Consider the following 115,343-nt stretch of genomic DNA (forward strand, 5'->3'; position numbering starts at 1 on the left):
AATCAGGCTGGGCCGCGCCATGGGGCGCAGGACCTCACGAGCGACTTGTGCTTCGCTCAGCCTGTGCGCCAGCTGTGCGACGGTGGGAGCCTCGAAGAGGGTGCGGATGGCGATCTCCACGCCCAGTGCGGAGCGGATGCGGCTGATGAGCTTGGTGGCCAGCAGGGAGTGGCCGCCGAGGTCGAAGAAGTTGTCATCGATGCCCACCTGCGCGAGGCCCAGGACGTCGGCAAAGAGGGAGGCGAGGATCTCTTCCTGCGGGGTGCGAGGAGCGCGGATGCTCAGGGGCGTGAAGTCCGGGGCGGGCAGGGCCCGGCGATCGAGCTTGCCGTTGGGCGTGAGCGGCAGGGCGTCCAGCCAGACGTAGTGCGCGGGCACCATGTGGGCGGGGAGCACGGTGCCAAGATGGGCTCGCAGTTCGGCTGCTTCGGGAGGCGCCGGGATGCGGCTACCTTCCATGACGGCCTTCAGATGCACGAGGTTTTCCAGGGTCGTGTCAACGTCGACACCGAAGTCGACAAGGCAAGCGAACTCATTGACGCCGATCTTTTCCAGATCGCGCACGAATCGAAGGCAAGTTTGCGGTCCGCCGATCAGCGACGACGTTCCGAAGTACCTTCGTACCGCCATGGCGATCAATTTCTCGGTGTCGATTTCCCCGACTGTCTTGTTGACGCCCGCTTCACCGAGGTCTCGCAGAACACCTTTGCGAAGTTCAGTATGGGCACGGAAATACTGCGCCATGGGCTCATAGGCGATGCGACGTGCCGTCTCATCGTCCGCACCCACGAATGTATGCAGCATCAGGCTGACTTTCCGTGTCTCCGGATCGTGGCCATTGGCACGCAACGCCTCCCGGTAGATCCGGATGTTGTCGGTCAACTCCGGCACGGTCATATTGAGCAACGCCGTCAGAACATTGGCTCCCATTCGCCCCGCCGCCTCGAAGGTTGCCGGACTTCTGCCTGCAGTGATCCAGATAGGCAATTCGGCTTGAACGGGTTTGGGAAGCAGGCGAACCTGCGTCTCTTGACCCGTGCCGTTGCGCGCAGTCATCGCCTCTCCGCGCCACAGTGCCCGTACCTTCTCGATGCCATCGAGCATGATCTGGAAGCGATCGGCGTAGGCGTCTGGCGCAAAGACAAAATCTTGCGGTACCCACCCCGACGCGAAGGCGATCGCGGCACGTCCATGAGAGAGGTTGTCGACGACCGACCACTCCTCCGCCACACGCAACGGATGATGCAGCGGCAAGACGACACTGCCTGCGCGCAGCTGAATGCGCTCGGTAACCATTGCAAGCGCAGCACTCAGGACGGAAGGGTTGGGGAAAGCCGCTGCGACCTTGGTGAAATGGCGCTCCGGCGTCCAGACGGCACTGAAGCCATTGGCATCCGCAAACTTTGCACCCTCGATATAGAGCCGATAAAGTTCGCCTTCCTGATCCCGGCTTGCGTCCGCAAAATAGAACAGGCCGAACTCCGGATGCTGAATCCTCCGATCAGGCGCCGTTGCCCGGTCGGCAACAAGATAGGCAACAAGGCGCGGGTCCTGCGCCGCCTCCTCGCGTGCGATGACGGCGGCCTGTGCGACGCCGGGCAGCTGAGCCAGTGCGGCCTCGATCTCGCCGGGCTCGATGCGAAAGCCGCGGATCTTGACCTGCTGGTCGGCGCGTCCGAGGAAGTCGAGCACGCCGTCGGCGCGCCAGCGCGCGAGGTCACCGGTGCGGTACATACGGCTGCCCGGGGCGCCGAAGGGGCTGGCGACGAAGCGCTCGGCGCTCAGGCCGGGGCGGCGCAGGTAGCCGCGCGCCAGGCCGGCGCCTGCGATGTACAGCTCGCCGGCCACGCCCGCGGGCACCGGGCGCAGCTGGGCGTCCAGCACATACGCCTGCATGCCTGCGATCGGAGAGCCGATCGGGACGTTGGTCTCGCTCCTTGGCTCGACGGCCCAGGCCGTTGCATCCCAGAACTCCGAGGTGCCATAGATGTTGAGCAGCAGTGCGTCCGAGAAGACCTCCTTGAACCGGTTGGCCAGACTTGGGGTCAGTGCTTCTCCGCTGCAGACCCAGTACCTCAGATGGACAAGCCGTTGACTCACGTCACTGCCATGTTCAAGCATGGCTTGCAACAACGAGGGAACCAGAACAATCCGTTGGACCTTGTGAGCGGCCAGAAGGTCGACCAGTTGCGCCACATCCCTGCCGGCCTGTGGCGGCACGATGATGACGCGCTGCCCGGCCAGCAGCGGCATGAATGTTTCCCAGAGGAAGTCGATGAAGTTGTGTGTGGTCTTCTGGGCGTAGGCCGTGTCGGCCTCCGAGCCCTGGATGTCCCAGTGCAGTCGATTGGCAATCGCCTGATAGGTGCCACCCACCCCCTTGGGTTTGCCGGTCGAACCCGACGTGTAGAGGACATAGGCAAGGCCCAGTGGTCTGAGCGGCCGGGTGCGGTGTTCGTCGGTGGGGTTGGTGTGGGGCTCGGCTGCGAGGGCGTGCAGGAGTGCGGGCTCGTCCATGCACAGCAGAGGCAGGCCCGATGGGAGCTGCGCAGCGGTGGCGCCGTCGGTGATCATGCACACGGGCGCGGCGTCCTGGAGCATGAAGGCCAGGCGCTCCTTGGGGTAGTCCACGTCCAGCGGGAGGTAGGCGGCGCCAGCCTTGAGGATGGCCAGCAGGCTGGTGACCATCTCCAGGGAGCGGGGCAATGCAAGGGCGACGATGCTCTCGGGGCCCACGCCGCGAGCGATGAGGCGGTGGGCCAGTTGGTTGGCGCGCTGGTTGAGCTCACCGTAGGTCAGGGTCTGGTCCTCGAAGACGAGGGCGGTGGCGTGGGGGGTTCTGGCGACTTGCTGCTCGAAGAGTTCGGGCAGGGTGGCCGGGGGCACGGGGTGTGCGGTGTCGTTCCAGTCGAGCAGGATCTGCTGGCGCTCGGCGGGCTGCAGGATCTCGATGGCGCCGATGGGCTGGGCGGGATCGGCGACGATGGCTGCGAGCACGCGCTGAAGCCGCGTGGCCAGGCGCTGTACCGTGGCGCGCTCGAACAGGTCGGTGGCGAACTCGATGCGACCTGTGATGCCCTGTGGCCTTCCGTCTTGGCTGCGCTGCTCACGCAAATCGAAAGACAAATCGAAGATGGCAGCGTCCGTCTCAATCGACTCGGCGCTGAGCACGGTCAGTCCTTGCAACTCGAACTTGGCCCGCGTGTTGTTCTGCAACACCAGCATGACCTGGAAGAGCGGGTGTCGCGCCATGGAGCGCGCCGGGTTGAGCACCTCCACGAGGCGCTCGAACGGCAGGTCCTGGTGGGCATAGGCGGCCAGGTTGGCTGCGCGCACGCGCGCCAGCAGATCCTTGAAGCTGGGATTGCCCGAGGTGTCGGTGCGCAGCACGAGCGTGTTGGTGAAGAAGCCCACGAGATCGTTGAGGGCCTCGTCGGTGCGCCCGGCGATCGGGCTGCCCAGCGGGATGTCGGTGCCCGCCCCCATGCGGGTGAAGAGTGTCGAGAGTGCGGCCTGCAGTACCATGAACAGGCTGGCCTGGCCCTCGCGTGCGAGCGCGGCAAGGCCCTGGTGCAGCGCTGCGTCGAGCTGGAAATCGATGCTCTCGCCGCGGTAGCTGGAGACGGCGGGTCGTGGCCGGTCGGTGGGCAGACTGAGCTGTTCAGGCAGGTCGGCGAGCGCCTGCCGCCAGTAGCTCAGCTGCCTTGCCATGACGCTGTCAGGTTCGCTCTCGCTGCCTAGCAACTCGCGCTGCCAGAGCGTGTAGTCGGCATACTGCACGGGCAGCGGTGCCCACACTGGCGGCTTGCCCTCGCAGCGCGCGCCATAGGCCGCGGCCAGATCGCGCGCCAGCGGGGCCCACGACCAGCCGTCACTGGCAACGTGGTGGCACAGCAGCAGCAGGACGTGTCGGTCCTCGTCAAGTTGGAACAACCAGGTACGCAACGGAATCTCGCGATCCAGTTCGAAGCAATAGCCGGTGGCGTCGGCAAGTATTTCAGTGAAGGACTGCTCGGAAACCTTCTGTACATGCAGGACAGGGCACGCAATGTCAGGCGCAAGAATGAGTTGTTGCGGCACCTCATCAGCGTCCGAAAAGATGGTCCGCAAGCTTTCATGGCGCGCGACCAAATCTGCAAGGGCCGCGCGAAGTGCGGACTCGTCGACCTGGCCCTGCAGGCGCAAGACCGTTGCAACGTTGTAGGTCGGACTGGGTCCGTTAAGCCGATAGAGAAACCACAGCCGCTGTTGGGCAAAAGACAGGGGAATCATCGTTGGCTCCGGACTCATAGAGTCTTCAAGGTAGTAGCAAAGGAGGCTTTGGGGCGATTGGGTTGCCGCGCTGGACGGGTGGCAAGCGGCTGAACCGCTAGCGAGCGGGCACCGTCGCGCGCCGCGATTGCGAGAGCGCTCTTGAACGCCTCGATCTCGCAATTGGCTGGGTGCCATTCGAACGGGCAACGAATTTTCGATACCCCTCGGTCACCTCATGACCTTGCATCAGTAGGTCACCACACGCGAGGCATGCAGAAGATCAAAATCTTCGTCGGAATCCTGGGCTCGTGCAAAGGCGATCGAAGCCTTCAAATCCTCCATGTAGATGCCCACCATGGATTCGTGCACTAAATTGACAGTTTGCTGAATGCCGGCTGGTTCAGCGACCAAGCTCATATACCAATTTCGTCTTCGCATTTCATCTGCTGTCGAAAAAATGGAAACGTTGTCGGAGATGATGGTGAGGACTGTGAGCTCGGGACGCCCCAGCACAGTGATTTCCTGTATGTCATCAAATCCAGCCAAATAGCGATCACGAAGAGCCATCAAGCGTTTTGTGATCTCGCAATAGCCATCTTCGCCAAGAAAACGCATGACTGCCCACGCGGAGGCAATGGGCCCGCCAGAGCGCGTGCCTGCCAGGGTTGGAGTGATGTACTCTCCTTTTGGCCAGTTTCGAAAATGGCTAAATTGGAACTGGTGCTCCTCTTTGTCTCGATAGAGAACAAGGGAGGCTCCTTTCGTGGCGTATCCAAACTTATGCAAGTCGGTCGAAATCGAGCGAACGCCGTTCACTCGGAAATCAAAGTCGGAAACTGGATAACCAATTTGGCGAACAAACGGAGCCAGAAGTCCCCCAATGCAAGCATCCACGTGAAGCCAAATGCCATGTTTGAGCGCGATTTCGCCCAGTTCGGTAATGTGATCGATCAAACCGTAGGGCAAAGAAGGTGCAGATCCAGCAATAAAGAAGGTATCACCATCTATTGCTGCTTCCATCGCGGAGATGTCACAGCACCAGTCGATGCCTACCGGAACGCGAGTAATGGCGACATCTAGAAGATGTGCGGCCTTGTCAAATGCAGGATGAGCAGACGACGGGACGATGATGTTAGGCCTGCGAAGCGCACGCGACGCACGTGTTTTATCGCGTGCAGCCTTGACACTCAAAATGATGCTTTCGGTTCCCCCCGAAGTAATGCTGCCAGAGGATCCACTGTTTCCATTTAACAAATGAAGTGCCATTGACACGACATCTTGTTCCATTTTCTTGGAGCTGGGGAAGGCGTTTGGTGCGAGTGCATTGGTATTCGAAAACATGGCCGCTGCTTCATTGGCAATGTTGCTTACCGCCTCGCTCGCAAAATAACCGTGCAGGGGCAAACGCCCTTCGCTATGACGCCAATCGGCGCGCTGCAAACCTAGCAACTCCCGTCGAAGTGCTTCTGCACTCATGCCGTGCTGAGGAAATTGAGTCAAATCGGCCGCTTCGTTGGACATGGGGCTTATTCAGGAAAATCAAATGAGCAATTGGGTGTTTTGATCAAGCCAAGATGGTCTTGTAGTCGCTGACGAATCGACCGAATCGTGAAATTCCTTCTGATATGAATTCCGAGGTGGTGTTGCTGAACGCGAAGCGAACACCTCTGTGCCTGGTGTCATTCAAAGAGAAAAAAGCGAGCGGCATGACCAGCAGTTCATAGTCGCGCGCGCATACTTCTGCTTCTTTGTGCGTAAATTCAAAGGGAAGGGATACCGTGAGGAAGAATCCTCCGGCGGGTACATTCCAGCGCACTTTTTCTCCATTGCTTCCGAACTCTTTGCCCAGGGCAGAAATCAATGCGTCGCGATTGGACTTATAGAACTGATTGGCGCGGCCGGTGATTTTTACAAGGCTGAAGTTCTCTTTCAGCAAAACGCCACCCACAATCGCTTGCGCGAGCTGGCTGGTGTTTACCGTACCGAAACTTTTGGCCTGAGAGAGTTGCTCCATCAGAAAGGCGGTCTTATCCTTTCGACCAAATAGGTGCTCGGGCAATATGGCGTAGCCGACTCGAAGTGCGGGGCAGATGGTTTTTGAGTAGGTTCCGAGATAGATGACGCAGCCATAATGATCAAGGGCGAACATCGTGGGAATCGGCGCTTCCTCATATCGAAACAGACCGTACGGGTTGTCCTCCAGCACCACAATTTCCTTGCTGGCGCAAAATTCTATGATTTCCTCCCGCGTGTCCCGGGGTAACGAGGCCCCCGTCGGATTATCAAAATCGGGAATGAGATAGAGAGCACGTGGCCGCAGGCCCTTGCCTTCTGCCGAAATGACTGCAGCTCGAAGCGCGGGAACAAATTCATCCGATGCGCCGCATTCGAACGGAATCAAGGGAATTCCGTTGAGGTCTGCGACACCAGTAATTCCAATGTAGGTTGGAGTTCTTGCGAGCACAACATCGCCAGGCGCGGTACACAGCGTGGTCGCGCACAAATCCATGGCCTCTTGGCATCCTGCTGTGACGATGATTTGACTCGGGTCACAGGTGATTTTTTCGTCGTTGGCAATCTGTCTTGCAATAAATGAGTTGATGATTCCGTTTGTCCGCCCGTATTGAGCGAGACGGTTAAAGGCCGCATCAATTCCAAGGTTGCTGGATGCAGCGAAATGCTGAATAAACTGGGATATGTGCTCACCACAGTTTTGCAGATCAAAGAAGCGCTCTGCAGGTCTTCCAGAGGCGAACGAAATCGCTTTCGGATATCTTTCTGAAATTTCGTTGAGAAAATTCATGACTTGCAGCCTCGAGCCCGCTGATTGATCTTTCTTTGCAGCAGTGTTGTTCAACATTTTTCCTTGGAATAGAGTTGTAATCGCCGGGGCGCCGAGAGGGCTGCTTGCCGATCTTGGCCTAGTACACGTCTTTTTTTTCCAATTGAGAAAAGAGCTCTTGCACATTCTGGTCTAGGAAGTTTTCTTCTCCAGATCGCTCAATGAACTCAAAACTCATTCCTGAATTGAAATCTCGGCTCGTAAATATTTGCTTTAAACCTGTTCCGGAAATGATGGTTGTGTCGAACTTCAAGCCTTTCTCGGTCAGTTGATCGACGGTTCCATCAATGTCGTCAACAGCAAGTGCGATATGAGCGATGCCGGGGCCAAAATTGGTAACAAGCTTTGATACCTGTGAGTCAGGTTCGGTCCCCTGTAGCAATACAAATTTAATGTTGTTGTAGTTGAGATCGGCTGCAACCATGCCTGTGCTCTCACCCGCGATTTTTCGTCTTCGCACGAGTTCAAAGCCAAGGGTGTCAACAAAAAAACTGATTGCCGCTTCAAGCTCGTGAACGGCAATGGCAATATGATCGATGTTTAGAAATGAATTTTTTTGACCCGCACCTGACTCTGGTTTCATTCTTGATCCTTGAATCTTTGAAGAGGTGAAAATAATTTCCAAACATCGGGCGATGGCAATGCATGCCGCTCGTGCCGGAGTTTTCAAATTTGGCACGTAGGGGCGACACGCAAGCCGCGTCTCACTTTGTCCTCGCTGTGAACGGTGCCCCGATATATGTTTGGAAATAACTGGTCTTCGACGACCGGAGTCAAATGCCACGGGGTGCAAAAAAACGCCGCAACTCGATGGCACACGACCTGCCCTTGCCTCAGAGGCTGTTGTCGTACTGGACGGTGGGCCGCGGCAATTGACTGCTCTGGCGGATTGGGCGCAACGCCGTGCGCGCCTTGGGCGCGGCGGCCAGCCTTCCGGCCAACTGCGCCACGCTCGAGGCTTCGAACAGCGTATGGATGCCGATCTCGACGCCCATGGCCGTGCGGATGCGATTGATCAGCCGCGTCGCCAGCAGTGAGTGACCGCCCAGGTCGAAGAAGCTGTCGTCGACGCCCACTTGCGGCAATCCGAGGATTTCCGCGAAGAGCAAGGCCAGCGCTTCTTCCTGTGGCGTGCCGGGGGCGCGGACTTCCTTTGCTGCGAAATGGGGTGCCGGCAAGGCCTTGCGATCCAGCTTGCCGTTGGGCGTTAGAGGCAGCGTGTCCAGCCACACGTAGTGCGCGGGCACCATGTGATCGGGCAGCGAGGCGGCGAGTTCGGTGTGCATCTGCGCCGCGTCGGGCGGCGAGCCCATGCGCGAGCGCTTCATCACCGTGGCCAGGTGCGCCAGGTTCTCGAGCACCTGGTCCGTGGGCACGCCGAAGTCGATCAGGCACGCGAACTCGTCGACGCCGATCTTCTCCAGCCTGCGCACCAGTTCCAGGCAGCTCTCGGGGCCGCCGATGAGCGCGGAGGTGCCGAAGTAGCGGCGCACCGCGAGCGCAATGAGCTGGTCCGCTTCGACTTCGCCCAAGGCCTGGTTCGGGATGTTCCCCTCGAGGTCCTTGAAAACGCTCTTGCGCAATTCCGTGTGCGCCCGGAAATACTGGACCATCGGTTCATGGGCCGCCCGTTGTGCCGTCTCGTCGTCGGGGCCGACGAAGGTGTGCAGCATCAGCGTGACCTTGTGCGCGTCCGGATCGTGCCCGTTGGCACGCAGCGCGTCGCGATAGATCCGGATGTTCTCGGTCAACTCCGGGATGGTGAGGCTCAGCAGCGCCGTCAGCACGTTCGCCCCGATCCGTCCGGCCGCCTCGAAGGTGGCCGGGCTCCGGGTGGCCGTGATCCACACCGGCAGCTCCGGCTGGATGGGCTTCGGTTGCAGGCGGACCTGGGACGTGTGGCCCGCACCGTTTCGTGCGGCCATCGTGCCGCCGCGCCAGAGTTCGCGCACCTGCGCAACCCCGTCGAGCATCACCTGGTAGCGATCGGCAAAATGGTCTGGCGCCAGCACGAAGTCCTCGGGCACCCACCCCGAGGCGAACGCGACGCCGACGCGCCCTGCGGAAAGATGGTCGACCACCGACCACTCCTCCGCCACCCGCAATGGATGGTGCAGCGGCATCACGACGCTGCCCGCGCGCAGCTGGACGTTTTGCGTGACCATGGCCAGGGCCGAACTCAGCACGGACGGATTGGGAAACGCGGCCGCCACCTTGGTGAAGTGCCGCTCGGGTGTCCAGATGGCCGCGAAGCCGTTGCGGTCCGCGAACTTTGCGCCCTCCACATACAGCCGGTAGAGCTGCTCGCCCTCCTGGCTTTGATTGGCATCGGCGAAGTAGAAGAGCCCGAACCCCGGGGAACGCGGGCGCTGGGGCAGCGCAGCCTCGTCCGCGACGAGATAGGCGACAAGGCGCTTGCCGGCCGTCGAGTCCTCCCGCGCCACAACAGCGGCCTGCCTGATCAGCGGGTGCTTGACCAACTGCGCCTCGACTTCGCCGGGCTCGACCCGGAAGCCCCTCAGCTTGATCTGGTGGTCGACCCGGCCCAGATACCCGAGCACGCCTTCTTCACTCCAGCGTGCCAGGTCACCCGTGCGGTACATCCGCTCGCCGGGCGCTCCGAAGGGATTTGCCACGAAGCGCTCGGCGGTCAACGCCGGGCGACCGAGGTAGCCTCGCGCAAGCCCGGCGCCGGCGACGAACAGTTCGCCGACCGCGCCCGGCGGGACCGGCTGAAGCAGAGCGTCCAGCACATAGACCTGCACGCCCGGCAAGGGGGTGCCGATCGGCACGCTGGGCTGGCCATGGCCGTCAAAACTCTGGTTGACCCAGCCGGCCGCGTCCCAGAATTCGGAGGTGCCGTACAGGTTGACCAGCAGGGCCTGCGGCAGCGCCTTCCTGAAACGCTCGGCCAGCGCCGGCGTCAACGCTTCCCCGCCGCAGGACCAGTACCGCAGGTGCGGCAGCCGGGTGCCCACCTTGAACTCGCCCTCGAGCATCGCTTCGAGCAGCGACGGAACCAGAACGATCCGGGTCACCTTCTCGGCGGCCAGCAGCGCGATCAATCCGTTCACGTCCTTGCTGAGCTGCGGCGGCACGATCACCAGGCGCTGCCCGCCGATGAGCGGCATGAGCACTTCCCAGACGAAGTCGATGAAGTTGTGGGTCGTCCTCTGGGCGTACACCGTCGCTTCGTCGGCTTGCTGCACGTCCCACCGGAGCCTGTTGAGCAGCGTTCTTGCGGTTCCGGCAACGCCCTTGGGGCGGCCCGTGGAGCCCGAGGTGTACAGCACATACGCAAGATCGAGGGGGCTGGGGGCGCGCGTGCGCTGCGCGTCGGTCAGGTCCGTCGCCAGCAGTGTCGAGAGCTCGGCGCAGAGCGACGCGTCGTCCAGGCGCACCCCAAGCGTTTCAATGTCCGTGAGGAGGTGGGCGACGTCAGACTTCGAGATGATGCAGCGGGGCCGCGCGTCCTCGAGCATGAACCGCAGTCGATCCACGGGATAGTCGAGGTCGAGCGCGAGATACGCCGCGCCTGCTTTCAGGACGGCCAACAGGCTGACCACCAGTTCAGTCGAGCGTGGCAGTGCCAGTGCAACGATGCTGTCCGGGCCGACGCCGCGTGTACTCAGATAACGGGCGAGCCGATTCGCCTGCTGATTCAGTTCCTGGTACGAGATGTCGGTCGCCTCGAACGAGAGGGCGCGCGCCTGCGGGCTCGCGGCGACCTGTCGCTCGAACAGGTCCGCCAGCGTGTCGGGGAACGAACCCGGGGCTTCGCCGTTCCAGTCCGTCAGGACGCGCTGGCGTTCCGCCGCGCTCAGGATGTCCAGCCTTGCGACTGGGATTGCCGGATGGGCCAGGCTTGAATCGATGAAACGCAGCAGCCGTTCCTGGTGCGCCTGTACGTCCGCCAGCGAATAGGCGGACGCGTTCGCCGTGCAGTAGACGTCGGCGCTGTTGTCTTCGCCAAGGAAGAAGGAAAACGAGATGTCGGCCGCCGTGCGCGCGGAGGTGTTGAACGACTTGGATGACAGTCCGCCGAAGGAGATGCCTTCCTTGAACGGCATCACATTGATCACGGGCCCGAAGTCGCTGCCGTAGCCCCTGATCCGCTTGGCATCCAGGTACAGGCGCGACGCCGGATAGCGCTGATGTGCGAGCACCGTGCGGATTTCCCTGTCGACGACCCTGACGATGTCGCGCATCGTCATTTCCGGAGAAATCGACAGGTGCATCGGAAGGGTGTTCGACATCATGCACGGGATCGCCCGCGTCTCGGCGGACCGTCCTGACACGGGCAGGCCGATCGACAGCTCCCGAACCCCCGTGGTGCGGAACAGATAGGCGGCCACCGCCGCGATCAGCGTCCGCGCAAGAGAGGTCTCGGACACCCGGGCCAGTTCCGCAATGCCCTCGAGTGCCGGCTTTTCCATCCGGCGGTTGCTTCGGATCGGCAGACGCGAGAAGCTGCGCGTGCCGTCCCCGAAGCGGGTCGGCGCGGGGAGTTGCTCGAGGTAGCCCTGCCAGAAGTCGCGATCCGACTCGAACGCATCCGAAGTCAGGTACGCCTGCTCTATGTCCAGGAGCTGGCCCAGCGGCTCGAACCATGCGCGCGGCGCTGCGCGATCCTCGATCGCCGCCGTATAGAGTTCCGCGACCCTGCGCGCGATCAGGGAATAGCCAAACCCGTCCATGACGATGTGATGGTAGAGGTGGTGCCAAGCGAACTTGTCGACGGAGAGCTTGAACAGGCAGAAGGAAAAAAGCTCCGGATCGGTCGGCGAGAGCGAGGCCTCCATCTTCCGGGAGATCCTGTCGAGCATCGATCGATGGGGATCGGCGTCAGCGCTCAAGTCGACGAAGCTGATGCACTGGTCGCCGGGCTTTCTGCTGACCGCCTGCCGGGGTGCCGTGTCCGTCTCGATGAAGGTGGTTCCCAGTGCCTGGGCCTCCTGGGCGGCCGTTCGCAGGCACTGCAGAAACAATTCTGCATTCAGCGCACCGGCAATCTCGATGTATTCGCCGACGTTGTGGGAGGGGGGGCTCGGATAGAACTGCCGCTCAAACCAGAGCCCGAGCTGCGCGAAAGACAGCGGCCAGCCATTTGCAGGGGTCGACACCATATGGGGTCCTGTTGACTTACGTTTCGGGAAAGCCAAACGATCCGGGCCGGCTGCGCGCGACGGGCGCGCCGGACGGAGAGCCGCAAAGCTTTTTTAGGAAAGAGCCGGGATGCAGCGCAGCGGCTGCCTAACCCTGATTGCCCATCGCCTGGGCAAGGCTTCTTGGACGCATGTCGGTCCAGTTCTTCTCGACGAACTCCAGGCAGTCGCCCTTGGCAGAAGGGCCGTAAACTTTTTTCCAACCCTTGGGGATTTCGATGAAGTCAGGCCAGATGGAGTGCTGGTTTTCGTCGTTGATCAGAACCAGAAATGAAGCATCGCTGCTGTCGAAAGGGTTGGTCATGGGATTTATTCAATGAAAATGAATACCGAATTCTTATGTATTGCCGCCAAGTCCAAGAGGAAATTGGTGCAACTGCAAATAGATGTGACATTCCAGCACAATGGCGTTGAGGGCGCAATGCGTATGTATTTCTTATTGCGAAGATCGAATTTCCAATCTCGATTTTCCGGAAAAGAGTTCCATTTCTTCTCAATAAGAATTTGTAATTAATTCATGATTGCTCCCCGTTCGCTCAGTCGGTTGCACCTAGATACAGCGATTTCGTCGAAGTAGGCGTTAGCCAACTTCATGAGGTTTGGGTTGCGAGGACCGGATGAACCTCCGGCAGGGATGAGCGCCGCGACCGAAGCCGACGCCTTACCGGGGGCGTCGATCTGGGGCCGCCCCATGCGTCGGCAGTGCGCTTGCGTGTGAACTCGCCGGACGCGTGAAGCGATCAGGCTTGTTCGAAAGACGAGGTTCTCAAAAAATTAAGGAATGCCGACTGCATTGCCGGGTCCGAAGTCCTGGCGCAGATGCCGAGAGGACTGCCAAGTCATCCTGTGCATCCATGCTGGAACGCATCGCGGCGGTGACCGCGCCGGATGGCGACAACCCCCAACACGCGCCGTGCAAACGATCGGCATTCGCGCGGCACGGCCTGCAAGCGCAAGGTCCAAAGCTCGCCGGCCCACGGCGTTTGTCGATCGCCGACCTAGGTGGAACAGCAAGACCAATGAAATCAACACCTTATCGAGCTTTAACTCACGTGGCTTTGAAATCTTGTCTCACTTAAGTCGAACTTCGAGCGGTTTTGTCTCAGCTAACTCAAAACTTGCGGAGGCTGTGGCTGAAGAACGCCATGCCGCCGAAGGACCGGTTGTGGATGCCGCGACTACCCACCCCGCTCGAAGGCAGCCGCTGAAGTTGGCGACCATGAAACTGAGGCGAGCGCAACCAAGTAGCGTGCAAACTTTTGGCCAGGGTTGAAGAACACGTGAGGCTGACTCAGTTGCATCGCCAGACAGTCGCCCTTTTCAAGGCGCCAATTCTTCTCGCCGGTAGTCAACTCCATCACTCCGTCGAGCAACCATATCTGTTGATATATATCTGCGTCGTGCACTGCTGAATCGAGCGCTAGACGCTGGCCAGGGGGAAAGAGTACCTCGACCATTTGAAGTGGCGAAAGCGCAGGTGGAGAGAGCCTCCTGCGTACATAGCCCGAAGCAGGGTCCTGCCATATCGGCTGGTCGCCCAACCGAATTACAGGCGCTGGTGGCGATCCGCTCGAAGCCGCACTGTCTTCGAAGAATGAAGCTAGCGCTACGCTTAAACCTATCGCAAGTTTGTCGAGCACTGTAGCGGTGGGACTGCTTTGACCCCGCTCAATCAGCGAGATGTTCGACCGACTGACTCCGGCTCGTTCTGCCAACGCTTCGAGCGAGTAGCCACGCGTGGTGCGGAGCTCTCGAAGACGCTGGGCGATGCGTGTATTGACGTCCATTCCGACAGTTTAATGGATTTAATTTCCAATATACAAGATGGAAGCACAGCCCCTAGAAATCGTTCAGTTCCGATTTAGCAGAGAAGAGTTCTGAAGTAGCTGAAAGCCGACAGCGTTCTCGACGAAGACTCTCTTGCGCGGAAGAGTCACAGCCTCGCGGTGGTGGGCACGGCGAGCGTCTCGTTTCACCGGCGCTGACCAGCGCAAATGCACTCGCCACGCGCATGAAAAAGGGGACGGGCGCCACTACGGGGCGCACCGCTGAAACGACGGAAGCCGCCGGCCGCTTCGTGACCCTCGCGATTTTCTTGGGCGTCTCTGTCCTTGGACGCGCCTCGACGAGCAGGATTCGCGCCGATAGTGCAGGCAGCTAGGAACCTGTGCTCCAGGTCGTTCCGAAGCAGGCCATACGGGCGGGAACTTCACCTTGCATGTGTGGCCCCGCCGTCGACGATCAGGGTCGAGCCGACGACATAGTCACCGGCGCGCGATGCGAGGTAGACGGCCGCACCTGCAATGTCTTCGGCTGTACCGATGCGGCCCAGGGGAATGTAGGCCGCGACGTCGTCACCATGGTCTCGTGCACTCTTGTTGAGGTCGGTTGCGAATGCGCCAGGCGCAATGGCGCTCACGACAATGCGCTCGGGCGCAAGCCTCAGGGCCATCAACCGCGTCAGCTGAATCAAGCCCGCCTTGCTGGCTGCGTACGAGTACGTTTCCCGGGGGCCCACGGAGATGCCGTCAACCGAAGCAATGTTGATCACTTTCGGCAGGCTCCCCGCCACTGCCTTGCGCAGCAAGGGCGCCAGGCATTGGGTCAGAAAGAAGGGCGTCTTGAGGTTCAGGTCAACCACTTTGTCCCATCCGGCTTCGGGAAACTCGTCAAAGGGTGCACCCCAGGCCGTCCCCGCGTTGTTGACGAGGATGTCCAGCGAGTCTTCGCGTTTCGCGTAAGCATTCGAGAGTTCCTGTGCGCCGTCGAGTGTCGAGACATCGGCGGGCAACGAAAAAACCTCTCCGTACTCCGAGAGCTCCGTCGCGGCGCGGTCGCAACCTTCGGAACCTCGCGCCGAAATGTAGACCCGAGCACCCTGTATCAGATAGGCCTGCGCGATGATCCGGCCGATGCCGCGCGACCCTCCCGTGATGAGCGCCGTGCGGCCCTTGAGCGAGAACAACGTTGTCAGGTCCATGGGTGTGCGATTCCAGATAGAGAAGGAAAGGATTCAAAGATGGTCTTGCGTCGAACGATTTGATTCTGCCGAGAGATAAAGGAGCAACTGTTGCTTATTCGTAACCCTCGATCTTTGCAGCCTCCCCATCTGGGCAAAACGCCCCTGACCTGCGCGACCGAGGCGAACTCGCTCATGGTTCTTCGGAACTTGGTGCGCTACTCTGTGGCGGCGACGGTGAAGCAGATGTACAGCGTCATCGCGATCAGGGCCTGCACGCTGCGAGTGCCGCGGTCGAGGTCGCGCGTCATGCCGCCGGTCTGGCGATCCAGATGAAAGCGCAGGCTAAGCGAATGCAGGTGATTGAACACCCCGAGCGAAATCCTGCGGGCTGTTCCTTCCGCGGCCTTGGCGAACACCAGCTCGCGCAGCTCGGTGAAAAGCGTCGTGGAAAGGCGAAGCATTCCGTAGGCAAGCAACAGGGCGATCGGGACAACCACCAGGGCCTGTTTGACATCGGGTCTGGGCGTGACGGCATCGATCAGGACCTTGAGCAACACCGGCACGCCGACGTTCGCCACCTTGGCGGCGATCACGAAGGCGAGCGCAGCGAACATTCGCCACTTGTATTGCCACAGATAGGGACCGAGGCGACGAAGTGGTTCCCAATCGGAGCGTTCGCCTTGCTTGCCTGCGCAATCAGTTGAAAGAACTACAGGCAATTTTGGGGTGTCGGTACTTCGCATGTAGGCGCTTAAATTGTTGTTCTTGAATTGTGCCCATGTGCGATGCGCCAGCTGCGATTGCCCCGAATCGGGAGCCTGCCTACACTCGGCGGGCCTGCCCGCACGGGGCGAAGCGCGTTATCAGATCGTCCGGCAATGGGCTCAGAAATCTTTACGGAAATTTTCCCGATCATGTTTCGAACATTGCTTAAATCCAAGATCCATCGCGCCACCGTCACCGATTGCGAACTGCACTACGAAGGGTCTTGTGCGATCGACGAGGACCTGCTTGATGCTGCGAATCTCGCCGAAAACGAGCAAGTGCACATCTGGAATATCAACAACGGCGAGCGCTTCGTGACCTACGCCATTCGTGGCGAGCGCGGCAGCGGCATCATCTCGGTCAACGGGTCGGCCGCGCGCCGAGCCTCCGTGGGAGACCTGCTGATCATCGCCGCCTTCGGCTTGGTGCCGGAGGAACGCGTGTCGGACTACTTGCCAAAGCTGGTGTTTGTGGACGGCGCGAATCGCATCAAGGAAGAGCGCGCACACATCCCGGTGCAACAGGCCTCCGGCGAGCCCGCACTGGCGTGAGCTTGGGCTGGTGTCCGGGGCGTGCGACATTGCCCCGGGGCAAATGGCCTTCAACGCGCAAGCGCTTCGTCGGGGAATGCGTGATCGAGGCGGGTTTCTGCGCGCGAAGCCGGCGCATTGGAGCGCCGACGGAAGCAGGCCAGGGCCGAGCAACTCAAGCAAACGTTCTTGATGATGCAGGCCGGCGAACGTGTTCGGCGCCTGAAGGACCTTTTGGTCCAACTCGTGCAGATGGCCGACGGACTTCGACCACCCTACACTGAACGAGCCAAGGCCTGGGTGTCGGTGGTCACGACGGAACTGGCCGCCAGAAATCCGATGGAGGAGACCTTGCCGCGCTGGCTGTCTGCTTTGTCGTGGGGTACCTGGCCGTCAGACTGGTGGCCGGCGAAGCCAGATGCTCACTCTCCATCCAACGCAACCACTTGATCCAACGCTCGCGTCGGGCCTGGGGCGACGTGGGAACGCTGGATGAAGCTGGCTGGAGGCGTCAGCAAACGCCGCACTTCTGGAACTCTTCCCGCAGCCGTGTCACGACATTTGCCAGGTCCATGGCTTCAAGCCGGTTCTTCTTCAAGAATGCTGCCCACTGTGCCTTCTTCGCCCCGTCATCAGAAAAGCTGTCGCTCAGTCCGACAGGAAGGCTGCTGGGCATCGCGAGCTTCCGGCGCTCGAACGTGGCCGCAATGGCGCGCTGCAGTTCGGTGGTGTCCAGCGCCCCCTCGGTCATCAGTACCCAGAGATCGAAGTAATCCTTCATCCGGGTGTTGGCCATGCCCAGGAGACAGACTGCATGGAACTTCTCAGCCACCACGGTGTACTTGGGGTAGCTGCGCAGTTGTGGTGCGGGCAGGTCATCGAGCAGGACTGGATAGCTGACGGTTTCCGGCGCTGGCGTCACTGCATCGCCAAATCCGATGTCCACCTGCAGGGTGATTCGCGCGCCATCCAGTGTCGCTCGCAGATCGATCCGCACGCCGCCGTAGCCGGCTTCCTTGCGGATGACAGTGCCTTGTACCGAGGCTGCATCGAAAGCGATCCCATCCTTCACCGTGATCTGGCAGATTTCTCGGAAGGCGCTCACCGCCGACTCCACGTCGTCAGGACCGAACCCCAACAGGTCGGCGTCGCGGGTGGGCCGATGCGGCTGGTCATACCAGAGCGAGAACAGCAGTGCGCCCTTGAGCAGGTAGTTTGGGGCATGCGGTGAGATGGACAACCGGTACAGCAGGCGCTCAAGGCCATAGTGAGTGAGCGTCAGGTTGAAGTCCTGCTTTCTGGCATTCGCATGCTGCTTCAAGCGGGCGCGGATCGAGGCGGCGATGTTGCGGCTCATGCGATGACGCTTTCGAGGTAGGGGCGCATCACATTGGAGACGCGATCGATCATGGCGTATTGCCAGAGCGCATCAACCGTCACCTTGCGCTGTATCCATCCATCGCGCAGCGCTTCCAGCGCGACGTCCAGGCCGATCTTGTTGCGAAACTTGAAGCAGTCGGCAATGGTTTTGGCCGCATTGAAGACCGGCACGCTGACACCATCGATCTGCACGGTTTCGACGCCTTCGGACAGCGCGGCGCCGGACATGCGGATGGCGCGCAGCGCGGGCTGGTCGAGCCTGGGCGTTGGCGAGTTGTGGGGAATCGCGATCCACACCTCAAACGGTGCTTGCGTGCCGATCCCGTGAACGCGGAGCGCCGATAGCAGGCAGACGATGCCTTGCGGCACGCGAAGGGCTACCTCCGCCAGCGAGCGGTGCTCGCTGAGTGCGCGTTCCGGCAGGCTGTAGACACCCCGGGCAACCCGCTCGAGCCTGCCTGTGGCTACCAGTCGGCTGAGCGCCATCGTCGGGAGGCCATGCTCTGCCAGATCGCGCGCTCGCAGCAGCGGCCGCTGTTCGGCCAGCGCCAGAACGGCTTGCTCGACTGTCGAGGCGGAGGATGCCATGCTGGAGTCTGTTGCATTTATTAGTCATTTGTCAATGAAGAGGGAGAAAATGCAACAAAACCGGCTTGGCTTCCACGAGTGCCGAGGATGAGATAATTGGGCAAGGTTGGTCGGGCGGGCCGTGGTTCGATGCCACTTTTGCCCTCACAACCGCTGGTCAGTTTGGTGTACCCAAGCGTGTACCCCCAGGAATAGCAATGTGAGGATGAATGAAGGTTGATGCGGCCCGTCGCGGTTCTTTCGATTCCGCCCCAGCCACCATATTCCGCAAGGCGCTACAACTTTCGAGGTTGTAGCGCCTTTTTGCTTTTGCGCTAGCAAATCGGCGTCATTGCGGCACCTGTTCGCGTAGCAGGGCGCCACGCAAGGAGTTGATCGTGCCGTCCGCGGCTTCGATGCGCCGCTGCAGTTCCTCATTGACGAGGCGGATCAACGCGCCGAGTTCGGAGCGGGTTGGATAGGGATAGACCTCTTCGCAATCATTCACCTGCTGTGGAAAGACAAGCTTCTCGAGGCATGCATATGCACAGTGCACGTCGCGAATGTTTTCGATGTCGTCGCCTGCTTGCAGCGCGAATGATTCGGGGTTGTGCTGAAGAGAGTGTGACGGTGGCGCTGCGTCGGGCGCCGCAGCGGGTTCTTCGACGGAATGAGGGAGCGTGCGCGTGAACGGGCGAGCGGATCTGGCCATGCGTGCCTGATACGGCGCAACAAGCAGCTCATCACCATATTGAATATGGCCGCTTGCCGGCGGCTATGGATCGATTGACCGGGCGTTGCTGCCTCGGTGCACGCGGTGGTCATGGTGGCCGCGGCGTTTGCGCTCGGTCTGGGCTTTCTCCAGCGTCTCCTGGCTTTTCTTGGCAGCCGCCTCGCAGCGCTCGTGCAGCGCAATCAACTCCCTGTCCGTGAGTTTCTCGATGCCGATGAAGTCATCCTCCGCGTTGGAGGAGCGGATCAGTTCGTCCAGCTTGGTCTGCAAGGCCACACCATCGCGGTTCTGGGTGTTCTGAATGAGGAAGACCATCAGGAAGGTGACGATGGTGGTGCCCGTGTTGATCACGAGTTGCCATGTCTCCGAAAAGCCGAAGAACGGCCCCGAAACCGCCCAGGCCACGACAACGGCCACACAGATCAGAAAGGCCGCCGGGCTGCCGGCCATGCGCGCGAAGGTGTTGGCGAAGGAGTCGAAGAGTCGTTCCATGGGCTTGTTCTCCAGTGCGGGGCGATGCTGGCACCGTTGCGCGCGCGGATACGTCAGCCGACGCCGTCTCTCGCGCCATCGCAATGCCCGTGGCGCTGTCGGCCAGAGGCGCCGGGGCAGGCCTCGCCGGGACAGGCGCTCGCTAGGCTACTCCAGCACCAGCTGCGTCTGCGTGACGACCGCGCACAGCTTGCCGTCGGCATTGGTGACCGAGGTTTGCCACACATGCGTCGTGCGTCCGCGATGCAGAGCCACGCAAGTGCCAGTGACGGTCGTGCCGAGGCGCGCGCCCGCGATGAACTTGGTGCTCGAATCTGTGGTCGTCGTGCGCTTGCCTTCGGGCAGGTTGGCGATGGTGCCGACCGCACCCAGCGTGTCGGCGAAGGCCATGTGGGCGCCGCCGTGCAGGATGCCGCCAGCGGTGCACAGGTCTTGCCGCACCTCCATCTGCGCGACCACTCGGTCGGGTGCGAGCTCGGTGAGCCGTACGCCCATCAGGCCCGGGAAGATCGTGTCCAGCAGTTTCTGGATTGCGGCGATGTCGTGCATGGATGTCTCCTTGGTTCTCGAGGAGGTTCCATACTAAATAAATGCCACGACCGCCGCGCGATGTTCGGTCAGGCCCTTCGCTTGAACATCGCGGAGGCCCCGCTGGCCTGCGCCACGTCCTCGGCCGACGCCTGCAGCACCGGTCCCAGTTCGAGCATGCGTTCCTCGGTCAGTCGCACCAGTGGCCCTGCGATGGTGATGACGCCGATCACCGCGCCGTTGCCGATGCGCACCGGCGCGGCCATGGCTGTCATTGCCGGCGCGAACACCTCGCTGATCATCGCGAAGCCGCGCTTGCGTGCCGCGCGCAGATACGCCAGCAGCGCTTTCACGGTGGTTGGCGCCTTCGGGCCGTAGTCCTCGGGCTTGCCGAAGCCCTGCTTGGCCACGAGTTGCAGCGCCTGCTCGTCCGTCATCGTCGACAGCCAGGCGTGGCCGGCGGAACTGCAGGAGAGGTTCACCGAAAGGCCCATGTCCGGGTCGTAGCGCAGGCCGCGCGTTGCGCCCTGCGCCTTGGCGACGAAGGTGAGCTCGTCGCCGTCGACCACCGCCAGCCGCACCAGTTCGCCCGATTCGGCGGCGAGCCGGTCGAGCAGCGGCTGCGCCACGTCGACGATGCCGCTGTTGCTGAGGAAGCTCAGGCCCAGCGACACCAGCTTGATCGTGAGCATGTAGTCGCCGTGGCTCTGGTCCTGCCGCACATAGCCGCAGCGGATGAGCTCGGTCAGCAGGCGGTGCGTGGCGCTCAGCGGCATTTCCAGCTCGGCCGACAGTGCCGACAGCGCGCGGCCTTCGGGGTGGCCGGCCAGGTGTTCGAGGACCTTGAAGCTGCGTTCGAGTATGGCTGTCATGACGTCACTCTAGCGCTTTTGCCAAGTGTTTTCACTAGTGGAAATATTTTCCAGTTCCGCCCTAAGATCGCGCCGCCCTTGCACCTTCACACAGTTGGAGATCACATCTTGAGAACGCTTCATCGCCAGCTGGCAGCGGCCGGCCTGACCCTCGCCCTGGCCATTCCCGCGTTCGCGCAGGGCGTGCAGGACCGTGTGATCCGCTTCGGCCACCTCAACAACGCCGACCACCCCGTGAGCTTCGGCGTGAAGCGTTTTGCCGAGCTGCTCGCGGCCAAGAGCGGCGGCAAGATGAAGGTGCAGGAGTTCCCGGCCTCGCAGCTGGGCAACGAGATGCAGCAGCAGTCGGCGCTGCAGGGCGGCGTGCAGCAGATGTCGGCACCGGCCACCACGTCGCTCGCGGGCATCGTCAAGGAGTTCGGCCTTGTCGACTTCCCGTTCGCGGTGGGCAGCTTCGCGCAGGCCGATGCGCTGCTCGACGGCCCGCTGGGCCAGGCGTTGATCGCGAAGCTGCCGGAGAAGGGGCTGGTGGCGCTGGGCTACTGGGACCTGGGCTTTCGCAACGTCACCAACAGCAAGCGGCCCATCACCAGGCATGAAGACCTCGAAGGCCTGAAGATCCGCGTCATTCCGAACCCCGTGTTCCTCGAAACCTTCAAGGCCTTCAAGGCCAACCCGGTGCCGATGCCTTTCGCCGAGCTGTACGGCGCGCTCGAGTCGAAGGCGGTCGATGGCCAGGAGAACCCGTACGCGGTGATCCTGTCGAACAAGTTCTACGAGGTGCAGAAGTTCGTGAGCGCCACGAACCATGTGTATGCGGCCAATATCGTGCTGGTCAGCAAGAAGTTCTGGGACTCGCTGAGCCCCGCCGAGCAGAAGATGATGCGCGAGGCCGCCGACGAAGCGCGCGGCTACCAGCGCCAGGTGAGCCGCGCCGCCGCGCAGCGCGCCGTAGGTGACTTGCAGGCCAAGGGTGCGCAGTTCAACGAGCTCGCGCCCGCCGAGCAGGCCCGCATGCGGCAGATTGCCAAGCCTGTCACCGAGCGTTTCGCCGCGAGCTATGACCCCGCCATCGTCAAGCTCTACACCGACGAACTCGCGCGCATCCGCAAGCAGTAAGACCTCCGACCGAAGGCGCCTCATGAAGATCCTCGTCCTGCACGGCCCCAATCTCAACCTGTTCGGCCGCCGCGAACCCCACATCTACGGCAAGACCACGCTGGCCGAAATCAATGCGCAGCTGCAGCAGCTCGCCACCGAACTCGGCGTGACGCTGGACATCCTCCAGTCGAACCACGAAGGCGACCTGATCGACTTTTTGCACACCCACATCGACGAGGCTCAGGGTGCGCTGGTCAACCCGGCCGGCCTGACGCAGCACGGTGTGCCGCTGCACGACGCGATCAAGGCCATGCCGTTCCCGATCATCGAGGTGCACATGTCCAACATCGCCGCGCGCGAGACATGGCGTGCGCATTCGATCATCTCGCCGGCCGTGAAGGGCACGGTCCAGGGCCTGGGTCCGCAGTCGTACCTGGCCGCGTTGCGCGCACTGGTCGAGATGCACAGGCTGGCCGCGCCGGCCTGAGCAGGGAACACGCCCATGAATCGATGGATCGACCGGTGCTGCGCCGGCATCGAAGCCCTGATCGCAGCCGCGCTTGCGGTCATGGTCGTGCTGGTCTTCGGCAACGTGGTGCTGCGCTACGGCTTCAATTCGGGCATTACCCTGTCCGAGGAAGTCTCGCGCTGGCTCTTCATCTGGATGACTTTTCTCGGTGCGGTCGTCGCGCTGAAGGAGCACGGCCACCTGGGCGTCGACATGGTGGTGCAGAAGCTGCCACCCATCGGCAAGAAGATCTGCCTCGCGGTGGGGCACGTGGTGATGCTCTACATCGTGTGGCTGCTGTTCCAGGGCAGCACGGCGCAGACGCGCATCAACTGGGACGTGACCGCGCCGGTCACCGGCGCCTCGATGGCGGTGGTGTACATGTCAGGCGTGGTGTTCTCGGTGCTGGCCGCGTTCATCCTCATGCTCGACCTGCTGCGCCTGCTCACCGGGCGCATTGCCGAGAGCGACCTGGTGATGGTGCAGGAGTCCGAAGAAGCGGTACAGCTGCAGCAGATCCTCGGTTCGCAAGACAGCGCTGCGCAAGGCGATGCACAACAGGGAGCACGCAAGTGACCATCGTCGTCTTCGTGGGCTCGCTGCTCCTGGCCATGGCGATGGGCATTCCCATCGCGTTCTCGCTGCTGGCCAGCGGTGTCGCGCTGATGTGGCACCTCGACCTGTTCGACGCGCAGATCCTCGCGCAGAACGTGATCGGCGGCGCTGACAGCTTTCCGCTGCTGGCCGTTCCGTTCTTCATGCTGGCCGGCGAGATCATGAACGTGGGCGGCCTCTCCAAGCGCATCGTCGACTTCGCGCTCGCGCTGGTCGGCCATGTGAAAGGCGGCCTTGGCTACGTGACCATCATGGCGGGTTGCCTGCTCTCCGCGCTCTCGGGGTCGGCCGTGGCCGACGCGGCCGCGCTGACGGCGCTGCTGCTGCCGATGATGGTCAAGGCGGGCCATGACAAGGCGCGCGCGGGCGGGCTCATCGCGGCCACCGGCGTGATCGGCCCGGTGATCCCGCCGAGCATCGGGCTCGTGATCTTCGGCGTGGCGGCCAACGTCTCGATCTCCAAGCTGTTTCTCGCGGCCATCGTGCCGGGCCTGTTGATCGGCGGCGCGCTGTGGATCACCTGGGCGTGGCTGGTGCGGCGCGAGAAGATCGTGCCTCCGCCTCGCAAGTCGGGCGCCGAAATCTTCACCGCGTTCCGCAAGGCGCTGTGGGCGCTGATGCTGCCGGTGATCATTCTCGTGGGCTTGCGCATGGGCGTGTTCACGCCGACCGAGGCGGCCGTGGTGGCCGCCGTCTATGCGCTTTTCGTGTCGACCGTCGTCTATCGCGAGCTGAGCTGGAAGGATCTCTACGCGGTGTTCGTGGGGGCGGCCAAGACCAGTGCCATCGTGATGTTCCTGATCGCCGCGGCCATGGTGAGCGCGTGGCTCATCACGGTGGCCGACCTGCCTTCGAAGGTGGTGGGGCTGCTGCAGCCCTTCATGGGTAATCAGATCCTGCTGATGATCGCGATCATGGTGCTCGTGATGATCGTGGGCACCGCGATGGACATGACGCCGACCATCCTGATCCTCACGCCCGTGCTGATGCCCATCGTGAAGGCTGCGGGCATCGACCCGGTCTACTTCGGCGTGCTCTTCATCATCAACAACTCGATCGGCCTGGTCACGCCGCCGGTGGGTACGGTCCTCAACGTGGTGGCCGGCGTCGGAAAGATCTCGATGGACGACGTCACGCGCGGCGTGGTGCCTTTCATGATCGCCGAGTTCGCCGTCATGTTCCTGATGGTGCTGTTCCCGTGGCTGGTGACGGGGCCGGCCAGGCTGTTCCACGGATAGACATATACATACAAGGAGACATTGCCATGAAGAAGCCTTCGATGCTGAAACTGCTGGTTGCCGCTGTCGCGTTGTTCGCCATGTGCGGCGCCGGTGCGCAGGTCAAGGAGCGAACGCTCAAGTTCGCGTTCCAGAACCAGACCGGCCATCCGCAGGCGCAGGGCGCGCAGAAGTTCGCCGACCTCGTGGCCGCCAAGTCGGGCGGCAAGATCACCGTCAAGCTGTTCGCGGGCGGCGCGCTCGGCGGCGATCTTCAGACCGTGTCGGCGCTGCAGGGCGGCACGGTCGAACTCACGGTGCTGAACGCGGGCATCCTCTCGGCGCAGGTCAAGGAGTTCGCGGCCTACGACTTTCCGTTCCTGTTCAACAGCGGCAAGGAGGCCGATGCGGTCACCGACGGACCCTTCGGCCAGAAGCTGATGGCCAGGCTGGAAGACAAGGGCCTGCACGGCCTGGGCTACTGGGACCTGGGCTTTCGCAACCTCACCAACAGCAAGCGGCCGATCGTGAAGGCGGACGACATCGCGGGGCTGAAGATCCGCGTGATCCAGTCGCCGATCTACATCGACCTGTTCGGTGCGCTGGGCGCGAACGCCACCCCGCTGCCGTTCCCCGAGCTGTATCCGGCCCTCGACCAGAAGGCGGTCGACGGGCAGGAGAACCCGAACACCACCATCCTGTCGTCCAAGTTCGCCGAGGTGCAGAAGTACATCACCCAGACCCGGCATATCTACAACCCGCAGGCGCTGTTGATCAGCAAGAAGACCTGGGACGGCATGAGCGCGGAAGAGAAAAAGATCATCACCGAGGCGTCGGCCGAATCGACCGCGTTCCAGCGCGAGGCCTCGCGCGGCGCCGCCGACAGCGCGCTCGACGCATTGAAGAAGGCGGGCATGACCGTGTCGGAGCTGCCGCCCGAAGAGATGGCGAAACTGCGCACGAAGGTGAAGCCGGTCATCGACAAGTACTCGGCCTCGGTCGGCGAGGCCACCGTGAAAGAGCTGATGGCCGAGATCGACAAGGTGCGCAAATAGGCGGGGGGCTCAGCCGGCCGTTGCGCGTCGCAGTGCCGCGCGCGCCAGCAGGCGTGTCGAGTCGAGTGTCGGAAGCGCCGAGTTGCCGTCGTTCAGCACCAATGGCAGTTCGGTGCAGCCTAGCGCCACGGCATCGCAGCCGCGCGCCTTCAGGCCGTCGATCATCTGCCGCAGCACTGCGGTGGATTCGGGCCGGACCACGCCGCGCACCAGTTCGTCCATGATGATGCGGCCGAGCATTGCACGCTCATCGGCATCAGGCCGCACGGCTTCCAGTCCGGCGGCTGACAGCGCCTGCGGGTAGACCTCGCTGTCGACCAGCCAGCGCGTGCCCAGAACGCCCACGCGGCGAAAGCCCCGCGACACCGCCTCTGCTGCAGTCACTTCGGCAATGTGGAGCCACGGCAGCGGCGACTGCGGCAGCACCCGATGCATCGCCTGGTGGATCGTGTTGTCGGGGCAGATCAGAAAATCAGCGCCAGCCGCCGCGAGCTTGCCCGCCGACGACAGCATCAGTTGCGCGACGCCGTCGATGTCGCCGCGATCGAGGCAGTCCACGTACGCGGCGAGCGAGTGCGTGTGCATTGAAACTTCGGGGTGCGCGTGGGCCTGGCCCATGTGCTGCGCGCCTTCGACGCACAGCGTGCGATAGCAGAGCGCAGCGCCTTCGGCCGAGCAGCCGACGATGCCAATGTGCAGTGGCATGGAAGAAATCTCCGAAAGAGAAACAGCAGGGCGAACGATGTTCTCACGGCCGTCGCGACACTGCCATGCCCGCATGGCGGTCGAGCCGTAGCGTCATCAGTGTCGCGATGGCCATCAGCAGGCCGACCACGTACCAGGCGTGATGGAAATCCGCGAGCTGCACCGCCGGCGCGCCGCGCAGCGCCTTCGACGCGCCGAGCACCATCGCGCCCAGCGCCACGCCGAGCGCGAGCGAAACCTGCTGCAGCATCGTGCCAAGCGTGCTCGCGCCGGCACGCGATTCGTCGGGCACGTCGGCAAAGGCCAGCGTGTTGATGGCCGTGAAGTTCATCGAGCGCGCCATGCCCGCGATGAAGAGCAGCACGCACACCCACGGCAACGGATCGCCCGGCGACAGCAGCCCGCAGCCGAACAGCGTGGCGGCGCAGATCGCACCGTTCACCGTCAGCACATTGCGAAAGCCGAAGCGCCGCAGCACCGCCGTGGTGGCGCTCTTCATCACGAGGTTGCCGCCCATGTACACCAGCAGCATCGAGCCCGCCTGGAACGCGTTCATGCCGAAGCCGATCTGGAACATCAGCGGCAGCAAAAAGGGAGAGGCGTTGATCGCGATGCGCGAGACGAAGCCGGCCGTCGCGGTGGCGAGCGCATAGGTCGGCACCGCCAGCGCGCGCAGGTCGAGCAGGGGCGCCGTCGTGCGTCGCGCATGGCGCACCGCGGCGGCTGCGGCCACGGCGCCGGCTGCCAGCAGGCCGAGGGTGGCGGCCGAGCCCGGCTGCTGCCCGCCCAGGCGCGTGAGGCCTTCGACGAGCGCGGCCAGCGCAACGGCGGTGAGCACGAAGCCGACTGCGTCGAAGCGCGTCGGGGCCACGTCGGTGCGGCGGGGGAACAGCCGCATGATCAGCCATAGGCCCACGAGGCCCAGCGGCACGTTCAGCAGGAAGATCCAGCGCCACGAGGCATGCGTCGCGATGAGCCCGCCCAGCGGCGGGCCGATCACCGGCGCGATGAGCCCCGGCCAGGTGATGGTGCCGATGGCCTCGATCAGCCGGTGCTTCGGCGTCTCGCGCAACACCACGAGCCGCCCTACCGGCGACATGAAAGCCGCCGCCGCGCCCTGCAGCACGCGCGCCGCAACGAACACCTCGAAGGTGGGCGCCAGCCCACAGGCGAGCGAGGCCACGGTGAAGGTGCCGACCGCCAGCGCGAACACCCGCCGCGCCCCGAAGCGACCGGCGCACCAGCCCGCCGCCGGCACCAGCGCCGCCATCGCGATCAGGTAGACCGTGACGCCCAGGCTCGCGTCCAGCGCGCCCATGCCGAAGCCGGCTCCGATGGCCGGCAGTGCGGTAACGATGATGGTGGCGTCCAGCGTCTCCATGAAGAAGGCGGCCGCCACCGTGAGTGCGATGCGCTTGGAGGCGCTGTCCGTGGCCGCTGCCGGCTGGGCGTTGTCGTTCATGCGGCAAGTCTGACATCGTTGAATGAGGGCTAGGGTTTTCCCCGAGGCGTTGATCCGGTGGATCGGACGGGCGTTGCCCGCGCCATCCGGATCGTCGGCGGGCCGCGGTTCGCGTGCGCACCAAAAGGCTCATCAAATCAAGGACTTAGCGCGCGTCTCGCCTCGTGTGGCCCGTGGCATGTCGATTGCTCAACCACGGGGCCGGCCGCGCGCCCCGCTGCGGAGCCTGGCCACGAAATTGGAGACAACCCGATGAGCCACCCCGTGGAACACACCACCGCACCCAAGCCCTTCTACAAATCCCTGTATTTCCAGGTCATCACGGCCATCGTGCTCGGGGTGTTGCTGGGGCATTTCTATCCTGACACCGGCGCTTCGATGAAGCCGCTGGGCGACGGCTTCATCAAGCTGATCAAGATGATCATCGCGCCGATCATCTTCTGCACGGTGGTGGTGGGCATCGCCGGCATGGAAGACATGAAGAAGGTCGGCAAGACCGGCGGCCTGGCGCTGCTGTACTTCGAGGTCGTCAGCAGCGTCGCGCTGGTGGTGGGCCTGGTCATCATCAACATCGTGAAGCCCGGCGCGGGCATGAACGTCGACGTGAGCCAGCTCGACACCAAGAGCATCGCGGCCTACACCGGCCCGGGCAAGATGCAGAGCACCACCGACTTCCTGCTCAACATCATCCCGAACACGGTGGTCGATGCCTTCGCCAAGGGCGAGATCCTGCAGGTGCTGCTGATCGCGGTGATGTTCGGTTTCGCGCTGCACAAGTTCGGTGGCCGCGGCACGCTGGTGTTCGACGTGATCGAGAAGGGCTCGCACGTGCTCTTCGTGATCGTCGGCTACATCATGAAGGTCGCGCCCATCGGCGCCTTCGGCGCCATGGCCTTCACCATCGGCAAGTACGGCGTGAGCTCGCTGCTGCAGCTGGGCCAACTGATGGCCACCTTCTACGCCACCTGCCTGTTCTTCATCTTCGTGGTGCTGGGGCTCATAGCAAGGTTCCACGGCTTCAGCATCTGGAAGTTCATCAAGTACATCAAGGAAGAGCTGCTGATCGTGTTGGGCACCTCGTCGAGCGAGTCGGTGCTGCCGCGCATGATGGCCAAGCTGGAGAACCTGGGCGCGAAGAAGTCGGTGGTCGGGCTGGTGGTACCCACGGGCTACTCGTTCAACCTCGACGGCACCTCGATCTACCTGACGATGGCGGCCGTGTTCATCGCGCAGGCGACCAACACCGACATGTCGCTGACGCAGCAGCTCACGCTGCTGGCCGTGCTGCTGCTCACTTCGAAGGGCGCGGCGGGCGTCACGGGCAGCGGCTTCATCGTGCTGGCGGCCACGCTGTCGGCGGTGGGCCATGTGCCGGTGGCGGGGCTTGCACTGATCCTGGGCATCGACCGCTTCATGTCGGAAGCCCGTGCGCTCACCAACCTGATCGGCAACGGCGTTGCCACCATCGTGGTCGCCAAGTGGACCGGCGATCTCGACACCGTGCGCATGCACCAGCACCTGGACCAGGAAAGCACAGCGGAAGCCGACGAGCCCGAGCGCGTGCTCGACGCAACCGAAGCGCACATGCCCGCCAGCCCGGCACGGCAGGCCTGATCCCTTCCTTTCCGGCCCCCAGCAGGGGGCCATCGGGCTGCCACCGATGCGGACGGCCCGGCCTTGTGCAATAACGCTCCCATGATTTCAAGGGAGCCGGCCCGGCGTTTCGATGGACCTTCCGACAATGCCAGAGGATGGCGCGGCCTGCCGCGCTGGTGCGGCGCACTGGCCCTGGTGGCCGTGGCCGCCTTCGCCGGCCACCAGATCGCCATGCAGGCCGGGCTGGCGCGCCTGCGCGAGGCGGCCGAGCACCGGCTCGACATGCTCGCGACCGGGCTCGACGCCGACCTGGCCCGCTTCGACTACCTCCCCGCACTGCTTGAGATGACGCCCGTCGTGCCGGCGCTGCTCGGCACGCCGGCCGACGCTCGCCTGCGCGACGTGGTCAACCGCTACCTCGATGGCGTCAACGCTACGGCCGGCGCCGAGATGCTCTATGTGCTCGACGCCGCCGGCACCTCGCTGGCCGCATCCGACTGGGACAAGCCCGGCACCACCGTCGGCCAGGACCTGTCGTTCCGGCCCTACGTGATCGATGCGCTGGGGCAGGGCAGGGGCCGCTTCTACGGCGTGGGCATCACCAGCAAGCGGCCGGGCTACTACCTTTCGTATGCGCTGCGCCGCGGCCAGTCCGCGCGCGGCGTGGTGGCCGTGAAGATCAACCTCGAAGAGACCGAGCGCGCCTGGCGCAAGCTGCCCGGCGACGTGGCGCTGATCGACCAGCGTGGCGTGGTCATCCTTTCCACGCGCGACAACCTGAAGTTCCGCCCGCTGCTGCCGCTCGATGCGCTGCAGCGCGCCGAGGTGCTGCGCTCGCGCCCCTACGGCGAGGCCACCCTGCAGCCGCTGCAGTGGACACAAAAGGAGGCGCTCGATCGCGACGTGCAGGTGATCTCGCTCGACGGCGTGGACCAGCTTGCCTCGGCCCGCACCCTGCGTGGCGCGCCGTGGCAGCTGGTGGTGCTCGACGACCTGGCACCGCTGCGCGTGGCGGCGCGCAATGCGGCCATTACTGCCAGCCTCGCGATGGCGGTGCTGCTGCTAGTGGCCGTCGCGCTGTGGCAGCGCCGCCGCGCGGTACGCCAGAAGCTGGCCAACCAGGCGGCGCTGCAGGCGGCGCACGACACGCTCGAATCGACCGTGGTGGCGCGCACCGCGCAGCTGCGCGCCGCACAGGGCGAGCTGGTGCATGCCGGCAAGATGGCCGCGCTGGGCCAGATGTCGGCCGGCGTGGTGCACGAACTCAACCAGCCGCTCACGGCCATGCGCACGCTGTCTGAAAGCGCCACCATCCTGCTCGACAAGAGCCGCCTGGACGACGTGCGCGGCAACCTTGAGCGCATCCGCGGCATGGTCGACCGGCTTGCGCGCCTGACCTCGCAGCTGCGAACCTTCGCCTACAAGGGCGAGCTGCCGCTGGCGCCAGTGCAGCTGTCGCATGCCATCGCCGACGCGCAGGTGATCGTCGCCGAGGCCTCGAAGAAGCAACGCGTGACCATCGAGGTCGACGTGCAACCCCCGGCGCTGAGCGTCATGGCGGAAGACGCAGCCCTGGGCAGCGTGCTCGCGAACCTGATGCGCAACGCCATCGACGCCATGCAGGACGCGCCGGTCCGCACGCTGCGCCTTGAGGCGCGGCCGAAGGAGGGGCGCGTGCTCCTGTCGGTGACAGACACCGGCTCGGGCATTCGCCCCGACATCCTGCCGCGCCTGTTTGAACCCTTCGTCACCGGCAAAGCCGCGGGCTCGGGGCTGGGCCTGGGGCTCGTGATCTCGGCACAATTGGTGCGGTCCATGGATGGCTCGCTGCGCGCGGCCAACCTGGACAGCGGCGGGGCATGCTTCGTCATCGACCTGCCTGCCGCCATTGCCGTGATCCACACCCCGCCTGTCCCATCCCATTCCCCCCTTTCCATTGCACAACAGGAGTGACCCCCAAGTGAGCGAAGCCCCTGCCATCCGGGTGCTGCTGGTCGAGGACGACGAAGACGTCCGCATCAGCACGACCCAGGTGCTGACCCTGGCCGGTTTCGAGGTCGAATCCTTCGCGAGCGCCGAGCGCGCGCGGCCGCACATCGGCTTTGGCGTGCCGGCCGTCGTCATCAGCGACGTACGCCTGCCGGGCCTGAGCGGCACCGAGTGGCTGCCCGAGCTGCGCAACGTCGATGCCGAACTGCCCGTGATCCTGGTCACCGGCCACGGCCACATCGCAATGGCCGTGCAGGCCATGCGCGAGGGCGCCTACGACTTCATCGAAAAGCCTTTCAGCTCCGAACGGCTGGTGGCCATCGTGCGCCATGCCATCGAGCGCCGGCAGCTCAGCCTGCAGGTGCGCGCGCTGCGCGACGCGCTGGAGAACTGGCAGGGCATCCAGTCGGTGCTGATCGGCCGTTCGGCGCAGATGCAGCAAGTGCGCCAGACCGTGAAGACGCTGGCCGAGACTTCAGCCGACGTGCTGGTGTACGGCGAGACCGGCACCGGCAAGGAGCTGGTCGCGCGCTGCCTGCACGACCACAGCGCGCGCCGCCGGCAGCATTTCGTGCCGCTCAATTGCGGCGGCCTGCCCGAGTCGCTGGCCGAGAGCGAGCTGTTCGGCCACGAGGCCGGCGCCTTCACCGGCGCCAGTCGCATGCGCGTGGGCAAGTTCGAATACGCCAGCGGCGGCACGCTGTTCCTCGACGAGATCGAGAGCATGCCGATGGCGGTGCAGATCAAGCTGCTGCGCGCGCTGCAGGAGCGAAGCATCGAGCGCATCGGCTCCAACAAGACCATTCCATTCGACTGCCGCGTGGTGGCCGCGAGCAAGGACGACCTGAAGGCCATGAGCGACCAGCAGAAGTTCAGGGCCGACCTGTACTACCGCCTGGGCGTGGCCTTCATCGAGCTGCCGCCGCTGCGTGAGCGGCGCGAAGATATTCCACTGCTGTTCGAACACTTCACCCTGCAGGCCGCAAGCCGCTACGAGCGCCCCGCGCCGTTGCTGAGCAATGCGCAGCTGGCCGACCTGATGGCCTACGCCTGGCCCGGCAACGTGCGCGAGCTGCGCAACGTGGCCGACCGCTTCGTGCTGGGCCTGCTCGGCGAGCGCCTGACGCAGACGCGCGGCGGCAACAGCGCCGAAGGCGTGCCCGCCTTGCCGCGCGGGTTGCCTCAGCAGGTGGAATCGTTCGAACGCGCGGTGATCGTCGAGGAACTGCGCCGCCAGCACGGCGACCAGCCGGCCACGGCCGCCGCGCTGGGCATTGCGCGCCAGACACTGCACGACAAGGTGCGCAAGCTGGGCGTGACGGTGGACGAGTTCAAGTAAGCAGCTCGCGTCTTATGCCTGGAACTGGTAGCCGGTGCCCCTGACCGCGTGCAGCGGCAGCGACATGCCCGCCGCAAGCGCCTTGCGCCGCAGGCGGCTGACCACCGCATCCACGCGCTGCAGATCGAAGTTCTCGAGGTCGCCGCCGAGCGCGATCGCGAGCTGCGAGCGGTCGACGGGCTTGTTGCGCTGCTTGAAGAGGCAGGCCACGATGGCCCGCTCCGACATGGTGAGGCGAAGCGCCCGCCCGTCGGGGTCGCAGAGGATCCAGTCGCCTTCCTTGAGCGTCCAGCGCCCCGTGCCGCGCGGGGCGGCCGGTGGTTGGGCCCGGTCGGCGCTGCTCTTCGATGCCTTGATGCGCCTGTAGACGCCCTCGAGCGTGGCCGCAAGCTCCTCGGCATGCACCGGCTTCACGAAATAGGCGTCGGCGCCGCCGCGCAAGCCGCGAACGCGGTCGTTGAGCTCGCCGCGCGCGGTAGCGAACACGATGCCGACGTTGCTGGCGGAACGCAGGTGCTGGGCAATCGAAAATCCGTTCTCGTCCGGCAGTTCGACGTCGATGACGACGATGTCGCAGCGGCTGACGGCATAGGCCCGGTAGAACTCGGAGGCCGTCGAGAATCCCGAGGCTACGAAGCCCAGCTGGTTGAGGCTGTAGACAAGCGCTTCCTGAAGGTCTTCTTCGTCTTCGATCAGATAGACGACTATTTTTTTATCGGTGTCGGGTCTTGTAGTCATGGTGCGCCTCTCGTCGGTTTTTCAGAATCGAGAGTGCTGGGCGTCGAAGGTAAGCCGGATATATCAATAGCATGAAAGCAAAACCCTGTCTTGTTCTTTTTCTCGCGGTATTGCTTTGGCTGTTTTCTCAGAGCGCGGAGGCTCTTGTTCTGCAGGAAAGCAAAGGCAAGGAGGGGCCGATTTCATTGGCTGGGGAAGCGGAAATATTCCGGGATGCATCCGGGAATATCACCATCGAAGACATCTTATCGGCAGGTAGTGACATAAAGTTTATACCCAGGGATGTCCGCTATCTCCAGAAGCACTCGGATGACGTTTTCTGGATCCGTTTTTCATTGCAGCAAGAGCCTGGTGCAGCGTCCGACTGGGTCGTGCAGATATTTCCGACCTGGGTCGACGATGTGAGGGTGTACAGCCAGGATCCGGCTGGAAAAATATCCCTGCATCAATTGGGAGACAGGCATCCATTTGCGAGCCGGGCCATACAGACCAGCGTGCTGGCTTTTCCGGTGGCCCTGGATTCTTCGCCCAGAACCTATTACCTGCGAATAAAAACGCATGGGCCGACCGTTTTCGATCTGAATGCCTGGCAGAAATCGACCCTCGAAAAATCGGAAATCAACCGGACGATATTCTTTTCCGCGTTTGCGGGAGCGATCTGCGTCATGGTCTTCATGAACCTGATTTTCTGGGCGTGGCTGCGAAGCAGCATCTATCCGATCTACGCGCTGTTCCTGGTGGCCATGCTGGTCGCAATTGTGGCCATGCAGGGGTATTCGAGCTCGCTGTTCTTCCCCGATGACCCGCTGCGCGCCGACCGCTTTGTCGATGTGACGTCGTGCGCGCTGATGTCGATTGCGGCCGTGTTCGCGTGCCGGTTCTTCAACTATGGCCAGTACTCGGTCTGGGCGGCGCGGTTCGTGTACCTGGCAGCGGCCGCCTTCGCCGCGATGATTCCGTTTTCCCTCTGGTGGGGCATCGGCAACATCATCCAGTCGGCGGTGTATCTCGAAATAGTCGTTGCGCTTTTCAACCTTGCATTCGTCGTGTGGATCGTTGTCGGCCGAGGCGCCCGCCAGTACCTCCTTGCGGCGGTGGTCTTCGGCGTGGTGGATCTGTCGTGGATTTTCTTCTCGCTGGTGCTCCTGGGCTACGTGCAGGTGGACCAATCGTTCATTCTGGAAACCCTGATCCCGTTCTCGCAGCTGGCGAACCTTGCGTTGCTCAACTTCGCGGTGGCCAGCCGTTCCAGGCAGGCGGAGCTGAAGCTGAGAGCCCAGCGCAAGCGCGCCTTCGATTCGATGAAGGTCGCCAAGCAGGCGCTGGAGGAGAGAGTCCGGCAGCGCGAGTTCGTGGCCATCGTCTCGCACGAGTTCCGCACGCCGCTGGCCATCGTCGACGCGGTGGCGCAGGCGCTGGAGCTGTCTCCGTCCGGGCAGGACGACCGCGTGAAGCGCAGTGTCGGGAAGATCCGCAAGGCGATTCGCCGGCTCGCCGCGCTGATCGAGAACATCCTGTTGGACGACGCATTGGAGGTCGGCTCGAGGCCCGTCGCCCGGAGCTTCGATCTCTGGGACGTGATCGAGAACATCCGCAGCATCGGGCTGCCTGAGGACAACGCCCGATTGAGTATCAGCGCGGCACAGGGCCGGGCGATATGCAGGGGAGACCAGACGCGAGTTGAAATGGCAATCCGGAATCTGGTTCGGAACGCCTTGAAATACTCGCCGGCGGATTCGGCGGTCGACGTTCGGTGCGATGCGGGCGCGGGCTCCTTCAGCGTGACCGTTTCGAACAAGGGAGCGCCGATTCTGGAGTCCGAAAGAAGCAGCCTGTTCGAACGCTATTTCAGAGGAGCCGGATCTGCCCACGTGCCCGGCTCGGGGCTTGGGCTGCACATTTCACGCACCATCGCCCTCCAGCACGGTGGCGACGTCACGCTGGTTGCCAGCGACGGCGAAGGCACAGTGTTTCGCCTGGCATTGCCGTTGGACCTCGGGCATCAAGACCAGGAAGCGCCCGATGCGGCAAGTTTCGAGGCGCCCGCGCTGAAAGTGTGAAGTTTTCGATGCGAAAAAGAAAACGTTTTCATTGCCTCGGATAGGCATTTATTGCCAGTTTCCGTCATTAACAAGTGGCAAACGAGGCCGCGCATGTGCATCTTTTTCGGGTGCCAAGCTGAAAGCGCGATTTCCTGCGTGGTATGAGGCGAAAGTTCGCATTTTTTAAGCTTCCTAGCTTGCTAACGCCGGTCATTAACTGTCTTTAATCGTCATTGTCTAATGTGATTGTGAGCCGATACATTCCGCTGCCCAAAAGGTCATAGCGGAGTGCGGCGAGACGCCTCTCCGCAACATTCATCGTTGAACGGAGAGGTTGGAATGATTTCGTCAGAGTCCTGCGCTCACGGCTTGCGCCTGCAAGCATGCGAGTGGAGCGCGGTCGGTGCAATCGCGAGGGCCAGGGTGCCCAATGCCCTCGGCCTATCCCCGGAAGAAACGTTCTTGCTCATGGAGGTGCTCCATGGTGCAAACGGCAGTTGATCTGCTCGCGCAGCAACATCAATCGACTGCGCCGCCCCTTGCCACATTCGATCTGCTGGGCAACTTCGCGAATGCGCTGCATGCGGGCCAGCGCTTCGGGCTGGTGCTTCTGACCTTCCCTTCGGGGGCCGACATCCATTGGTTGCAGGCCATTCGCGGCCTGACCGACGCACCAGTGCTGTTTGCGACCAATGCAGACGGCGCAGATGCATTGCAGCGCATCAGCGGTCAATTTCCCGGTGAAAAGAATTTCGATTTTGTTCTTCCTCCATTCAATCTGGAGGAAATCAAATCGAAGGCGCAGCGCTTGCTGAATCGGGCCGCCCTTGCTGCTCCGAGGACGGCAGGAAATGAGCTCCTGGTTTATCGGGGCTACCGCTTTCAGATTGGCGAACGCAAGGTTTTCCATGAAGGGCATGAATTGCGCCTGCAGCCCCGCGAGTACGACCTCGCCCTCGAATTGTTCCGTAACCGGGATTGCCTGATGAGCAGGGAGCGGTTGCATACCCTTCTGTGGCGGGACATAGTCAATTTGCGCTCTCGTGCACTGGATGTGTGTGTTTTCAAGATTCGCAGGAAATTGAATCTGGAGCCGGTAAATGGGTTGATGCTGCGATCTGTATTCGGGCAAGGATACAAATTGCAGACGGTGACGTCGTCGGCAGGCTAATTAATTAAATCTAATATCAGGGAGTTTATAAATGATCGAATTTGAAGTAATTGGCAAGCGTGGCGGCGGTGTCCGCAAGGCTTTGGTGAACGAAACCACCCTTGACCAGGCGTCGGTTGTCCGCATCGGCCTGCCGCAAGGGCGGATCAAGGGAATGCGCCGCGTCGGCAACGATCTGGTCATCACCGCCGTTTCGGGCGAGGTCATCACCGTTCGTGAGTTCTTCACGTCGTTCGATGGCAACAAGAGCGACTTGGTGCTGAGCGACGACAAGGGCGGCCTTTGGCTGGCCAAGCTCGGCGAAGGGCAGGGCGCCCTGGCGGCCGAGTATTCGAGCATCGATTCCGTCGAGCCTCTGCTGTTGCAGCAGGACTTCAATTTCGGCGTACTGCCCTGGCTGGTCGGCGGCGGGCTGGCTCTCGCGGGTGCCGCCGGCGGCGGCGGAGGTGGTGGTCAGCAACTGCCGGTTCTCCCGCTCGCAGCGCCGGGCGACACCACGCCGCCGGGCAGGCCCACCGTCAACCCGGCCAATGCCAGTTCGATCACTGGCACTGCGGAGCCGGGCACGATCGTCAAGGTCACGGACAGCACGGGCAAGGAGATCGGGAGCGCGACTGTCGCGCCCGACGGCAGCTATGTCGTCCATCCCACCACGCCGCCGCCGCACGGCATGGAGCTTCGCGTCGTCGCCGTGGATCGGGCCGGCAATGCCAGCCCCGACGCCCGGACGACCGTCGACAGCACGCCGCCCCAGGTGCCTACGATCGATCCCACCGATGGCAGTCCCATCACCGGCACCGCGGAGCCCGGCTCGGTGGTCACGGTCATCGACGCAAACGGCACCGTCATCGGCCAAACGACTGCGGCGCAGAACGGCGCCTACAGCATCACGCCGGCCACGCCGCTGAGCCACGGCACGGTGATCAACGTTGTGGCCGCAGACGCGGTCGGCAATGTCAGCCAGCCGGCCACGACCACCGTCGACAGCGCGGCTCCGGCAAGGCCCACCGTCAACCCCACCGACGGCAGCCCCGTCACGGGCACGGCCGAACCCGGCGCCCTGGTCACGATCAAGGACAGCGCGGGCAAGGTCATCGGCAGTGCGACTGCTGCACCCAACGGCACGTATGCCGTCACCCCCACCACGCCGCCGCCCCACGGCACGGTGATCAGCGTCGTCGCAACCGACCCGGCCGGCAACGCCAGCCTGCCCGCCACGGCCACGGTCGACAGCAAGGCGCCCGATGCGCCGACCGTCAACCCGACCGCCGGCAGCCCGATCACCGGCACGGCCGAAGCCGGCACTCTCGTCACGATCAGGGATGACTCGGGCAAGCTCGTTGGCAGCGCCACCGTCGCTGCCAACGGCACGTACAGAATCGCGCCCGCGACGCCTCCGGCAAACGGAACGCAATTGCGCGTTGTCGCCACCGATGCCGCCGGCAACGCCAGTCCGGAAGCCAGGACCACGGTCGACAGCGCGCGACCCGATGCACCGACCGTCAACCCGACTGACGGCAGCCCCATCACCGGTACGGCCGAGGCCGGCTCGGTCGTCACGATCAAGGACGGCCTGGGCAACGTCATCGGCAGCACGACCGCCGCGGTCAATGGCGCCTACAGCTTCACCCCGGCGAAGCCTCCGGCCGATGGCACGGTGATCAACGTTGTGGCGACGGACGCGGCCGGCAATGCCAGCCTGCCCGCCACGACCAAGGTCGACAGCACGCCGCCCGCTGCGCCGACCGTCAGCCCGACGAACGGCAACCCGATCACCGGCACGGCCGAGGCCGGCTCGGTCGTCACGATCAAGGATGGCCTGGGCAACGTCATCGGCAGCACGACTGCCGGGCCCAACGGCACCTACGCCATCACCCCGACGCAGCCTCCGGCCGACGGCACGGTGATCAACGTCGTGGCGACGGACGCGGCCGGCAACGCCAGCCAGCCCGCCACGGCCACGGTCGACAGCACGCCGCCCGCTGCACCGAAGGTCAGCCCGACGAACGGGAACCAGATCGCGGGCACGGCCGAAGCCGGCGCTGTCGTCACGATCAAGGACGACTCGGGCAAGGTCATCGGCAGCGCCACCGTCGCAGCCAACGGCACGTACAGCATCACGCCCGCGACCCTCCCGGCGGATGGCGCTGTGCTCCACGTTGCCGCTACCGATGCGGCTGGCAACACCAGTCCCGAAACCAAGGCAACGGTAGACAGAACGCCCCCGGCCGCGCCCAAGGTCCACCCAACCGACGGCGACCCGATCACGGGCACGGCAGAACCCGGCTCGGTCGTCACGATCAAGGACGGCCTGGGCAACATCGTCGGCAGCGCCACCGCCGCGGCCAACGGCACGTACCGCGTCACCCCGGCAACCGTTCCGGCAGACGGTACGGTGCTTCACGTTGTCGCCACCGATGCGGCGGGCAACACCAGCCCCGAAGCCACGACCGAGGTCGACAGCACGACGGTCGACATGCCGACGGTCAACCCGACCAGTGGCCGCCTGATCACTGGCGCGGCCGAAGCCGGCTCCCTGGTCACGATCAAGGACGACGCAGGCAACCTCATCGGCAGCGCCACCGCCGGGCCCAACGGCACGTACAGCGTCACGCCGGCAGCCACTCTGCCGGACGGCACCGTGCTGCACGTCGTTGCCACCGACGCGGCTGGCAACCCCAGCCCCGAGGCCAGGGCGACGGTGGACAGCAAGCCTCCGGCCGCACCCACCATCAACCCGACCAACGGCAGCGCAATCACGGGCACCGCCGAGGCCAACTCCGTGGTCACGATCAAGGACGGCGCGGGCAACGTCGTCGGCACGACCGTCGCGCTCAACGGCAAGTACAGCATCGCGCCGGCGGCCACCCTGCCCGAGGGCACCGTTCTGCGCGCTGCCGCCGCCGATGCGGCTGGCAACACCAGCCCCGAATCCACGGCCACGGTCGACAGGACTGCGCCGGTCGTCAGCGTCGCGATCGTCAACGACGCCAACAACGACGGCTTCATCAACGCCAGCGAGAAGGGCGCCGACGTGACCGTGAAGGTCACGCTCGTGTCCGGCGCAGCCGTGGGCGACGTCATCAGCCTCACCGACGGCACGGCCACGCCCAGCGTCACGCTGATCGCGGCGGATGTCGCCAACGGCTTTGTCAATGTCTCGTTCGCCAACCCGGCCGAAGGCAGGACGCTTCGCGTCAGCGCGACCAGCCGCGACCTTGCCGGCAATGTCTCCACGTCTGCGGTGGCCGACAGTGCGGTCTTCGACACGACCCCTCCGGCCGCGGTCATCGCTGCGGTCACGGACAACGCCGGCCCGGTGCGAGGCCCGCTCGTCAACGGCGGCACCACTGACGACACCATGCCCACGTTCGGCGGGAGCGGCGCAACGCCGGGCGACCTCATCAAGGTCTTCGACAACGGCAGCGTCATCGGCAGCGCGACAGTCGATGCCAGCGGCAGCTGGAGCGTCAAGCCCGGCACGTCGCTGGGCGAGGGCGCGCACAGCATCACGCAGACGGCCACCGATGCCGCTGGCAACACCAGCGCTGCCGGTGCGCCGCTGGACTTCAAGGTCGACACCACGGGCGTGCCCGTCAGCCTCAAGCTGGCGCCCGGGCGCCAGCCAAAGACATTCCCCGACGGATTCACCGACGAAACCAGCCCGACGCTCGAGGGCAAGACCACGGCAGGCGCCGTCGTGACTGTCACGGAGGGCGCGAACGTTCTCGGCTCCACCACGGCGGATGCCAGCGGCAACTGGCGCCTCGCGCTGCCGGTGCAGAGCGAAGGAGCGCATCAGTACACGGCCACCGCAGTGAACGCCGCCGGCACCAACAGCAAGGCCGCCCTTGCGTTGACCATCGACGCGACCCCGCCGGCCGTGCCGTCCATCGCCGAGGTCATGGACGACGCCGGCTCGGTGCGGGGCCCGCTCGCCAACGGTGGCTTCACCGACGACACCACACCCACGTTCGCCGGAAGCGGTGCGACGCCGGGCGACAAGATCAGGATCTACGACAACGGCATTGCCATCGGCAGCACAACGGTCGAAGCCGATGGCAGCTGGAAATTCGCCTTCACCGGAGCGAACACGCCGCTGAAGGAGGGGGTGCACCGGTTCACCGCCACGGCCCTCGACCTGGTGGGTAACGAGAGCGCGCAGTCGCCGGCACTCACCGTCACCGTCGACACGAGCGCTCCGCCACCTCCGGCTACCGCGACGAGCTATGCCGACAACGTTGGCCCGGCCGAGAATGCCAAGAGCACCGCCGCGAGCACGAACGACACCACGCCCGGCATCAACGTTGGCCAGGTAGAGGATGGCCTGACCCCGTCGCTGTATATCGACGGCGTGAAGGTTCCCGCGGTCTATGACCGAGCCGCCGGCACGCTGACGCCGAGTGCCCCGCTCGGCGAGGGCGAGCACCGGCTGAGCTACACGCTGACCGATCAGGCCGGCAACGAGAGCCCGCGTTCGGGCGACCTGATGGTTACCGTGGACACCACGCCGCCGCCGGTACTGGACGCTTCCTCGATCAAGGTGCTGGACAACGAAGGCGCCGTGCAGGGGGAACTGGGCGCCGGCGCGAAGACCGACGACAGCAAACCGGAGTACCTTGGCAAGGCCGACCCGAAGCAGGTGTCGAGCGTCAACGTCTACGACAACGACAAGCTGATCGGCAACGCGGAGGTGCGAGCCGACGGCAGCTGGCGCTTCGAGCCCGCTCTGCCCCTGGCCGAGGGAGATCACAGCTTCACCGCGCGGGCCGTGGATGCGGCCGGCAACGTCGGCGCCGCCACGCCTGCCTCGACCTTCACCTTGCTGGGCGTTCCGCCCGCGGTGCCGGCGATCACCGGCGTGAGCGACGACAAGGGCAACCTCGGCAAGGACGCCAGTACCAATGACACCACCCTCACGCTGAGCGGCACCGGCACGGCCGGCACGGTCGTGACCGTGATCGCCAACGGCAAGGCCGTGGGCTCGACCAGCGTGGCCGCCAACGGCACCTGGAGCGTGACCACCGAGAAGCTGGGCGCAGACGGCGTCCAGAACCTGAGCGCCACCGCGAAAGACGGCGCGGGCCGGGTCAGCCCGGAGACGGGGCCATACCCCGTCGTGCTCGACACCACGCCGCCGCCCACGCCGAGCGTGGTCGCGGCCACGGACGGCCAGGGCCTGGCGCAGGGTCCGATCACGGCCGATGGCGTCACCGACGATGCCTCGCCCACCTTCGGTGGCAACGGCGTGAAGGCCGGCGACACCGTCAGGGTGTACGACGGCAATACCCTCATCGGCAGCATCACGGTTGCGACCGATGGTGCCTGGAGCGTTGCGCCCAGCAAGCAGCTGGGCGATGGCCGGCACAGCGTCACGCACACGATCACTGACGCCGCGGGCAACACCAGCGCCTCCAGTGCGCCGCTGGTGTTCACGGTCGACACCAAGGACGTCATCGTCAGCATCGGCCATGCGGAGGACGACCGGGGCGACATCAAGAGCAACCTTGTCTCCGGTGCGCGCACCGACGACACCACGCCCACGCTCGTGGGCAAGACCACGCCGGGCGCCGTCGTCACCGTCAAGGAGGGCACGACCGATCTCGGCTCCACCACGGCGGATGCCAACGGCAACTGGCGCCTCGAGCTCCCGGCGCAACGCGAGGGAACCCACGAATACAAGGCCACCGCGGTGAACGCCGCCGGCACCGGAGGCACGGCCACCATCGCGTTGACCATCGACACGACCCCGCCGGCCGCGCCGAGCATCGCCGGGGTCGGAGACGACGTCGGTTCGGTGCAGAGCCCGCTCGCGAACGGCGACTCCACCGACGACACCACGCCCACGCTCAGCGGCAGCGGTGCGACGGCGGGCGACGTCATCAAGGTCTACGACAACGGCAGCTTCCTCGGCACTACGACAGTGAAGGCCGACGGCAGCTGGAGCTTCACGACCAGTCCGCTGGCCGAGGGGCCGCACAGGCTCACCGCCACGGCCACCGACGCGGTGGGCAATGAGAGCCCGCACTCGGGCTCCTTCACGGTCAATGTGGACGTCACGCCTCCGCCGCCTCCGGCTGCCGCGACGAGCTATGCCGACGATGCTGGTGCGGTCAAGAACCCGGCGAGCGTCGCCAGGACCACGGACGACACCACGCCCGGCCTCAACATCGGCACGCTTGCGGCCGGCTTGACGCCGTCGCTGTACGTCGACGGCACCAAGGTCGCCGCGACCTATGACCCGGCCACTGGCACGCTGACGCCAGCCAACCCGCTCGGCGAGGGCACGCACCAGCTCAGCTACACGCTGACCGACCCGGCCGGCAACGAGAGCAAACAATCACCGTCGCTCGCCATCACCGTCGACACGACCGCGCCCGCCACTCCGGCTGCCGCGACGGGCTATGCCGACGATGCCGGTGCGATCAGGAACCCGGCAAGCACGGCCGCGACCACCGACGACACCACGCCCGGTATCAACATCGGCGCGGTTCCGGCTGGCTCGACACCATCGCTCTATGTCGATGGCACGAAGGTCGACGCGACCTATGACCTGGCCGCCGGCACGCTGACGCCAACCACCCCCCTGGGCGAGGGCGCACATCAGATCAGCTACACGCTGACCGATGCGGCCGGCAACGAGAGCAAGCCGTCACCGGCACTCGCCATCACCGTCGACACGACCGCTCCGGCTGCTCCGGCAACCGCGACGAGCTATGCCGACGATGCTGGCGCGATCAGGAATCCGGCGAGCGTCGCAGGGATCTCCGACGACACCACGCCCGGCATCAATATCGGCACGGCTCCGGCTGGCTCGACACCGTCGCTCTATGTCGACGGCACCAAGGTCGCCGCGACTTACGACCCGGCCACCGGCACGCTGACGCCGACCAATCCGCTCGGCGAGGGCGAGCACCGGCTGAGCTACACGCTGACCGATCCGGCCGGCAACGAGAGCCCGCGTTCGGGCGCCTTCACGCTCAACGTGGACATCACGGCGCCCGCAGCGCTGGACCCGTCCCTGATCCAGGTGCTGGACGACGTGGGTGCCGTAACAGGCCCCATCGCCACTGGTGCGCAGACCGACGACAGCAAGCCGGTGTACACCGGCAAGGCAGACGCCACGCAGGTGTCGAGCATCAACGTCTACGACAACGGCAAGCTGATCGGCAACGCGGAGGTGCGAGCCGACGGCAGCTGGCGCTTCGAGCCCAATCCGCCCCTGGCCGAGGGAGATCACAGCTTCACCGCGCGGGCCGTGGATGCGGCCGGCAACGTCGGCGCCGCCACGCCCGCGTCGACCTTCACCTTGCTGGGAGATGCACCCTCTGCGCCGGCGATCACCGGCGTGAGCGACGACAAGGGCAACCTCGGCAAGGACGCCAGCACCAACGACACCACACTCACGCTGAGCGGGACCGGCACGGCAGGCACCGTCGTGATCGTGCGCGCCAACGACACGGACGTGGGCTCGACCAGCGTAGCCGCCAACGGCACCTGGAGCGTGACCAGCAGCCCCCTGAGCGGAGACGGCGTCAAGAACCTGAGCGCTGTCGCGGTCGACGGCGCGGGTCGGTCCAGCCCGGAGACGGGCAGCTACCCGATCATGCTCGACACCACGCCGCCAGCTACTCCGGGCGTGGTCGTAGCCACGGACGATCAGGGTGCAGTCACCGGTCCGATCGTGGCTGGAGGCAGCACCGATGACGCCTCGCCCACCTTCGGCGGCAGCGGCGCCAAGGCCGGCGACACCGTCAGGGTGTACGACGGCGCCACTCTCCTCGGCAGTGCCACCGTCAAGGCCGATGGCAGCTGGAGCTTCACGCCCAGCACGCCGCTGGGCCAGGGCGCACACAGCATCACGCACACGCTCACCGACGCCGCTGGCAACACCAGCGTTGCCAGCGCGCCGCTGGACTTCAAGGTCGACACCACGGATGTCGTCGTCAGCATCGTCCAGGCGCTGGACGACAAGGGCAGCAAGCAAGGCAATCTCGCCTCCGGTTCGTCCACCGACGACACCACGCCGACGCTCGTGGGCACGGCCACGCCCGGTGCCGCCGTGACCGTCAAGGAAGGTGCGGCCCTTCTCGGCTCCACCACGGCGGATGCCAACGGCAACTGGAGCCTCACGCTGCCGGTGCAAGGCGAGGGTGTTCACAACTACACCGCCACCGCAGTGAACGCCGCGGGCAAGAATGGCGAAGCCAGCCTGGCGCTGACCATCGACACGAGCGCGCCGAACGTGCCGGCCATCGGCGCAGCCACGGACGACGTCGGCTCGGTGCAGGGCCCGCTCGCCAACGGCGGCGCCAGCGACGACACCACGCCCACGCTCACCGGCAGCAGTGCGACGCCGGGCGACGTCATCCAGGTCTACGACAACGGCAGCGCCATCGGCAGCACGACGGTGAAGGCCGACGGCAGCTGGAGCTTCACGCCGACCACGCCGCTGACCGAGGGAGCACATCGGCTCACCGCCACAGCCATCGACCCGGTAGGCAACGAGAGCAAACCGTCGGGCGACTTCGTGATCAACGTGGACACCACGGCGCCCGCAATCAAGGCCACGCTCGGCGCGATCAGCACCGACACCGGCACGAGCAGCAGCGACTTCGTCACCAGCGACCGCACCCTCGTGGTGACGGTCACGGTCGATTCGGCAATGGAAACGGGCGCCACGGTGCAAGTCTCGCTGGACAACGGCAAGACCTGGAACAACGCCACGCCGACCGGCGGCAGTACCTACCAGTACGACAACACGGCCACCTCGCTGCCCGATGGCAGCCATACGTTCCTGACACGCGTGGTGGACGCGGCAGGCAACGCGACCCCGGCGATCTCGCAAGTCGTGGTCATCGACAACAGCGGACCGACTACCGACAACGCCGTGGCCATCACCGCCTACACCGACGACGTTGCGCCCAACACCGGCGAATACGGCAGCGGGACCAGCACGAACGACACCACGCCGGTGCTCAAGGGCACGGTCGATGGCCTGAAGACCGGCGACATCGTGCAAATCTACGAAGGCACCGCGTTGCTGGGCACGGCCACCGTGACAAACACCACGTGGACCTTTGCCACGCCTGCGCTGGCCAATGGCAGCGCCCACACCTACACGGCGGTGATCGCCGACGCGGCGGGCAACAAGGGCACGGCCTCGGCCGACTTCACACTGACCGTGCACACCGGCTTGCCGCTCCAATCGGTAGCGATCACGGGCTACACCGACAACGAAGACCCGCAACAGGGCACCTTCGCATCTGGCAGTACGACCAACGACACGTCGCCGCAGCTCGGCGGCACGCTCGCCGGCACGCTCGTTGCGGGCGAAGTGGTGGCGGTCTATCGCGACGGCGTCCGTCTGGGCGCTGCCACCATGACAAGCGCCGCGACCTGGACCTTCCAGGACGCGGGTCTCACCGACGGCACCAGCTACAGCTACACCGCCCGCGTCGAGGACGGGGCGGGCAACCGGGGTGGTGCTTCGGCCGCTTTCAGGCTCACAGTCGACCAGAGCGCGCCCACGGCGGCGCCTTCCATCGACAGCGCCATGGATGACGTGGCACCGGTCACCGGTCCGATCACATCGGGCAGTACGACCAACGACACCCGCCCCGAGTTGAAGGGAGCCGGTGCAGAACCGAACGGCACGGTCAGGGTCTACGACAACGGCACGCTGATCGGCACCGCAATGGCGGACGGCTCGGGCAAGTGGAGCTTCACGCCCGAGGCCGGCAAGGAACTGGCCAACGGCGCGCACAGCCTGACGACGAGCAACGTCGACGCGGCTGGCAACGAGGGGCCGAAGTCGACACCGCTGACCTTCACGGTCGACACCATTGCGCCAACGCAATCGACGGTTGTGACTGCGGTCAACGACGACCTCGATCCACAGCGGGGCATGGTGGCCAACAACGGCCACACCAACGACCTGACGCCGCAGGTGGCGGGCACGATCTCGGTCGCGCTGAATGCCGGCGAGACGGTGGTGGTGCTGCGCGATGGCGCAGTGGTCGGCACCGCGACGATGACCGATGCGACCAACTGGACCTTCAATGATGCAGGCCTGAGCAATGGCCAGACCTACAGCTACACCGCCCGCGTCGAGGACGCGGGCGGCAACCGCGGCGCCATCTCGGGCAGCTATGCCATCAACATCGACACCTCGGTGCCGAAGCAGGTGGTAACGATTTCGACCGTGTTCGACAACGTCGATCCGGGCCAGGGCAACATCGCCAACGGCGGCACCACCAACGACTCGCAGCCCGAGTTGCGAGGCACGCTGTCGATTGGCCTCGGCGGCACCGAAGTGGTCGTGGTCTATCGCGATGGCGCCAGGATCGGCAACGCATCGGTCTCCGGCACCAGCTGGTCCTTCATCGACGCAACCGGCCTCGTCAACGCGTCGAGCTACAGCTACACCGCCCGGGTCGAGAACGCAGCCGGCAATGCCGGTGCGGCCTCTTCGCCCTATGCCATCACGCTGCAGACCACCGGCTCGGCCACCACCGCCACGATCACGGCAGTGATCGACGATATCGATCCGCAGCAAGGCACCGTGGCCAACAACGGCGACACCAACGACACGACCCCGCAAGTCACGGGCTCGATCACGGCAGAGCTGCAGGCAGGCGAGAAGGTCGTCGTGCTGCGCGACGGCAAGGTGGTCGGCACCGCAACCATGACGGATGCGACGCACTGGACCTATGCCGACAGCGGCCTGGCCGCCGGCGCCACCTACGTCTACACCGCCCGCATCCAGGATGCGGCCGCCAATCCGGGTGCCGACTCCAACGCCTACACCATCCGCATCGACACCACGGCGCCGACGCAAAGGGTGGTGCTCACCCGCGCCATCGACAACGTCGACCCGGTCTCGGGCGACATCCCGGCCAACGGCAGCACCAATGACGACTCGCCGACGCTGGAGGGCACGCTCTCGACGGCACTGAGTGGCACCGAGCAGCTGCATGTGTTCCGCAACGGCGCGCACGTCGGCACCGCGAAGGTGACCGGCACGGCCTGGACCTTCGAGGACGCAAGCCTCTCGAGCGGCACGACCTACACCTACGAGGCCAGGGTCATGGACGCTGCCGGCAACGCCGGTGCCGCCTCGAACAGCCTGAGCTTCACCGTCAACACCTCGGGTGTCACCCAGACGGTGCAGATCCTGCAGGTGCAGGACGACACCGATCCGGTGCAGGGCAATGTGGCCAACGGTGGCGCGACCAACGACACCACGCCAACGCTCAGCGGCTCGATCTCGACCGCCCTGAACGCAGGCGACGTGGTCCAGGTGCTGCGCGATGGCACGGTGGTCGGCACAGCCACCGTGACGAATACCACCTGGAGCTTCAGCGATGCGGGCCTTGCCGACGGCACGACCTATAGCTACACCGCCCGCGTCGTGAACTCGGGCGGCAACCAGGGCGCTCCGAGTGCGGCTTACGCGATCACGCTCGACCGGACGGCACCGACCCAGACAGTTGCGATCACGAGCTACACCGACGACCAGGACCCGCAGCAAGGCACCTTCACGTCAGGCAGCACGACCAACGATGCAACGCCGCAGCTCAACGGTACGTTTGCCGGCACGCTCGGCGCGGGCGAGGTGGTGGCGGTCTATCGCGACGGCGTTCGCCTTGGCGCCGCCACCGTGACCGGCGCCGCGACCTGGACCTTCCAGGACGCCGGTCTCGCCAACGGCATCAGCTACAGCTACACCGCCCGCGTCGAGGACGCGGCGGGCAACCGAGGCGCCACCTCGGCTGCTTTCACCCTCACCGTCGACCAGAGCGTGCCTACGGCAGCGCCTTCCATCGACAGCGTCATGGACAACACGGCACCGGTCATCGGCCCGATCACTTCGGGCAGCACGACCAATGAAACCCGTCCGGCACTGCAGGGGTCGGGGGCAGAGCCCAACGGCACCGTCAGGGTCTACGACAACGGCGCGCTGATCGGCACTGCAACTGCCGACGGCGCGGGCAAGTGGAGCTTCACGCCCGAGGCCGGCAAGGAACTGGCCAACGGCGCGCACAGCCTGGCCGTGAGCAATGTCGATGCGGCCGGCAACGAAGGGCCGAAGTCGGCACCGCTTGCCTTCACGGTCGGCACCATCGCACCCACGGGTGCGCCTTCCATCGACAGTGTCATGGACGACGTGGCACCGGTCACCGGCCCGATCACCTCGGGCAGTTCGACCAACGACACCCGCCCCGAGCTGAAGGGATCAGGGGCGCAGCCCAATGGCACCGTCAGGGTCTACGACAACGGCACGCTGATCGGTACCGCAACCGCGGACGGCACGGGCAAGTGGAGCTTCACGCCCGAGGCCGGCAAGGAACTGGCCAACGGCGCGCACAGCCTGACGACGAGCAACGTCGACGCGGCTGGCAACGAAGGTCCGAAGTCGACACCGCTGACTTTCGCAGTCGACACGATTGCACCGTCTGCGGCACCTTCCATCGACAGCGTCATGGACAACACCGCACCGGTCACCGGCCCGATCACCTCGGGCAGCACGACCAACGAAACCCGCCCTGTGTTGCAGGGCGCGGGAGCAGAGCCGAACGGCACCGTCAGGATCTACGACAACGGTACGTTGATCGGCACTGCAACGGCGGACGGCGCAGGCAAGTGGAGCTTCACGCCCGCAGTGGGTTCTGAACTGGCCAACGGCACGCACAGCCTGACGACGAGCAACGTCGACGCGGCTGGCAACGAAGGTCCGAAGTCGACACCACTGGCCTTCACGGTCGACACGGTTGCACCGTCTGCGGCACCTTCCATCGACAGCGTCATGGACAACACCGCACCGGTCACCGGTCCGATCACCTCGGGCAGTACGACCAACGAAACCCGCCCTGTGCTGAAGGGCGCGGGAGCAGAGCCGAACGGCATCGTCAGGGTCTACGACAACGGCACGCTGATCGGTACCGCAACCGCGGACGGCACGGGCAAGTGGAGCTTCACGCCCGAGGTCGGCAAGGAGCTTGCCAACGGCGCGCACAGCCTGACGACGAGCAACATCGATGCGGCTGGCAACGAAGGGCCGCGGTCGGCGCCGCTGGCCTTCACGGTCGACACGGTCGCGCCCTCCACGGCGCCTTCCGTAGACAGCGTCATGGACAACATCGATCCGGTCAGCGGGCCGATCACCTCGGGTAGCACGACCAACGAAACCCGCCCTGTACTCAAGGGAGCGGGAGCAGAGCCCAACGGCATCGTCAGGGTCTACGACAACGGCACGCTGATCGGCTCTGCAACGGCGGACGGCACGGGCAATTGGAGCTTTACGCCCGAGCCTGGCAAGGAGCTGGCCAACGGCGCACACAGCCTGACGACGAGCAACGTCGATGCGGCCGGCAACGAAGGTCCGAAGTCCACAGCGCTGACCTTCACGGTCGACACCGTGGCGCCGCCCGTTGCAACACTGAGCCTGGGCAACTACTCGGACAGCTTCCCCGCGGCGGGCACGTTGGCAGCCAATCAATCGTCCGACCACAACAGCAACGACAACACTTTCGATCTCGTGTTGACCGGTGCCGACGCCTCGACCGCAAGCTATGAGGTATCCACCGACGGCGGGCTGGTCTGGAAGGCAACGACCGCTGCGCAGAACAACCTGTCCGACGGCAAATATCTCTTCCGTGCGACCCTCACGGATGCGGCCGGCAACAGCACGGCGGCGGCCAACAACATCGCGGTGACGGTGGACCGGACCAGCCCTGGGCTCGACCTGCAACGCGTTGGCAGCACCCTGGTTGCAGGCACAACCGAAGCTGGTGTGCTTGTCGCGATCGACGTGGGCAACAACGGGTCTGTCGAGGCGAGCGTCACGGCGGATGCCAACGGCAACTGGACCTGGACTTCGTCGACGCCCATCGCGGCCAACACGGTCGTCTCTGCCGTTGCCTACGACCTTGCCGGCAATGCTTCGAGCAAGGGAACGCAGGCTGCCGACACAACGCCGCCTGCGGTCACCATCCATAAATCCGATGGCAACAGCTTCTCGGGAGCGACCTCGGACGTCGACATGCCGGTGGTTTCCCCCACCGCAACGAGGCCGATCACCGTGAGGCTCAGCGTCGACAGCAACGCCGACGGCGTGGTCGACTACGTGCTTCCATTCACGGCCACGGTCACCGCGGACGGCACATGGAGCATCGACGCGAAAAGCGCGCCGGTGAATGTCGGCGCGATCGTTACCGCCGTGGCGCAGGACTACAACGGCAACCTTTCGGCACCGGCAACGGTGACCGTGGGTGGCGGCACAAGCAAGATTTCCGGCAGCGCCAGCCATGACAACTTCGGCTACGACGTGCAGGCCATCGGCGACTTCAACGGAGACGGCTACAACGACTTCGCGGTCGTGGCACCTCATGGATCGTCCGCCCAACGCAGCGCGAACAAATGGAGCGTGAACATTCTCTATGGCAGCAAGCAAGGGCTGCCGGACCTGAGCGATATTGCAAACCTGCCGGGAACCGACGGACTGAAGATATATACGTCGGGGGATATTTCCGACTCCAACATCCTGACCGCCGTGCAAGGCTATGGCGACGTCAATGGCGACGGTTATTCGGACGTGATCGTCTACGACGACAACCTGAACAGCGACTGGGTCATTTTCGGGAGGTCTTCCGCGAATGTCACTTCCGCGCCGGTGAATGTGGATGTCCGCACCATCATCTCGTCTGGTGGCAACAGCGATGGTGTTGCCATCGTGCAGCGCGAGGGGGGATCGACCTGGTTCGGTGCGGGCGGCGCGCTCGTGGACGTGAACGGCGACGGGTACGCCGACATCATCATGCAGGACTGGCAGCGGGGCACTGGCTCCTCGGGCACGGCCATCATCTATGGGCATGCCGGGGCAGCGGGCACCGCAGCGTGGACCAACTACTACGTCGGCTTTACCGGCTCAAGCCCGTCGAGCTATGTCTCGGACAGTCGCAGCTCGTCCACGGAAAGCTCTCGGCCACACACCGTCATCTACAACGACAACACGAACGGTTATCCCGTTAACGTGATGAACATCGGGGACATCAATGGGGATGGTTACTCGGACTTCGCTTACAGCCTGTACAACGCCAGGAACCCCGTGGCCGACCTCGGCGATGCCGGGGCCATTCAGGTGATCTATGGCACGGCGAAAGGCTTCCCGCAGGACTACAGCCTGCAGACCGACTATACGAACATCGCCAATGGCTTCCGTGTCTATGGCGAGCAGGCAAGCCAGTTCCTCGGCACCTACATCGATCCGGAGCCGTACGGGTATCTGTCGAACACCGGCATGCCCACTTCCTCTGGCGACGTCAATGGAGACGGCATTGCGGACCTGATCATCGGCTCGCCGCAATTCGGACCGGATGCGGGAGAGCAAAGTGGGCCAGGTCGCGTCTACGTGGTCTACGGCAAGGCCGGCGGCGTGAAGTCCAACATCAACCTCGCCAACCTCTCGTCTGCTGATGGCTTCGTCATCACGGCATCGGACAGCACGCCGGATGCGATGTTCGGCAACGGGACTTCGGTGGGCGACTTCAACGGCGACGGTATCGACGACATCGCCATTGGCGCACCATTGGCCGACATTGGAGGCATCAACACCGGCGCGGTCTATATCGTCTATGGCCAGCAAGGCGGCTACTCGGGGACGATGAGCGTCGCAGCAACCTATTCGGGTGCCAAGCCTGCGAACAGCGCGAGCTTCACCTATAGACAGAATGGCGATGCAAACTCCGGATCGATGCTCGGTGTGAACGTGGCGCTGTCCGATCTGAACGGTGATGGCCAGGCCGACCTGGCCCTCGGTTCCGCGTACCAGGGCACGCGTTGGACGCCTGCGGCAGGCTACCTAGAAGTGGTCTATGCCGACGCATTCAACTTCACCAACTTGATGACTGTTGGCGACGACGTCATCAAGGCGACCGCTGGCAGAGACAGGCTCTCCGGCGGCGCCGGCAACGATGTCATCACCGGTGTGCAGGCAGGAGACAGTGCGTATGGCGGCGCGGGGAACGACAGCATCCACATCAACGAAATCAATGGCGTGGTCCGGGTGGACGGCGGCCTGGGGATCGACACCCTGGCCATCGACAGCTCGAACGTCACGCTCGACCTGTCGCAACTGGGCCTGAAGGTGAAGGGCTTCGAGAACTTCGATCTGGGACGGGGTGCGGGCAACACGGGCAACGTCTTGAAGTTGCGGATCGCCGATGTCCTGAGCCAGCAGAGCAGCACCGGTACCGGCAATGGCGCGGGCCAAGGCCACTTGCGTGTGACCGGAGATGCCAGCGACACGGTGGAGTTGCTCCGCGGGGCCGACAGCTGGAGCAACACGGGAACTGCGAACGTTGGTGGGGTGAGCTACCGCATCTATCACAACAGCACGTTGCCAGCCGAAAACACGCTTGGAGACATCTGGGTCCAGCAGGGGGTGACGGTCGTCGTGAACTCGGGCGGCAATCAACAGGCCCCAACCCAGACGGTAGCGATCACGAGCTACACCGACGACCAGGGCTCGTCCAAGGGGAGTTTCGGCAGCGGCACTACGACTGACGACGCCAATCCGGTGCTCAACGGCACGCTTGCAGGCTCGCTCGGCGCGAGCGAGGTTGTGGCTGTCTATCGCGACGGCACCCGTCTGGGTAACGCCACCATGACCGGCGCCGCGACATGGACCTTCGAGGACGCGGGTCTGGCCGATGGCAAGACCTACAGCTACACCGCCCGCGTCGAGGACGCGGTGAGCAACCGGGGGGGCGCTTGGGCTACGTTCACGATCACCGTCGACTATGCCGTGACGGTCAACAGTCAGGTGACCGTGGACACCACGCCACTCGTCACCGGTACGATGCCCTTCAAGCTGACCAACGGCGAGTTCATCGAGGTCACCATTGACGGCAAGACCTACAGCTCGGCCAATGGCGCAGTGGTCGTCGATTCGCAGCACAACACCTGGTATGTGCAGGTGCCGTCGGCGATCGCGCTTGGAACCTACGACGTCAAGGCTGTAGTCAAGAGCGCTGCTGGTGTGCTGATCGCTTCCGACGATACCAAGGGCGAGTTGATCGTCTCTGCCGCGCCTACGGTGACGGTCGGCTCCGCGGCCAGCGACCCGAACCAGAAGGCGACTGCCTACACGCTCGGAGAGAACGGCATGTGGCGCATCCACACCAACCAGACGATGCTGGATGCCAATGGAACCAACAGCGCCTCGCTTGGTAACTTCAGCCAGACCAAGTTGACGAGCAATTCCACCGCCGAGAACGCGGCATATGTGGGGCCCAATTACGTTCAGAACGCCACGTTCATGGACTTCAACCGCGACGGGCACATGGACCTGTTTGCTGAAGACAGCACCTATGACGATGGTCAGCAGGCTTTCATCTTCGATGGCAGCCGCTACACCGCGGTGCAGGTCGGTGGGCCGTCCGCCGTAGGCGGCGACAAGCTCACCCTGGGCAGCGCAAACACGTTCAGCTGGTACGGCGGCGTGATGGCCTTCGACAAGACGGGCGATGGTTTTACCGACCTGGCCTATGGCGACCAGACGCCCAACGACTCCACGAGCGGAGGAGGGTACGACTCCCAAGTCGTGTTGAACCAGGACGGCAGCATCCTCGGCATGACCAAGGACAGCGGTTACACCGATGACCAGGCAGCCACTCCCGGCCCTGCGAATTCGAGCAACTACCAGAACGCCACTTTCGACATGGAGTTGTCGGGCGTCGATCTGAACAACGACGGCAAGGTCGATATCGTCTATCACGCGACGGCGGGCCTCACGAAAATCGGCGGGCCTTCCGCGAATCCGGCTTTGGCATCCACGGCGAAAAGCTCCGATCCGTATCGCCTGGTCGTTGCGACCAACAAGGGCGACGGCACCTGGGAAAACACGCAAATCATCGAGAAGACGTTCCAGCGCGGCGACGATGACCCAAGCTATGGCAACGGCATCTCCATGACCTGGGCCGACTTCAACGGCGACGGCTACATGGACTTGTTCATGGGCCGTGGCTACAGCCCGACGGTCGAATCGCAGTATCAGAGCCGCATCCTGTTCAACGACGGCACCGGCAAGCTGGCGATGGACGACTGGGATGGCGACAAGATCGGCAATACGCCGACGAACATGTTTACCTTCGTCGACTGGGGCGGGAGCGGCACCCCTCCCTGGCAGCAGGGCGGCCCCTCGCTCGCAGTCGACTGGAACGGCGACGGCAAGATGGACGCCATCGAACTGCCGGGCTTCGGCGCCACCGGCGGCTTGACGGCCATCGGAAACACCGGCCAGATCAATCTCTATACGAACAACAGTTCGGCAGGAAAGATCGGGTTCGGCAGGGTCAATCTGCTTGGCGGGTCGAGCATGATCGGCAACTGGACCGGCGACCCGTTGACAAACAACGCCGTGACCGGTGCCATCGCAGCCGACATCGACTGGGACGGCGACCGGGACCTCCTGGCGTTCACCCAGAAGGGCGAAACGAAGTTCATCGCCAACACCAACACGGTGGCCGACGGCACGTCGATGCACTTCCGCATCTTCGATGCGCAGGGCATCAACGCGCTGTATGGCAACACCGTCCAGCTGTTCGACTCGTCGGGCAAGCTGGTGGGCGCGCAGATGATCAATCCGCAGTCGGGCAACCAGACCAACGACAGCTCGGCGATCGTCGATTTCTACGGGCTCGACCCGAAGGAGACCTACACGCTGGCGCTTCTGCGTATCGTCAACGGTGCTGCGGCCGACGTCGGCGGCATGGGCAACCTGGGCGGCAACACGATCGAGAACGTGAATGCCGCCTGGACCGGGCTGAAGGCCGGCGAGGCAAACCATGCCTTCGTGCTGACCACTGAATCCGGGACCAACGTCGCCAACGCCGACATCGGCAACGGCATCGTCGGAACCGGCTACAACGACACCTTCTTCGCCACCCAGGGCAGCGACAAGTACGAGGGCGGTGGCGGTGCGGTAACGGTGTCCGGCATCAGGGCCTGGAGCAACACCGGCGGTATCGACGTCGTCGACTACAAGCTCGCGGGCAGCACCCCGCTCACCATCGACCTGGGCAACACCGGCGCACAGAACACCGGCTTCGGTACGGCGACCTTCAAGAACATCGAAGGCCTGGCAGGCGGCAGCGGTGCCGACACTTTCACCGACAACGCGGGAGACAACGTGTTCGAAGGGCGTGCCGGCAACGACACCTTCAAGCTGACGGGTGGTGGCAAGGACACGCTGCTGTACAAGCTGCTCGCAGCCACCGATGCCACGGGCGGCAACGGTGCGGACGCGGTCAGTTCGTTCGAGGTCGGGACTTTCGAAGCCACGGCCAATGCGGACCGCATCGAGCTGAAGGATCTGCTGGTGGGCTACACCGCCGACGCGGATGGCGCGGCGCGCTACATCAACGGCGTGGCCACCATCGATTCGGGGGATGCCATCGGCAACTACCTGAGCGTGACGGTCAGCGGCGGCAACACGACGCTGAACATCGACCGCGACGGATCGGGCAGTGCCTATTCGGCAACGGCGCTGATCACGCTCAACGGCGTGACTACCGACCTCGCCACGCTGCTGGCCAACCACCAGCTCGTGCTGGCCTGACGCTCATCGCCGGATGAAAGAAAAGGGGCGCACCCCGGTGCGCCCCTTTTCTCGGTCCGGCCCAGGGAAACATACACATGCTCAATCTTCGCAACATCAACCGCGCCGTCGTCATCGGCGGTGGAACCGCAGGCTGGTTCGCGGCCCTGACCTTGCGCCGCATGTTCGCGCCGCAGGTCGAGATCCGGGTGATCGAGTCGCCCGACATAGGCATCGTCGGCGTGGGAGAAGGCGGGCTGCTCAACCTCATCGACGCGCTGCGCCGCAACGGCATCGACGTCAACGAATTCGTGCGCGAGACCGGCGCGGCCTTCAAGCTGGGCTTCTCCTACGAAGGCTGGCGCACCGGAGCCGAGGACGACCGCTACTACCATCTCTTCGGCCGGCCCGGCCTGCAGGAAACCGACTGGATGGAGGGCGGCTTCCGTCCGCTGTTCTCCGGCATGGTGCGCGAGGGCGTCGAGCTTCACCGCTACATCCCCGGCTTTGCCGCGATCGCGTCGAATGCATCGCAGCAGGAGGCGGCGGCGATGCTGCAGCTCGGAGCAAGGTCGGGCCTGTCGGCGTCCTTCCATTTCGACAGCCACAAGCTGGCGGACTACCTGCGCCGCGTGGCCGTCTCGCGCGGCGTGGTGCACCAGCAAGCCCGTGTCGAGGAGCTGATGTGCGACGCGCAGGACATGGCGCGCGGCGTGCGCATCGATGACGGCGAAATCATCGACCTTGACCTGCTCATCGACGCCTCGGGGCTGGCACGTCTGGGCATCGGCCAGAAGCTCGGCATTCGCTGGCGCTCGTTCTCCGAGCACCTGCTGCTCGACCGCGCCGTGCCGTTTCACATGCCGCATCCGCAGCAGAATCCGTCGCTGGTCACGCGCGCCATCGCAATGCCGGCCGGCTGGATGTGGCAGATCCCGTTGGTCGAGCGCGTCGGCGCCGGCTATGTCTTCAGCAGCGCGCACACCGACGAGGCGCAGGTCATCGACGAGATCCATCGCCGCATCGGCCCGGATGTCGAGCCGATGCGCACTCTGCGCTTCGAGCCCGGCCACTTCGAGCAGGTGTGGGTCGGCAACGTCATGGCGATCGGGCTGGCCTCGGGTTTCGTGGAGCCGCTGGAGGCGACTTCCATCGGTCAGATGCTGGAGCAGCTGCGCAACTTCGAGCGCATCGTCACCGCCGGCGATGGCGTGGTGTCGGGCCACCTGATCGACGGCTTCAACGAAGCCAATGCGCGGTGCTGGTCGGGCATTCGCGACTTCCTGCGCATGCACTACGACTGCCCGCGGCGCGACACAGCCTTCTGGCGCGACGTGGCGGCCCTGCCGTTGCCGCCCGGCTATGCCGAACTCAAGCAGTGCTTCCAGCAGCGCACGCCGCGGCTCATCGACGTACAGAACTACGCCATCCACGGATGGCAGGGCATCTTCCACGTCGTCAACTGGCTGTTCGTGGCAGCGCCGTTGGGCGTGGTGCCACCCGAGGCCGCCGCTGCCGAACTGGCGAGCCTTCCGGCCGCCAGCCGCCAGCGCGTGGCCATCTACATGAACCGGCTGCGCGAGCCTGGCGCGGCCGACAGCGTTTCCAAAGAGGACCGACCCGAGTGAAACCAGGCATTACCACCTTCTGCGCGGCCTCCACGGCTGCATGGCTGGCCCTCGCCAGCATGCCGGCCGCCGCGCAGATCATCTCCGGCGGATTGACGGTAGCGCGGCGGCTCGCACCGAGTGCGCTGGCCCGGGACATGGGCGTGCGCCCCGGCCCCGAGCTGCCCTCGGCGCCCGAGACCACGACGCCGCTGGAGCTGACCGATGCGGTGCGCCAGGCGGTGGCGCGCCATCCGTCCATCTCCGACTCCATCGCCGCGCTGGCGCAGCAGTCGGGCGGCGTCGACGTGGCGCGGGCCGGCTACTACCCGACGGTGCGCGTGGGCATGGGCGGGGGCGCCAACAACGGTTCGTCCGGCGCTGGCCGGGGGCGCGGCGCCGGCACACTGGCCACGGCCTCCGTATCGCAGATGCTTTACGACTTCGGCAAGGTCGACGGCGCAGTCAACCAGTCGGAGGCACAAGTGCGGCGCCAGCAGGCCGCGATCCTCAAGCAGATCGATACCGTCGCGCAGCAGGCGGCCGAGGCCGTAGTCATGACGCACCGCTACCAGTCGCTCGTCGCGATTGCGCAGGAGCAGGTCAATGCCGTCGAGAAGGTTCTGGAGACGGCACGGCTGCGCGCCGGCGCGGGCATCAGCACCAAGGCCGACCCGATCCAGGCCGAGTCGCGCGTCGACAGCGCGCGTGCCAATCTGCTGCAGGTCAAGTCACAGCTCGCGCAGTGGAGGGAGCGTCTGGGCACGCTGCTGGGCAAGTCGGTACCGCCGGCCGTGGCTCCGCTGCCGGAACGGCTGGCCAGCGAGTTGCGCATCGACCAGCTACCCGACGCCAGCCTCATGCCCGATGTGTTGACTGCAGAGGCAGAGCGGCGCGTGGCCTCGGCCCAGGTCGAAGTTGCCAGGGCCCAGCGCTACCCCACCATCAGCCTCGACGTTTCCGCCAACAAGGCCATGGGCGGCGTGAACCCCAGCACGCTGGAGCGCAACGGCATGTACCACTCGGTCATGCTCAATCTTTCGAGCGTGCTCTACCAGGGCGGCGCGCTCGACGCCCAGGAGCGCGCAGCAGTCGCCGCCGAAGAGGCCGCGCGCATGCGCGTCGAAACCGCCCGCCTGAACGCGGGCGACCTGGCGCGCAATTTCCGGGAACAGGTCATCGGCGCGCAGGAGCGCCTGGGCGTGCTCGCAGATAGGCGCCGAAGCATCGGCGAGGCGCGCGACCTCTATCGCGAGCAATACAAGCTCGGCTCCCGCTCCATCCTCGACCTGCTCAATGCCGAGCAGGAGATCCATCAGGCCGCCGCTGAACAGGAGGGCGTGCTGCACGACCTCTGGGCCAGCCGCATCGGCTACATCGGCGCAACCGGCCAGGGCCGCACTTACTACGGCCTCAACAACACCACTGTTCAAGGAATGGAACTGCTTCCATGAGTCTGCCCCCGCAGTACACGAGCTGGCTCGACGCCATGCTCTTCGTCGCCCGCCACTACGGCATTGGCGCTTCGGAAGAGAGCGTGCGCGTCTCGCTCGCCTGGGAGCGCGGCGCGCCGTTCGACACGTTGCTCGATCACATGGCGCGGCAGCTTGGACTGGCGCTGCGGCTGGACGCGTTCTCCAACGCGCAGATCGACCCGTGGCGGCTGCCGCTGGTGGTGGAGTTCGACAACGGCGAGATCGGCGTCGTGCGCACCGCTGACGGCCGAGGAAAACTCGGCGTACTGCTCGGCGGCGACCACGGGCTGGAGACGGCGCTGCCCATCGACGAGCTGCGCCAGCGTGCGAAGCGCGTCGCCATCCTGCGGCCCAACACCGCCGTGCCCGACGCGCGTGTGGACGACTACGTCAAGCCCTACAAGCCCAACTGGTTCTGGACCATCGCCCTGCGCGACTGGCGCCGCTACGGCGACATCATCCTGGCCTCGGTCTTTGCCAACGTGCTGGCACTGGCCTCGACGATCTTCTCGATGCAGATCTACGACCGCGTGGTGCCCGCGCAGTCGGAGTCGACGCTGTGGGTGCTGTTCGGCGGCGTCATGCTCGCCGTGGTCTTCGAATTCTTGCTGCGTATATCGCGCACGCACATTTCCGACGTGATCGGCAAGCGTGCCGACCTCAAGGTGTCGGACCTGGTCTTCGGCCATGCCTTGAGGGTGCGCACCGACGCACGCTCGAAGTCCACCGGCTCCTTCATCGCGCAGGTGCGCGAAGTGGAGCAAGTGCGCGAACTGCTCACCTCCACCACCATCGGCGCGGTGGCCGACCTGCCGTTCTTTTTTCTCTTCCTGGTTGTGCTGTGGATGGTCGCTGGCCCGCTCGCGCTGGTTGCGCTGGCGGCGGTGCCGTTGCTGGTGATTCCGGGACTGCTGATCCAGAAGCCACTCGCGCGGCTGGCCAGCGAAGGCATGCGCGAATCGGCGCTGCGCAATGCGCTGCTGGTCGAGGCCGTCGAGGGCATCGAGGACATCAAGCTCATGCGCGCCGAGCCGCGCTTCCAGAACCAGTGGAACCATGCCAACGAGGTCTCTGCCGGCGTCAGCATGCGACAGCGCTTTCTCACGGGCCTGCTCATGACCTGGACGCAGGAGGTGCAGACCATCGTCTACGCGGTGATGCTGCTCGCGGGCTGCTTCCTTGTGATGAGGGGCGACATGACGACCGGTGCGCTGGTCGGCTCGTCGATTCTGGCGTCGCGCATGATCGCGCCGCTGGCGCAGCTGTCGGGTGTGTTCGCGCGCTGGCAGCAGGCCAAGGTGGCGCGCGCCGGACTCGACCAGCTCATGCAGCGCCCGGTCGACCAGCCCGAGAGCGCGCGGCTGGTGCATGTGCCAGCGCTGCAGGGCCGCTACAACGTCACGGGCGTCGAGTTTCGCTACGGCAAGGACGACAAGAGCTCGGCGTTCTCATGCGCGCAGCTGCAGATCCAGGCCGGTGAGAAGGTCGCTCTGCTGGGCCGCATGGGCGCGGGCAAGTCCACGCTGCTGCAGCTGCTGGCCGGCCTGCAGGCACCGCAGCGCGGCAACGTGGCGCTCGATTCGCTCGACCTCGCACTGATCGACCCGGCCGACCTGCGCCGCGACCTGGGGCTGCTCACGCAGAACGCGCGGCTTTTCTACGGCACCGTCCGCGAGAACGTCACCATGGGCATGCCGCTGGCGACCGATGCGCAGGTACTGGAGGCCATCACGATGGCGGGCGCCTTGCCCTTCGTGCATTCGCGTTCCGAGGGGCTGGACGACCTGATCCACGAAGGCGGACTCGGACTCTCGGGCGGTCAGCGGCAGGCGCTGCTGCTCGCGCGCACGCTGATACGCCAGCCTTCCGTCTTGCTGCTGGACGAGCCGACCGCGCACTTCGACGAAGTCACCGAACGCCAGGTGATCGAGTCGGTGGGCGCCTGGCTGGGGTCGCGCACGCTGGTGGTGGCAACGCACCGCATGCCGGTGCTGCATTGGGTGGACCGCATCATCGTGATCGACAGCGGCCGCATCGTGATGGACGGGCCGAGGGACCGGATTATTGGAGAGCTTTCGCATGGCAACAACACCTGAGACAACCCGCCCACGAGGCGCCAGCAGTGTGGCGGTGGTGGCCGGTGCCGCGGCCGGGGTTGCCGACCCGCAGGGCGCAAAGGGAACACAGGTCGGGCAGGGCAAGCAGGGAGCACAGCTTCCGCGCCCGAAGACGCCTCCCGTAGTGAGCTATTCGCCGGCCGAGCCGCCGCTGCCGCGCGCCTCGCTGGTCGTGTGGATCGTCGGGACGGCGCTGGTCGCGCTGCTGGCCTGGGCGTGGTCTTTCAAGCTCGACGAGGTGTCCACCGGCACGGGCAAGGTGGTGCCCTCGTCGAAGGAGCAGATGATCCAGTCGCTCGAAGGCGGCATCCTGGTGGACCTGAAGGTGCGCGAGGGCGACATCGTCGATGCGGGGCAGGTGCTCGCGCAGCTCGACAGGACCAAGACCGAGTCGACCGTGCAGGAAAGCGCCTCGCGCGTGCGTGCCGCGCTTGCCATGTCGGCGCGCCTGGCGGCCGAGGTGGGTGGCACGTCGCTGGCGTTTCCGCCCGAGGTGCAGTCGGACGCCGACCTCGTGCGCACCGAAACCGCGCTCTACCAGTCGCGCCGCGAGCAGCTGTCGAGCAGCCTCGCTGGCGTGACGCAGGCGCTGGTGCTGATGCGCCGCGAACTCGCGCTGACAGAGCCGCTGGTGTCGCGCGGCGCTGCGAGCGACGTGGAAGTGCTGCGCCTCAAGCGCCAGATCAACGAGGCCGAGACCAAAGCCGCGGACATCAAGAGCCAGTACTCCGTGAAGGCACGCGAAGAGCTCGCGAAGGCGAATGCGGAAATCGAGGCGCAGCGCTCGGTGACGCGCGGGCGCTCCGACTCGCTCACTCGGCTGACCTTCGCTTCGCCGGTGCGCGGCATTGTGAAGGACATCGCCGTGACCACCGTGGGCGGCGTGCTGCCCCCGGGCGGCAAGCTCATGGAGATCGTGCCGCTGGACGAAAAGCTGCTGGTCGAGGCGCGCATCTCGCCGCGCGACGTGGCCTTCATCCACCCGGGGCAGGACGCAACGGTGAAGGTGACGGCCTACGACTACGCCATCTTCGGCGGCCTGCCGGGCAAGGTGACGACCATTTCGCCCGACACCATCCAGGACGACGTGAAGCGCGACGTGTATTACTACCGCGTGTACATCCGCACCGACGCGGACCACCTGAACAACAGCAGCGGGCAGAGCTTCCCGATCGTGCCCGGGATGATCGCCACGGTAGACATCCACACCGGCAGCAAGTCAGTGCTCGACTACCTGGTCAAGCCGCTGAACAAGGCGCGCGAAGCCTTGCGCGAGCGCTGAGGAGCAGCGTGTGAAGAGAAGACAACCGGTGATTCCGGGCCGCAGGCCCGCGCTCACGCAGCAGGCGCTGAATGCGCTGGGCGAGCAGTTCCGCGCCGCCTTCGCGCGGGGCGACTACGCGCAGGCGCACAAGTTCGCAATGCAGGCCTGGCAGGCCACGCACAGCCCGCAGCCGCTGGCCGACGTTGCGCTGTGCCTGATGCGGCTCGACCAGCCGCAGCAGGCCTACCGCCTCTACTGCCGCGTCGCCAGCGAGTTGAAGACCGCGAACACCTACGACGGACTGGCGGAAGCGGCGGGGCAGTTGGGCAAGCGGGACGAGGCGGGCGAGTTCGGCTCGGTGTCGCTGTGGCTCAAGCTGCAGGAGGCTGCGACGGAAGTAGTCGCTGCCACGGTCGATTCGCCCGTGCCGCGGTGCTTCGACGAAAGAAGCCGCCATCGCAACGTCATCGCGTTCAGTCTGTTCGGCAGCGATCCGCGCTACTGCGAGATGGCGCTGCTCAACGTGCGGGCCGCGCACGAGTTCTTTCCGGCGTGGGTCTGCCGCTTCTACGTCGATGCCTCGGTGCCGGAGGCGGTGTGCGAGCGGCTGGTGCATGCGGGCGCGTCGGTGGTCGACGTGCGTTCAGTCGGCGGCGAAGACCTGCCGGGCACCATGTGGCGTTTTCTCGCGCTCGACGATCGCGATATCGACCGCGTGCAGTTCCGCGATGCCGACTCGCTGCTGTCCACGCGCGACCAGGCTGCCGTGCGCGCGTGGTGCGCGTCGGACCGCTGGTTCCACGTCATGCGCGACTACCACTCGCACACCGAGCTGATACTCGCCGGCATGTGGGGTGCGTGCCAGGGCGTCTTCTCAGACATCGCGGGCGACATGCGCGCGTACCTGAAGAGCCGGCCGTTCTCTGCGCGCTATGCCGACCAGCACTTCCTGCGGCATCGCGTCTGGAAGGTCGCCGAGCGCAGCATGCTCGCTCATGACGAATGGTTCGACCTGCCCGGCAACCAGCCCTTTCCGCCCCATGTGCCCATGACTGTTGACGCGCGCTATGCCCACGTGGGCGCCAACATCGGCGCGCCCTCGATGCAGGTGGTGCATGAAGCGCCCGACGGCACGCAGGTGCGCTGGACCCTGTACGACGCGAGGGGCCAGGCTGTCTGCAGCTACGACGCCGTCGTTTGCGACAACAGCTACGGCGCCAGCATTCCCGCGCCCTACGCCGCGGAGATCGCGGCCGGGCGCTGGACGGTCGTCACGCGCTGACCCCGCGCGCTGATCCTTCAGCGCACCAGCAGTTTCATCATCCGTTCGAAGGTCTTGCCATAGGGCGGCTTGAACAGGCCCAGGCCGTTCAGCGCTGATTGGTGAAAGATCGGCTTCATCTTCGAGAACGTCTCGAAGCCGTGTTCGCCGTGGTACGCGCCCATGCCGCTGGCGCCTACACCCCCGAAGGGCAGGTTGTCTTGCGCGACGTGCAGCAGGGTCTCGTTGATTGAAACGCCACCAGTCACTGTGTTTTCCATCACGCGGTCGATGGTCGCGCGGTTCTTCTCGAACAAGTAGAGAGCGAGCGGGCGAGGGTGCGCGTTGACGTACGCAATGGCTTCGTCGATGCCCTTGTAGGTCAGCACTGGCAGCAGCGGGCCGAAGATTTCCTCCTGCATCACGCGCATGCCGTCGTTCACGCCGGTCAGCAGCACGGGCGGGAAGCGGCGCGTTGCAGGGTCAGGTGCGGTGTCGGACAAGGGCAGGGCAGAGGCGCCTTGCTCCTGCGCCAGGGCCGACAGCTCCTGCAGCCGCGCGAAGTGGCGCGGGCTCACGATGCTCGTGTAGTCGGTGTTGGTGGCCAGCGCCGGGTACATCGAGGCGAACACGCGCCGGGCGCTGTCGGCAAAGCGCTGCTGCTGGCCTTCGGGCACCAGCACGTAGTCGGGCGCGATGCAGGTCTGGCCCGCGTTGAGTGTCTTGCCGACCAGGATGCGTTCGACGGCCTTGTCGAAGTTGGCATCGGGCCCGATGATCGCCGGCGACTTGCCGCCCAGTTCAAGCGTCACCGGCGTGAGGTGCTCGCTCGCGGCGCGCATCACGTGGTGGCCGACGGCGGTCGAGCCGGTGAACAGCAAATGATCGAAGGGTAGGCTGGAGAAGGCGCGCGCGGTCTCGGCGTCGCCGTTGACGATGGCGATCTCGTCTTCCGCAAACTGCTTTCGCACCAGCGCGGCGAACAGCTCGGCGAAGCGCGGCGTGAACTCCGACTGCTTCACCATCACGCGGTTGCCAGCCGCCAGCGCCGCGGTCATTGGCCCCACCGCCAGGTACAGCGGGTAGTTCCACGGCACCACGATGCCCACCACGCCCAGCGGCTGCGGCATGATCCGCGACGATGCGGGCTTGAACCACAGGCCGGTGGAGCGGCGGCGCACGCGCATCCATGCCTTGCCGTGCGCGAGTGCGTGCTGGAGGCCCTCGATGCTGGGGAACACTTCGGCAAGCTCGGTTTCTTGTGCGGCCCGGTGATGGAAGTCGGTGCTGATGGCGGCGGCGATTTCCTGGCGGTTGTCTTTCACCAGCGCACGCAGGCGCTTCAGACGGTCGGCGCGCTCGCTCCATGGCGGCGTCTGTGCGCGCAGGCTCGCGGCGCGCATCGTGTCGAAGGTCTGTCGCATGTCGTCGTGTGTCATGGTTTGTTGCGAAGGCCTCAGCCCGCTTGTTGATACACCGGCCAGCGATCCTGCACTTTGCCGCCACGCACCCCGCAACCGCCGCCGTCAGAAGGGCTCGACGGGCAGCGCGCGCTTGTGGGCGCTCTTGCGATGCGTCGCAAGAATGATCTGGCGGGCCGCGGCCGACACCGGCTTGCCTTCGAGGAAGTCGTCGATCTGCTCGTAGGTGACGCCGAAGGCGTCTTCGTCGGGCTTGCCCGGCACCAGTGATTCGAGGTCGGCGGTCGGCACCTTGTAGACCAGCGCGTCGGGCGCGCCCAGCAGCTGTGCCACCGCGCGCACGCGGCGCTTGTTGAGGCCCGTGAGCGGCGTGATGTCGGCCGCGCCGTCGCCGAACTTGGTGAAGAAGCCCATCAGCGCCTCGGCCGCGTGGTCGGTGCCGATGACGATGCCGTCGTGCGCGCCGGCCACCGCGAACTGCGCAATCATGCGCTGGCGTGCCTTGATGTTGCCGAGCACGAAATCTTCGTGCGCCGCGTCGCGGAAGGTGAGGTCGCCGGCCTTCAGTGCGGCGAGCATGCCGTCGGCGGCGGGGCGGATGTCGACGGTGATGGTGCGGTCGGGCTTCATCACCGCGAGCGAGGCCTGCGCTTCGGCTTCGTCCTTCTGCACGCCGTAGGGCAGGCGCATCGCGATGAAGGTGGCGTCGTAGCCCGTGGCGCGCAGCCGCTCGACGGCGCGCTGCGCGAGGCAGCCGGCGGTCAGCGAATCGACGCCGCCGCTGATGCCCAGCACCAGCGTCTTCAGGCCGGTGCGCTTCAGGTAGCTGGCGAGAAAGTCGGTGCGGCGTTCCAGCTCGTGGGCGGCATCGAAGACGGGCGCGACATGCAGCGCCGCGATGATCTCGCGCTGCATATCGTCGAGGGGGGACAGGTCGACGGGGGACAGGTCTGCACTCATGGTGTGGAACGACGTGTGAAGTGAATCAGAAATCGACGAGGCTGAGGCCAATGCTCAGCACCGTGCGCTTGCGGTTGTAGTCCACCAGCGTGTCGCCATAGCCCGAGAACAGCTGCGTGTGGAAGCGCAGGTTGCTCTTGGTCGGGTCGCCGATGGCCTTGAGCCATTCGAGGCGCACCGAGCCGCGGCCGCTGTCGCGCAGGTTGTTGCGCACGGTCACGGCGAGCTGGTTGTCGCGGTTGAGGTTCCAGCGGCCGGTGATTTCGGCGCGGCCGTAGTAGTCGGCGATGTCGGGGTTGTCGTCCTTGGCGGCGCTCTCGGAAATGCGCTTCCAGATGCGGCCGGTGATGGTGAAGCGGTCGTCGAGCTCGGCGCCGCCCATCAGGTACACGCGGTTCCAGCTGCGCGACAGCGGCAGGGTCTGGCCGTTCGACTGGTGCACGATGCCCAGGCCCGAATAGCGCCAGCGCCAGCCGCCCGGCAGCTTGAAGTCGGTCGGGTAGACGTACATCAGCTCGGGTTCGTGGTCGGTGGTGCGGAAGGGCCGCGAGATGGCGCCGTTGAACAGCTGCCAGGTCGACTGCTGGCTGTAGGCGAACCACAGCGAGTCTTTCTTGGTCGGGTCGTCCTGCGTGAGCATGCCCTGCGCGAGCTTGGTGCGCACCGACAGGCCGATGCGCATCTCGTTGGCCTGGTAGGCGACCGGGTCGGCGGTGTGGCCGGCCGAGGGCGAGGTCGGCGTCTCGGGCTTCTTGGTGGCGGCCGAGACCGACACGTTGAGCGGGCGGTAGCCGCGGAAGCCGAAGGTGCCGCAGTCGGTAGCGTTCTCAAGTTCCCAGAAGCGCGAGAGCGCCGAGTACTGGCGGTCGCGGCAGCCTTCGGTGGTGGCGACCGAGACGATGCGCGTGGCCGGGATCGATGAGTCCACCGGCGGCTGCGTGGTCGCCAGCACGGGCGGCGCCACGGGCACCGACACCGATGGCAGCGTCTGCTGCTGCGCCCAGCGGTCGAAGCAGGCCAGGCGCGCTTCGTTGCTGGCGCCGAGCGCGGCGCACTGCTGCCAGGTGAGCTGGGAGTCGGCCAGCGGGCTCGCCGGCTTGTCCACGGCCTGCGCATGCACCGCGGCGCCGCCTCCCAGGCAGGCGGCCACGGCCGCGAGCGTGCGGAGGTTGAAACGAGGTTGTCGTCGTGTCGTCGTCATTGCTTTCCTTCCTGGGCAACCGTCTTGCTGAGCACGAAGGGATGCGTGCTTTCGTCCGCGGCGTTGCGCCACGTGCCCCTGAATTCGCGCCCGCAGGAGCCGGTTTGCAGCTTGCCCGACCACACGCCGCTGATGGCGCGGCCGTCCTGCGATTCGTCGATGGAGAGCGCGCCTTCGTCGTCCACGTCGCCCGCGAGCTGCGCGACCGTGGCCTTCGCCGGGTTGGCGCCGTTGCGCGTGATGGTGCCGCGCACGCCGTCGTAGTCGGGGTGCTTGCCGAGCTGTACGGCGGCCACGGCCGGCAGGTTGTCGAAGCGCGCTTCCCAGCGGCCGTAGAGCGATTGCACCGGCAGGTCGCGCGCGTCGGCGGGGCAGTCGGCGCTGCCCCGGGTGGAGGCGCAGCCCGACAGGGCGAGGAGGGCGCCAGCCAGCAGCGCGGCAGTGGCGGTCGTCCTCATGGCGCTGCTGCGGCTGCTGCCGCCTTCGCCGCGCTGTCTTGCGCCTTGCGCGCGAACTCGGCGCGCAGCGCCTTGAGCTTTTCGCGCGGGTCTTCCTTGATGGTCTCTTTGTCGAGGCCCATCTCGGCGATGAAGCGGCTGGGTATGCAGGGCACCATTTCGCGGCCCTGCTTGCGCTTCTTGGTCCAGCTCACGGCCAGGCTGCGTTGCGCGCGCGTGATGCCCACGTACATCAGGCGGCGCTCTTCCTGCAGCCGCTGCAGCGTGTCTTCGCTCACCTTCTGCTGGCGGCCGTTGTCGTCGTCGAGCTTGAAGGGCAGCAGGCCCTCGCTCACGCCGATCAGCATCACGTGCGGCCATTCGAGGCCCTTGGAGGCGTGCAGCGTCGAGAGCGTGACCACGTCCTGGTCTTGTTCGCGCTCGCTGATGGTCGACAGCAGCGAGATGGTCTGCGCCACTTCGAGCAGGCTCTTGCGTTCGGTCTCGATGTTGTCGTTGGCGCCCGAGGCGTCGTCGAGCGTGCCGCCGGCGCGCTGCGACATCCAGTCGACAAACTCGAGCACGTTGGTCCAGCGCGAGGCCGCGGCGGCTTCGCTGTCTTCGCCGTCGTAGAGGTGCTTCTCGTAGTCGATCTCCTTCAGCCAGTCGAGCATGAAGGTGCGCGAGTCTTCCGCGCCCATGGTGCGGCGCGCCCGGTATTCCAGGTCGTTGATGTAGCGGCCGAACTCGTGGATGCCTTCGAGCGTGCGCTTGGGCATCACGCTCGGCAGAGAGGGGCTGAACAACGCCTCGAACAGGCTCAGCTTGTACTGGCTCGCGAAGGTGCCCAGGCTCGCGAGCGTGGTGTGGCCGATGCCGCGCTTGGGCGTGGTGATGGCACGCAGGAATGCCGGGTCGTCGTCGTTGTTGACCCACAGGCGGAACCAGCCGCAAAGGTCCTTGATTTCGGCGCGGTCGAAGAAGCTCTGGCCGCCCGAGACCTTGTACGGAATCTGCGCCTTGCGCAGCGCCTGCTCGAACACGCGCGCCTGGTGGTTGGCGCGGTAAAGAATGGCGAAGTCGCGGAACTCCTTGTGCTGCTTGCCCTGCGTGATGGCGTCGCCCGCGCGGATGCTCACGATGCGCGCCACGGCGCGCTCGGCCTCATGCACTTCGCTGTCGGCATCGACGATGCGCACCGGCTCGCCTTCGCCGAGCTCGGAGAACAGCGTTTTCGGAAACAGCTTGGGGTTGGGTCCGATCACGTTGTTGGCCGCGCGCAGGATGGCGCTGGTGGAGCGGTAGTTCTGCTCCAGCTTGATGACCTTGAGCTTGGGGTAGTCGACCGGCAGCTTGCGCAGGTTGTCGAGCGTGGCGCCGCGCCAGCCGTAGATGGACTGGTCGTCGTCGCCCACCGCGGTGAAGTGGCCGCGCTCGCCGGCCAGGGCCTTGAGCACTTCGTACTGGGTGGCGTTGGTGTCCTGGTATTCGTCCACCAGGATGTGGCCGAGCGCGGCCTGCCACTTGGCGCGCACCTCGGGAAATTCGTAGAGCAGCTTCAGCGGCATGCCGATCAGGTCGTCGAAGTCCACGCTCTGGTAGGCCGCCAGGCGCTCTTCGTAGCGGCCCATGATCTTCGCGGTGATGCGCTCGTTGTCGTCCGCGGCCTGGGCCTCGGCCTGCGCGGCGTTCAGGCCCATGTTCTTCCACTTGCTGATGGTCCACTGCCAGATGCGGGCGGTGGCCGCGTCGGTGGTGCCGCCGGCGTCTTTCAGGATCTTGGTGACGTCGTCGCTGTCGAGGATGCTGAAGGCCTTCTTCAGGCCGAGCACGGCGCCGTCCTCGCGCATCATGCGCACGCCCAGCGCGTGGAAGGTGCAGACCACGACCTTGCGTGCGTCCTTGCCGATCAGGTCCTTTGCGCGCTCGCGCATTTCTGCAGCTGCCTTGTTGGTGAAGGTGATGGCCGCGATGCGCTGGGGCGCGATGCCCGACTGGATGAGGCGGCCGATCTTGTGAGTGATCACCCGCGTCTTGCCCGAGCCCGCACCGGCAAGCACCAGGCAGGGACCGTACATGTAGTTGACAGCTTCGAGCTGCGCGGGATTGAGACCGTGAGACATTGGAGAAAAAGAGAACCGGAAAAAGGCCGTGAAGAACGCCGTGGGGAACGGCAGGCGCAAAGCGGGCAATGATACGGGGCCGGCCCCTGCGGGGTTGTAGGCCAGACACGCCGATGCAGCCTGCTGGTGGGCAACGACAATGGTCTGGTGCTGCCTGTATTCCTTGTTACCTTCCCTTTCTTCGCGTTAATCGCGGCCGGCTACGGCGCGGCCCGCGCCCGCATCCTGCCGCTGGACGCCATTCCCGGCCTCAACACCTTCGTGCTGTATTTCGCGCTGCCGTGCATGCTGCTGCGCTTCGGCGCAGGCACGCCGATCGGCCAGTTGCTGGACGGCAGCGTCGCACTGGTCTGGGGCATCAGCGCGCTGGCCGTGGTGGCCGGCGTGGTGACGTTCACGCGCAATGCGCGCATCGGCTGGAACGACGCGGCCTTCGGCGCGCTGGTGGCGGCGTTTCCGAACACCGGCTTCATGGGCGTGCCGTTGCTGGTGGCCATTCTTGGGGTTCAGGCAGCGGGGCCGATGATCATCACGATCGCGTTCGACCTCGTGGTGACTTCGTCGCTGTGCATTGCGCTGTCGCGCCTCGACGGTGCGGGTGGCGCGGGGCGGCGCGGTGCCACGCAGGCGGCGCGCAAGGCGCTGCGCGGGATTCTGGTCAACCCGATGCCGTGGTCGATCCTGCTGGGCGTGATGCTGTCGGCTGCGCGCTGGCCGCTGCCGGGGCCCATCGAGCGCACCATCGCCATGCTGGCCGATGCGGCCTCGCCGGTGGCGCTTTTCACCATCGGGGCGGTGCTGGCCCGCTCGGCGCTGCTGGCGCGCGAGCATGGCGCCAGCGCGGCCGTAGCGGAGGCCATGGGAACCACGGCGCGCAGCCCTGCGACCAAGGCGGCATGGAGCGACGTGCTACCGGTGGTGGCGGTGAAGCTGCTCGCGCACCCGCTGCTGGTGTGGGGCCTGGGGCTCGGCGCCATTGCGCTCGGGCTGCCGCTGTCGCATGCGGCGCTGGTGGTGATCGTGCTGGTCGCGGCGCTGCCGAGCGCGAGCAACGTGTCGATGCTGGCCGAGCGCTTCGGCGCGGACAACGGGCGCATCGCGCGCATCATCCTATGGACGACGGCGATTGCCTTCTTCAGCTTTCCGCTCGCGGTGAGCGTGCTACGGGGTTAGGACGCCGAGCTTGTACGGGTCGGCATCGGCAAGGCGCTCGCACTTCGAGAAGTCGCGGCCCTGCGTGCCGTCGCAGTAGTAGGTGTTGTAGATGCGGCCGAAGAGCGTCGGGCTCGCGGTGAAGAGCACGCCGTGGTCAGGCTGCCAGTTGTCCTTGAAGACGGGCGGGGCGCTGGCTTCCACCGGCTTGGCTGCGGAGGGAGCGGCGGTGGGCGTGAAGTCGGCCAGCGTCTTGTGGGCCTCGTCGCCGCGCCAACGTATTGCCAGCTCGGCAGCCGTGGGGCGCGACGCGACCGGCAGCAGGATGCCGTTGACCTGCAGGCCATAGCCGAAGCGGTGCGTCTTGCCGGCCAGGAAGGCGTATGCGCAGGCGGCCATGCACTGGCCTCGTATTTCGGTCTGCACGCCGCTCGCGCGGATGGCGTCGGCGTATGCGCCCGCTGCTTCGGCGGTGCCGCCGAACGAGTCCTCGAAGACCACGGTATGGACCGTTCCACTGCCCAGCTGGTCGGTGAATTCCTTGATTGCGGTGCCGTCGAGCATGCCCGACACCACCAGGCGGCTGCCCTGCAGATCGAGCTCGGCCGCCGAAGCAATGGGTGCGGCAAGAACGCAGGCGAAGCACGACGCGAGCGAGAGAACCCAACCTGAGAAAGACGGCGGTTTCACGGCGACCTACCCTTTGCCTTCAATAGACGAGCTTGCTTGGAACGCGAAACCCGCGAGGAGTTCGCGCGCTGTTACAGCTTGAGCAGCGCCGGGGCATGTCGTCAACTCTTTTTTCACAAATTTTCGGGTAGGCCAAGGCAGGCCGTAAGGCATAGATATCGCTATGACTTCAGATGAATGCTTGAGTTTGCAGATGCGCTGCTACAGTGCTTGCAAGTCAAAGGTGTGAAGGGGCGCGCAATGGCAATTCTTTTTCGCATCCTGCTGTGGTTGGCCTGTCTCGCCGGCGTCGGCTGGTTCTGGCATGCCGGCAAGTTCGGCACCGCCACCGGGCTCGCGCTCGCCGCGCTGAGCCTCGTGGTGTTCGCGTGGCCCGTGAGCATCGCGCGGCGCAGGCACAACGAGCTGCGTTATGTGGACATGGGCAAGGAGCCCACTGGCTACCACTGAAACCGCGGTCTCAGGTTGACCAGTCGCCGATCCATCGGCTCAGATGCTGTGCGGATCGACGTCGACGAGCCAGCGGATCACGCCTTTGCCCTCCGGCGTGCGCCGCAACTCGTGCAATAGCGGCTGCCAGCCCGCAAGCAGCCGCTGCAGTGCGGTGCGCGAGGGGCTTTCGATCAGCATCTGCGCACGCTCCACATTGGCCACGCGCTGGATCGCCAGCGGCACCGCCGGGTAGCGCGTGACGAGGTCGGAGCCCGGCAGTGCCTCGGCCTGGTCTGCCGCCATGTTCAGGAAGCCCTGCGCCACCGACTGCTCTCTCGCGTCGGCCCGCAGCAGTGCCTGGAACGCGAAGGGAGGCATGCCGGCCGCGCGGCGCTCGTCGAGCTGCTGCTGCGCGAAGCTGGCGTAGTCGTGCTTGCGCAGCGCCATGAACAGCGGGTGCTGCGCATGGTGCGTCTGGATCCACATCTCGGCCTTCGCGCCCTGCGCTGCGAGATACGCGGCATCGCGGCCCGCGCGGCCGGCCGACTGCATCAGCAGGCTGAACAGCCGCTCGGGCGCGCGGAAGTCGCTGGAGAACAGCGCGCCGTCGGGGTTCACCGCCGCCACCAGCGTGATGCGGCGGAAGTCGTGGCCCTTGGCGATCATCTGCGTGCCGACCAGCACGTCGATCTCGCCCGCGTGCACGGCTGCGAGCTGCGATTCGAGCGCGCCCTGCTTCCTGGTGCTGTCGGCGTCGATGCGCGCAATGCGTACCGCGCTGCCATCCGGGTGCTTCACAGCCGAGAACAGCTCGGCCAGGTGCTCTTCGAGCCGCTCGGTGCCGCGGCCCACGGGCGCGATGTCGGGGTTGCCGCAGGCCGGGCAGGCGCGCGGCACGCGCTCGGTAAAGCCGCAGTGGTGGCAGCGCAGGGTGCGGTCGATCTTGTGGAACACGCGGTAGGCGCTGCAGTGCGGGCATTCGCTTTTCCAGCCGCAGTCGCCGCAGGCCAACACCGGTGCGTAGCCGCGCCGGTTCAAGAAGATCATGCTCTGCTCGCCGCGCGCGATGCGCTGGCCGATGGCGTCGAGCAGCGCGCCCGAAATCACCGTCTTTGGCGGCTGCAAATTCATGTCGACCAAGCGCACGGCCGGTAACTCGCCCGCGCCAATGCGCGAGGGCATGGCCAGCCGCACATAGCGCCCGCCCGGGTCTTCGCCTTCGGCGGGCCGGCTCTGGTGCCAGCTCTCGAGCGAAGGCGTGGCCGAGCCCAGGATTACCTTGGCCTTTTCGCGCTGGCCGCGCCACACGGCGAGGTCGCGCGCGGAATAGCGCGCGCCTTCCTGCTGCTTGTAGCTCGGGTCATGCTCCTCGTCGACCACGATGAGCTTCAGCCCCGGGATCGATGCGAACACCGCCATGCGCGTGCCCAGCACGATGCGCGCCGCGCCGCTGTGCGCCGCCAGCCAGCTCGCCAGCCGCTGCGGATTGGTCATGCCGCTGTGCAGCGACACCACAGCCTCTTCGCCGAAGCGGGCCTTGAAGCGGGCTTCGAGCTGCGGCGTGAGGTTGATCTCGGGCACCATCACCAGCGCCTGCGCCTCGGGGTCGCGCGCCAGCAGGTCGGCCACGCAGCGCAGGTAGACCTCGGTCTTGCCGCTGCCTGTGCTGCCGACCAGCAAAAAAGTACCTGCTTCGGCTTCGATGCGCGCCAGGGCGGCCGTCTGCTCCGCGCTCAGCGCGATCAGGTTCGCCGATTCGGCTGTCTCGGCCACTGGCCCGGCCGTCGTCTTGCGCTTGAGGCGGCGCGCCAGCTGCGTCGTCGACAGGTCGCGCAGCTGCGGCGGCAGGGCGGCCAGCGCGATCTCGCCGATCGAGCGCTGGTAGTAGCGCGCTGCGAAGGCCACGAGGTCGCGCCAGGCCTCGCCCAGCGGGGCCAGCGCGTCGAGCGCCGCGCCCACGGGCTTCAGTGCCATGTCGGGCTCGGCATCCACCAGCGAAACCGGCTCGTTCCAGACCACGCCCAGCACCTCGCGCTTGCCCAGCGGTACGCGCACCAGCGTGCCGGGCGGCATGGGCTCGGCGCTGGCGTAGCTCAGCAGGTCGCCGAGCGCGGCGTGCGCGGGCGTCTGCACCGCGATGTCGAGCCGCCACGGCAGGGCCGGTGGCGCACCGTTCGTCGGCTGGGAAGCGCTGTCTGAGGGGAGGCCGGCTGTGGAGATGAGCGGTCCTTCTTGGAAAGGTTTGTTAAGGAGACTTTGAGCAAGAGCGCTTAAGTTGTTGATTTTTCAGAGCTTTGGAGGCCGTCCAGAGTTTCTGTGGATAACTTTGTTGACAAGCCAGCTCGATTCGCCGCGGGGCCTTGAAAATCAAGGCTCTGGCTGGAATGCCCGGAAAAAAAGCAAAGTTCAAATCCTATATAAATCAACAACTTAGCGTCGCTATCTCTTTAGGAGCAAAGAGGGAGGTCCCCCGGAAAATCTTGCGCAGTGCAACACGGGTTTTGTGCATAAGTCAGACCGATATGCCGTTTTTGCGCTTGACAAACGGCTTCGTACCAACTTTACGGGGCGGCTCAGCGCCCCGCCGGCCCGCGTCCGAAGATTGCAGTGTTAACCGCGCAGCGCGCGCGACTGGGCGTGCACCGCCTGCACCAGCGCCGCCACATGCTCTGGTGGCGTGAACTGGCTGATGCCGTGGCCCAGGTTGAAGATGTGCGTGGGGCCCTTGGCGTTGCGGTCGGCGTGGGGCTTGCCGAAAGCCTGCAGCACTTTCGCCACCTCGGCCTCGATCTGCGCGGGCGGCGCGAACAGCACGTTGGGGTCGATGTTGCCCTGCAGGGCCTTGGCCTTGCCGTCCGAGCCTTCGGCGATCTGCTTTCGCGCCGAGGCCAGGTTCACGGTCCAGTCGACGCCCAGCACTTCGCAGTCGAGCTCGCGCATGGCGTCGAGCCACAGGCCGCCGCCCTTGGTGAACACGATGCGCGGCACGGGCTGGCCGTCGGCGCCGGTGCGTTTGAGGCCGGCCAGCACGCGGGCCGTGTAGGCGAGGCTGAATTCCTGGAACGCGCCGTCGGCCAGCACGCCGCCCCAACTGTCGAACACCATCACGGCCTGCGCGCCGGCGTCGATCTGGGCGTTGAGGTAGGTGGCCACCGAGTCGGCATTCACGGCCAGCAGGCGGTGCATGAGGTCGGGGCGGCCGTAGAGCATGCTCTTCACAAGGCGGTAGTCGCTGGAGCCCGCGCCTTCCACCATGTAGCAGGCCAGCGTCCACGGGCTGCCCGAGAAGCCGATCAGCGGCACGCGGCCGTCCAGCGCCTTGCGGATCGAGGCCACGGCATCGAACACGTAGCGCAGCTTGTCCATGTCGGGCACTTCGAGCGCGGCCACGGCCGCTTCGTCGCGCACCGGGCGCGCAAAGCGCGGGCCCTCGCCGGCCTCGAACGACAGGCCCAGGCCCATGGCGTCGGGCACCGTCAGGATGTCGGAAAACAGGATGGCCGCGTCGAGCGGGTAGCGCTCCAGCGGCTGCAGCGTGACCTCGGTGGCGTAGTCGGTGTTGGTGGCCAGTCCCATGAAGCTGCCCGCCTTGGCGCGGGTGGCAACGTACTCCGGCAGGTAGCGGCCGGCCTGGCGCATGAGCCAGACGGGCGTGTGGTCGGTGGCCTGGCGCCAGCAGGCTCGCAGGAAAGTGTCGTTTTGCAATGGGGCGAAAGGCATCTCCCGATTGTCGCAGGGCACCCCGGCATTGACCGACAGCGCATTTTGAGTTGCACCAACCCGCCTCGGTGATCCATGGCGCGCCGCAGCGCCGAGCATCCGGGCGGAACAACAACTCCGGACGAACATGGCGCAACAGGTTTTCGATTTCGTGGTGGTGGGGGCCGGCTCGGCGGGCTGCGTGCTCGCGCACCGGCTGGCGCTGGCGGGGCGCAGCGTGCTGCTGCTGGAGGCCGGCCCGCCCGACAACGACCGCTTCATCCACATGCCCGCCACCTTCGTGCGCGTGATCGGCACCGAGCGCACCTGGGCCTACGAGAGCGAGCCGCAACCCGCGGCGGGCGGCCGCAGGATGTTCGTGCCGCAGGGCCGCACGCTGGGCGGCGGCAGCTCGGTCAACGCCATGGTCTACATCCGGGGCACGCCGGCCGACTACGACGGCTGGCAGGCACAGGGCTGCGAAGGCTGGAGCTGGAGCGACGTGCTGCCGTGGTTCCGCAAGGCCGAGTCGAACGCGCGCTTCGCCTGCGAGCTGCACGGCACCAGCGGGCCGCTGAAGGTGAGCGACACGCGCTTCCGGCACCCGCTGAGCCTGGCTTTCCTGCGCGCGGCGCAGCAAAGCGGTCTGGCCTACAACGACGACTTCAACGGCGCTGACCAGGCCGGCGTGGGCTTCTACCAGACGACCACCTTCGAAGGCCGGCGCGCGAGCACCGCGGCCACCTACCTCGCGGCCGTGCGCGGCAACCCGAAGCTCACGGTGGTCACCGGCGCCCATGTGATGCGTGTGCTGACGCAGGACGGCGCCGCCACGGGCGTGGTCTACCGCACCGGCCAGGGCGGCACCGGCGAGGACATCGTGGCCACGGCAAGCCAGGAAGTGATCCTCTCGGCCGGCGCGCTGGCATCGCCCAAGCTGCTGATGCTGTCGGGCATCGGCCCCGGCGCGCAGCTGCAGGCGCTTGGCATTCCCGTGGCGCGTGACCTGCCCGGCGTGGGCGAGAACTTCCAGGACCACCTGGAGGTGTCGGTCTACGGCCGCACGCGCGAGCCGATCAGCCTGCTGGGCAACGACCGCGGCCTGGCCGCGCTGAAGCACGGCCTGCAATGGACGCTCTTCAACACCGGCCTTCTCACCTCCAACGTGGTCGAGAGCGGCGGCTTTGTCGACACCACCGGCGAAGGTCGGCCCGACCTGCAGTTCCACGTGCTGCCGGTGCTGGTGGGCGACGTCGACCGCGAGCCGCTGGCCGGCCACGGCATCTCGATCAACCCCTGTTTCCTGCGGCCCCGATCGCGCGGCAGCGTGCGGCTGCGCAGCGCCGACCCGATGGCACCGATCCTGTTCGACGGCGGCTACCTGCAGGCGCCGGAAGACGTCGCCACGCTGGTGCGCGGCGTGAAGCTGGCACGCCGCATCCTGCGCGCGCCGGCGCTGCGCGAGCTGGTGTCGGAGGAGCTCGCGCCGTCCGCCGCCGAGGACCTGGCCGACGATGCCATCGAGGCCTACGTGCGCCAGCGCGCCAAGACCGTCTACCACCCGAGCGGCACCTGCCGCATGGGCCGCGATGAGTTGGCCGTGGTCGATGCGCGCATGCGCGTGCACGGCGTGGCGAGGCTGCGCGTGTGCGACGCCTCGGTAATGCCATCGCTGGTCAGCGGCAACACCAACGCGCCCACGGTGATGCTGGCTGAGCGCTGCGCCGACTTCGCGCTGTCGGGCAACTAACTCTGCGCGTTCGGTCAATCGCCGATGCGCGCCGAAACCTAGAGTCGATCCCGACAAGGAGACAGAGCAAATGAGTTCCACGAGAGATTCCATGGCCGGCAAGGTCGCGTTCATCACGGGCGGCGGCACCGGCATCGGTGCGGCGGTCGCTGCGCAGTTCGCCGCGGCGGGCGGCCGTGTCGTGCTGATGGGGCGGCGCCTTGCGCAGCTCGAGGCCGTCGCTTCGAAGCTCGACGGCCTCGCGGTGGCAGGCGACGCCGCCAGCACAGAAGACGTGCGCCGGGCACTGACCCAGGCACGCGAGAAGTTCGGCCGTGTCGACGTGCTCGTCGCCAACGCGGGCGGCCACGGCGTGGGTGATGCCCTGTCCACCGACGACGCCTCGTGGGCGCTCTCGACGCGCCTGAACCTCGACACCGCCTTCGTCTGCGCACGCGAACTGCTGCCGGAGCTGATCGAGCGGCGCGGCAACATCGTCGTGCTGTCTTCTCTCGCAGGCCACTTCGCAGGGCCGGGCGTGGTCGGCTACGTGACGATGAAGCATGCGCTCATCGGCCTGGTGCGTTCGCTGGCGCGTGACTACGGCAGGCAGGGCGTGCGCGTGAACGCGGTGTGCCCGGGCTGGGTGCGCACCGAGATGGCCGACGAACAGATGCAGGTGCTCGTCGACAAGTACCGCCTGGCCGGCACCGATGCGGCCTACGACCTCGTCACGCGCGACGTGCCCATGGGCCGCGCCGCCAGCCCGGGGGACGTGGCGAATGCCGTGATGTTCCTCGCCTCGCCGCTGGCCGCGATGGTCACCGGCAGCTCGCTGATGGTCGATGGCGGCGCCTGCGCCGTGGACCTTCCCACCATCGCCTTCGCGCACGACGCCTGAGCAAGGAACAACGACGCCATGAGCACAGACACCACCAAGCCCGCCGACTGGAAGACCTACGACCAGTTCGCACTCGGCATTGCCACCAACCGCCTGCCGCCCACCGACGCGCTTGCGGGCCGGACGCTGGTGCTGGCCCTGCCCGACTTCCGCCTCACATTGAAGCCGCGCACGCAGCACACGATCGACTGGCAGGAAGAGGGGGCACGCGGCGGGCAGGCGCAGGGCGACTGGTACGAGGCCATCGAGGTCGCGCCAGACACCTTCTTCCTCGATATCACGCAGGCCGGCCGGCCCACCGAGGCACAGACCGTGGTGCTCAACACGCGCACGCGCCGCGTGCTCGCCATCCGCTGCCGCATCGTCGGTGCCGAGGAGGCCGCCGGCCAGCCGCGCGTGCCGCAGGACTTCTGGGTCGGCACGCTCGAAGGCGGTGATGCCACCGGCCTTGTCCCGCACGCTACGCGCGACCTCATCGGCCTGCGCACCTGGCAGACCTACAGCCCCAACCACACCTACGAGCACACCTACCTGAGCTCGGAGCGCTACGCCTGGCAGTGCCTGGTCGGCGTGCAGCGCGGCCACGGCGACGTCGACCTGGCGAGCTACTGGAAGTTCGACGACGAGCAGTACGTCTTCACCTTCCGCGAGTTCCTGATTCCGGTGGCATCGGTGTTCTTCTTCGACTTTGCGCGCGGTCGCTCGACCGGCAAGTTCCTCGGCGTCACCGGTGCCGGCGAAGTCGCCAACAACCCCGCGGGCGCCTTCATGCGCAAGGCCTCGCAGACCGTCTATCCGCCCGAGTTCGGGCCGGTCTGATTCCTTCCATTTTTTGCTGTCACACCAGGAGCTTCACTTCATGCGCACGCCCCACCGGATCGTTGCCGATCACTACGCCGCCTCCGACCGGCAGGACCTCGACGCCATGTTCGCCGACGTGTCCGACGACGTGCAGTGGACCGAGATGGCCGGCTTTCCCTGCGCCGGCACGCACGTCGGCCCGGCGCAGGTGATCGAGAAGGTCTTCAAGGCGCTGGGCGCCGAGTGGGAGGGCTACCGCTTCGTGCTGGAGCGGCTGGTCGACGGCGGCGACACCGTGGTCGGCATCGGCGACTACCACGGCCGCAACCGCGCCACTGGCAAGACCATGCACGCGCGCGTCACCCATGTGTGGCAGGTGCAGGGCGGCAAGGTGCGGCGCTTCGAGCAGTTCACCGACACGCTGCTCGTGGCGCGCGCCATGCAGTGACAGCACTTTCTTCTTTCTCTTCTTCAACGCATCGCCCCGGAGCCTCCTCATGAATCTGCGAGACCTGTCGATCGAACACCTCGGCCAGGTGGGCCTGCTGGCACAGCGCCGGCGTGGCAACCACATCGACGGCCGCGAGGCGCCCCCCGCCAGCGGCAGCTACCTGCCGGTGGTCGACCCCGCCACCGAGATGACCGTGGCCGAGGCACCCGACAGCGACGCGGCTGACGTGAACATCGCCGTCGCCAGCGCGCGCCGCACTTTCGAGAGCGCCGCATGGAGGTCGCTGCGCCCTGCCGACCGCGAGCGCATGCTCTACACGCTGTCGACGCTGATCGAAGCGCACGCCGACGAACTCAGTGCGCTCGAGACGCTGCAAAGCGGCAAGCTGCGCGGCATCGCCCGCATGGTCGACGTGGGCGCGGGCGCCGAGTTTGTGCGCTACATGGCGGGCTGGGCCACCAAGCTCGAAGGCCAGACGCTGGACAACTCCATCGGTATTCCGGGTCCGCAGTGGGTGACCTACACGCGGCGCGAACCGGTCGGCGTGGTGGGCGCGATCGTGCCGTGGAACTTCCCGCTGGCCATCGCGCTGTGGAAGGTCGCGCCCGCGCTCGCGGCAGGCTGCACCGTGGTGCTCAAGCCTTCGGAAGAAACACCGCTCACCGCGCTGCGGCTGGCCGAACTGGCCATCGAGGCGGGCTTTCCGCCGGGCGCGCTCAACGTGGTGTGCGGGCGTGGCGCTACGGCCGGCGCGGCGCTCGCGCAGCATCCGGACATCCGCAAGATCAGCTTCACCGGATCGACCGGCGTGGGCCGGCAGATCGGCCATGCCGCCGTCGACAACATGGCGCGCTTCACGCTGGAGCTGGGCGGCAAGTCGCCGCTGATCGTGCTTGACGACGCCGACCCGGCCGCGGCGGCGCAGGGCGCGGCCAACGGCATCTTCTTCCACCAGGGGCAGGTGTGCACCGCGGGCTCGCGCGTGTATGTGCAGCGCGGCATCTTCGACAAGGTGGTGGCGCAACTGGCGCAGGCGGCCGAGGGGCTGCACATCGGCTCGGGCTTCGACCCGCAGGCGCAGTTCGGCCCGCTCGTCTCCAGGCGCCACATGGACCGCGTGATGGCGCACATCGACGGTGCGGTGGCCGAGGGCGCGACGCTGGTCACCGGCGGTAGCCGAGCCTTCGATGGCGGCTGCTTCGTGAAGCCCACCGTGTTCGTCGACGCGAAGCCCTCGATGCGCATCGTGCGCGAGGAGGTGTTCGGCCCGGTCGCGACGGTCGTGCCCTTCGACGACGTGGAAGACGCGATCCGCATGGCCAACGACAGCGCCTACGGCCTGGCCGCCAGCGTGTGGTCGAACAGCCTCTCGGCCGTGCACCGCATCGTGCCGCGCCTGCAGGCGGGTGTGGTCTGGGTCAACGCGCACAACGTGCTCGACAACGCACTGCCGCTGGGCGGCGTGAAGCAGTCGGGCTACGGGCGCGACCTGGGGCGTGCGGCGGTCGAGAGCTTCACCGAGCTCAAGAGCGTGTGCATGGCGGTGTAGCCGCCGGGTTTCGATCACCAGAAAAGGAGACATCCATCATGAAGAAGATCCAGAAGAAGATTGCGCTGTCCTTCGCGGTCGGTGCCGTGGGTATCGCGGGTGCGGGCGGTGCATGGGCACAGTCGGGCCCCGACTGCGGCCTTAACACCGGCAAGCCCGCAACGGGCGAGCCCATTCCCATCGGCGCGGTGGTCGGCAAGACCGGCCCCGACGACTTCAGCGCGTCGGGCCAGGCGGCGGCCGCGTACTTCAAGTGCGTGAACGCCAACGGCGGCATCAACGGCCGCCCGGTCGACTACGTCGTGGTCGACGACCAGTGGAACCCGGAGACCGCCGCGCAGGTCGCCTCCAAGCTCGTGAAGGACCGCAAGGTGGTGGCGCTCGCGGGCAGCACCAGCTTCGTGGAGTGCGGCGCCAACGCCAAGATGTACGCCGACGAGGGCGTGATGGTGATTGCCGGCACCGGCGTGCCGCGCGAGTGCTTCAACGCGCGCAACTACGTGCCGGTGAACGCGGGGCCGCGCGTGTCGGCCACCATCGCCGCCATGTACGCCGCGCAGAAGTACAAGTCGAAGAAGATGGTCTGCATCATTCCGAACATCCCCAGCCTGGGCAACTGGGCCTGCGAGGGGCCGAAGGAGTGGGGCAGGAAGAACGGCGTGGAGGTCGAGACCATCGCCATCGACCCCGGCTCGGCCGACGCCACCTCCACCATGCTGCAGGCGGCCGCGAAGAAGCCCGACACCATCATCATGAACGTGCCCAAGGGCATCCTGGTGCCGATGCTGGCGGCCGCCGAGCAGCAGAACATCGGCAGGAAGATCCACTTCGTGTCGTCCGCGCCGGCCTACAACACCGACGTGCCCAAGGCCATCGGGCCCTACTGGAAGGGCAACTTCGACGTCAACCTCGAATTCAACCCGCTCGAATCGGCAGGCCCCGACAACAAGAACTGGCTTGCGGTGATGGACAAGTACGGCGCGAAGAGCGATCCGCGCGACACCTTCTCGCAAGGCGGCTACGTGGCAGCGCGCATCGTGACGCAGGCGCTGCTGAAGATGGACCCGAAGAAGATCGACCGTGCAGGCGTGACCGATGCGCTGCGCAAGGTGAGCGACTTCAGGAGCGACATCCTGTGCAAGCCCTTCTACGTGGGCAACGGCAACCGCCACAACGCCAACAACAGCGGCCCGGTCGCCAGCCCCGACGGCAACGGCTGGCGCTTCGCCCCCGGCGGCTGCCTGACGGCGGACGACCCGGAGCTGGTCGACATCCGCGCCGACGAGCAGAAGATGGGCCTGAAGTAAGCGCGCCCGGCCATGGACGAATACCTGCCTTTCGTCATCTCGGGCCTGGGCCTGGGCGCGGTGTATGCGCTCTCCGGCGTGGGGCTGGTGGTGCTCTACCGCTCGTCGGGCGTGCTGAACTTCGCCTTCGGTGCCATCGGCGCGATCGGCGCCTACGTGGCCTGGTCGATGCTCGAGGCGGACTGGCCGCAGGGGCTGGCGTGGTGCGCGGCCATCGTCACTTCGATGCTGCTGTCGCTGGCCTACGGACGGCTGCTGGCGCCGCGGCTGTCGCACCGCGATCCGACCATCCGCAGCATCGCGACGCTGGGCTTCGCGCTGGTGGTGGTGGGCTTCACCGAGTGGTACTGGGGCGAACAGCCGCGCCGGCTGGTGCTGCCTACCGACGCGGGCGCCATTGACTTCGTGCTGGGCGAGGTCGAGGTGCGGCTTACCCATACCCGCGCCCTGGGGCTCGCGCTGGCCGTGCTGATGATGGGCGGCGTGGGCCTGCTGCTGTCGAAGACGCGCGTGGGCCTGAAGATGCGCGCGCTGGCCAACGACCGCGACCTGAGCGCGCTGCTCGGCATCCGCGTGCTGGGCGTCGACACAGTGGCCTGGGTGCTCAGCGGAGCTTTCGCCGGCGTGTGCGGCCTGCTGCTCGCGAACATCGTGCGGCTGCAGGCCACGCTGCTGACCTTCCTGGTGATTCCGGCCTTTGCCGCCGCCATCATCGGCCGCCTGCACTCGCTGCCGGCCACGGTGGCGGGCGGCATCGCCATCGGCGTGCTGGAGGCGCTGGCGATCACCGTGCCGGGCTTCGCGGCGTTCCGCACTGCCACGCCGTTTCTGATCGCGCTGGCGATGATCGTGTTCTATCGCACCGGGACGCGGCAGGCATGAGCGCTTCTTCGACCATCGTCGGGGCTGTGCCGGCGCACGGCGTGCAGGGGCCGCCGGCTTCGCTCGCGCAAGCATCGCGCCGCGCGCGCATCTCGCTGGCGGTGATGGTGGGCTGCGTGCTGCTCATCGGCCTCGTTGTACCGTGGCTGGCTAATGCCTACTGGATCAAGACGCTGACCTCCTCGCTCGCGCTGTCGATCGCGGCGGCCGGCGTGGCTCTGCTCTACGGCCAGCTGGGGCTGGTATCGCTGTGCCAGTACGCGCTGCTCGGCGTGGGCGGTTGGATCGCATTGCGCGCGGGGCACGGGCTGGGCTGGCCCTTCGAGCTGTCGGTGCTCGCGGGCGGGTTGCTGTCGTGCGTGGTGGGCATGCTCGCGGGGCTGCCGGCGCTGCGGCTCAAGGGGCTGTACCTGGCGCTCGTCACGATGATGATGGCGGGCGGCTTCCAGGTGCTCATCAACGTCACGGGTTTTCCCGACGGCGGCGCGGGATGGCTGGGCCGCGTGTTCGGCAGCGAGCGGCTGATGATGCCCCGGCCCGCGCTGGCGCTGTCCGACGCGGCGTACTTCCGCTACGTGGCCGTGTGGCTGGCGGCGGTGCTGGCGTTGATCGAGCTTCACCGACGCACGCGCGCCGGGCGCTCGTGGGCGCTGATCCGGCGCGGCGAGGCGGCGGCCGTGGCGGCCGGTGTGAACATCCTGCGCTACCAGACCTGGGCCTTCGGCCTCGCGGGCTTCTGCGCCGGCGTGGCGGGCGCATTGCTTGCGGGCGGCGTGGGGCAGCTCGACGGGCGCGCCTTCACCGCGGGCGACTCGGTGATGCTGTTCGCGCTCACGGTGGTGGGAGGGGCCTACAACTGGGCGGGCGCGCTGATTGCCGGCTTGCTGCTTCGCGCGGTGCCGGCGCTGCTGACGGACTTCGGGGTGAATGGCTATCTGGCGATGATCTTCTTCGGCGTCGCGTTGCTGCATGCCCTCATCACCGCGCCCAGCGGCATCGCCGGACAACTGGCCGGCGCCTTCGCAGCAGTGCGCCAGCGGCTGTCTGGCGGCAAGGATGCTGCGCCATGATCCGCATCAGCGATCTCACCGTCGCCTTCGGCGGCGTCAAGGCCATCGACGCGCTGAGCGCCGAACTCGATGCGCCGGTGTGCGGCCTCATCGGCCCCAACGGCGCGGGCAAGACCACGCTGGTCAACGTGCTCAGCGGCCTCGTGCTGCCGCGCAGCGGCACCGTCGCGGTGGACGGCGCTGACCTGCTGGGCCTGAAGCCCATCGAGCGCGTGCGCTTCGGCCTGCGCCGGTCGTTCCAGACCGAGCAGGTGGTGGAGGACCTCAGCGTGTGGGACAACGTGCGCGCCCTGCTCGACCACGTGCCGCATGCGCGCAGCGATGCGGTGGCGCAGGTCGCGCGCGCGCTGGCGCACACCGGCCTGCTCGATGCGGCAACGGTGCCGGGCCATCGGCTCAACCTGTTCCAGCGCCGCATGCTGGAGATCGCCAAGTCGCTGGTCGGCGCGCCCAAGCTGCTCCTGCTCGACGAACCCGGCGCGGGCCTCACCGAACAGGAGGCCGGCGCGCTGCGCCGCGTGATCGGCTCGGTGCACGCTTTCTGCGGCGCGCAGGTGCTGCTGATCGACCATGACGTCGACCTGATCGCGGCCACCTGCACGCAGACCCTGGTGCTCGATTTCGGCCGCCGACTCGCGCTCGGCCCGACGCGCCAGGTGCTCGACGACCCGGCCGTGCGCAAGGCCTACCTCGGAACGGAGTGACAAGCACATGCTGAGCGTGAACGATCTGCGCCTGCAGCGCGGCGGCAAGGCCGTGCTGCACGGCATCGACCTGCAGGTGCCTCCCGGCGAAGTGACGGCGCTGCTGGGTGCGAACGGCGCGGGCAAGTCGAGCACGGTGATGGCCATCGGCGGCGTGCTGCCGATTGCGGGCGGACGCATCGAGGTCGAGGGCCATGCGCTGCACGGCCAGCGGCCCGAGCGCGTGCGTGCGCTCGGCGTGGCGGTGGTGCCTGAGGGCCACCGCGTGCTGGGCGATCTCTCGGTGCTCGACAACCTGCGCGCCGCCGCCACCGCGTTGCCCGCTGCGCGCGTGGCCGATGCGGTGGAGCAGGTGCTCGCGGTGTTTCCGGAATTGCGCGTGAAGCTCGCGCTGCCCGCGCGTTCGCTCTCGGGCGGCCAGAAGCAGATGGTCTGCATCGCGCAGGCGCTGATCGGCAAGCCGCGCTACCTGGCCATCGACGAGCTTTCGCTGGGGCTCGCGCCCACGGTGGTCAAGCGGCTGGTGGAGGTGGTGCAACAGGTCGCGCGCGAAGGCGTGGGCGTGCTGCTGATCGAACAGTTCACGACGGTGGCGCTCGCGGTGTCGAGCCGCGCCTATGTGCTGGAGCGTGGTCGCATGGCCTTCGCGGGCTCGTCGGAGGAGCTGAGAAGCCGGCCGGAGATACTGCACAGCAGCTATCTCGCGGCGGCTTGACGAAGGTTCGACGGGAGCGCGAAGGCGCGGCCTACCTGGGCATGGCGCCCTAGTGCGTCAGCATGGCCGAGGCGGCCATGCTCCCGGCCTCGCGCCGCTGGAACTCGCGCGGCGACACGCCGTATTGCGCCTTGAACACTCGGCAGAAATGCGCACTGCTGTTGAAGCCCCAGGCAAAGGCAATCTCCGACACCGACGTGCGACCGCCCGCCGCGTTGCGCAGCGCCTCGCTGCAGCGCTCGAGCCGCATCTGCCAGATGAAGCGGTCGAGCGTCTGCTCCTCGTCCTCGAAAACGCGGTGCAGGTAGCGTTTGGAGCAACGCAGCTGCTGCGCGATGAGGTCGAGCGACAGGGTCGGGTCCGCGAGGTGCGCGTGCACGAACTGTTTCACGCGCACCTTCAGCACGCCAGGCACCGGGTGCGCGCCGAACTGCTCGTCGGAGTGGGTGGCCAGCGTGGAGGCCAGCAGGCCCAGCACCGTGTCGCTGACCGAGCGGCCGACTGCGTTGGGCAGCGAGGGCAGCTGGTCGGCCAGCGAGGTGAGGAACGAGCCGAGCACCGCGTAGAGCCCCTGCATGGCCGGCGTGTGCGCCTCGCAGGTGTGCAGGTCGGGGATCTTCATGCCCTTGAACTGCTGGCGCGGGATGGTGATGGCCAGCAGGCGCGAGCGCTCGGGGTTGGTGATGGCGTAGGGCACGCGCGGGTCGTACAGGCTCCAGTCGCCGGGGTGCAGGTCGAACTCGCGGTCGCGCTGCGAGATGTGGCCGTGGCCTTCGAGCTGCAGTACCAGCTTGTAGTGCTCGTCGAGCGCGATCTCGCTGCGCATGTCGGGCCGCGCCACGCGGTGCGAGGGCGCCTCGATCATGAACATGCCCAGCGGGCCGAGTTCGTAGGCGTCCATGCGCGCGTCGAAGGTGCCTGTGTCCAGGCACTGCACGTTCAGCGCGCCGAAGTAGGTGGTGTTGATCCGGCCCCAGCAGGCCTGCCGGTCGGCGGGGTGTTCGAGCAGCGTGCTGAAATGGTGTGCGTTCATGCCGTGGGTTCCGTGGAGGGCGCCCGGAAGCGCTTCCGCAGGATAGGCACGCGGGGGCGCGACATCATCGGTGTTTCCACCCGGGACACCGTGGATGCTGCGCTCCCGGTCAACGTACGGTGCGCGCTGGATCAACGCACGGGCTTCTCGCCGAACACCTCGGCCATGAGGCCGATCAGCCACTGCAGGCCTGGATCGCCGTCGCGCGCCGCCGCCCACAGCAGCGACACCTCGTAGGCCGGTGTTTCGAAAGGCAACGGGCTCACGGCCAGCCCGAGCGCGTCGCGCCACGTGGCGGCGGCGAAGGTGGGTACGGTGGTGATGGCGGGCATCTGCCGCACGATGAAAGGGCTGGTCGCGAAGTTGCGGCTGGAGAACACGACCTGGCGCGCATGCCCCTGCTCGCGCAGCAGATCGTCGACGAGCCCGCTCAGGTCGGCGCTGAACGAGGTCAGCAGGTGCGGGTGGTGCAGGTATTCCTGGAGCGTGATCCGCTTGCCGCGTGTCTTCACGAGCGCGGCGTTGTAGACGCAGACGAAGTGCCAGCCGAACAGCGCGCGCTGCCGGTGCCATGCGGCGCACTCGATGAACACGCCCACCGCCAGTTCGATCTCGGCCGCGTCGAGCATGCCGGGCGCGTTGGTGCGGTCGGCCGCGCGCGCGACGAGCCGCACGCCCGGCGCCTGTTCGGAAAGCCGCTGCATGAGCTGCGGCATCAGCGCCACCTCGAGCGCATCGCTCAGGCCGATGCGGAACACGCGCTCGGCCGTGGCGGGGTCGAACGCCGGCTGTGCATGCAGCGCCTGCTGCAGCGACAGCAGCAGCGGCTCGATGACGCGCGCGAGTTCGAGCGCGCGCGGCGTCGGCGTCATGCCGTGCGAGGTGCGCACGAACAGCTCGTCGCCCAGGGCCGCGCGCAGGCGCTTGAGCGCGCCGCTCAGGGCCGGCTGGCCAATGAACAGGCGCTGCGCCGCACGCGTGACGCTGCGTTCGTGCAGCAGCGCGTGGAACACCAGCAGCAGGTTCAGGTCGAGCCGCCTGAAATCACTTTCGTTGATGTATTCCATGGTTTCAAACGATTTGAATGATAGGGCGCCGCTCCCTAACCTGAAGGCACTTTCTTCATCAGGCATTCAAAGGAGTCGACATGGCTTTGGAACAACAGACAGTGGTGGTGGTCGGCGGCTCGTCGGGCGTGGGGCTCGAAACCGTGCGGCGCCTTGCGGCAACCGGTGCCCGCGTGATCGCGACTGGGCGCGACAGCGGCAAGCTGCAGGAAGCGATCGGCGGCTTGGGCAAGAACGTGAGCGGCGCGGCCTTCGACGCCTGCGATCGCGGTGCGCTCGATGCTTTCTTCGAGAAGACCGGGCCCGTCGATCACCTGGTGCTCACGCTCAGCGGCGGCGAGGGCGCGGGCGAATTCGCGCAGCTCGATCTTCAGTCGCTGCGCCGCGGCTTCGAGGCCAAGTTCTGGCCGCAACTCGAAGCGGCGCAAGCCGGCGCGCGGGTGCTGTGCAAGGGCGGCAGCCTGACCTTCGTGACGGCGATCTCCGCGCGCAATTCGCTGCCCGGCACTTCGGGGCTCGCAGCGATCAACGGCGCGCTCGAAGCGATGGTGGGCAGCCTGGCGCGCGAGCTGAAGCCGAGCCGGGTGAATGCCGTGTCACCCGGCCTCATCGACACGCCCTGGTGGAACCGCGTGCCCACCGCGATGAAGGACGACCTGTTCCGCCAGCAGGTCGAGACGCTGCCCGTCGGCCGCGTGGGGCAGCCGCAGGACGTGGCGCATGCCATCCAGTTCCTGATCGAGAACGGCTACACCACCGGCACGGTGCTCGAGTGCGACGGCGGGTTGCGGCTGGTCTGAAGAAGACGGGGGATCAGACCGCCGGCACGCGCCGTGCGTCCGCCGGACTCACGTTGCGTCGGTAGAGCACCAGCGTCGCGATCAGTCCGCAGATCGCGGCCGCCGTCATCCACAGGCCCGGCGCGCCCTTGTCGCCTGTCATCTCGATCAGCCCGGTTGCAATGGCCGGGGTGAAGCCGCCGAACAGCGCCGTCGCCAGGCTGTACGCGAGCGAGAAGCCGGCGGTGCGCACGTTCACCGGCATCACTTCGGTGAGGGCCACGACCATCGCGCCGTTGTAGCTCGCATAGAGGAACGACAGCCACAGCTCCACTTCGAGCATGCGCGCGAAACTCGGCGCGCCCACCAGCCACTTGAGCGACGGATATGCCGTGAGGATGGTCAGCACCGTGAACAGAATCAGCAGCGGCTTGCGGCCCACGCGGTCCGACAGCGAGCCCATGATCGGCAGCCAGATGAAGTTGGAGATGGCCACGCACAGCGTGACGATCAGCGCGTCGGTGGTGCTCAGGTGCAGCACGGCCTTGCCGAAGGTGGGCGTGTAGACGGTGATCAGGTAGAACGACACCGTGGTCATCGACACCAGCATCATCCCGGCGACCACGAGGCCCCAGTTTGCGACCATCGACTGGAAGATCTCGCGCGCGTCGGGGCGGTGCTTGCGCGCCATGAACTCTTCGGTTTCCTGCAGCGAGCGGCGGATGATGAACAGCACCGGCACGATCAGGCAGCCCACGAAGAAGGGAATGCGCCAGTAGAAGTCGCCGATTTCCTGCGACGTGAAGGTCACGTTGAGCCAGTAGCCGAGCGCGGCCGCGACGACGATGGCCACCTGCTGGCTGGCCGACTGCCAGCTCACGTAGAAGCCCTTGTGGCCCGGCGTCGCCATTTCCGACAGGTACACCGACACGCCGCCCAGTTCCACCCCGGCCGAGAAGCCCTGCAGCAACCGGCCGATCAGCACCAGCAGCGGCGCGGCCAGGCCGATGGTGGCGTACGACGGCACGCACGCGATGAGCAGCGTGCCCACGGCCATCAGCGCGAGCGTGACGATCAGCCCCTTGCGGCGACCGACGCGGTCGACGTACGCGCCGAGAAAGATCGCGCCCAGCGGCCGCATCAGGAAGCCCGCGCCGAAGGTCATGAAGGTCAGCATCAGCGAGGCGAACTCGTTGCCGGCCGGGAAAAACGCCTTCGAGATCTGCGTGGCGTAGAAGCCGAACAGGAAGAAGTCGAACATCTCCATGAAGTTGCCGCCCGTCACGCGCAGGACGGTGGCGACTTTGGAGGACGAGGCGGTGGAGGCGTGGGCGGCCGTGCCCGATTGCGCAGCGTTGGGCGCAGGATTCATCTAGTTGTCCCCTAGGGCTGTATTGGCGATGTGCTCGCCCTAGGGTAGGCCGGACTCCCCGACCGCTACCTGACTGCGCAGGTCAGGTAGCTGTCACGCGCGTGTTTCGTCGCGTGAACGGACTTCAGGTTTTGTACTTGATCGAACAGCCGTAGGGCCGCGTCGTTGCGGCCGATATCGGCTTGCCGCCGAAGGCCTCGCCCAGCGCCTGGTTCACGTAGTTGGTGGCGGTCTTGATGTCGTCCGACCGCGCCGAGGCGATGCTGTCGATGCCGCCCGCGTACACCAGCGTGCCCTTGGGGTCGATGATGAAGATGTGCGGCGTGGTGCGCGCGCCGTAGACCTGGCCGATCAGGCCGTCTTCGTCCATCAGCACGGCGGTGGGCGCGCCTTTTTGAGACTTCATCCACGCGTCGAGCGCATCGGGCTTCAGGTAGTCGGTGGCGGCGCGCTCGGTGGAATTGATGGCCAGCCACACCACGCCCTTGTCGGTTGCGGCCTTCTGCGTGGCGGGCATGTTGCCGCTGCCGTAGTGCTTGCGCACGAAGGGGCAGCCGGGGTTGGTCCATTCGAGCACCACGAATTTGCCGGCGAAGTCCGAAAGCTTGTGCTTGGCGCCGCTGGTGTCCACGGCAACGAAATCGGGCGCCTGCTGGCCCACGGCGGGGGCTGCAGCGGCATTGCTGCCCATCAGGAAAGTGGCGCCGAGCGCTACGGCGGCGGCGACTACGGCACGGCGGGAAGCCCGGCTCAGGGCGGCGCGGGCATGACGCGCGGCACGACGGGAACGCGAGTCTGTGGATGGCGAAAGAGACATGGCCAGCTTGAACTCCAAAACAAAATTCCAAACAACAACTGCAGCTTAGAACGGTTTCTTCAAGTGCATGTGACAACCCATGTCACGGCGGTGGTCAAAGCGCGGCGAGCGCGGCGCGGACCTCGTCTTTACCGAGGATTTCGGTCAGCACGACCGGCGGCTTGCCCGGCGCCTGCAGCACGTACACCGGCACGCCGCTGCGGCCCAGCGCGGTGAGCGCTGCGGTGATGGCGGGGTCGCGCCGGGTCCAGTCGGCGCGCAGCATGGCGACCTTCTTGGCGTCGAAGTCGGCCAGCACTTGCGTGTCGGCCAGGGTGCTCTTCTTGTTGTACTGGCAGGTCACGCACCAGGCGGCGGTGAAGTCGATGAACACCGGCTGGCCGGCGCCCGACAGCTCGGCCACGCGCTCGGCGGACCACGGCTGCCAGCGCTGGCCGGCGGTGCCCTGGGCAGATGCAAGCTTGGCCGGCTCCACCACCTGCAACACATTGCGGCCGATGGTGGCGGTGAGCACGGCGGTGAAGCCGATCAGCACCGTCGCGATCACGACCCGCGTGCGCCCGCGCAGCGTGAACGCCCAGACGATGGCGGCCAGGCACACCAGCAGCGCGAGCAGCGTGCCCGCGCCGTCGATGCCGCTTTGCTGGCCCAGCACCCACACCAGCCACGCGACGGTAGCGAACATCGGGAAGGCGAGCAGGCGGCGCAGCGTGTGCATCCACGGGCCGGGCTTGGGCAGCAGGTGCGCGACGGCGGGCACGAAGCCGGCCAGCAGATAAGGCAGCGCCAGCCCGAAGCCCAGCGCAACGAACAGCAGCAGCGCCTGGGCGGCCGGCAGGCCGATGGCGAAACCCATCGACGCGCCCATGAACGGCGCGGAGCAGGGCGAGGCGATGACCACGGCGAGCACGCCGGAGAGGAAATCGTTGACCAGCGGATGCTTGGCCTGCGCGCTGCACACCGACGAAGGCGCGGCCCGGCCGAACTCGAACACGCCCACGAGATTGAGCCCGATCAGCGTGAACAGCGCCGCCAGCGCCGCCACCACGCCCGGCGACTGCAGTTGGAAGCCCCAGCCCAGCCCGGCGCCGGCCGCGCGCAGCGCGAGCATGCCGCCGCCCAGCGCAAGAAAGGACAGCATCACGCCGCCCGTGTAGGCCAGCCCGGCCTTGCGGTGCGCGCTGGCGTTGCCCGCCTGCCGCGCAAAGCCCAGCACCTTGATCGCGAGGATCGGGAACACGCAGGGCATGAGGTTGAGCAGCAGGCCGCCGAGCAGGGCGCCAAGCAGCGCGGCCATGAAAGTGGTCGAGGAGGGGGCGGGCAGCTCGGTGGGCGAGGTTGCCGCGTTGGCTGCATTGGCGGTGAGCGCGGCCTGCAGCGCCGGCGACACCTCGGCGCGCGGCGCGGCGCCCGCCGGCCAAGAGCCCGTGACCGGTGCCTCGGCGCGCCAGGCCACCGGCTGGCCCGCTTGCCGGTCGGCCTCGGGCAGCGCCACCACCAACGGCATCACCGTGGGGCTGGCGCTGCGCTGGTCGGCCAGCGGCATCGTGGCGGTCCAGGTGCCGCCTTGCCAGGATTGGGTCCAGTCCTTGCCGGAGACGGCCGCGGTGCGGATCACCTCGGGAGTCTCGGGGAAGAAGTTCAGCGTCTTGCCCTGAACGGCGGCCGGCAGGCCTTCGAGCCGAATCTTCAGGTTGTGGCCGTCGACCTCGACAGTGCCGGGTTTGGCCAATGGCTGGGGCTGGGTCGCCAGGGCGGTGTCGAAATCTGCCTTGTGCAGCGCGGTCGAGCCCTGCAGCGGCAGGGCCAGCGTGAACGTGCCTTCTTCGGGAATGCATTCCTTGCGGCAGACCAGCCAGGAGGCCTTGAGCTGGATGTCCATCGCCGGCGTGCCGCCCAGCGCCACCGGCGGCTTGTAGAGCGTGGACACCTCCAGCGGCACCGGCAGCAGCACGGTGTTTTCGTAGCCGTAGTTGGCGAGGCTGCCGACCGGGATCTTCTTCGGCACGGGCCAGGCGATTTCGCCGGTGGACACGCCGGCTGGCAGCGTCCACGTCATCTCGGTGGGCAGGCCCGAATCACCGGCGTTCTTCCAATAGGTGTGCCACTCGGGCTGGTGCGTGATCTGCAGGCCGACCCATACCGGGGCGCCGGGCGTCACGCCGTCGGGGGCGTGTGCGATCAGTTCGGCGCGTACGTGGGGAGTGGTTACAACCGCGCCCGGCTTGGATGGCAGGCTGGCCGTCGATTGCGCCGCAGCCGGCATGCTGGCTGCGGCTGTTGCTATCAGAAGCGTAGCGAAATGGATGCGCGAAAAGATCATGCCGTCAGTCGGAGCATTCGATGGGGGCGAAGTTCCGGCCGTTTCAGGCGGCCAAAGCAGTTGCTGGGGCCCAGCCCAGCACCACGCGCCGGCTGTTGGCGCTCTTCTTCTCGATCTTGGTGACCACTACCGCCCCGATTTCGGAAGTGTTTGCAACATGCGTGCCGCCGCATGGCTGGAAGTCGATCTGCGCGTCGCCTGCGCCCGTTCCGCCGATGCGGATGGTGCGCACCGTGCCCGTGCCGCGCGGCGGCTGCACGCTCATGCTCTTGACCAGCGCTGGGTTGGCGTCGAGCTCCTCATCGGTAATGGCGCCCACGGTCAGCGGGTGGGCGGCTTCGACCAGCTTCGCCAGGCCGGCGGTCAGCGCTTCCTTGTCCAACGGGTCGGTCATGTGGAAGTCGAGCCGTGCGTACTCGGGGGTGATGGAGCAGCCGTTCACCGGCTGCGGCACCAGATGGCACAGGAGATGGGTGGCGGTGTGGAAGCGCATGAGCCGGTGGCGGCGCTCCCAGTCGAGGCGGGCGGTGACGGTGTCGCCGGGCTTCAGCGCGGCCAGCAGGTCGGTTTGCTCAGGGGCCGGCACGTGGACGAATTCATTGGTCGGCAGGCCCTCCGCATCCTTGGCCTTGCGGGTGTCGGCAATGACCAGCTCGCGCCCGTCGGCCAGGGCCAGCACGCCGCTGTCTCCAGCCTGCCCGCCGCCTAGTGGATAGAACACGGTGCGGTCCAGCACGATGCCGGTGTCGTCGATGCGCAGCACGCGGGCTTCGCAGGTGCGCAGGTAGGCGTCGGCACGGAACAGGTCGTCGGTCATCCGGCGATGGTAGCGGCGATGCGCAAATGAGGTGCGCCCACGCCAGAAAGCGCCCACGACCGACAACCCCCGGGCCGCCCGCCTGTGGATGATCCGGTGCATGCGGCCCCCGGCCGCACAAGGATTACGCATGAATGAACCGCAGCAAGCACCCACCCGCACAACGTTTCCCTGGCAGACGACCGCCCTGGCGCTGGCCGCCGCGCTGCTCGTCGCCGGCTGCGGCGAGGCCGCCAAGCTGGCGCCCGAGCTGACCACCGGCCCCCGCCCGCAGCTGGCCGAGCCGAACAAGACCCTGATTCCCACCGTCAACGTCGCTCCCGCCGTCGGCTGGACCGACACCGCTTCGCCCACCCCGGCCGAAGGCCTGCAGGTGACGGCGCTGGCGCGCGGCCTCGACCACCCGCGCTGGGTCTACACCCTGCCCAACGGCGACATCCTCGTGGCCGAGAGCAACAAGCCGCCCAAGCCCGGCGGCGGCGCCACCGATGGCGGTGACGGCCTCGTCGCCAGGATCCGCAACTGGGTCATGGGCAAGGTCATGGGCCGCGCCGGCGCCGGCGTGCCCAGCGCCAACCGCATCACCCTGCTGCGCGACGCCAACGGCGACGGCCTTGCCGAAGTCAGGCAGGTCTTCATGACCAACCTGATGTCGCCCTACGGCATGGCGCTGGTTGGCAACGAACTCTTCATCGCCAATGCCGATGCGCTGGTGAAGGTGCCCTACACAGAAGGCCAGACCTCTATCAGCGCCAACCCCACGCTGGTGACACAGCTGCCTGCCGGCATCAACCATCACTGGACCAAGAACGTGATCGCCAATGCCGACGGCAGCAAGCTCTACGTGACGGTCGGCTCCAACAGCAACATCGGCGAGAACGGCCTCGCCGCCGAAGAGGGCCGCGCCGCCATCTGGGAAGTCGACACGAAGACCGGCGAGAAGCGCCTGTTCGCCAGCGGCCTGCGCAACCCCAACGGCATGGGCTGGGACCCGGACACCAAGGCGCTGTGGACCGTGGTGAACGAGCGCGACGAGATCGGCAGCGACCTCGTGCCCGACTACCTCACCTCGGTGAAAGACGGCGCCTTCTACGGCTGGCCCTGGAGCTACTACGGCGGCATCGTCGATGCGCGCGTGACGCCGCAGAACCCCGAGATGGCGGCCAAGGCCATCGCGCCCGACTACGCGCTGGGCTCGCACGTCGCGCCGCTGGGCCTGGCGTTCTCGCGCGCGGGCGGCATGCCCGAGCAGTTCGCCAGCGGTGTTTTCATCGGCGAGCACGGCTCGTGGAACCGCAAGCCCAAGTCGGGCTACAAGGTGGTGTTCGTGCCCTTCATCGGCGGCAAGCCGAGCGGACCGCCGGTCGATGTGCTGACGGGCTTTTTGACGGCCGACGAGAAGGCGCAGGGTCGTCCGGTGGGCGTGGCGCTCGACAAGGGCGGCGCGCTGATCGTGGCGGACGACGTGGGCAATGCCGTGTGGCGGGTGTCGAAGGCGAGGTAGCGCTTCTTCAGCGCTGGATTCGGTAGAGGCGGTGCCGGCGCAGCGGATGCCCCTCGGGCACCAGCGGGTGATCGAAGGCGCCGGCGACGTCCTCCTTCATTCCGATGCGTTCCATCACCGCTGCCGAGCGAGTGTTGTTCCACGCAGTGAACGCGACGACCTCGTCCAGCGCCAACTGATCGAACCCAACCTGGATGGCGCCGCGAGCAGCTTCGCTCGCAAACCCCTGGCCCCACCACTTGCGAGCGAAGCGCCAGCCGATCTCGACGCATGGCGAAAACGGCAGGTCGGCCAGCGGCGAGTTCAGCCCGGTAAAGCCCATGAACTCGCCGGACGCCTTGTGCTCCACGGCCCAGAAGCCCCAGCCGTTCTCGGCAATGCGCGTCCTGATGCGCTCGACCATCGCATCGCTGTCGGCCCGCGTGGCCAGCGGTAGCAGGAATTCCATCACCTGCGGGTCGCAGGCCAGCGCAAAAAATGGCGCGAGATCGCTCTCGCGCCATTGGCGCATCCGCAGGCGCTCGGTTTCGAATTCGATGAGATGAGGATGGGCAGCGTTATCGGTCATGCGACCGATTGTGCGGACTCAGAATCAGAACCCCGCCAGCACCACCTTGCCCTGCGCCTTGCCGCTCTCGACGAGCGCATGCGCCTTTTTCAGGTTCGCGGCGTTGATGGTGCCGAAGCTCGCGTTCGCCGTCGTGCGGATGCGGCCCGCGTCGACCAGCGCCGCCACTTCGGCCAGCAGCGCGCCCTGCTCGGCGATGTCGGGCGTCTCGAAGCGCGAGCGCGTGAACATCATTTCCCAGTGCAGCGAGATGCACTTGGTCTTCAGCGGCATCGCGTCGAACACCTTCATGTCGTCGATCACCGCCAGCTGGCCCTGGGGCTTGAGGCTTTCGATGATCTGCGCGTAGTGCTGCTCGGTCTGCGTGAGGCTGGCGACCATGTCGACTTCGCCGATGCCGGCGGCCTTGAGTTCGGCCGCGAGCGGCTTCGAGTGGTCGATGACCACGTGTGCGCCCAACTCCAGGCACCATGCGCGGGTTTCGGCGCGCGAGGCGGTGGCGACGATGCGCAGCTTGGTGAGCTGGCGCGCCAGCTGGATGAGGATGGAGCCGACTCCGCCTGCGCCACCGGTGATCAGCAGCGTCTGGCCCTCGCCGCCATCCTTCGGCACCCGCAGGCGATCGAACAGCAGCTCGTACGCGGTGATGGTGGTCAGCGGCAGCGCGGCGGCCTGTGCGTCGTCGAGGCTCTTCGGCGCGAGGGCGGCAATGCGCTCGTCCACCGCGTGCAGCTCGGCATTCGCGCCCGGCCGCGTGATCGAGCCCGCGTAGTACACGCGGTCGCCAATCTTGAAGTTCTTCACGCCGTTGCCGATGGCCTCGACCGTGCCGACGGCGTCCCAGCCCAGCACCTTGGCCTGGCCGGCCTCGGGCGCGGCGTTCTTGCGGACCTTGGTGTCCACCGGGTTGACCGACACCGCCTTCACGCGCACCAGCAGGTCGCGGGGGCCCGCCACGGGGGCGGGCAGCTCGATGTCCTGCAGCGATTCGGGGTTGTCGATGGGGAGGGGCTGGTAATAGCCGACGGCTTTCATGACGGGAACCTTTCAGTAACGATGCTCCGAATGTAGGATCGCAAGACCGGTTTGATAAGGTGGCTCAAACCAGCAACACTTTCAAATGAAGATTGAAAATCTCTCCGACCTGCAGGTGCTGGTGCACACGGCGCGCGGCGGCACGCTCACGGCGGCGGCGCATGCGCTGGGCATCACGCCCGCGGCCGCCAGCGCCACGCTCAAGCGGCTGGAGGCCCAGCTCGGCGCGCGCCTGTTCGAGCGCTCCACCCGTGCCATGCGCCTCACGCCGCAGGGCCAGACGCTGCTCGACTACGCGGTGCGCGCCTTCGAGCTGCTGGACGAGGGCGAATCGCTGGTCACGGCCGATCGCGGCGAGCTGGTCGGCACGCTGCGCGTGGCCTCGCCGTCCGACCTCACGCGCAGCACGCTGCTGCCGTGGTTCGACGAATTCCTGGCGCTGCACCCCGGCGTGCAGCTGTCGCTGTCGGTGGGCGACCGCCCGCTGGACGTGATGCGAGACGAGGTCGACGTGGCGCTGCGCTACGGCGCGCTGGCCGATTCGCGGCTGGTGGCGCGGCCCTTTGCCCTGACCAACCCGGTGCTCACCGCCTCGCCCGATTACCTGCGCCGTCATCCTGCGCCGAAGGTGCCGCAAGACCTGGTGCATCACAACTGCCTGACCTTCAATCGCTCGGGGCGGCGGCATCGCGTGTGGCGGTTTGCGCAGAACGGGCAGTGGACTGAGGTGCGGGTGAATGGCAACCGGAGCGTGGACGATGCCTCGCTGGCGCGTGAATGGGCTGTGGCGGGGTATGGCGTGACGCTCAAGTCGGCGCTTGATGTGCGGAACGACATCCGGGAAGGCCGGCTCGTGCGGCTGCTGCCTGACTGGGAGACTGAGCCGTATCCGCTGCATGCGTTGCTGCCGAGTGGGCGCTTTGTGCCCGCGCGGGTCAGGGCGTTTGTTGATTTTCTTGGGTTGAAGTTTGAGGGGTTGTTGGCGCTGGGGTGAGGTGCTTTCTGATTGGGGCTGCTGGCCGGGACTCGCCCCGGCGGGCGACCTACTTTTCTTTGCTTCGCCAAAGAAAAGTAGGCAAAAGAAAGGCGACCCCACTGTCTGCGACCCCTTCGCTGCGCGAAGGGGCAACCTGCGGTGCTCGCGTTTCGCGGGGTCTCGCCCAAACTCGCTTCGCTCAGACAAGGGCGAGCCCTGATCCGCGAAACGCTGCGCTCCTCGGCGCAGCCAGAGGGGAGGGGAGACGGAACGGGCCTTTGCTTCGCTCGGCCCTAGCCTTAGATCATGGGGGTGACGGCGCCGTCCATTGCCACTATGGCGCCGGTCACGTAGCTTGCCTTTGGCGATGCCAGGAATACCACCGTGTTGGCGATTTCCTCCGGGGTCGCGATGCGGCCGAGTGGCAGTCTTGCCTTGGCGCGCTCCAGTGCTTCGTCGGTGCCGATGCCTTGCAGCTTCGCGTCGGCCTTCATGCCTTCCTGCAGCCGCTCGGTCAGTGTGAGTCCTGGGTTCACTGCGTTCACGCGCACGCCTTTGCCGGCGTAGGCGGCGGCCATGCCGGCGCTCACCAGCATCAGCGCCGCATTGGCTGCGCCGCCGGCCATGTGCACGGGGCTCGCGACCTTGCCGCCCTGGCCGATCACGTTGACGATGGCGCCGCGGCCGCGCTGGCCCATGCGCTTGACGGCCGGGTCGATCATGTGGATGTAGGTGAAGTACTTCGCGTCCATCGCGTCGTGCCATGACGCGGCGGTCAGATCGTCGGGCGGGGTGCGGCGCGCGGCGCCGGCCGAATTGACTAGCACGTCGACCGCACCGAAGGCCTTCTCTGCCGCATCGAGCGCGGCCACGGCGCTGGCCGGGTCCTTGAGGTCGGCCGCATGCACGGAGACCCGGCCTTCGGCCTGCGCGAAGGCCCCGATCAGCGTCTTGCGGCCCTGCTCCAGGTTGGCGAGGTCGCGCGACACGAGGCTCACGCGCGCGCCTTCGCGCAAAAAGCCCAGCGCGCAGGCCAGGCCGATGCCCTTGCTGCCGCCGGTGATGAGTACGTGCTGGTCGTGGAGCTGGAGGTCCATGAAAGAGTCCTTGCCGTGATGAGTGGTGTGAGGCGGCGATTGAAGCACCGCCGCGAAACCCCTGCACGGACGCGGCTGTACCCTCAGCGCCGCGCGGCCGCGCGCTGCAGCGGCTCGGGCTCCAGCATGCCCGGCGTGGTGTCGGTGGCGTCGCGCAGGTGGCCGTTGTTGTCGTGGTGCACCAGCAGCTGCCGCGTGCGCTGCCAGGCCGACAGCCGCGCGGGCGGCACCTCGATGTACGAAGCCAGCGCGAACAGCGACGACTGCTCCTGCTCCGGCGGGGCCTCGCGCCGGTGCTGACGGCGGCGCCACGGCGCCATCATCAGCATCGACACCAGGATCACGCCGATCACCACCGCATACAGGCCCAGCAGGTGCAGCACCTCGGGCTGCGAGCGCGCGCCAAGCACATAGGGCCACGCATACCAGACCGCGCAGAACCAGATGGCGATGGTGATGGCCGGTCGCAGCACGCGCAGCCACAGGTACATGGCCAGCGTGCGTTGCGGCGAGCGGCCGCTGCCGAACGCGCGCAGCGAGATGCGCGCGGCATCGATGATCGGTTCGTCCACCGCGGGCTGCCCCCAGGAGCGCTGGCGGCTCGGCGGCGGTTTGTCGTCGTGCGGGCGGCTGTGGGCATGGGTCTCAAGGTGCATCGGAAACTCCTCGGTCAGGGCTCGTCCACACCGCGCGCTTGCCGCGGCGGCGTATCAGGGCGTTGGGAAGGGCGACGACGGTGCTCGCCATCGTGATGGTCCAGAAAGCGATCGGATACCAGATCGTTCCAGCGAAATAGCGCATCAGGTCGCGGTCGTAGCGGCGGTCGATCCACAGGCTCAGCAGCATCTGCAGGATGCAGGTCATGGCCAGCAGCGTGCCCTGCCAGTGCGGCAGCAATGCCGAATGCCACGACGAGTCGGCCGGCAGGAACGGCCGCACCAGGCTGACGAGCAGCACCCCGGCCATCGCATAGGCCCAGACCACGCTCGTCATGTACTCGAAGTAGATGAGCCACATGCGCCAGTGGCGCGGCCGCAGGATCTTCGAGGTGTAGCGCAGCATGGTCTGGATGCCGCCGACGGCCCAGCGCAGGCGCTGCTTCCAGAGACCGCGCAAGGTCTCGGGCATCAGAATCCAGCACAGCGCGCGCGGCTCGAAGCGCAGCTGCCAGCCGCCCAGCTGGAGCTTCCAACTCATGTCGATGTCCTCGGTGAGCACGTCGGGGCTCCAGAAGCCCACTTCCAGCACGGCGCGGCGGCGGAACATGGCAATCACGCCCGACACCGTGAACAGCGTGCCCACCAGCTGCTGCGATCGCTTGATGAGCCCGATGATCGAAGAGAACTCGCCCACCTGCATGCGCCCCAGCAGCGTGGTGCGGGTGCGGATGCGCGGGTTGCCCGTGACCGCGCCGATGCGCTCCGACGCCAGCATCGGCTGCAGCATCCACGCAATGGCGTCCTCGTCGATCAGCGCGTCGCCGTCGATGCCCAGGATGTATTCGCCGCGCGCGAGCTGGCAGGCGGTGTTGAGCCCGACGGCCTTGCCCTGGTTGCTGGCGTTGTGGATCACGCGCAGGCGGCCGTACTCCTTCGTCATCTCGTCGAGCAGCTCGCCGGTGCCGTCGGTGCTGCCGTCGTTCACGGCAATGACCTCGTAGTGCGGGTAGCGCGTGCGCATCAGCTGCTCGATCACCTCGCGCAGGTGCGGTGCTTCGTTGAAGCAGGGCACCACCACCGTGACCAGCGGGTGCGAGGGCAGCAGGGTGAGCGGGTTCACGTCGACATCGCGCTTGCGCTCGAACACCCATGCATGCGAGAGGCCGCCCGCCATCCACACATAGGCCATGAAGAACGGGTAGTAGAAGACGAAGCCGAACAGCAGCGTGGGCAGCGTCTGCGCGAGAAACTGTGTGGTGGTCATGGCGACCGTTCTCCTGGCGTGGCTTGCGCGCGCAATGCACGCGGCAGCAGCGTGCGCACCGAGATCGCGCGGCGCACGGTCTCCAGCGATGGCTGGTTGTCGAGGAAGTCGTCGGGGTAGTAGCCCAGGTGGCGCACGCCGGCGCGCTGCAGCAGCGTCCACTGGCGCGCGAGCTCCGCGTCGGGCACGGGCTTGCCGGTGCGCCAGTCGCGCGCCTGCAGCTCGAACACCGTGCCGTCGAGGCCGCGCGGCGTGTCGGCGGCGCGACGTGCGAGCCGGCCCAGCCACGCGTCTGCATCGGTCTCGCGTTCCATGCGCGGCATCGCCATCAGCGCGACGTAGTCGTAGGCGGCGAGCGAGGCTTCGTAGTTCTGCGCGAACCACTGCTCGGCCTGCGGCTCCAGCACCGGGCGGGCGTAGAGGTTGCGCGCGGTTTCCAGTGCGGGCCGCCAGGCGCCCACGCGCGCGGCGAGCTCCTGCGTGAACGCGATCAGGTAGCGGGTCTTGGCGGTGGTCCAGCGCGCCATCAGCTCGGGGTTCGCGCGGATCGCGGCCACGTCGGGCGGCAGGCCCCACTGCGCATAGGTGGCCAGCGCGGCGGGGCTCGCGTCCTCGTCGTCGGACAGGGTCGCGTCGTCGTGGAACAGCAGGCCTTCGAAGAATGCGTGGCTGCCCAGGTCTTCGTAGATGTCGCCGACCAGCGCGCGCACCGCGGGGTCGAAAGGCGTGAGCCGGTGGTAGCGGTCGGCCGGCATCACGCCGCCCTGCGTCGTCACCGTGTGCGTGGCGAGCGGGTTCGAGGCCGGCAGCCGGAAGGCCGTTACCGGCATCCACGCGTAGACCTTCACGCCGGTGCGGCTGCGCAGTTGCCAGGCGGCGCGGCCGAACAGGTCGGCGCGCATCGGCAGGTGGCGGTTTGGAAAGTACAGCGCGTCGGCCACGCCGTCGCCGTCGGGGTCGGCATAGGCCTGCAGGAACACCGCGCGCGGGCGCACGGCGGCCACGCGGTCGATCAGCGCCGAGAGGTTGCGCTCCTGCTGGGCCGGGTCGGGGTCGTACACGTAGTCGAGGTCGACGTGCATCACGCGGTTGACCGGGCGCACCTCGCCGCCCACGGGGCTGCGCAGCAGCTGCGCGTATTCGGGCGCCTCGTTGTCATAGGCCGCGAGCGCTCGGCGGATTCGGGTGAGCGGCACGGTGGGCGTGTTCGAGCCGTCGTCGAGCGTGAATGTGATGGGCATGCCCGCGCGCGCGGAGGCTTTCAGCGCTGCGTCGTTGTAGGCGCCGTAGGGCCACACCATGGAGCGCACCTTCGCGCCGGTGCGCTTCTCGATGAGCTCGCGGCTGCGGCGCAGGTCGGTCTCGATGCGCCGCGCGTAGGCGGCGTCGTCCTCGTAGCGGCCGGTCTTCGGGTCGTAGCGGTGCGTGGCCGCGGCCGGCAGCATGTTGCCCTGCGGGTTGGCGAGGATGCCGGTGTGCATCGCGTCGCTGTGGCTCGCGAACTCGACGAGGCCCGAGCGCGCCATCTCGGCGGCTTCGCTCCACAGCAGGAAGTCTTCGCGCGGCGCGGGCTTGTCGCCCCAGTGCACCTGCTGGCCTTGGGGCACTTCGAGCCAGCTCGTCACCAGCGCCATCAGCGCAGGGTAGTTGTAGCGCTTGAGCAGTGGAAACACCTTGGTGTAGGCGCTGCGGTAGCCGTCGTCGAAGGTCAGCAGCACTGCCCTGGGCGGCAGCGGCTTGCCGCCGGCGCGCGCGTCGACGATCTGCTGCAGGCTCACCGGGTGGTAGCCGTTGTATTGCAGCCAGGCGAACACTTCGGCGAAGGTGCGCTCGTCCACGGCAGTCTCGTCGGGTGAGGTCTCGAAGCTCGCACGCACGTTGGTGCGCACGTCGTGGAAGGAGATCACGCGAAAGCTCAGGCCGTCGTCGGGGTCGGCGCTCGGCAGCGGCTGCGCCGTGGCGGCGAGCGACAGAGACAGCAGCAGCCACGAGAGGGCCGCGCGCAGGAATGTGAAAGGGTTCTTTGTCGTTCTTCGCATCACGGCAGGGGCGTCGAGAGGTTCAGGAAGACGCCGCGCTGTCGTTCGCGCACGCCGTCGTAGGGATGGCCGGAAATGCTCAGGCCGTAGCGCAGCGCGAGCTTCGGCCCGAGGTTCCAGCGATGCTCGTAGCGCAGGTTCCACATCGGTCCGCTGCCGAAGCCGGCCTGCCGGTAGCTGCCACCGCCAAGCTCCACGGCCTGGAAGAACTGGCGGTCGTCGCTCTTCCAGTTGAGCCATTGCGCGCGCACGCTGAGTTGCACGCTGCTGTCGCTCGAGGGGTTGAAGTAGGGCGTGGTGTCGATGGCGCGGCCGCGGCTCGCGTCGGCAGCGAGCTTCGTCTCGAGCTGGAAGCGCGGCGTGCTGATCCACCGTTCGCTCCAGCCGATGTCGAAGCCGTTGCGCAGGTTGCCGTCGCTGAAGTCCAGCTGCTGCCATTTCAGGTCGAAGCGGCGCGACTCGTTCACCACATAGCCCACGCTCGCGCCGGTTTCGCGCGCGCCGATGCCGGCCACGCGCGCCTTCCATGGCAGCTCCTTGCTGTCGCCGTCGTAGGTGGCCGACAGCCGCCACGCGTCGCCCGCGCGGTAGTCGAGCCGGCCGGCCACGCTGTTGCGGTAGGGGCCGCTGTTGGCGTGCTGCAGCGCGCCTTCGGCCAGCCAGCGGCCGCGCTGCCAGCCCAGGCCGAGGCCGCCGCGCGCCCAGTTCGCGTTGCCGATGTCGGTGACGCCGCGGCCCAGCGACTGGTCGTAGAACACGCGCCACTGGTCGTCGATGAGGCCGGAGCTGAGCCGGCTGTCGATGCGCCACTCGCGGCTGGCGATGGCCGCGCCGCCGGAGGAGGCTTCGGCGTCCACGTCGAGCCGCGGGCCGACCTGGGCGCGGCGCTTGCGCTCCATGTCGCGCACTTGCACCGAGTCCGGCAGGTCGGCCGCGAGCGATTCGGCGCGCTGGCGGGCTTCGGCGAATTCGCCGGCATCGAGCAGGGCCTCGACATGGCCGGTGCGCGCGCCGATGTCGTAGGGCGAGTCGGCCGCCAGCGCCTCGAAGCGCGCGAGCGCGGCTTCAGGGTGTTCGCGCAGGCGCTCGGTGAGGGCCGCGCCGTAGGCATAGCCCGGGTTGAGCGGCGCTTCGCGCGTCAGCACCGAGAAGCTTTGCTGCGCGAGTGCCGGCCGATCGGTGTAGAGCTGCGTCAGGCCGCGCAGGCCGCTCACGTCGGTGTACTCGCCGTTGGGGCGGCCGGCTTCGGGCGTGAGGCGCAGCAGGGCGGGCGTGCCGTGCTCCAGCCGCTGCAGCAGCGCCTCGGCGTCCTCGAAGCGGCCGGTGTCCTGGTAGGCGTAGAGCAGGCCGAAGTAGAGCGGATCGGGCGTCGGCAGGTCGGCGCCGCCGCGTGCCACGGCCGCCTCGTAGATCGGCACGGCCTCGGCCGAGCGGCGCTCCTGCGCGAGGGCGCGTGCCGCGGCCCCGAGACCGTAGAAGGGCAGCTCCATGCCAGTGGCACGCGCCGTGTCGTAGAGCGCGATGGCGTCGGTCGGGCGGCCGCTTTCGACCAGCGCCAGCAGGCGATCGGACAGCAGGCGCACGCGCACGGTGCACCATGCATCGGCATCGCTGGCGTCAGCTTGCAGGGCCGCGGCATCGACCCGCGCGAGCGCGGCTTCCTGGTCGGCGAGCACGCGGTCGAGCGCGACGAGGCGCTCCGAGCCCAGGCGCTGGTCGCGCGCCTGGATCGCCCAGCGCAGCCGCTGTGCCAACGCCTCCTGCTGCAGCGTGGAGAGCGCCAGCGGCGAGAAGCTGCCCGGCGCGGTGCGCTCCGCCGCCTCTGCGTCTTCGAAGGCGCTCGATGCGGCGCCGGCGCTCGCGAGCAGGAAATCGGCCTCGCGGCGGATGTCGCGGCGTTCGGGCCGCAGTGCGCCAGCCTCGGTGTAGGCAGCGAGCGCCTGCAGCGGGTTTTTCGCGGCGCGCGCCAGGGCGGCACGCAGCTCCAGCAGCGCGACGCGGTCTTCGATCTGCATGGGCGCCGGCTGCGACAGCGCGCGGTACAGCGCCTGCGCGCCCGCGACGTCGCCGCTGTCGATGCGCCACCAGGCTTCGTGCAGGCGCGGTTCGCGCGCCTCGGGTTGCCGGGCGCGCCAGACAGCTACGGCCTCGCCCTGCAGGGCGAGCTGATGGGTGCGCCGCGCGGCCAGCGCGAGCGGGCCCAGGGCGTAGTCGCTCAGCTTCGACGGTGCGAGCTGGCGGCCCAGCGCCACGGCTTCGGCGAACTGGCCATCGGCGGCGGCGATCGCGATGGCATCGGAAGCCACGCGCTGGCGGGCGTCGTCGCCGATGGGCGCCGCGAGCCAGGCCTTCAATTGCTGGAGCGCCTGGGCCGCGGTAATGCGGCCTTCGCGCTGCGCGACGATCAGCGCGTCGTGCTGCCGGACGTCGTAGGTCGTGGCGGCGATAGCGGCAGACGGCTGCGCCAGCACTGCGGGCGTGACGAGGGCCAGTGCGCAGGCTGCTAGAGGTGGAAATCCTTGTGATGCATATGCAAGGCGATGAGACAACGAGCAGGCGAGCGCAGCTTTGCGCCCGGCCATGACCGTGCCTCCAGCTTTTTTCTGGATGAACACTCTGCTCCCTTGAATTCGGACAGCGGTTTCCGGCGACCGAAGCCGCAGCGAAAACCGGGCCGCCGGCGTATGTGACAGGCCGGCAACCTTAAAAACTCACTTGGGAATCACTCTAGAGAGGATCATTAACAATGGCAAACCAAAGTGTCACGAACTGGTTGTATGTGTGAACAGATTCGCGTTTTTGGCATCCCCGTCGTTTACTTTTGTGGTCCGGAAGCCATCGATGCAGGCTCGCGACCGGCCTAAGATCGCACGATGAACGCTGTTACCCAGGCCTCTTCGCCTTTGCTACTCCCCCGCTTCTGGTCCCACCTCACCACGCGCGACTTCGCGGCGCTCGATGCGGCGACCACCGTCGCGGTGCTGCCGCTGGGCGCAACCGAGCAGCACGGCCCGCACCTGCCGCTGGGCGTGGACACGGTGCTGGCAGACGGCATCGTCGCCGCGTCGCTGCCCCTGCTGCCGGCCGAGCTGCCGGTGCTCTTCCTGCCGACCCAGCAGATTGGCCTGAGCCCCGAGCACGCGCGCTTCGCGGGCACGCTCACGCTGTCGGCCGAGACCTTGATCCGCCTGTGGAACGAGATCGGCGCGGGCGTGGCGCGCGCGGGCGTGAAGAAGCTGGTGCTGTTCAATGCGCACGGCGGCCATGTGGGCGCGATGGACATCGTGGCGCGCGAGCTGCGCGCGGCGCACGGGCTCATCGTCTACAGCGTGAGCTGGTTCAACCTGCCGCTGGGCGACGCAGGCGCGCAGTTCAGCGCGCAGGAGCACCGCTTCGGCGTGCATGCGGGCGAGATCGAGACTTCGATGATGCTGGCGCTGACGCCGCAACTCGTGCGTATGGGCCAGGCGCAGGACTTCCGCTCGACCTCCGAGCAGCGCGCGGCCGACTACGCCATCCTTGGCAACGGCAAGAGCGCCAAGCTCGGCTGGGCCATGGAGGACTACAACGCCCATGGCGCCGCCGGCAACGCGGCTGCGGCCACGGCAGAGCATGGCCAGGCGGTGATCGATGCGGCAGCGCGGCAACTGGCGCTGCTGCTGGCGGAGGTGTCGCGGCTGCCGCTGGGCACGGCCAACACCGGCCCGCTGCCCTGAGTTGATGGCGCCCCCGCGGCGTTAACGTTGACCTAACGGTTCTGCGCTACCTTCGCGGCGCACCAACCAAACAACGGGAGACGGCGTGCGCGTGCTGCTTGTCGAAGACGACGAAATGATCGGGAAGAGCCTGGTCCGCGGCCTCGAGCGATCGGGCTGGGCGGTGGACTGGGTGCGCGACGGCCTGCTCGCGCGCAGCGCACTGGCCGATGGCGACTACACCTGCGTGCTGCTGGACCTGGGCCTGCCCGGAATGGACGGCATCGAGGTGCTGCGCCACGCGCGCGGCCTGAAGAACGACACGCCCATCCTGATCCTCACCGCGCGCGACGGCCTCGGCCAGCGCGTGGAGGGGCTCGACCTCGGCGCCGACGACTACCTGCTCAAGCCCTTCGAGCTGCCCGAGCTGCTGGCGCGCATGCGCGCGGTGGTGCGGCGGCGCCATGGCGCCTCCAACTCCATCATCGGCAGCGGCAAGGTGCAACTCGACCTCACCACGCGCGAGGTGCTCTACCAGGGCACGCGCGAAACGCTCTCGGCCCGCGAGTTCGCGCTGATGCACGCCATGCTCGAGCGCCCGGGCGCCATCCTGTCGCGCGAGCAGTTGGAGAACCGCATCTACGGATGGGGCGAGGAAGTGATGAGCAACGCGGTCGACGTGATCATCCACAACATGCGGCGCAAGCTCGGTGCCGACACCATCCGCAACGTGCGCGGGCTGGGCTGGCGCGTGGTGGATTCATGAGCACTGCAGCAGGCCGGCCCTGGTACTCGCCGAGTTCGCTGCGCAACAAGCTGCTGATGTGGCTGGTGGTGGTGCATCTTCTTGCTGCGGCTGGCGTCGCGTGGTTCACCTATGCCAGCTACGACAGGCTCATCGTCACCTTCAAGGACGACCAGATGCAGATGCTGGCCGACTCCTACGCCAGCAACGTGGCCGTGCCCGAACTCAGGCCAGCGGACGAACGCAGCATCTTCGGTCGCGGCGCCTTCGTCATCCAGATCTGGAACGGGCGGGGCGAGCTGCTGGTCAGTTCATGGCCCGCGCTGGCCGTGGCCCGCCAGCCGGCGGAGGGACTGAGCACCGTGCGCATGGGCGCCGGCGACGACGGTGTTTGGCGCATCTATTCCACTGCGCCGGTGGCCGACGCCGACCGCTTCCAGGTGCAGGTGATCCAGAACGGCGGCTTCGTGCGCCGGCTGGTGGCCAAGCGGGCGCTGTCCTCGACGGCGCCCATCGCGCTGCTGCTGCCCCTGTCGCTGGCCGTGCTGTGGCTGGTGGTGTGGGCCTCGTCGCGCAAGCTGCGCAGCGTGGTGCTCGACGTCGCGGCGCAGGACGAGCGCAGCCTGTCGGAGCTGTCGGTGTCGCGCGTGCCCGACGAGATCGCGCCGCTGGTGGAGGCCTTCAACAGCCTGCTCGGGCGGCTGCGCCAGGCCTTTGCCGCGCAGCGCCGATTCGTGCAGGACGCCGCGCACGAGCTGCGCACGCCCATCGCCGCCATCGGCCTGCAGCTGGACAACATGCGCGCCGAAGTGCCGGCCGAGAGCATCGCCGAGCACTACACGCACCTCAAGGGCGGCGTGACGCGTGCCCAGCACCTGATCGAGCAGCTGCTGCGCCTGTCGCGCCAGGAAAGCAGCACCGAGCCCGAGGCGCCGGTATCGCTCGATGTGGCCTCGGTGCTGCGCGACAGCGTGGCCCAGCTGATGGTCGTGGCCGACCGCCGCCGCATCGACATCGGCTTCGAGGGCGAGACCTCCGCGACGGTGACCGCGCCCCCGGCCGAGCTGCGCAGCGTCTTCGACAACCTGATCGACAACGCGTTGCGCCATTCGCCCGAGGGCGGTGTGGTCGACGTGCGGCTGCACGAGGTGGAAGGGCGGCCGGTGGTCGATGTGCTGGACAACGGGCCGGGCATTCCGCCCGAGCTGATCGACCGCGCCTTCGACCGTTTCTTCCGGGTGCCGGGCAACCCGACCGAAGGCAGCGGCCTGGGCCTTGCCATCGCGCGCATGGCCGCGCTGCGCAACGGCCTGAGCATCGTGCTGGCCAACCGCCATGACGCGCAGGGCCGGCCTGCGGGGCTGCAGGCGCGCGTCCACCTGCGCGATCACAGCGCGGCTTAACGCTCAGGTAACTCTCGCTTAAAGGTCGCATAAAGCGGGCTTCCTACAGTGACTCCAGCCGCGAAAGCGGTCGCGCCGCAAGGCGCCAACCCAGTCTTCAAAAGGAGTTCACATGCGAAAGACCCTCGGCCTCCTGGCCATCCTGACCCTGGCCGGTGCAGCCCATGCAGAAAGCTACGACGGCGTGCACCAGGGCCCCGGCCTGCTCGCGCGCGATGACGTGGCGGCCCAGGCCGTGGCCACGGCCCACGCCCCCGACCAGAACGTGACACGCGGCTCGCGCGGGCCCGATCCCTTCACCTCCACCGTCTCGCGCGAGGCCATGCGCCAGGTCGCGGTGGCGGCCGCCAATGCGCCCGACCAGAACGTGACCAGCGGCTCGCGCGTCAACAGCGTCGTCATCTCCACGATGCCGCCCGCGCGGTCGGCCGCAAGCGCCGTGAACGACAGCCGACTCTGAAGCAAAAACACTGGGGGAACCCACGATGAATCCCGAAACCCCAGACGGCTACACCCGCCGCACGGTGCTGGTGACCGGCGCGGCCGGTGTGGCGGCTGCCGCGTTGCCGCTGGCGGTGGAGGCCGAGCCGGTGACGCATGACGCCGCCGTGCAGGGCCCGACAACGGATGTGAGCTTGCGCATCAACGGCCAACTGCATGCCCTCTCCATCGACCCACGCGTCACGCTGCTCGACCTGCTGCGCGAGCAGCTGCACCTCACAGGCTCCAAGAAAGGCTGCGACCACGGCCAGTGCGGCGCCTGCACGGTGCTGGTCAACGGGCGGCGCATCAACAGCTGCCTCACGCTGGCGGTGCTGCACGAGGGCGACGAGGTGACGACCATCGAGGGCCTGGGCGAGCCGAAGAAGCTGCACCCGATGCAGGCTGCCTTCGTCAAGCACGACGGCTACCAGTGCGGCTACTGCACGCCGGGCCAGATCTGTTCGGCGGTAGGCATGCTTGGCGAGATGCGCGGCGGCATGCCGAGCCATGTCACACGGGATCTCGCGGCGCCCACGGTCTTCAGCAGCGAGGAAATGCGCGAGCGCATGAGCGGCAACATCTGTCGCTGTGCGGGCTATCCGAACATCATCGCGGCCATCCGCGAGGTAGCGGGAGCACGGACATGAGAGCCTTCACCTTCGAACGCGTGTCGACGCCGGCGGCCGCGGCGCTGTCGATGCAGCAGCATCCGGGCGCGCGCTTCATCGCGGGCGGCACCAACCTGCTGGACCTGATGAAGCTCGACATCGAGCAGCCCACGCACCTGATCGACGTCAATCGCCTGGGGCTCGACCGCATCGAAGCCATGCCCGACGGCGGGCTGAAGATCGGCGCGCTGGTGCGCAACAGCGACCTCGCCGCCGATGCGCGCGTGCGGCGCGGCCATCCGCTGCTGTCGCGCGCATTGCTGTCCGGTGCCAGCGCGCAGTTGCGCAACAAGGCGACCACGGCCGGCAACCTGCTGCAGCGCACGCGCTGCTTCTACTTCTACGACACGACCAAGCCCTGCAACAAGCGCACGCCGGGCAGTGGCTGTGCGGCCATGGAAGGCTTCAACCGCATCCACGCGATCCTCGGCGCGAGCGCGCAGTGCATCTCGGTGCATTCGTCCGACATGGCTGTGGCGCTGCGCGCGCTCGACGCGCAGGTGGAGACCGTGTCGGCCAGTGGCACCGTGCGCCGCATACCCATCGCTGAACTGCATCGCCTGCCGGGCAGCACGCCGGAGGTCGAGACCGTGCTGGCACCGGACGAGCTGATCACCGGAGTGACCCTGCCGCCACCGCTGGGCGGCGTGCAGCTCTACCGCAAGGTGCGCGACCGCGCGTCTTATGCCTTCGCGCTGGTCTCGGTCGCGGCCGTGGTGGTGCGCGAGGGCCGCACGGTGACCGCCGCACGCCTGGCCTTCGGCGGCCTGGCCGCGAAGCCGTGGCGCAATGAGGAAGCCGAGCGGCGATTGATAGGCACCGACGGCGGCGCGCAGGCAAGCGATGCGGTTGCCGACCTGCTGCTGGCCGATGCGCGCGGCCATGGGCACAACGATTTCAAGATTCCGCTGTTGCGCCGCACCCTGCACGCCACGCTGGCGCAGGCGATCGAAACAACCTGAAGGGAGCAGGCACCATGCAATTCACCGAAGCCGCAGGGCCGAGCGCCCTGGACCGCGAGCGCGTGCTGGGCCGCCCGCTCGACCGCATCGACGGGCCGCTCAAGGTCAGCGGTCGCGCCCACTACAGCTACGAGTGCCACGACGAAGTACCCGATGCCGTCTACGGCTGGGTCGTGCTCGCCGGCATCGCCAAGGGCCGCATCACGCGCATCGACACCGCCGAGGCGCAGCGCGCGCCGGGTGTGCTGCTGGTCTACACCTACGCGAACGTTCCGCGCATGGTGCCGAAGGGGCGCGCCAACGTGGTGTCGCAGCTTTCAGGGCCCGAAGTGCAGCAGCACGGCCAGGCGGTGGCCTTCGTGGTGGCGCAGACCTTCGAACAGGCTCGCGCGGCCGCGTTCATGATCCGCATCGACTACGAGCGCAGCGCGGGGCGCTTCGATCTTGCGGCCGCGCAGGCGAGCGCCCCCAAGCCCGGCGACGACCCGAGCGCAGGCAGCGAGAGCGCGGCCGACACGGCGGTGGGCGACTTCCAGGGCGCCTTCGACGCCGCGCCCGTCACGCTCGATGCGACCTACACCACGCCCGACCAGCATCCCGCGATGATGGAGCCGCAGGCCACCACCGCGCGCTGGGACGGCGACCGCCTCACGCTCTACACATCGCACCAGATGCCGAACTGGGCCGCAGGCGACGTGGCTGCCATGCTGGACGTGCCGGTCGCGCAGGTGCGCGTGGTCTCGGCCTTCGTCGGCGGCGGCTTCGGCTCCAAGCTGCGCACGCATGCGGACGCGGTGCTCTCCGCCTTCGCGGCGCGCGAACTGCGCCGGCCGGTGAAGACGGCGCTGGCGCGCGAGCAACTGCTCAACCACACGACGCGCCGCGCCGCGACCATCCAGCGCGTGCGGCTCGGCGCCACGCCCGACGGCCGGCTCACCGCCATCGGCCACGAGACCTGGACCAGCAACCTGCCGGGCCGCAACTACTACGAGGGCGCATCGCGCCAGACGCGCCTGCTCTACGCCGCCCCCAACCGCATGACGGCGCACCGCCTGGCCGCGCTCGACCTGCCCGAGGCCGCGGCCATGCGCGCACCCGCCACTGCCAGCGGCCAGCTGGCCTTCGAGGTGGCGCTCGACGAACTCGCCGAGAAGCTGCGCATCGACCCGGTGCAGCTGCGCATCCTCAACGACAGCCAGCACGACCCTGAACGCGGGCCATCGCGCCCTTACTCGGGGCGCAAGCTGGTCGAGTGTCTGCGAGAAGGCGCGCAGCGTTTCGGCTGGGCGAAGAGAAGCCCCATGCCGGGGCGGGTGCGCGACGGCCGCTGGCTGGTCGGCATGGGCGTGGCCAGCGCCATCCATCACCACTCGGTGCGGCCGTCGAGCGCGAAGCTGAGCCTCGACGCGCAGGGCCGGCTGTTGATCGAGACGTCGATGACCGACATCGGCACCGGCACCTACACCGTGCTGGCGCAGATCGCGGCCGAGATGACGGGCATTCCGATGGACCGTATCGGCGTGCGGCTCGGCGACACCGCGTTTCCCATGGGCGCGGGCTCGATCGCCTCGATAGGCGCGTCGAGCGCCGGCGCCTCGGTCTTCGATGGCTGCCAGCAGCTGTGCCGCCTGCTCGCCGAGCGTGCCGGCTTCGACGCGCAGAAGGCGCGCTTCGAGCGCGGCCGCATTGCCCTTGGGCGCCGCTCGCACGAGCTCAGTGAGCTGGCCGGCGCGGAAGGCCTCAGCGTGCTCGGCAATGTCGAGCCCGGCGACCTGCACCGCCGCTACGCGCAGGCCGCGTTCGGCGCCCACTTCTGCGAGGTGGGCGTGGACATCGACACCGGCGAAACGCGCGTGCGCCGCATGCTCGGCGTGTTCGCGGCGGGCCGCATCCTCAACATGAAGACCGCGCGCAGCCAGGCCATCGGCGGCATGGTGTTCGGCGTGGGCGCGGCGCTCACGGAAGAGGCGGTGGTCGACGTGCACCACGGCTACTTCGTCAACCACGACATGGCCGAGTACCTGGTGCCGGTGCACGCCGACATTCCGGACATCGACGCCGTGTACCTGCAGGACGCCGACGATCTCGCGAGTCCGATCAAGTCGAAGGGCATCGGCGAGCTGGGCACCTGCGGCTCGGGCGCGGCGGTGGCGAACGCGATCTACAACGCCACCGGCGTGCGCGTGCGGAACTACCCGATCACGCTCGACAAACTGCTGCCCGGGCTGCCGATGCGTGCTTGAATGGCACCGCCATGCCTGCCGCAGTCTCTTTTGTCGCACTGACTCGCCAGCTTCTTCTGGCCGCAGCGGCCTGCGTTGCCCTGTCGCTCGTCGGATGCGCGACGCTTTCCGACGAAGGGCCGCGCACCGCCAGCACCTCGCTGCCCGTGCAGGGCCCCGCCACGCCGCTCGACCGGATCGCCACCGCGTCGATGCAGGGGGCCGAACCCGGAGCGAGCGGCTTTCGCCTGATGCTGGGCCTTGCCAGCATGGACACCCGCCTCGTGCTGCTGCGCGGCGCGCAACGCTCGCTCGACCTGCAGTACTACCACCTGCACGACGACGCGACCGGCCGGCTGGTGCTGCGAGAGCTGCGCAACGCGGCCCAGCGCGGCGTGCGCGTGCGGCTGCTCGTGGACGATCTCTACACGGAAGACATCGGGCCGCTGCTCGAGGGCCTGGGCGCCTATCCGAACGTGGAAGTGCGCATCTTCAATCCCTTTCCCACGCGCGGCGGCATGGCCACCCGCTTCGGCCTCGCGCTGTTCGACTTCTCGCGGGTCAACCGCCGCATGCACAACAAGCTGTTCGTGGCGGACGGCATGCTGGCCGTGGCTGGCGGACGCAACCTCGGCGACGTCTATTTCATGCGCGACACCGACGACAACTTCTTCGACTACGACGTGCTGGTGGCCGGCGCCGTGCTGCCGCAGATGGCGAGCATCTTCGACGAGTACTGGAACGCGCCGCAGGTGCGCACCGCGGCGTCAGTGCTGCACCCGTCGGGCGACATAGAAGCCGTGCGCCGGGCCTTCGACGCGCGGGTGGACGGGGCAGACACGCCCGAACCGGTGCCGTTCCGCACTGTCGATCCCTTGGGCCGCGTCACCCTCGGCGACGAGCTGCAGGCGGGCCGTGTGAAGCTCGCGTTCGGCCACGCGCAGGCCTTTGCCGATTCGCCGGCCAAGGCCTGGGGCCAGGCGGAGACGCAGCGCCTGCCGAGCGGCGCGCTCATCGACACCAGCCGCCGCCTGCTGGGCGAGGCGGCGCAGCAGGCGAAGTCCGAGATCATCACCTCGTCGCCGTACTTCGTGCCCGGCCCGGCGGCGCTCGAAGGCATGCGCCGCAACGCGGCGCGGGGCATCCGCCAGACGCTCATAACCAACTCGCTGGCCGCCACCGACGAGCCGGTGGTGCACACCGGCTACCGCCGCTACCGCGCCCGGCTGCTGGGCGACGGCATGCAGATCTACGAGATCCACCCGAACGCGGGCCGCGCGTTGTTCGTCGGCAGCATCGGAGCAGGCACGCAGGTGCGGCTGCACACCAAGGCGCTCGTGATCGACCGGAAGACCCTCTTCCTGGGCTCGGTCAACATGGACCCGCGCTCGGACGCGCTGAACACCGAGTTCGGCCTGCGCATCGACTGCCCCGCGTTGGCCGAGGAGGCGCGCGCCTTCTTCGGCGAACTCATGCAGCACTCGGCCTTCCAGGTGCGGCTCAAGCCGGGCAGCGACAGCGAACTGGAATGGTGGCGCGTGGACGGCGACCAGCCGGTCAAGGTGACCGACAAGGAGCCCGGCGCGGACCTGGCGACGCGCGCGAAGCTCTACCTGCAGTCGCTCGTGATTCCCGAGTC

General features: G+C 66.6%; 77 protein-coding genes and 2 pseudogenes (1 of these 79 running past the window's edge). 40 read left to right on the top strand and 39 right to left on the bottom strand.

Annotation, left to right across the window (positions count from 1 at the left end; all coding sequences use genetic code 11):
• The 9 genes and pseudogenes from ACSFCA_RS31140 to ACSFCA_RS31180 form a co-directional block, all read right to left on the bottom strand.
• Positions 1–4,272: MupA/Atu3671 family FMN-dependent luciferase-like monooxygenase (locus ACSFCA_RS31140; RefSeq protein ID WP_435462200.1), on the bottom strand; the 4,272-nt coding region annotated here is incomplete at its 3' end.
• Between the two features lie 228 nt (positions 4,273–4,500).
• Positions 4,501–5,775 carry a pyridoxal phosphate-dependent decarboxylase family protein gene (locus ACSFCA_RS31145; protein WP_435462201.1) on the bottom strand — a complete coding sequence of 425 codons (1,275 nt, stop codon included), beginning with the start codon at positions 5,773–5,775 and terminating at the stop codon, positions 4,501–4,503.
• Between the two features lie 43 nt (positions 5,776–5,818).
• Positions 5,819–7,114, bottom strand: coding sequence for an aminotransferase-like domain-containing protein (locus ACSFCA_RS31150; RefSeq protein ID WP_435477464.1), 1,296 nt, complete (start codon positions 7,112–7,114; stop codon positions 5,819–5,821).
• Positions 7,115–7,175: 61 nt separating this feature from the next.
• Positions 7,176–7,880, bottom strand: a complete 705-nt coding sequence (locus ACSFCA_RS31155; protein ID WP_435477465.1) for a VOC family protein — start codon at positions 7,878–7,880, stop codon at positions 7,176–7,178.
• A 49-nt stretch (positions 7,881–7,929) separates the two neighbouring features.
• Entirely contained in the window at positions 7,930–12,222 is a 4,293-nt protein-coding gene (locus tag ACSFCA_RS31160; protein WP_435462204.1) for a MupA/Atu3671 family FMN-dependent luciferase-like monooxygenase, read from the bottom strand.
• A gap of 127 nt (positions 12,223–12,349) precedes the next feature.
• Positions 12,350–12,565, bottom strand: a complete 216-nt coding sequence (locus ACSFCA_RS31165; protein ID WP_435462205.1) for an MbtH family protein — start codon at positions 12,563–12,565, stop codon at positions 12,350–12,352.
• Between the two features lie 874 nt (positions 12,566–13,439).
• The gene (locus tag ACSFCA_RS31170) at positions 13,440–14,048 is read right to left on the bottom strand and encodes a helix-turn-helix domain-containing protein (protein WP_435462206.1); all 609 of its coding nucleotides are present in this window, start codon (positions 14,046–14,048) and stop codon (positions 13,440–13,442) included.
• A gap of 422 nt (positions 14,049–14,470) precedes the next feature.
• Complete coding sequence (locus ACSFCA_RS31175) at positions 14,471–15,241, bottom strand: SDR family oxidoreductase (protein ID WP_435462207.1); 771 nt, start codon at positions 15,239–15,241, stop codon at positions 14,471–14,473.
• A gap of 137 nt (positions 15,242–15,378) precedes the next feature.
• Positions 15,379–15,966: pseudogene (locus tag ACSFCA_RS31180) on the bottom strand (ABC transporter transmembrane domain-containing protein); the annotation flags it as partial.
• Positions 15,967–16,137: 171 nt separating this feature from the next.
• Between ACSFCA_RS31180 and panD the strand changes: the two are divergent.
• Complete coding sequence (panD, locus tag ACSFCA_RS31185; RefSeq protein WP_435462271.1) at positions 16,138–16,539, top strand: aspartate 1-decarboxylase; 402 nt, start codon at positions 16,138–16,140, stop codon at positions 16,537–16,539.
• Between the two features lie 490 nt (positions 16,540–17,029).
• Here panD and ACSFCA_RS31190 read toward each other — a convergent pair whose 3' ends face one another.
• The 6 genes from ACSFCA_RS31190 to ACSFCA_RS31215 form a co-directional block, all read right to left on the bottom strand.
• Positions 17,030–17,875, bottom strand: a complete 846-nt coding sequence (locus ACSFCA_RS31190; RefSeq protein ID WP_435462208.1) for a nucleotidyl transferase AbiEii/AbiGii toxin family protein — start codon at positions 17,873–17,875, stop codon at positions 17,030–17,032.
• Positions 17,872–18,486: a type IV toxin-antitoxin system AbiEi family antitoxin domain-containing protein gene (locus ACSFCA_RS31195; RefSeq protein WP_435462209.1), complete on the bottom strand. Its 615-nt coding sequence runs from the start codon at positions 18,484–18,486 to the stop codon at positions 17,872–17,874. Before ACSFCA_RS31195 ends, ACSFCA_RS31190 begins: the two co-directional genes overlap by 4 nt.
• Before the next feature lie 328 nt (positions 18,487–18,814).
• Entirely contained in the window at positions 18,815–19,177 is a 363-nt protein-coding gene (locus ACSFCA_RS31200) for a hypothetical protein (RefSeq protein ID WP_435462210.1), read from the bottom strand.
• Positions 19,178–19,240: 63 nt separating this feature from the next.
• Entirely contained in the window at positions 19,241–19,690 is a 450-nt protein-coding gene (locus ACSFCA_RS31205) for a low affinity iron permease family protein (RefSeq protein ID WP_435462211.1), read from the bottom strand.
• A gap of 147 nt (positions 19,691–19,837) precedes the next feature.
• On the bottom strand, positions 19,838–20,239 hold the full coding sequence (locus tag ACSFCA_RS31210) for a PaaI family thioesterase (protein WP_435462212.1): 402 nt from the start codon (positions 20,237–20,239) through the stop codon (positions 19,838–19,840).
• A gap of 68 nt (positions 20,240–20,307) precedes the next feature.
• Positions 20,308–21,090: an IclR family transcriptional regulator gene (locus ACSFCA_RS31215; RefSeq protein WP_435462213.1), complete on the bottom strand. Its 783-nt coding sequence runs from the start codon at positions 21,088–21,090 to the stop codon at positions 20,308–20,310.
• 108 nt (positions 21,091–21,198) lie between these two features.
• Between ACSFCA_RS31215 and ACSFCA_RS31220 the strand changes: the two genes are divergently transcribed.
• From ACSFCA_RS31220 to ACSFCA_RS31240, 5 genes are read left to right on the top strand one after another with little or no spacing between them, the layout of a single operon-like run.
• Complete coding sequence (locus ACSFCA_RS31220) at positions 21,199–22,209, top strand: TRAP transporter substrate-binding protein (protein WP_258351441.1); 1,011 nt, start codon at positions 21,199–21,201, stop codon at positions 22,207–22,209.
• Positions 22,210–22,231: 22 nt separating this feature from the next.
• A complete protein-coding gene (locus ACSFCA_RS31225; protein WP_435462214.1) occupies positions 22,232–22,678 on the top strand; it encodes a type II 3-dehydroquinate dehydratase in 447 nt (148 codons plus the stop codon).
• Between the two features lie 15 nt (positions 22,679–22,693).
• Positions 22,694–23,275, top strand: coding sequence for a TRAP transporter small permease (locus ACSFCA_RS31230; protein WP_258351439.1), 582 nt, complete (start codon positions 22,694–22,696; stop codon positions 23,273–23,275).
• Positions 23,272–24,552, top strand: a complete 1,281-nt coding sequence (locus ACSFCA_RS31235) for a TRAP transporter large permease (protein ID WP_435462215.1) — start codon at positions 23,272–23,274, stop codon at positions 24,550–24,552. Before ACSFCA_RS31230 ends, ACSFCA_RS31235 begins: the two co-directional genes overlap by 4 nt.
• Before the next feature lie 26 nt (positions 24,553–24,578).
• A complete protein-coding gene (locus tag ACSFCA_RS31240; protein WP_258351438.1) occupies positions 24,579–25,586 on the top strand; it encodes a TRAP transporter substrate-binding protein in 1,008 nt (335 codons plus the stop codon).
• Between the two features lie 9 nt (positions 25,587–25,595).
• On the opposite strand, the gene ACSFCA_RS31245 is transcribed toward ACSFCA_RS31240, so the two are convergent.
• Entirely contained in the window at positions 25,596–26,291 is a 696-nt protein-coding gene (locus ACSFCA_RS31245; RefSeq protein ID WP_435462216.1) for an aspartate/glutamate racemase family protein, read from the bottom strand.
• A 43-nt stretch (positions 26,292–26,334) separates the two neighbouring features.
• Positions 26,335–27,753: an MFS transporter gene (locus tag ACSFCA_RS31250; RefSeq protein ID WP_258351436.1), complete on the bottom strand. Its 1,419-nt coding sequence runs from the start codon at positions 27,751–27,753 to the stop codon at positions 26,335–26,337.
• 252 nt (positions 27,754–28,005) lie between these two features.
• Here ACSFCA_RS31250 and ACSFCA_RS31255 point away from each other — a divergent pair, with 252 nt between their 5' ends.
• From ACSFCA_RS31255 to ACSFCA_RS31265, 3 genes are all read left to right on the top strand, one after another.
• On the top strand, positions 28,006–29,367 hold the full coding sequence (locus tag ACSFCA_RS31255) for a dicarboxylate/amino acid:cation symporter (protein ID WP_435462217.1): 1,362 nt from the start codon (positions 28,006–28,008) through the stop codon (positions 29,365–29,367).
• 81 nt (positions 29,368–29,448) lie between these two features.
• Entirely contained in the window at positions 29,449–31,302 is a 1,854-nt protein-coding gene (locus ACSFCA_RS31260; protein WP_435462218.1) for a sensor histidine kinase, read from the top strand.
• 7 nt (positions 31,303–31,309) lie between these two features.
• A complete protein-coding gene (locus ACSFCA_RS31265) occupies positions 31,310–32,677 on the top strand; it encodes a sigma-54-dependent transcriptional regulator (RefSeq protein ID WP_093079292.1) in 1,368 nt (455 codons plus the stop codon).
• 12 nt (positions 32,678–32,689) lie between these two features.
• Here the strand turns inward: ACSFCA_RS31265 and ACSFCA_RS31270 are convergent, their stop codons facing one another.
• Positions 32,690–33,415 carry a response regulator transcription factor gene (locus ACSFCA_RS31270; RefSeq protein ID WP_435462219.1) on the bottom strand — a complete coding sequence of 242 codons (726 nt, stop codon included), beginning with the start codon at positions 33,413–33,415 and terminating at the stop codon, positions 32,690–32,692.
• Between the two features lie 71 nt (positions 33,416–33,486).
• Here ACSFCA_RS31270 and ACSFCA_RS31275 point away from each other — a divergent pair, with 71 nt between their 5' ends.
• From ACSFCA_RS31275 to ACSFCA_RS31310, 8 genes are all read left to right on the top strand, one after another.
• Complete coding sequence (locus ACSFCA_RS31275; RefSeq protein ID WP_435462220.1) at positions 33,487–35,475, top strand: sensor histidine kinase; 1,989 nt, start codon at positions 33,487–33,489, stop codon at positions 35,473–35,475.
• 463 nt (positions 35,476–35,938) lie between these two features.
• Positions 35,939–36,628, top strand: a complete 690-nt coding sequence (locus tag ACSFCA_RS31280) for a winged helix-turn-helix domain-containing protein (protein ID WP_435462221.1) — start codon at positions 35,939–35,941, stop codon at positions 36,626–36,628.
• Positions 36,629–36,659: 31 nt separating this feature from the next.
• Positions 36,660–56,249: an Ig-like domain-containing protein gene (locus ACSFCA_RS31285; protein WP_435462222.1), complete on the top strand. Its 19,590-nt coding sequence runs from the start codon at positions 36,660–36,662 to the stop codon at positions 56,247–56,249.
• 77 nt (positions 56,250–56,326) lie between these two features.
• The gene (locus ACSFCA_RS31290; protein WP_435462223.1) at positions 56,327–57,856 is read left to right on the top strand and encodes a tryptophan halogenase family protein; all 1,530 of its coding nucleotides are present in this window, start codon (positions 56,327–56,329) and stop codon (positions 57,854–57,856) included.
• A complete protein-coding gene (locus ACSFCA_RS31295; protein ID WP_435462224.1) occupies positions 57,853–59,289 on the top strand; it encodes a TolC family outer membrane protein in 1,437 nt (478 codons plus the stop codon). Before ACSFCA_RS31290 ends, ACSFCA_RS31295 begins: the two co-directional genes overlap by 4 nt.
• On the top strand, positions 59,286–61,406 hold the full coding sequence (locus tag ACSFCA_RS31300) for a type I secretion system permease/ATPase (RefSeq protein WP_435462225.1): 2,121 nt from the start codon (positions 59,286–59,288) through the stop codon (positions 61,404–61,406). The genes ACSFCA_RS31295 and ACSFCA_RS31300 overlap by 4 nt, the downstream gene beginning before the upstream one ends.
• A complete protein-coding gene (locus ACSFCA_RS31305) occupies positions 61,390–62,709 on the top strand; it encodes an HlyD family type I secretion periplasmic adaptor subunit (RefSeq protein WP_435462226.1) in 1,320 nt (439 codons plus the stop codon). The genes ACSFCA_RS31300 and ACSFCA_RS31305 overlap by 17 nt, the downstream gene beginning before the upstream one ends.
• Before the next feature lie 10 nt (positions 62,710–62,719).
• Positions 62,720–63,973 carry a tetratricopeptide repeat protein gene (locus ACSFCA_RS31310; protein WP_435462227.1) on the top strand — a complete coding sequence of 418 codons (1,254 nt, stop codon included), beginning with the start codon at positions 62,720–62,722 and terminating at the stop codon, positions 63,971–63,973.
• 17 nt (positions 63,974–63,990) lie between these two features.
• On the opposite strand, the gene ACSFCA_RS31315 is transcribed toward ACSFCA_RS31310, so the two are convergent.
• The 5 genes from ACSFCA_RS31315 to ACSFCA_RS31335 form a co-directional block, all read right to left on the bottom strand.
• Entirely contained in the window at positions 63,991–65,391 is a 1,401-nt protein-coding gene (locus tag ACSFCA_RS31315; RefSeq protein ID WP_435462228.1) for a coniferyl aldehyde dehydrogenase, read from the bottom strand.
• Positions 65,392–65,478: 87 nt separating this feature from the next.
• Entirely contained in the window at positions 65,479–66,333 is an 855-nt protein-coding gene (gene nadE / locus ACSFCA_RS31320; RefSeq protein ID WP_435462229.1) for an ammonia-dependent NAD(+) synthetase, read from the bottom strand.
• 25 nt (positions 66,334–66,358) lie between these two features.
• Complete coding sequence (locus ACSFCA_RS31325) at positions 66,359–67,534, bottom strand: phospholipase A (protein WP_435462230.1); 1,176 nt, start codon at positions 67,532–67,534, stop codon at positions 66,359–66,361.
• Positions 67,531–67,992 carry a hypothetical protein gene (locus ACSFCA_RS31330; protein ID WP_435462231.1) on the bottom strand — a complete coding sequence of 154 codons (462 nt, stop codon included), beginning with the start codon at positions 67,990–67,992 and terminating at the stop codon, positions 67,531–67,533. The genes ACSFCA_RS31325 and ACSFCA_RS31330 overlap by 4 nt, the downstream gene beginning before the upstream one ends.
• A complete protein-coding gene (locus ACSFCA_RS31335) occupies positions 67,989–70,094 on the bottom strand; it encodes an ATP-dependent helicase (RefSeq protein WP_093057218.1) in 2,106 nt (701 codons plus the stop codon). The genes ACSFCA_RS31330 and ACSFCA_RS31335 overlap by 4 nt, the downstream gene beginning before the upstream one ends.
• Positions 70,095–70,241: 147 nt before the next feature.
• Between ACSFCA_RS31335 and ACSFCA_RS31340 the strand changes: the two genes are divergently transcribed.
• Positions 70,242–71,267, top strand: a complete 1,026-nt coding sequence (locus ACSFCA_RS31340) for an AEC family transporter (protein ID WP_435462272.1) — start codon at positions 70,242–70,244, stop codon at positions 71,265–71,267.
• Here ACSFCA_RS31340 and ACSFCA_RS31345 read toward each other — a convergent pair.
• Entirely contained in the window at positions 71,256–71,936 is a 681-nt protein-coding gene (locus ACSFCA_RS31345; protein ID WP_435462232.1) for a hypothetical protein, read from the bottom strand. The genes ACSFCA_RS31340 and ACSFCA_RS31345 overlap by 12 nt on opposite strands.
• Before the next feature lie 240 nt (positions 71,937–72,176).
• On the opposite strand from ACSFCA_RS31345, the gene ACSFCA_RS31350 reads away from it, so the two are divergent.
• Positions 72,177–72,386 carry a hypothetical protein gene (locus tag ACSFCA_RS31350; protein ID WP_093079274.1) on the top strand — a complete coding sequence of 70 codons (210 nt, stop codon included), beginning with the start codon at positions 72,177–72,179 and terminating at the stop codon, positions 72,384–72,386.
• A gap of 39 nt (positions 72,387–72,425) precedes the next feature.
• Here the strand turns inward: ACSFCA_RS31350 and priA are convergent, their stop codons facing one another.
• Together priA and hemE are read right to left on the bottom strand one after the other, a co-directional pair.
• Positions 72,426–74,525: a replication restart helicase PriA gene (priA, locus tag ACSFCA_RS31355; RefSeq protein WP_475541950.1), complete on the bottom strand. Its 2,100-nt coding sequence runs from the start codon at positions 74,523–74,525 to the stop codon at positions 72,426–72,428.
• Positions 74,526–74,978: 453 nt separating this feature from the next.
• A complete protein-coding gene (gene hemE, locus ACSFCA_RS31360) occupies positions 74,979–76,088 on the bottom strand; it encodes a uroporphyrinogen decarboxylase (RefSeq protein ID WP_435462234.1) in 1,110 nt (369 codons plus the stop codon).
• Positions 76,089–76,215: 127 nt separating this feature from the next.
• Between hemE and ACSFCA_RS31365 the strand changes: the two are divergent.
• The 10 genes and pseudogenes from ACSFCA_RS31365 to ACSFCA_RS31410 all read left to right on the top strand — a co-directional run.
• Positions 76,216–77,808, top strand: a pseudogene (locus ACSFCA_RS31365) (GMC family oxidoreductase); the annotation flags it as partial.
• Positions 77,809–77,887: 79 nt separating this feature from the next.
• Positions 77,888–78,697 (top strand): SDR family NAD(P)-dependent oxidoreductase, encoded by an 810-nt coding sequence (locus ACSFCA_RS31370; protein ID WP_258351415.1) that lies wholly within the window; start codon positions 77,888–77,890, stop codon positions 78,695–78,697.
• 18 nt (positions 78,698–78,715) lie between these two features.
• Positions 78,716–79,516, top strand: coding sequence for a MoaF C-terminal domain-containing protein (locus ACSFCA_RS31375; protein ID WP_435462235.1), 801 nt, complete (start codon positions 78,716–78,718; stop codon positions 79,514–79,516).
• Positions 79,517–79,556: 40 nt separating this feature from the next.
• The gene (locus ACSFCA_RS31380; RefSeq protein WP_435462236.1) at positions 79,557–79,946 is read left to right on the top strand and encodes a nuclear transport factor 2 family protein; all 390 of its coding nucleotides are present in this window, start codon (positions 79,557–79,559) and stop codon (positions 79,944–79,946) included.
• A 49-nt stretch (positions 79,947–79,995) separates the two neighbouring features.
• Complete coding sequence (locus ACSFCA_RS31385; protein ID WP_435462237.1) at positions 79,996–81,498, top strand: aldehyde dehydrogenase family protein; 1,503 nt, start codon at positions 79,996–79,998, stop codon at positions 81,496–81,498.
• Positions 81,499–81,536: 38 nt separating this feature from the next.
• A complete protein-coding gene (locus ACSFCA_RS31390; RefSeq protein ID WP_435462238.1) occupies positions 81,537–82,805 on the top strand; it encodes an ABC transporter substrate-binding protein in 1,269 nt (422 codons plus the stop codon).
• A 12-nt stretch (positions 82,806–82,817) separates the two neighbouring features.
• Positions 82,818–83,687 (top strand): branched-chain amino acid ABC transporter permease, encoded by an 870-nt coding sequence (locus ACSFCA_RS31395; RefSeq protein WP_093178267.1) that lies wholly within the window; start codon positions 82,818–82,820, stop codon positions 83,685–83,687.
• Entirely contained in the window at positions 83,684–84,757 is a 1,074-nt protein-coding gene (locus ACSFCA_RS31400) for a branched-chain amino acid ABC transporter permease (protein WP_435462239.1), read from the top strand. Before ACSFCA_RS31395 ends, ACSFCA_RS31400 begins: the two co-directional genes overlap by 4 nt.
• Entirely contained in the window at positions 84,754–85,461 is a 708-nt protein-coding gene (locus tag ACSFCA_RS31405; protein WP_435462240.1) for an ABC transporter ATP-binding protein, read from the top strand. The genes ACSFCA_RS31400 and ACSFCA_RS31405 overlap by 4 nt, the downstream gene beginning before the upstream one ends.
• A 7-nt stretch (positions 85,462–85,468) precedes the next feature.
• Positions 85,469–86,176 carry an ABC transporter ATP-binding protein gene (locus ACSFCA_RS31410; protein WP_258351411.1) on the top strand — a complete coding sequence of 236 codons (708 nt, stop codon included), beginning with the start codon at positions 85,469–85,471 and terminating at the stop codon, positions 86,174–86,176.
• Positions 86,177–86,225: 49 nt separating this feature from the next.
• Here the strand turns inward: ACSFCA_RS31410 and ACSFCA_RS31415 are convergent, their stop codons facing one another.
• Positions 86,226–87,209 carry an AraC-like ligand-binding domain-containing protein gene (locus ACSFCA_RS31415; protein WP_435462241.1) on the bottom strand — a complete coding sequence of 328 codons (984 nt, stop codon included), beginning with the start codon at positions 87,207–87,209 and terminating at the stop codon, positions 86,226–86,228.
• A gap of 131 nt (positions 87,210–87,340) precedes the next feature.
• A complete protein-coding gene (locus ACSFCA_RS31420; RefSeq protein WP_435462242.1) occupies positions 87,341–88,276 on the bottom strand; it encodes a LysR family transcriptional regulator in 936 nt (311 codons plus the stop codon).
• Positions 88,277–88,356: 80 nt separating this feature from the next.
• Between ACSFCA_RS31420 and ACSFCA_RS31425 the strand changes: the two genes are divergently transcribed.
• Positions 88,357–89,076 carry an SDR family oxidoreductase gene (locus ACSFCA_RS31425; RefSeq protein WP_435462243.1) on the top strand — a complete coding sequence of 240 codons (720 nt, stop codon included), beginning with the start codon at positions 88,357–88,359 and terminating at the stop codon, positions 89,074–89,076.
• A 13-nt stretch (positions 89,077–89,089) separates the two neighbouring features.
• Here ACSFCA_RS31425 and tcuC read toward each other — a convergent pair whose 3' ends face one another.
• From tcuC to ACSFCA_RS31445, 4 genes are all read right to left on the bottom strand, one after another.
• Positions 89,090–90,427 carry an MFS transporter gene (gene tcuC, locus ACSFCA_RS31430; RefSeq protein WP_258351405.1) on the bottom strand — a complete coding sequence of 446 codons (1,338 nt, stop codon included), beginning with the start codon at positions 90,425–90,427 and terminating at the stop codon, positions 89,090–89,092.
• A 124-nt stretch (positions 90,428–90,551) separates the two neighbouring features.
• Positions 90,552–91,244, bottom strand: coding sequence for a thioredoxin family protein (locus ACSFCA_RS31435; RefSeq protein WP_258351404.1), 693 nt, complete (start codon positions 91,242–91,244; stop codon positions 90,552–90,554).
• 94 nt (positions 91,245–91,338) lie between these two features.
• Positions 91,339–93,567, bottom strand: coding sequence for a protein-disulfide reductase DsbD family protein (locus ACSFCA_RS31440; protein WP_435462244.1), 2,229 nt, complete (start codon positions 93,565–93,567; stop codon positions 91,339–91,341).
• 43 nt (positions 93,568–93,610) lie between these two features.
• A complete protein-coding gene (locus ACSFCA_RS31445) occupies positions 93,611–94,384 on the bottom strand; it encodes an alanyl-tRNA editing protein (protein WP_435462245.1) in 774 nt (257 codons plus the stop codon).
• A gap of 130 nt (positions 94,385–94,514) precedes the next feature.
• On the opposite strand from ACSFCA_RS31445, the gene ACSFCA_RS31450 reads away from it, so the two are divergent.
• Positions 94,515–95,888: a PQQ-dependent sugar dehydrogenase gene (locus ACSFCA_RS31450; protein WP_435462246.1), complete on the top strand. Its 1,374-nt coding sequence runs from the start codon at positions 94,515–94,517 to the stop codon at positions 95,886–95,888.
• Between the two features lie 7 nt (positions 95,889–95,895).
• On the opposite strand, the gene ACSFCA_RS31455 is transcribed toward ACSFCA_RS31450, so the two are convergent.
• Positions 95,896–96,456, bottom strand: coding sequence for a GNAT family N-acetyltransferase (locus ACSFCA_RS31455; RefSeq protein ID WP_435462247.1), 561 nt, complete (start codon positions 96,454–96,456; stop codon positions 95,896–95,898).
• A 24-nt stretch (positions 96,457–96,480) separates the two neighbouring features.
• Positions 96,481–97,491 carry a zinc-binding alcohol dehydrogenase family protein gene (locus tag ACSFCA_RS31460; RefSeq protein ID WP_435462248.1) on the bottom strand — a complete coding sequence of 337 codons (1,011 nt, stop codon included), beginning with the start codon at positions 97,489–97,491 and terminating at the stop codon, positions 96,481–96,483.
• Between the two features lie 85 nt (positions 97,492–97,576).
• On the opposite strand from ACSFCA_RS31460, the gene ACSFCA_RS31465 reads away from it, so the two are divergent.
• Entirely contained in the window at positions 97,577–98,485 is a 909-nt protein-coding gene (locus ACSFCA_RS31465) for a LysR family transcriptional regulator (RefSeq protein ID WP_435462249.1), read from the top strand.
• 281 nt (positions 98,486–98,766) lie between these two features.
• Here ACSFCA_RS31465 and ACSFCA_RS31470 read toward each other — a convergent pair whose 3' ends face one another.
• From ACSFCA_RS31470 to pgaA, 5 genes are all read right to left on the bottom strand, one after another.
• Positions 98,767–99,564 (bottom strand): SDR family oxidoreductase, encoded by a 798-nt coding sequence (locus ACSFCA_RS31470; protein ID WP_435462250.1) that lies wholly within the window; start codon positions 99,562–99,564, stop codon positions 98,767–98,769.
• Between the two features lie 83 nt (positions 99,565–99,647).
• Positions 99,648–100,220: a poly-beta-1,6-N-acetyl-D-glucosamine biosynthesis protein PgaD gene (gene pgaD, locus ACSFCA_RS31475; protein ID WP_258351397.1), complete on the bottom strand. Its 573-nt coding sequence runs from the start codon at positions 100,218–100,220 to the stop codon at positions 99,648–99,650.
• On the bottom strand, positions 100,210–101,487 hold the full coding sequence (gene pgaC, locus ACSFCA_RS31480) for a poly-beta-1,6-N-acetyl-D-glucosamine synthase (RefSeq protein ID WP_093057234.1): 1,278 nt from the start codon (positions 101,485–101,487) through the stop codon (positions 100,210–100,212). The genes pgaD and pgaC overlap by 11 nt, the downstream gene beginning before the upstream one ends.
• Positions 101,484–103,526 (bottom strand): poly-beta-1,6-N-acetyl-D-glucosamine N-deacetylase PgaB, encoded by a 2,043-nt coding sequence (gene pgaB / locus ACSFCA_RS31485; RefSeq protein ID WP_435462251.1) that lies wholly within the window; start codon positions 103,524–103,526, stop codon positions 101,484–101,486. The genes pgaC and pgaB overlap by 4 nt, the downstream gene beginning before the upstream one ends.
• On the bottom strand, positions 103,526–106,108 hold the full coding sequence (gene pgaA, locus ACSFCA_RS31490; protein ID WP_435462252.1) for a poly-beta-1,6 N-acetyl-D-glucosamine export porin PgaA: 2,583 nt from the start codon (positions 106,106–106,108) through the stop codon (positions 103,526–103,528). The genes pgaB and pgaA overlap by 1 nt, the downstream gene beginning before the upstream one ends.
• A 291-nt stretch (positions 106,109–106,399) precedes the next feature.
• On the opposite strand from pgaA, the gene ACSFCA_RS31495 reads away from it, so the two are divergent.
• The 8 genes from ACSFCA_RS31495 to ACSFCA_RS31530 form a co-directional block, all read left to right on the top strand.
• On the top strand, positions 106,400–107,242 hold the full coding sequence (locus ACSFCA_RS31495) for a creatininase family protein (RefSeq protein WP_435462253.1): 843 nt from the start codon (positions 106,400–106,402) through the stop codon (positions 107,240–107,242).
• 85 nt (positions 107,243–107,327) lie between these two features.
• Positions 107,328–107,987: a response regulator gene (locus tag ACSFCA_RS31500; RefSeq protein ID WP_258351392.1), complete on the top strand. Its 660-nt coding sequence runs from the start codon at positions 107,328–107,330 to the stop codon at positions 107,985–107,987.
• Positions 107,984–109,369 carry a sensor histidine kinase gene (locus tag ACSFCA_RS31505; protein WP_435462254.1) on the top strand — a complete coding sequence of 462 codons (1,386 nt, stop codon included), beginning with the start codon at positions 107,984–107,986 and terminating at the stop codon, positions 109,367–109,369. The genes ACSFCA_RS31500 and ACSFCA_RS31505 overlap by 4 nt, the downstream gene beginning before the upstream one ends.
• A 112-nt stretch (positions 109,370–109,481) precedes the next feature.
• Positions 109,482–109,829, top strand: a complete 348-nt coding sequence (locus ACSFCA_RS31510; protein ID WP_258351390.1) for a DUF4148 domain-containing protein — start codon at positions 109,482–109,484, stop codon at positions 109,827–109,829.
• 25 nt (positions 109,830–109,854) lie between these two features.
• The gene (paoA, locus tag ACSFCA_RS31515; protein WP_435462255.1) at positions 109,855–110,499 is read left to right on the top strand and encodes an aldehyde dehydrogenase iron-sulfur subunit PaoA; all 645 of its coding nucleotides are present in this window, start codon (positions 109,855–109,857) and stop codon (positions 110,497–110,499) included.
• The gene (locus ACSFCA_RS31520; RefSeq protein ID WP_435462256.1) at positions 110,496–111,482 is read left to right on the top strand and encodes an FAD binding domain-containing protein; all 987 of its coding nucleotides are present in this window, start codon (positions 110,496–110,498) and stop codon (positions 111,480–111,482) included. Before paoA ends, ACSFCA_RS31520 begins: the two co-directional genes overlap by 4 nt.
• Positions 111,483–111,496: 14 nt before the next feature.
• The gene (locus tag ACSFCA_RS31525; protein WP_435462257.1) at positions 111,497–113,725 is read left to right on the top strand and encodes a molybdopterin cofactor-binding domain-containing protein; all 2,229 of its coding nucleotides are present in this window, start codon (positions 111,497–111,499) and stop codon (positions 113,723–113,725) included.
• An 11-nt stretch (positions 113,726–113,736) separates the two neighbouring features.
• A protein-coding gene (locus tag ACSFCA_RS31530; RefSeq protein WP_435462258.1) for a phospholipase D family protein crosses the window boundary here: on the top strand, positions 113,737–115,343 show its 5' portion. It continues 10 nt past the right edge of the window; the window shows 1,607 of its 1,617 coding nt (coding positions 1–1,607); its start codon is at positions 113,737–113,739; the stop codon falls past the right edge of the window.

It is taken from the genome of Variovorax multivorans, from assembly GCF_051216835.1.
Classification (GTDB): Bacteria; Pseudomonadota; Gammaproteobacteria; order Burkholderiales; family Burkholderiaceae_C; genus Variovorax.

Bases quoted from the DNA above. Each gene is read 5' to 3' on its own strand.
- ACSFCA_RS31145 (WP_435462201.1), bottom strand. From the start codon at position 5,775: ATGTCCAACGAAGCGGCCGATTTGACTCAATTTCCTCAGCACGGCATG.
- ACSFCA_RS31150 (WP_435477464.1), bottom strand. From the start codon at position 7,114: ATGTTGAACAACACTGCTGCAAAGAAAGATCAATCAGCGGGCTCGAGG.
- ACSFCA_RS31160 (WP_435462204.1), bottom strand. From the start codon at position 12,222: ATGGTGTCGACCCCTGCAAATGGCTGGCCGCTGTCTTTCGCGCAGCTC.
- ACSFCA_RS31165 (WP_435462205.1), bottom strand. From the start codon at position 12,565: ATGACCAACCCTTTCGACAGCAGCGATGCTTCATTTCTGGTTCTGATC.
- ACSFCA_RS31170 (WP_435462206.1), bottom strand. From the start codon at position 14,048: ATGGACGTCAATACACGCATCGCCCAGCGTCTTCGAGAGCTCCGCACC.
- ACSFCA_RS31175 (WP_435462207.1), bottom strand. From the start codon at position 15,241: ATGGACCTGACAACGTTGTTCTCGCTCAAGGGCCGCACGGCGCTCATC.
- panD (WP_435462271.1), top strand. From the start codon at position 16,138: ATGTTTCGAACATTGCTTAAATCCAAGATCCATCGCGCCACCGTCACC.
- ACSFCA_RS31190 (WP_435462208.1), bottom strand. From the start codon at position 17,875: ATGAGCCGCAACATCGCCGCCTCGATCCGCGCCCGCTTGAAGCAGCAT.
- ACSFCA_RS31195 (WP_435462209.1), bottom strand. From the start codon at position 18,486: ATGGCATCCTCCGCCTCGACAGTCGAGCAAGCCGTTCTGGCGCTGGCC.
- ACSFCA_RS31200 (WP_435462210.1), bottom strand. From the start codon at position 19,177: ATGGCCAGATCCGCTCGCCCGTTCACGCGCACGCTCCCTCATTCCGTC.
- ACSFCA_RS31205 (WP_435462211.1), bottom strand. From the start codon at position 19,690: ATGGAACGACTCTTCGACTCCTTCGCCAACACCTTCGCGCGCATGGCC.
- ACSFCA_RS31210 (WP_435462212.1), bottom strand. From the start codon at position 20,239: ATGCACGACATCGCCGCAATCCAGAAACTGCTGGACACGATCTTCCCG.
- ACSFCA_RS31215 (WP_435462213.1), bottom strand. From the start codon at position 21,090: ATGACAGCCATACTCGAACGCAGCTTCAAGGTCCTCGAACACCTGGCC.
- ACSFCA_RS31225 (WP_435462214.1), top strand. From the start codon at position 22,232: ATGAAGATCCTCGTCCTGCACGGCCCCAATCTCAACCTGTTCGGCCGC.
- ACSFCA_RS31230 (WP_258351439.1), top strand. From the start codon at position 22,694: ATGAATCGATGGATCGACCGGTGCTGCGCCGGCATCGAAGCCCTGATC.
- ACSFCA_RS31240 (WP_258351438.1), top strand. From the start codon at position 24,579: ATGAAGAAGCCTTCGATGCTGAAACTGCTGGTTGCCGCTGTCGCGTTG.
- ACSFCA_RS31245 (WP_435462216.1), bottom strand. From the start codon at position 26,291: ATGCCACTGCACATTGGCATCGTCGGCTGCTCGGCCGAAGGCGCTGCG.
- ACSFCA_RS31250 (WP_258351436.1), bottom strand. From the start codon at position 27,753: ATGAACGACAACGCCCAGCCGGCAGCGGCCACGGACAGCGCCTCCAAG.
- ACSFCA_RS31255 (WP_435462217.1), top strand. From the start codon at position 28,006: ATGAGCCACCCCGTGGAACACACCACCGCACCCAAGCCCTTCTACAAA.
- ACSFCA_RS31260 (WP_435462218.1), top strand. From the start codon at position 29,449: ATGATTTCAAGGGAGCCGGCCCGGCGTTTCGATGGACCTTCCGACAAT.
- ACSFCA_RS31270 (WP_435462219.1), bottom strand. From the start codon at position 33,415: ATGACTACAAGACCCGACACCGATAAAAAAATAGTCGTCTATCTGATC.
- ACSFCA_RS31275 (WP_435462220.1), top strand. From the start codon at position 33,487: ATGAAAGCAAAACCCTGTCTTGTTCTTTTTCTCGCGGTATTGCTTTGG.
- ACSFCA_RS31280 (WP_435462221.1), top strand. From the start codon at position 35,939: ATGGTGCAAACGGCAGTTGATCTGCTCGCGCAGCAACATCAATCGACT.
- ACSFCA_RS31285 (WP_435462222.1), top strand. From the start codon at position 36,660: ATGATCGAATTTGAAGTAATTGGCAAGCGTGGCGGCGGTGTCCGCAAG.
- ACSFCA_RS31290 (WP_435462223.1), top strand. From the start codon at position 56,327: ATGCTCAATCTTCGCAACATCAACCGCGCCGTCGTCATCGGCGGTGGA.
- ACSFCA_RS31300 (WP_435462225.1), top strand. From the start codon at position 59,286: ATGAGTCTGCCCCCGCAGTACACGAGCTGGCTCGACGCCATGCTCTTC.
- ACSFCA_RS31305 (WP_435462226.1), top strand. From the start codon at position 61,390: ATGGCAACAACACCTGAGACAACCCGCCCACGAGGCGCCAGCAGTGTG.
- ACSFCA_RS31315 (WP_435462228.1), bottom strand. From the start codon at position 65,391: ATGACACACGACGACATGCGACAGACCTTCGACACGATGCGCGCCGCG.
- nadE (WP_435462229.1), bottom strand. From the start codon at position 66,333: ATGAGTGCAGACCTGTCCCCCGTCGACCTGTCCCCCCTCGACGATATG.
- ACSFCA_RS31325 (WP_435462230.1), bottom strand. From the start codon at position 67,534: ATGACGACGACACGACGACAACCTCGTTTCAACCTCCGCACGCTCGCG.
- ACSFCA_RS31330 (WP_435462231.1), bottom strand. From the start codon at position 67,992: ATGAGGACGACCGCCACTGCCGCGCTGCTGGCTGGCGCCCTCCTCGCC.
- ACSFCA_RS31335 (WP_093057218.1), bottom strand. From the start codon at position 70,094: ATGTCTCACGGTCTCAATCCCGCGCAGCTCGAAGCTGTCAACTACATG.
- ACSFCA_RS31350 (WP_093079274.1), top strand. From the start codon at position 72,177: ATGGCAATTCTTTTTCGCATCCTGCTGTGGTTGGCCTGTCTCGCCGGC.
- hemE (WP_435462234.1), bottom strand. From the start codon at position 76,088: ATGCCTTTCGCCCCATTGCAAAACGACACTTTCCTGCGAGCCTGCTGG.
- ACSFCA_RS31370 (WP_258351415.1), top strand. From the start codon at position 77,888: ATGAGTTCCACGAGAGATTCCATGGCCGGCAAGGTCGCGTTCATCACG.
- ACSFCA_RS31375 (WP_435462235.1), top strand. From the start codon at position 78,716: ATGAGCACAGACACCACCAAGCCCGCCGACTGGAAGACCTACGACCAG.
- ACSFCA_RS31380 (WP_435462236.1), top strand. From the start codon at position 79,557: ATGCGCACGCCCCACCGGATCGTTGCCGATCACTACGCCGCCTCCGAC.
- ACSFCA_RS31385 (WP_435462237.1), top strand. From the start codon at position 79,996: ATGAATCTGCGAGACCTGTCGATCGAACACCTCGGCCAGGTGGGCCTG.
- ACSFCA_RS31390 (WP_435462238.1), top strand. From the start codon at position 81,537: ATGAAGAAGATCCAGAAGAAGATTGCGCTGTCCTTCGCGGTCGGTGCC.
- ACSFCA_RS31395 (WP_093178267.1), top strand. From the start codon at position 82,818: ATGGACGAATACCTGCCTTTCGTCATCTCGGGCCTGGGCCTGGGCGCG.
- ACSFCA_RS31400 (WP_435462239.1), top strand. From the start codon at position 83,684: ATGAGCGCTTCTTCGACCATCGTCGGGGCTGTGCCGGCGCACGGCGTG.
- ACSFCA_RS31405 (WP_435462240.1), top strand. From the start codon at position 84,754: ATGATCCGCATCAGCGATCTCACCGTCGCCTTCGGCGGCGTCAAGGCC.
- ACSFCA_RS31410 (WP_258351411.1), top strand. From the start codon at position 85,469: ATGCTGAGCGTGAACGATCTGCGCCTGCAGCGCGGCGGCAAGGCCGTG.
- ACSFCA_RS31415 (WP_435462241.1), bottom strand. From the start codon at position 87,209: ATGAACGCACACCATTTCAGCACGCTGCTCGAACACCCCGCCGACCGG.
- ACSFCA_RS31420 (WP_435462242.1), bottom strand. From the start codon at position 88,276: ATGGAATACATCAACGAAAGTGATTTCAGGCGGCTCGACCTGAACCTG.
- ACSFCA_RS31425 (WP_435462243.1), top strand. From the start codon at position 88,357: ATGGCTTTGGAACAACAGACAGTGGTGGTGGTCGGCGGCTCGTCGGGC.
- tcuC (WP_258351405.1), bottom strand. From the start codon at position 90,427: ATGAATCCTGCGCCCAACGCTGCGCAATCGGGCACGGCCGCCCACGCC.
- ACSFCA_RS31435 (WP_258351404.1), bottom strand. From the start codon at position 91,244: ATGTCTCTTTCGCCATCCACAGACTCGCGTTCCCGTCGTGCCGCGCGT.
- ACSFCA_RS31440 (WP_435462244.1), bottom strand. From the start codon at position 93,567: ATGATCTTTTCGCGCATCCATTTCGCTACGCTTCTGATAGCAACAGCC.
- ACSFCA_RS31445 (WP_435462245.1), bottom strand. From the start codon at position 94,384: ATGACCGACGACCTGTTCCGTGCCGACGCCTACCTGCGCACCTGCGAA.
- ACSFCA_RS31450 (WP_435462246.1), top strand. From the start codon at position 94,515: ATGAATGAACCGCAGCAAGCACCCACCCGCACAACGTTTCCCTGGCAG.
- ACSFCA_RS31455 (WP_435462247.1), bottom strand. From the start codon at position 96,456: ATGACCGATAACGCTGCCCATCCTCATCTCATCGAATTCGAAACCGAG.
- ACSFCA_RS31460 (WP_435462248.1), bottom strand. From the start codon at position 97,491: ATGAAAGCCGTCGGCTATTACCAGCCCCTCCCCATCGACAACCCCGAA.
- ACSFCA_RS31465 (WP_435462249.1), top strand. From the start codon at position 97,577: ATGAAGATTGAAAATCTCTCCGACCTGCAGGTGCTGGTGCACACGGCG.
- ACSFCA_RS31470 (WP_435462250.1), bottom strand. From the start codon at position 99,564: ATGGACCTCCAGCTCCACGACCAGCACGTACTCATCACCGGCGGCAGC.
- pgaD (WP_258351397.1), bottom strand. From the start codon at position 100,220: ATGCACCTTGAGACCCATGCCCACAGCCGCCCGCACGACGACAAACCG.
- pgaC (WP_093057234.1), bottom strand. From the start codon at position 101,487: ATGACCACCACACAGTTTCTCGCGCAGACGCTGCCCACGCTGCTGTTC.
- pgaB (WP_435462251.1), bottom strand. From the start codon at position 103,526: ATGCGAAGAACGACAAAGAACCCTTTCACATTCCTGCGCGCGGCCCTC.
- pgaA (WP_435462252.1), bottom strand. From the start codon at position 106,108: ATGGCCGGGCGCAAAGCTGCGCTCGCCTGCTCGTTGTCTCATCGCCTT.
- ACSFCA_RS31495 (WP_435462253.1), top strand. From the start codon at position 106,400: ATGAACGCTGTTACCCAGGCCTCTTCGCCTTTGCTACTCCCCCGCTTC.
- ACSFCA_RS31505 (WP_435462254.1), top strand. From the start codon at position 107,984: ATGAGCACTGCAGCAGGCCGGCCCTGGTACTCGCCGAGTTCGCTGCGC.
- ACSFCA_RS31510 (WP_258351390.1), top strand. From the start codon at position 109,482: ATGCGAAAGACCCTCGGCCTCCTGGCCATCCTGACCCTGGCCGGTGCA.
- paoA (WP_435462255.1), top strand. From the start codon at position 109,855: ATGAATCCCGAAACCCCAGACGGCTACACCCGCCGCACGGTGCTGGTG.
- ACSFCA_RS31520 (WP_435462256.1), top strand. From the start codon at position 110,496: ATGAGAGCCTTCACCTTCGAACGCGTGTCGACGCCGGCGGCCGCGGCG.
- ACSFCA_RS31525 (WP_435462257.1), top strand. From the start codon at position 111,497: ATGCAATTCACCGAAGCCGCAGGGCCGAGCGCCCTGGACCGCGAGCGC.